Genomic DNA, 113,463 nt, shown 5'->3' with positions numbered 1-113,463 from the left:
TTTGCAAACCGTCATAGGCAAGCCATTCAAAGGCCCAGTTGCCGTTCGCGTCGAATGACGGACAATATTGCGCATACTGCCAGGACCGAAGTTGCCAGCATCAACCACAGCAGGGGCATTGCTCCAGTTTCATGGGTTAGCAAGGCTCCTGCAAGGGCGCTGAGGCCTGCACCGCCGCCCAACATGATGGCGCCACTCAGCCCGGATGCTGTGGCGGCCAGATGCGGTCGCACCGAAAGCGCGCCTGAGGTTGCGTTGGGAATCGTCATGCCGTTTCCAATGCCAACAAAGGTCATGAACCCGAAAAAGCTGAGCGCCGTTCCGAATCCGGCCAGAAACAAGATCGCGGACATTGCAACGCCTGCTGCGTTCAGCCAGCAGCCCCAAAGTACCATTCGATTGACGCCGAAGTGAACGGAATAGCGACCGCTGAAGAAGTTACCAAAAAAGTACCCAACGGCTGGGGCGCCAAAGTAGATGCCGACCTCGGCGGCGCTGAGGCCGAATAGTTCGGTGCCGATAAAGGGAGCGCCGCCCAGATAGGCAAAGAAGGCGCCAGACGACAGCGCGGATGACAGCGAGTAGCCCCAAAATCGCGGGGAACCCAATAGTTCGGGGTATTCCCGGAATTGTTGAATCAGTGTTTTGCCGCTCTTGGCTGAGGTTTCGCCAAAATCTGAGTAGGTTAATATCAGTGTCATGACGCCAAGAGCAAAGGGCAGCCAGAAGTTGGCTTTCCAGCCAAAGCTCTCCTCTAGCAGGCCGCCGATCGCGGGTCCGATCATAGGAACGATGGCCATGCCCATCGTGACGTAACCGATCATCGATGCGGCCTGGTCCTGATCATATAGATCCCGAACCGCCGCACGGCTAAGAACCATCCCGACCACGATGATGGCCTGGCACATCCGGAAGACAAGAAAGACATGAATGTTGGGTGCGTAGATGCACCCCAGCGTAGCCACCAGAAAAAGAGCCAACCCCCAAAGTAGAACGGGGCGGCGCCCCGCCTTGTCGGCAATTGGTCCAATCAGGATCTGAAGCACTGCATTGACCAGCAAATACAGTGCGATCGACAGTTGCATGACCTTGTAGTCGGCCTGAAAGTGCAGTGCCATATTGGGCAGGCTCGGCAAAAACAGATTGAGGCTGAGCGCGGACAATCCGGACAGCAAAACCAGAGTGGTAATTTTAGGAGGCGAGCGATGCGCCGACGAAGAACTAAACTGCATAGTTCACGTGTATAGTCACCACGGATAAGAATGCCATCCATCACGCGTTTTGTGAGTGAATATTAGCAAGTTTACAATATTCACCAAGATGATTGAAAAAGATTTGCAAATTTGCCGAAAGATACTTTGGTCTAGCGGCATCTGCGTATAGGGTCCGGCCAGATTTTACAGGGGATCATCGTTATGAAAGACATCCTTTCCGAACTTGAAGACCGTCGCGACAACGCGCGGCTGGGTGGTGGACAAAAGCGCATCGACGCACAGCACTCGCGCGGCAAACTGACTGCGCGCGAACGGGTCGAACTGTTGCTGGATGAAGGCAGCTTTGAAGAATTTGACATGTTTGTCAGCCATCGGTGCACCGATTTCGGGATGGAGAAGCAAAGGCCAGCGGGTGACGGTGTCGTTACTGGCTGGGGTACGATCAATGGTCGCATGGTTTATGTGTTCAGCCAGGACTTTACAGTCTTTGGCGGCTCGCTTTCGGAAACCCATGCTCAGAAAATCTGCAAGATCATGGATATGGCCGTTCAGAACGGTGCGCCGGTGATTGGCATTAACGACTCGGGCGGGGCGCGAATTCAGGAAGGCGTGGCGTCGCTGGCTGGTTATGCCGAGGTGTTCCAGCGCAACATCATGGCGTCAGGCGTGGTTCCGCAGATCAGCGTGATCATGGGGCCCTGTGCTGGTGGCGCAGTCTACAGCCCGGCGATGACCGACTTTATCTTCATGGTCAAAGACACCTCGTACATGTTTGTGACCGGCCCCGACGTGGTCAAGACGGTCACAAACGAAGTCGTTACCGCCGAGGAACTGGGTGGGGCGTCGACCCATACCAAGAAATCCTCGGTTGCTGACGGAGCGTTTGAGAACGACGTTGAAGCACTGGCCGAGGTGCGCCGTTTGGTTGATTTCCTGCCGCTCAACAACCGCGAAAAGCCGCCAGTGCGCCCGTTCTTTGACGAACCCGACCGTCTGGAAACCTCGCTGGATACATTGATCCCCGACAACCCTAATACGCCGTACGACATGAAGGAACTCATCACCAAAGTGGCGGATGAGGGTGATTTCTACGAAATTCAGGAGGATTTTGCCAAAAACATCATCACCGGGTTCATCCGGCTTGAAGGGCAGACAGTGGGCGTTGTAGCCAATCAGCCGATGATTTTGGCCGGTTGTCTGGACATCGACAGCTCGCGCAAGGCCGCGCGGTTTGTGCGGTTCTGCGATTGCTTCGAAATTCCGATCCTGACGCTGGTAGATGTGCCTGGTTTCCTGCCGGGGACGTCGCAGGAATATGGCGGAGTGATCAAGCACGGCGCCAAGCTGTTGTTTGCCTACGGTGAAGCCACGGTGCCAAAAGTTACCGTCATCACCCGTAAGGCTTATGGTGGTGCCTATGATGTTATGGCGTCCAAGCACCTGCGCGGTGACTTCAACTATGCCTGGCCTACAGCCGAAATCGCGGTGATGGGCGCAAAGGGCGCGACCGAGATCATTCACCGTGCCGATCTGGGCGATGCCGAGAAAATTGTGCAGCACACGCAGGATTATGAGGACAGGTTTGCGAACCCGTTTGTCGCGGCCGAGCGTGGCTTTATCGATGAGGTGATCATGCCTCAATCGACCCGCCGTCGCGTTTCGCGGGCCTTTGCCAGCTTGCGGAACAAGCACGTGAAAAACCCGTGGAAAAAGCACGACAACATCCCTCTTTGAGGGGATGTGCCAGGAAATCTGCCCGGCCAAAACGGTTTGGACAGCGTCTCGGACAAACGGTCAGGGCAGATTACTTGGGTGCAAAATTGACTTTGAGGCCACAACTGCTAATGAGTTGCCCAATCAGACATAGAACAGCGCGGGCCGAAAGCCAGGCGCGCGCGATCCCGGAGAGAGGAGCTCGCCTGTGGCGGGTCCGGGATCGCGCCTTAGCTGTTGTACTGTCGGTTTTTGCGATCCCCGTTCTGGCTGACTCCGAAAACCTGTTGCCGGTCCCGTCCGGACAGCCAGTGCACCTGAGCGACGTTTTGCTGGACAATAACCCCGGTGAACTTTGGGTGCGGTTTCGCTTTATCGCGCCCAAGATCGGTTCGGACATTGGCCGGATCGGGTACGATATCGCCTCGGTTGACATGGAACATCTGTGCCAGACGCTTGCGGTTACTTATGTGGCTAAATACGAACTGGACGCTGCCCGGGTGGTCATTTCCCTGTCTGACCGGCCCATCGAATTCGGCCGTACATCTCCTGATGCCACGCAGTTCTTTGAAGCCTACCGGCTGGAACAGTCCCGGTGTATCTGGGAGGGGCTTTGACTATGAATCGCGTTATTCATCCCGTCAGGGCATTTCTGAACAGCTACGCGGCTTTGGAGGCGCGCACCATGACTTCATCCTGTGACGGATGTGAATATCTGATCCCCATGACCCCTTGTGCAACTGAGGTGGAACCATGCTGAAACATCGCGGATTTCCCGGGCGCCTGCCGGGGACAGACTTTCAGTTCATTATTCGTCGGGCCAATCCCAAAGGCGTGACGCCCCTGACCCGCCGCGAGCGGTTTCGAGATCGTAAACCCGCGGACAAGCGCGCGGATGCGGCTTTTATGGAAGCCCTGTGGGCGCATTTTGGCGACCAACCGTTTGAGAGGGGCAATTTGGATGCTGGCCGTCTTTGCTGGCTGTTCGAACGCGAAGTCATTCCGGCCGAAGATCCGTTTGATCCGGCTAGTTACGACGCGCTTTTGGTCATTGATCCGAATGTGGGCCGGATTTCCTTCCCCGAAATTTTCGACGGGGTGCGCTGATCGTGCAATCCTCTGTCGCACATAGCACGTTGGGGCATTCCCGACCCAAAACCCTGCCCGTGTCGGGGCAGGGTCGGTATGTGTGGTCAGAAGTTCAGTTGCGCCGCCAATTGAATTCGGTTGCTGTCAAAGGTGCGTCCAGTCGGTGCATCGTTCCGCTCACCATAGAAGTATTCGGCGCTAAGCGTCAGATTGTCGGTCGCTTTGTAAAAGGCGTTCACGTGGATCGTTTCAACCTCGGTAAAGGACAGGGTCCCGGTCGAGGTCGGCAGGTCGTAATTCTCTTGCCCATAAGCGATGCCGACGTTCCACTTGGGGCTCAGTTCCTGGCGGAATTCTACGGTAAATCCATCCACGTCGTTGGCCTGTCCGTTGACGATGGCGTCACCGGCAGCGATCAGGTAGGGGCCCAAAGCCTCGCCGTCGACATAGTTGACCTGAAACAGACCGCCTTGCCAGGGCCGGATGCCAGCCGAGAGGGTATAGCCGGTCTGATCCACTTCGACCGCGCCGGATTGCGCCTTACCATACAAAGCCGAGGCGCGGGCCAGGTAGGTACCGTTGTTGTATTCGATAGAGCCGGTCAGGACAGGGTCATTCGAATCCGAGCCGCCAACGTTTTCCTCGATCGCCACCGCAAAGGTTGTGTCAGAGCCCAGCGTGTTCGTATAGCGCACTTGAGGGACGCGAGCGAAAGGAATGCCAACGGGGCCGTTGAATTCAACGGTCGTGGGATAGGTGTCCAACGGCTGGAAGTTGGTCCAGAATTGACCGATCAACCAGTTATCACCAATACGGATATTGGCGTGGCGCAGGCGCAGTTCAGCAGGCCCATCCGTCCCGCCGGAAAACAGGTCCAGTTCCAGCTGGCCCGCAATATCGCCGATGGCAGACGGCGTATTGGTCCGAAGCCCGATGCGCGATTGGCGCACGGTAGCCCCAAAGGTGCCGCTGGTGGCGTTTGCTGGCTCGCCAATTCGGGTCGCATCGGCAAGATCGCCCAGTTCAAAGTCGGTGTCGTAGAAGAAATCAGACTTAACGTACCCGTAAACATCAAGTGTGGTGTTTCCGATTCGAAGATCGCCAGTGCCAGCGCCGGGATTTGCGGCCTCGAGGGCTTCGACGCGGGCACGCAGGGCATCAAGTTCCGTTTGCGTCTGGGCGTCTTGGGCGAAAGCAGCCGCGGCGGACATGCCAAGCGCGGACACGGCAAGCAGCAACGCCGTTTTTCTCTTTGCAATCATGGGGATATTTCCTTGTGTGCGAGTGTGCACGGGTACCGTTCCACGCAAGAGAACTTGAGGGAAATCACGAGAACGGGATGGAAAGCGCCTGGTTTTTCAAGGAAACGTGCAAAACTTTCGGACCGTTTTCACCCTAAGGTGAACAGATCGGTTAACCATTTGCGTTTGAAAAGACAAATTCTGGCGCCCTTTTTCGCAACCCGTGATGTTGCAGGCGCAGAAACAGACCAATTGCTGAGGAAAAGTAACAGCAACGTGACGGCATTGGCCTCGCGTTTCACCCCCAAAACTGCATCTGATCTCGGCGCGAATCTGCGCGTGCGTTCGCCCAATGGGCGATTTCCAGCCGGAATCCTGACCGGAAACAATACTTTGTTTACGCATTTGATTGTGCCAAGCAACCTGACTAAGCCGTGCGGCTCTACTTTGCCTGCGTCGCACAAGCACCTACTATTCCGTACCCCTTCCTTCCGCGGGCAGGCTTGTGATGTTCACAAAGTCCTGCCCGCGTTTTTCTTTGCGCAATATCCAAGCGTAAAGCGGCACAAATCTGCGCAAAACTCTGTTCAGGACGGCCTGTTATTGAATAACAAGCTCGAAACCGGACATCTGCCCCGGAACGCATCAAGAATTCCAAAGGGGCAGATATCATGCGAATCTCGAAACTCGTTCTTGCAATGGCGACCTGCGCAGGCCTTGCCGCCTGTGGTGACACGACGGGCGAACAGGCGCTGCTTGGCGGCGGCGCAGGCGCCGTCGGGGCGGCTGTTGTCAGCGCCGACCCGCTGTTCGGCGCGGTTGTCGGCGCGGCGGGCAACGTCCTGTACTGCAAGACACAAAACAACTGTAGGTAATACCGGGTTTTTCGGGGCGCGCGTCGCCCCGACCGTTATCGCGCATCACGCCGCCGTGGGGAACGTTCCCTGCGGCGGCGTTTTGCGTTCTCAGAACATCAAGACAAAGGACGTTCCATGTTTAACAAGATCCTGATCGCCAACCGGGGCGAGATCGCCTGCCGGGTCATCAAGACAGCCCGCAAGATGGGTATCGGCACCGTTGCCATCTATTCGGATGCAGACAAGAACGCCTTGCATGTGTCGATGGCGGATGAATCGGTGCATATCGGCCCGCCGCCTGCGAACCAGTCCTATATCGTGATCGACAAGGTCATGGATGCCATTCGCCAGAGTGGGGCCCAGGCGGTGCATCCTGGTTATGGCTTCCTGTCGGAAAACTCGAAATTCGCCGAGGCGCTTGAGGCCGAAGGCGTTGCATTTGTTGGTCCACCGGTTCGGGCAATCGAAAGCATGGGCGACAAGATCACCTCGAAGAAGATCGCGCAAGAAGCCGGTGTTTCCACCGTTCCCGGTTACATGGGGCTGATCGAAGACGCAGAAGAGGCCGTCAAGATTTCCAACGAGGTCGGCTATCCGGTCATGATCAAGGCCAGTGCCGGCGGCGGCGGAAAGGGCATGCGGATCGCGTGGAATGATGAAGAGGCGCGCGAGGGCTTCCAGTCGTCCAAGAACGAGGCCGCAAATTCGTTTGGTGACGACCGGATCTTTATCGAAAAATTCGTGACCCAGCCACGGCATATCGAGATTCAGGTTCTGTGCGACAGCCATGGCAACGGCATTTATCTGGGCGAGCGTGAATGCTCGATCCAGCGTCGGAACCAGAAGGTGGTCGAAGAAGCACCGTCGCCGTTCCTGGACGAAGCGACCCGTAAGGCGATGGGCGAACAGGCCGTGGCACTGGCCAAGGCCGTGGACTATGCCAGCGCCGGTACGGTTGAATTCATCGTCGATGGCGAAAAGAATTTCTACTTCCTGGAAATGAACACGCGTCTGCAGGTGGAACATCCGGTCACCGAACTGATCACCGGAGTCGATCTGGTTGAGCAGATGATCCGCGTCGCAGCAGGTGAAAAGCTGTCGATCACACAGGACGACGTGACCCTGACCGGCTGGGCCATCGAAAACCGCCTGTATGCCGAAGATCCGTATCGTGGCTTCCTGCCGTCGATTGGTCGTCTGACCCGCTATCGTCCGCCGCAAGAGATTGCCTCTGGTCCGCTGTTGGTGAACGATAAATGGCAAGGTGAAGCGCCCGAAGGTGAAGCCGCCGTGCGCAACGACACCGGCGTCTACGAAGGCGGCGAGATCAGCATGTACTATGACCCGATGATCGCCAAACTGTGCACCTGGGCTCCGACGCGGGAACAGGCGATCGAGGCGATGCGCGTGGCGCTGGACAGTTTCGAGGTCGAAGGCATTGGCCACAACTTGCCATTCCTGTCGGCTGTGATGGACCATCCGAAATTCGTCAGCGGTGACATGACCACAGCCTTTATCGCCGAGGAATATCCCGACGGGTTCGAAGGCGTTGAACTGCCCGAGGCCGACTTGCGCCGCATAGCCGCGTCCTGCGCCGCGATGCACCGCGTGGCCGAGATTCGCCGCACCCGCGTTTCTGGCCGGATGGACAATCACGAACGCAAGGTCGGCTCTGATTGGGTCGTCACTCTGCAAGGGCAGGAATATGCAGTTGAGATTGATGCGGATCGCGATGGGTCAACCGTGACGTTCTCGGACGGTACCACCATGCGGGTCACTTCGGACTGGACGCCGGGCGATCACTTGGCGGTGCTGGACGTCGATGGCAGCCCGCTGGTTCTGAAAGTCGGAAAAATCTCGGGCGGATTCCGTATTCGCAACCGGGGTGCAGACCTCAAGGTTCATGTCCGCACGACTCGTCAGGCCGAGCTGGCGCGTATGATGCCCGAAAAGCTGCCGCCGGATACTTCGAAAATGCTGCTCTGCCCGATGCCCGGCCTGATCGTAAAGATCGACGTCGAAGTGGGGCAGGAAGTGCAGGAAGGTCAGGCACTGTGCACTGTTGAGGCGATGAAGATGGAAAACATCCTGCGCGCCGAGAAGAAGGGTGTCGTGTCCAAAGTCAACGCAGGCCCCGGCGACAACCTCGCCGTGGACGACGTGATCATCGAGTTCGAGTGATCATGATCGCGTTTTCACCATATCTCCATGGTTTCCCGGCGGTTCGCGCCGGGAGCTTTGGGCGTGGCGAAAGCGCTCAGCCGCCCTCGCGTCGTTCGCGGATTTCACGTTCGCGCAGGGGCGTTTTGTCGATGGAACGGCCGATTTCACGTGTGCTCCACGGCGAAGGTTTGCGCAGTTTGACCACGCCGTCCTTGTCGACGAACACCATCTGGAAGCCGCGCGGGCGCAATTGTGACCGGATCGGAGAACGGGCGGACGGATCGGTATCGGTCAGCACGACCACATCCCGGTCGCGCATGGCTTCTTCGCCTTCCAGAAGCATGTCGATTTGCTGCCGGAAACGCGGATCGGCCGGGGTATCGGCAAAGACGACGATGGGCCGACTGACCCATAAGTATTCGCTCAGCTCGCTGTCACCAGCGGGGCGGACAAAATCTTCATCGGCAGGCGCAGACCCATCTGCCGCCATCGCGACCAGCGGGAATAGTGCCGAGAAAACAAGGGCAAGCGTTCGTGTCATAGGGCCTCCTGTTCGTTTGAATATAGCCTCTGCGCTGGTGAATGCGACCGGCGAATTGCACGCAGGCTTCAAAATATCGCGTTTACACCTGCCGCGACGCGCGGCACCGAACGTTAAAACGCGCAGGCAATGCCTGTTCGCGACCCGAATTGAGAAAAGGAATACGCAATGACCGATACGAAAGACTGGCAAGCGCTGGCCGAGAAAGAGCTGCGCGGACGCCCGTTGGACGACCTGACCAAAGAGACTTTGGAAGGTATCGACGTCAAACCTCTTTACACGCAGGAAGACACCGCTGAACTGCCGCATATGGGGTCGATGCCGGGGTTCGGGCCGTTCACGCGGGGCGTGAAGGCGACGATGTATGCGGGCCGACCGTGGACGATCCGCCAATATGCAGGCTTCTCGACCGCCGAAGAATCGAACGCGTTCTATCGCCGCAATCTGGCGGCTGGTCAGCAAGGTGTGTCGGTCGCTTTCGATCTGGCGACTCACCGCGGTTATGACAGCGACCATCCGCGCGTGGTCGGTGACGTGGGCAAGGCCGGTGTGGCAATCGACAGCGTCGAGGACATGAAAATCCTGTTCGACGGTATTCCGTTGGACAAGGTTTCGGTTTCGATGACCATGAACGGGGCGGTGGTTCCAATTCTGGCCAGTTTCATCGTTGCAGGTGAAGAGCAGGGGCATGATAAATCCGTCCTGTCCGGCACCATTCAGAATGACATTCTGAAAGAGTTCATGGTGCGCAACACCTACATCTACCCGCCCGAGCCTTCGATGAAGATCATCTCGGACATCATTGAGTTCACGTCGAACGAGATGCCGAAATTCAATTCGATCTCGATCTCGGGCTATCACATGCAAGAGGCCGGGGCGAACCTCGTGCAAGAACTGGCCTATACGCTGGCCGACGGTCGGGAATACGTCCGCGCCGCTACGCAGGCTGGCATGGACGTCGACAAGTTCGCAGGGCGTCTGTCGTTTTTCTTCGCCATCGGCATGAACTTCTTCATGGAGATCGCCAAACTGCGGGCTGCGCGTACGCTGTGGCACCGGGTGATGACCGATTTTGGCGCGAAATCTGAACGCTCCAAGATGCTGCGGACTCATTGCCAGACTTCGGGTGTGTCACTGCAAGAACAAGACCCGTATAACAACGTGATCCGCACCGCCTATGAGGCGATGAGCGCGGTTCTGGGCGGCACCCAGTCGCTGCACACCAATGCTCTGGACGAGGCGATTGCGCTGCCCACTGATTTCTCGGCCCGTATCGCGCGGAACACGCAGTTGGTTCTGCAAGAGGAAACAGGTGTCACTGACGTCGTCGATCCGTTGGCTGGTTCGTACTACATCGAAAACCTGACCAACGAGTTGATCGAAAAAGCCTGGGCCTTGATGGAAGAGGTTGAGGAAATGGGCGGCATGACCAAGGCCGTTGCCAGCGGTATGCCCAAGCTGCGGATCGAGGAAAGCGCCGCCCGCCGTCAGGCCATGATTGACCGGGGTGATGAGGTCATCGTCGGTGTCAACAAGTACCGCAAGGAACAAGAAGACCCGATCGACATTCTGGATGTCGACAACGTCGCCGTGCGCGAAGCTCAGGTCGCGCGGTTGGATCGTATCCGTGCCACCCGTGACGAGGCCGCCTGTCAGGCGGCGCTGGACGCGCTGACCAAGACCGCCAGTGAAGGTGGAAATCTGCTGGCCGCCGCCGTCGAGGCCGCCCGCGCCCGTGCATCCGTAGGAGAGATCAGCATGGCAATGGAAAAGGAATTCGGTCGCCACCGCGCCGAAGTGAAAACGCTGGCCGGTGTCTATGGCGCGGCATACGAAGGCGACGAAGGTTTTGCCGCGATCCAGAAGTCCATCGAGGAATTCGCTGAGGCTGAAGGCCGCCGCCCGCGCCTGCTGGTGGTCAAGATGGGGCAGGATGGGCATGACCGCGGTGCCAAGGTGATCGCAACCGCCTTTGCGGATATCGGGTTTGACGTGGATGTAGGTCCGCTGTTCCAAACCCCGGCAGAGGCCGCGCAGGACGCCGTGGACAACGACGTGCACGTCATCGGTATTTCGTCGCAGGCAGCGGGGCACAAAACATTGGCGCCGCAGCTGGTGGAAGAGCTGAAGAAAGCCGGTGCCGAGGACATTCTTGTTATCTGCGGCGGGGTGATCCCGCAGCAGGATTATCAATTCCTCTATGATCACGGCGTTAAAGCGATCTTTGGCCCGGGCACCAATATTCCAGAAGCCGCTCAGGACATCGTGCGCCTGATCGGTGAAGCGAAAGGCTGAGGCTTTCAAAGATTTTCGTCGAAAAATCTTGTGATCCACCGCCTTTAAGGAAAACATGCGACCAGATCCGAAAGGGTCTGGTCGTTTTTCATAGGAGGCGCTGCGTGTTACTGGATCATCTGGCGGTTGCGGGCGAAACGCTCGAAGAAGCGTCTGCCCATGTCGAACAGGCATTGGGAGTACCGCTGCAGGACGGCGGCAAGCATGAAAGATTCGGCACATATAACCGCTTGCTGGGGTTGCGAGATGGCCTGTACCTTGAGGCCATCGCGATTGACCCTCAGGCACCGAATCCGCAAAGAACCAGATGGTTCGATTTGGACCGGTTCAAGGGCGCGCCGCGCCTTACCAACTGGATTTGCCGGGTGCCTGACATTTCAGCCTCGTTGACCGTTTTCCCCGATGGCATTGGGCATCCGATTGATCTGGCCCGCGGCGCGTTGAGCTGGCAAATGGCGGTTCCGCCAAACGGGCGTCTGCCCTTCGACAATCTGTTCCCGGCGCTTATTCAGTGGCACGGAGATTTGCATCCGGCAAATATGTTGCAGGATAGCGGATGTCGCTTGCGTCGGTTGGTGGTTTTTCACCCGGACGCGCTGGAGCTTGCCAGGCTGCTAGGCGAAATGGACGCTGTGGTTTTTGACACAGGCCCGGCCGCATTGCGGGCAGAGTTCGAAACACCGCATGGGAAGCGCGTGTTGGAATGAAAATCAGACAAGCCAAAGCAGCGGATGCAAAAGAGATAGCTGCGATCACCAATGCAATCATCCGCGACACGCTGGTAACCTTCACAACCGACGAACGCAGCGTGGACAGCATTGCACGTGACATCGAAGCGCGCGGTCCGGCCTATCTTGTGGCAGACCAGGACGACCAGATTCTTGGGTTTGCAACCTATTGTCCGTTTCGATCCGGTCCGGGATACGCGCAGTGCCGCGAGCTGACCATCCAACTGGCCATTGATGCGCGCGGACAAGGTACGGGGCGTGCTTTGATGCGGGCGCTTGAGGCCGCCGCCCGGGCAGAGGGAACTCATGCACTGGTGGCGGGGATTTCTTCGGCAAATCCGGGGGCAGTTTCTTTTCACGCGGCCGTGGGCTTTGTCGAAGTCGGACGCATGCCCGAGGTTGGGTTAAAGTGGGGGAAACGTCTGGACCTTGTGCTGATGCAGAAAATTCTTGCCACAGACGGTTTGGTTGCACCTGACAGTCACGATTTGGGACGCTAGGGTGCGCTCATGTCGATCTGGATCCGTATATCCGATGCGCTAAGCGCGCTTGCCCAAGGTGAAAGCCTTACCGCAGTCTTTGAAAAGCTGCGCTCGCCACCCGAACGGTCGGTGGCATTCACCATTGCTGTGATCGCCTTGGGGGCGAAAATGGCCAAGGCGGATGGGCAGGTGACGCGAGATGAGGTCACAGCTTTCCGCGACGTATTCCAGATCGCGCGTGATGACGAGGAAGGCGCGGCGCGCGTGTTCAACATGGCCCGCACGGATGTTGCAGGATATCAGGACTATGCCCGCAAGATCGCGCGCATGTTCTCTGAGGACAGCACCACGCTGTGTGACCTGATGGAAGGGTTGTTCCACATCGCCATGGCGGACGGGTTCTATCACCCTAACGAAAACGAGTTTCTGGAAGAGGTCAGCCATATTTTCGGCCAGACCGATGCGCAGTTCATGGCCTTGCGTGCCCGTTTTGTGCCTGATGCGCCCAATGATCCTTACACGGTTCTTGGGGTGCCACGGGACATGCCGTTACCCGATATTCGCAAGGTTTGGCGGCAACTTGTGCGCGAAACACATCCCGATGCAATGTTGGCACGTGGTGTCCCGGAGGAGGCCGTACGTTTGGCAGAAAAGAAGATGATCGACATCAACCGCGCCTGGGACGAAATCAACGGCGCGCAGGCCTGAGGCATGCGCCTCGCGACTTATAACATCGAGTGGTTCGCCAATCTGTTTGATCGTCATGACGAACTGATCACCGATGACAGTTGGTCAGGTCGCCATGATGTCACCAAGGCGCAGCAGATCGAGGCTATCGCCAAGGTTCTGACGGCGATCGATGCGGATGCTGTGCTGGTTGTCGAAGCACCAAACACAGGGAAATCTCAGAACACGGTCCGCGCACTGCAAAACTTTGCCGAGGCTTTCGATCTGCGCACCAGCGAAGCCGTGATGGGATTTGCCAACGATACACATCAAGAACTGGCTTTGTTGTATGACCCGCGCGTTCTGACGGTGCGACATGATCCAAAAGACGGAGGGCAACGGGCTCCGCGTTTCGATCACGTGTTTCACATCGACCTCGATATCGACGCAACCGAGGATCAGGTGCAGTTTTCCAAACCGCCTATGGAATTGGCAGTTGAAACCAAGGCAGGCGAACGGTTCCGTCTTATTGGCGCGCATCTGAAGTCAAAGGCGCCTCATGGGGCGGAAACCCGCGATGCGGCGATCCGCATCTCGATCGCCAATCGTCGGAAACAGCTGGCTCAGGCGATCTGGCTGGGCAGGCGGATCAAGGCGCATCTGGCGGCTGATGAACAGGTGATCTTAATGGGCGATCTGAACGATGGTCCGGGGCTGGACGAATTCGAAAACTTGTTTGGTCGCTCATCGGTTGAAATCCTGCTGCAATCGGGGGTGTTTGATCCCCACGCGGATACGGCCTTCAGGTCAGAACCGGGTGAACGCCCGTCGACCGCGCGTTTTTATCGGCCCCAAGATCGCGGGTATCTTGAGGCGTTGCTGGACTATATTATGATCAGCGATGGGTTAAAGGATCGTCGCCCGGACTGGCGCATATGGCATCCGTTTCGCGATCCGGCTTGCCGTGATGCGCAGGATCTACATGAAGCGTTGCTAACCGCGTCTGACCATTTCCCTGTCACTCTGGATATCGAGCTGTGACCTTCCAACCGACTTTTAGTTGCCCTATGTTTTGGATATGAGACGTTTCATTCCAATCTGCGCGCTGACCGTCACTTTTGCCCTTCCGGCCTCTGCCGAGGAAGAGGGGAACAAATCCCTGATGGAGCAGGGGGCAGAGCTGTTCTTTGAAGGCCTGCGCCAAGAGATGGAGCCTGCTTTGGATGACCTACTGGGCCTGGCCGAACAGTTTGGCCCTGCAATGCAGTCATTTATTGCGGAAATGGGGCCCGCCTTGGCCGAGCTGGCAGATGAGATTGAGGATTGGAGCGCCTATGAAGCACCCGAGATCCTGCCTAACGGCGATATAATTATCCGCAAAAAACCACCGCAGAACCCAGATGCCCAGCCAGAGATCCCTGAAGACGCGCCTGAGGGCGAAACCGAGATTTGATATCTAGTCCCGGATGATGACGCGGGTTTCGGATTTCAAAGCGTTGCCGAGTGACTTTAGCCGCGCCTCAGCCACTTCGTTGAACAGGGGGCGTGCGGCAGTTGGCAGGAACAGGTCCAGTTGTTGCTTCTTGGGGTAAAACTTCAAAGTCGCCATCGGCGCATCGTTCTGCATCCACAGCATGGCACCAAACCGCATGGCTTTTCCGAGAATCTCGGCCTGTTTCTGGTCTTTCTCGTCTAGGAGTTCGTACAGTGCGGTGAAGCGGTTGCCCTCGCGTTTGTTGCGATACCGGTGCTGCAGGGCCAGCCCGATATAGACTCGTTCCGAGTGCTTCAAGCCGCCCAGATTGGCACGTGTGACGTAGTCGAAACAGACCTCGGCGCGATAGTCAGGATGCGCGCGCCAGCTGACGTCGTGCAACAGACAGGCCGCCTTTATCAGGCGGATTCGCGCGGGCGGGGCTGATTTGAACAGCGGCATCACGAAATCAAGCAGATGTTTTCCGAAACCGGGCAGGCGGGCGTCCTTGGCTTCGGAAAAACGGCTCGCCTCGATCAACGGATCACGGTCCCGCAGGTTTTGCGGCATCTGTTCGTAAAGCAGACCTTCGCGGATACCATAGCTGGAAATGGCGATATCCTTGGGTTTGAACGTGCGGATCAAGCGTGCCAGCACATCCATCGCATAGGGGATCAACGCCATCCGTGATCCTGACACACCGGCTTTGCTGCGCAGCTTTTCCGGGTCACCTTTTTCGATGAATTTAATGGTCTCGCGCACCTGCTTGGTGGTCATGCGATATTCATGCAGCACGTTCAGGGGATAACCCCGGCGCAGCATGTCCAGACGCGCAAAGGCCCGCCAGCTTCCGCCCACTAGGAACAACCGGTCCCGTTGCGGCCCCATCTGGTCGCGCAGATCCTCCATCGTGGCTTTGATGTGCGCCTTGCGCGCACGCCGGCCACCTTTGATGTCCCGCAGTTTCAGCGGCCCCAGCACCGAGGTCAGGCGCCGGCCGACGCCGCCGTCTCCGATCTCGGCTAATTCCATTGAGGACCCGCCGATGTCGCAGATCAGGCCATATGCGCCGGGCCATCCAAGCAGGACACCCTGCGCGGACAGGCGAGCCTCTTCATCGCCGTTAATGACCGATACGGTCAGGCCGGTTTCGGCTTTGACCTCAGCACAAAACTCGGGGCCATCCTCGGCCTCGCGCACGGCGGCGGTGGCGACGACATGTAGGCCGGGCAGGCCAAGGTCATCGGAGAGTTGGGCAAACCGACCCAAAGCAGCCAGAGCGCGCTTGCGACCCGTAGGGTTGAGCCGCCCCGTGTCCGAAAGGCCCGCGCCGAGCTCGCACATCACTTTTTCGTTGTAGAAATATGCCGGTGAGCGCGCGGCGCCGTCAAAGATCACCATCCGGACTGAGTTTGATCCGACGTCAACCACGCCCACGCGTGACAGAGCTCGGGCTTGGGGGTCATCAAAGAGGGGCTTTCCGAACGGACCCCAGTCAGGGATTTCGGTAACGACAGTCTGATCCATGTCTCTTCCAGATATTCCGCGTGCAGAATGCGAGATGACCCGGCGTGGGTCAATTCCCAGATTGGATATCATCTAAATCTGCGCTCAAAACACGCACCGCCAAGGCGCGGGTAATGTCGCGCTTTTCCGATAGGGCAAGCTGGTCCAGTTGCGCCACAACACTGGCGGCAGTTTCAAAGCGCCGGTCCATATGTTTGACCAAATAGGCGATGACCTCAGGGCTGGGGTTCAATTGCCGGTCCACGAACAGCTTGGCCAGAACCGCGCCCAGCAATGCATCATCCGGAGGATCCAGTGCCACGTGATGCGCGCCCTCGATCCGGCTTTGAAGATCGGGCAGCGGAAGTTGCCAGAAATTAGGGGCAAGCCGTCCAGTCATAAGAAGGGCGTTGCCTTCGGCCAACACAAGATTGTGCAAGTGAAACAGTGTTTTCTGTTGTTCTAAGTCGTCTGCGATCATCGGGACGTCTTCGACCGCGACAGGCGCGCTTGCCAGATCCGGCACGTCTTCGTGACGCACATCCGCGGCCTGAATGATCCGACCACCGGTTTCTGCCGCCCAGACATGTGCCAGATGGGTTTTTCCGGCACCCGCAGGGCCGCTCAGGACCAGTTTGTTGCCCGGCCAGGACGTGGCCGAGATCATTGCAACCGCAAGTGCATTCGCAGGAGAGACGAAAAAATCCTCACGCCCCAGCGCGGTTTTGGCCGGAAGATCAAAGCTTAGCTGAAGGGCCATCTTACAGGTCTTCCTGATCCACGCTTTCGAGGCCGGTATACAGGCGGCTGTCCAGATAGACCGATGTCGCGTACCGCGCCAACACGCCCAGTGCGGCAGCAACGGGTACGGCAATCAGCATCCCGACAAAGCCGAACAAGGCACCGAAAACTGACAGAGCCAGCAGCAACCATACTGGGTGCAAACCCACTGAGCTACCTACCAGCTTTGGCGTCAGGAAATTGCCTTCGGTTACCTGGCCCAGCGCAAAGATCCCGGCAACCAGACCGATATGCGCCCAATCCCCCCAGAACTGGAACAGCGCCAGACCGATAGCCAGCGTGCCACCGATAAGCGCGCCGAGGTAGGGAATGAATGTGACCAGACCCGCGATGAAACCGACGATCAGTCCGAACTGCAGGCCGACCGCCATCAGTGCAACGGCGTAATAGGTGCCAAGGATCAGGCAGACCGTGCCCATGCCGCGCACGAATGAGGCCAGAACGGCGTCAATTTCACCGGCCAGTCGTTTGATCGTCGGGGCGTGATCGCGGGGCAGTAGATCACCGATCCGGGCGATCATGCGGTCCCAGTCCAGCAGCATGTAGACGGCCACAACCGGAACAATGACCAACAGAACTACGACGTTGATCGCCGAACCCAATGAGGCTGCTACGGATTGCAATACATCGCCTGTTTTGGACTTCAGCGTTTCGCCCAAAGAGACAAGGAATTGATGCGAGTTGGATTCGCGGTCCAGAAGAGAGGGGAACTGTTGTTCGATGAAACTGCGCAGCTGCTGGAACAGGCTTGGCATAACCTCGACCAATTCGATCAACTGGGTAATCAGCGCCGGAACGACCATCAGGATTGCCAGAGCAAAGCCCAGAATGCCGACAACTGTGATGATCGCCGTGGCCGCCATGCGCGACAGGCCCAGGTTTTCCAGTCGATCTGCGACAGGATCAAGGAAATAGGCGATCGCGCCGCCAATTACAAAAGGGAGTAGAACGTCGCCAAGTGCCCATAGTAAAAGCACAAAAATAACAGCGGCAATGCCCCAGTATCTGAGTTGATCCTTTACCGGCAAGGCCATGCTCGTCCCCTTGTTCTTGGCTCTTACTGGTGTTCTTGGCGTAAGCGGCCACGTGATGCAAGCGGTTCATGCCATGGAGATTTCCAATGATTATGAGCTGAGCGTCCCAAGCTCGGGCGTATCGGCGGTGGCATTCTCATCGGGCCAGTTGGTGCGCCAGATTTCGGCGGACCAATGTCCGCAATGAACAGATGGTCGATCAAAGCCGGGCAGGGGTGGCAGTAGAGGTTCAACGACCACGTCATGACGCGGAACTGCGAAATAAGGGAAGGAATAGCGTTCTTTGCCAGATTTATTGACCACCCGATGCGGAGTGGATTTAAGCTGGCCGCCGGACCAAAGCTCAAGCATGTCGCCGATATTCACGATAAAGCCGCCGGGAGGGCAATCCGGGGTGATCCATCCGCCATCCCGGGTCTGCACCTCAAGCCCGCCGACGGGGTCGGGGGCAATGATGGTCAGGGCATCCGTGTCCTTGTGCGGATGAATGCCAAAGCCTTCCTCATCCGAGGCCTGCGGCGGATAGTGCAACAGTGTCATGTTTGTCATCGGGGTGGCAAAGGCCGCTTTCAGGACGTTGGGCTTCAGACCCAAGCCGATTTCAAGCGCGCCCAGCAGCAGTTCGGCCACGTGGTCCAGTTGCGACCAATACTCCAGTATCACTTTCCGCGCGCCCTGTACTTCAACCGGCCAGAGGTTCGGGCCATAAAGCGCACAGTCATCGCGAACCGGGTGGTCCTCGGAAACTTCGAAATGCAGCTTGTAACCTTCGTATTTGTCCGCCTTGCCCGAGCCATCATTGGGCGTGAAGAAACCCATGGGGATATATCCGCGATAGTTGTCGCGGGTGATCGCCTGATCCCACTTGCTCTGTTCATCGATGTCAAAGATTGCGCGCGTCATGGCACGGACCTGATCAACGGTGTCAGGCGAAACCCCAGTGCCTGTGATGGAGAGAAAGCCGATGTCGGTGCAGGCGTCCAATATCCGCTGAACGGTTGCTGCATGGTCCAATTGGGCCGTGTCCTTCAGTGGAGAGATGTCGATCGTCGGGATTGATTGCATCAGTGAACCCTCACGCCTTGCCGATCCAGCTCGGTGTGAACAGGGGCGAGGTTCATCTCGTGCAGACCCTGATTGCTTTTTAGCGACAAGGCCGCGGCAATTCCCGCCCCCTGACCCATGACCGCGCAGCAAGCCATATTGCGCGTCGCGGCATGGGCGACCTTGTCCGCCCCGTGCGAACGACCCGCGACCAGCAGCCCTTTGACACCTTTGGGCAGCATCGAACGGTAAGGGACCTGCATGTAACGTCCCGTAGTCGGCAGGATCAGGATGCCATAGCCATCAATGAATTCAGGGTAGATGCCGATCGTATCATCGAACCGGCCCTGATGGCGGGCATCATCTTCGGTCATGTTATAGACCGCGTCGATCTTGCGCGTGTCGCGGATGCCGATGGTCATACCGAAATTTCGCAACCGAGCATTCTCGCAACCCGGCATGAACCGGCGCAGCGCTTCGATGGCCAGCATCGACTGACGACGGCCTTCGATCTCGCCACGTGTCAAACTGTCGGGGTCGGTGCCGTCGATCTCGGCCAGGTGGATGAGGTTCATATAGGTCAGTTCACCCGTATCGTGCATTGCACCCCAGGTGCCCGCGATAGTGTTCAGATGCGGGGGGATAAGCCCTTGATCGATGGCTTGCTGGAAAGGTTTGTGGACGAAGGGCGAAAACATGTCGTCTTCTTTGCCCGACGTCTCGATATTCCACTCACCGCCGCCGCCCCAATCCTTGTAGGTCTGGGGGTCGGCCTTGACGCCCTCCATAAAGGCGCGTTTGTCGACACCAGCCAGATGGAACATGACCGAGGCTGCCATCATGTCTTCGCGGGCGGTTTTGTGGGTTGGCGCGCCTGCGCGGTGGGCTACATCGGCGTCGCCGGTGGCGTCGATCACAACCTTGGCCAGGATCGCTTCGCGCCCTGCTTTGGATTCGGTGATGATGCCGGTGATCCGGTCACCTTCCATGATCGGAGCGACGAATTGCCGATGCAGCATCGGATGAACGCCTGCCTCTTCAACCAGCTTGTCGGCCACTAGCTTAAAACCTTCGCTGTCCAACTCATAGCTCAGCGACTGGCTTTCGGGCACCGCGGCGCCCATGTCCTTGGCGCGGGTCTCGAACTCCATGCCGATTCCGCCAGCTTCGACCGTCTGTTCATGGCGATACCAAGCGAAGCCCTCAACGCCGACGGCGGTGATGTTGCCACCCATGCAGCCGAAGCGGTCGACCAGCGACACCTCGACCCCGGCTCGGGCTGCTGCCAACGCGGCGGCCAGTCCTGCCGGTCCTGACCCGACCACAAGAACGTCTGTTTGATGAACAACCGGTATTTGACGCGCGGGTTCCTGAATGGTTTGCATGGGTGCCCCCTGGAATTGGTATTTCAGTCACAATTGAAAACCCTGACTGGCGGGTCAATCAAAAAACCGACCGGCCCGAGGTCGCAAAATAACCAATGCATGATTGCCCCCGGCGGGGCTTTGGCATAAGCAACTTTGAAGTCCAAATTCACCTTTAAAGGTTCACCAATGCGCCTCAGCCGTTACTTTCTGCCCGTTCTCAAGGAAAACCCCTCCGAGGCCCAGATCGTCAGCCACCGGCTGATGCTGCGCGCCGGGATGATCAAGCAAGCTGCTGCCGGGATTTATTCATGGTTGCCGCTGGGCTTCAAAGTGCTGCGCAAGCTGGAAAACATCATCCATGAAGAGCAGGCACGCGCTGGCCATATCGCGATCCAGATGCCCATCATCCAGTCGGCGGATCTGTGGCGCGAATCCGGGCGGTATGATGACTACGGTCAGGAAATGCTGCGCATGAAAGACCGGCATGACCGGGATATGCTGTTCACGCCGACTGCCGAAGAACTGGTCACCGACATCTTCCGCGGTCATGTGAGCAGCTACAAAGACTTGCCGCTGACGCTGTACCAAATCCAGTGGAAGTTCCGCGATGAAATCCGCCCCCGTTTCGGCGTAATGCGCGGACGCGAATTCTACATGAAGGACGGGTATAATTTTGACCTGACCAAAGAGGACTCGCTGCACGCCTACAACCGCCATCTGGTCACTTATCTGCGCACCTATGAGCGCATGGGCCTGCAAGCCATCCCGATGCGTGCCGATTCCGGCCCTATCGGTGGCGACAACACGCACGAGTTCCTCGTTCTGGCCGACACCGGTGAATCTGAGGTGTTCTATGACAGTGCAGTCACCGACCTGACCTTTGGTGATCGTCAAATCGACTACGACAGCCGCGAGCAGTGTCAGGCCATTCTCGAAGAGTTCACCTCGAAATACGCGCGCACGGATGAAACCCATGACGAGGCGCTGTTCAATCAGGTCCCCGAAGAGCGTCGCCGTGTGGCGCGTGGGATCGAGGTTGGTCAGATCTTCTACTTTGGCACCAAGTATTCCGAAGCCATGGGCGCAACTGTTCAAGGCCCCGATGGAAAGCCGGTTCCTGTTCACATGGGCAGCCACGGTATCGGCGTCAGCCGCCTGATCGGCGCGATCATCGAGGCCAGCCATGACGACAAGGGCATCATCTGGCCCGAAGGCGTGACGCCGTTCCATTGCGGTATCGTCAACCTGAAACAGGGTGATGACGAGGCCGACGCCGCCTGTAACAAGATCTACGGCGCGCTGACTGCGCTGGGCCTCGACCCGTTGTATGATGACCGTAAGGAACGGGCAGGGGGCAAGTTTGCCACCATGGACCTGATTGGTCTGCCCTGGCGCATCACCGTTGGCCCGCGCGGTTTGAAAAACGGAGTAGTTGAACTGACCTGTCGCCGTACAGGCGAAAGCGAGGAGATGTCCCCCGAAGCCGCCGTTACCAAGATCGCCGAGATCTATGAGCGCATCGCCTGATACCTCAGACGCGCCGCTGATCTCGGTCATTACCGCGACCTATGACCTGCTGTCGCAAGGGCGGCAGGACAGTTTTCGAGAGGTGATCGAGTGCATGGCGCGTCAGAATTGCGACCGGGCTGAGCATATCATTCAGGATGGGGCATCGACCGATGGTACGGTCGAGGTTCTACAGAACCTGACTGCGGACGCGGCTAGCACCCGGCTGATAAGCGAACCGGATACCGGTTTGTATGACGCGATGAACAAGGGCGCGAAGGCCGCGCGTGGGAAATATCTGTTGTTCCTGAACTCGGATGACTCGCTGGCATCCGACGACATTTTGAACATCGTCGCTGATCGGCTTGAAGCGACACAGCCGGATTTCCTGTTCGGCTCGACCCTGCGCCGGTTCGAGGATGGGTCGGAAAGCCGAGAGAAGCGGATGTCGCTGACAGCGATTCTGCAGCGGATGCCGTTCTGCCATAACTCTGTGTTGCTGAAGCGGGATGTGTTCTTGGCGCTGGGCGGACATGACACTCAATTTAGCGTCGCGGCCGATTACGATCTGATGTTACGCCTTTTGACCGAAGGGTATCAGGGCGAGCGCATTGACGACCCGATATCCATGTTCTGGGGCAGGGGCGCTACGAGCGACGATGCCGCAACAGCGGAAGACTACGCCCGTGTCTGGATGAATTACTACGGCGGGTACAGGTCGGCCGATGTCCTGACACAGTCCGATTTCGCTCGATATTACCAACGCGGTCACATGCCCGCGGCGCTGGTCCTTGAGCGCTTGTTAAAGCCCGGCACGTCGGATGCCATCAAAGCCGCCGCGCGCCATAGTCTGTGGAAGACGACGCGCCGATCCGTTCAGTTCTGGCGCAGCTTTTAGGCGCGTCAGGCTGTCGGTCGGGCGGTCAGAACATCTCCGTCTGCCTCATGGCCCCGTGCGACAACGACTGGACGGCCCAGCCGTCGCACCAAATCCCTGAACTCAAGGCCCAGGAAGCGCAGACCGCAAATCCGGTCTCCGGTAGTTTGATCGGTTAGGCACATCCGTCCATCCCGGAAGACCAGGCGATACCCCTTGTCGTTCAGGATGTCGGTCAGACCAGCCCAGCTTGCCGCGCTGGCAAAGATCGGAAGGATCGTTGCTCGCAGTAGAACTGCGGATTCACAATCCAGTTCTGTTGATGTTTGTCGGACCGAAAATGCGTCCGGTTGTTCAGTTTCAATTCGAATACTCATGAGCGACCCCCGCTCTAAAAAATGTATTCCCCCACAATCAGGGTGACAAAGTTTCCAAAAATAAGCAAAACGCGAAATAAAGTTGCGTTTCAAATGTTGCATTTTGAGTTCAGTTTGCCTCGCCATGCTCACATTGACTTCATACCTGAAACAATACCGGGCTGTCTGTGAAGAGCGTCACAACCGGGGGTATATTTTGGTGGCGGACGATCTCCTTAAATTCGTGTGACCGTTCGACCCGTGGCCCTACTGATTCGCATTTTCGAGGCTTTGAGAGTGAATTTGACCGCGCCGAAATTGCTGATAAACCGAGCAAAACGATGAAAGGGCCCGCGCTGTGCTGAGTTTCGCGACCGTCGTGTATTCCAAGGACTTTCCCCTGCTTGAACTTCAGGCGCTGTCTTTTGCCCGTTTTGTCGATCCGGACATGGTTTCGTCGATTCACGTGATCATGAATGACTGCGATGAAGATACGCTTAGGGCAAAAATCGAACCCCTTTTGGCTTCATACGGCCCACTGCGATCCAAGGTTCAGGTCCTGGGCGGCGATGACCTGTTGTTGCAGCCCGGTCAGTACGCGGGGCGATCCTTGTCGGATCGGATCATGATCGAAAATCGGTTTCGTATTCCCGGCATTCGCAGGCAGGGGTGGCGCGGGTCCAACGGGTATCGCAGTCAGCAAGTTCTGAAGCTGGGCGCCGCGCGCGTTGCGGCGTCCGAGAACATGGTTATCCTGGACACCAAGAACGTCTTTCTGCGCAGCTTTGATCCGACTGAGTTCTTTGCTGACAATGGTGCGGCGCGTATCGCTTTCATCGACGTCCAAAGCGATTACCACCGCAATTGGCTGGTCGAGAGCCTTGATGCACTGGGCGCGTCAGGTACCGACCTCAACGGGTTAAGGACCACGACATTTGCGACCCCTTTCGCGATGCGCCGATCCTTGGCCTTGGCGCTGTTGGACGAGATCAACGATCGGTATGGCTCGGTTCAGGCGCTGTTCGGATCGCGCAGGCGACCGTCCGAGTTCATGTTGCTGAATGCGTTCTGCCTCAAATCGCCGGATGGCTATGCAAAGTGGTTCGAGGACCACGCGCAATGCAATATCGGGCTCTGGCCGACCTATTCGCCCGAGGAAATGGCATCGCAGTTGGCGATGCTGGATGATCCCGCTGCATTGACGTTGGGTCTGCATAACCGCGCCTTGTCGCTGTTGCCCGGCGAACTGCGGGACCGTGTGTTTTCCGAGTTGGAACATAGGGGCATTTGTGCCCAGCCACGCGCCGAAGAGGTGCTAAACCGCGCGGCAACGCTGACCGGCTGATAACCGGCTTGACCATCCGGTGAAATGCCGAAAGGGTCGCGACAACAAAATAACCGGAGCAGGCATGGCCAGAACACCCCCGCCCTTTGCCCCATTTGAGTGGAAAATCGCGTGGCGTTACCTGCGCGCGCGCCGTGCCGAAGGTGGCGTGAGCGTCATGACGTGGATTTCCCTGATCGGGATCACGCTGGCCGTCTTTGCCCTGATCGCCACTCTGGCCGTCCGTTCTGGATTTCGGTCCGAATTCGTCGGCACGATTCTGGGCGCAAACGCCCATGTGACTGTGTACTCCGCCGGAGAGTTTGATGCGCAGGGGCGCGTTGACCGCACAATCGCGGAATATGAAGAGATGACCAGCCGGATCGCGCAGGTTCCGGGCGTGGAACGCGCGGCCCCGCTGGTCAAAGGGCAGGTCCTGATTACCAATCGCGATCGCAGCAGCGGGGTCGAGGTCTTTGGTATCCGCCCCGACGACTTGCGTGATCTGCCCGGCGTCGCGCAAAGCGAACAGGCCGTCGGTGATCTGACCCAATTTCAGGACGGTGAGGATGTGATTGCCATCGGGTCAGGTGTGGCGCGCAGCATTGGGGCGACGGTCGGCGACACCGTCAAACTGACCTCACCCAATGGGGTGAAAACCGCCTTTGGGACGTCTCCGCGCGTGAACGCTTATCAGGTGGTCTATGTGTTCTCGGCCGGGCGGTATGACATCGACCGCACCCGCGTTTATATGCCGTTCACGCAAGCTCAGAGCTTTTTCAACCGCGACAGTGTGGCCGACGAGATCGAAGTGATGGTCGAACGGCCCGAGAAAATGACCCCGGTTCTGATTCCCATCCTCGAGGCCGCAGGCGGGCGCAGCCAGATCTGGACGTGGCAGGATGCTTCGGGCGGATTTCTGCGTGCGCTTGAGGTTGAGGACAACGTGATGTTCATCATCCTGTCGATCCTCGTCTTGATTGCGGCAATGAATATCGTGTCGGGCTTGATCATGCTGGTGAAAAACAAGGGGCGCGATATTGGCATCCTGCGCACCATTGGCCTGAGCGAAGGGTCGATCCTGCGGGTCTTTTTCATCTGCGGTGCGTTCACAGGCATCATCGGCACCGTTATGGGAGTGATCCTCGGCTGCCTGTTTGCCATCTATATCGACCCGATATTCTCATTCGTGAACTACGTCATGGGTGGCGGGGTCTGGGATCCGTCCATTCGCGGCATCTACTCCTTACCCGCCGAGTTGCACCTTTCAGATGTTCTTAAGGCGATTGGGCTGTCGTTGGGGCTGTCGTTCATCGTCACCTATTTCCCGGCCCGCCGTGCGGCGCGGCTGAACCCGGTTGAGGCGCTGCGCTATGAATGATCTGACGATGCGGCTGAACGGTTTGACCAAGACCTACCTCAAGGCCACTCCAGGCGAGGTGCAGGTGTTGCGTGGGGTCGATCTGGAATTGCGCGCAGGTGAGGCTGTGGCTTTGGTCGCGCCATCCGGGGCAGGCAAATCGACACTGTTGCACATTGCTGGGCTACTGGACAAACCAGATGAAGGATCAGTTGAGATCGCGGGCCAGAATGTAGCGGGCAGGGGTGATCGAACCCGTACAGCGCTTAGACGGCAGGACGTTGGGTTCGTGTACCAGTTCCATCATTTATTGCCCGAGTTTACTGCGCTGGAAAACATCACCCTGCCGCAACTGGCTAACGGTGTATCCGAGAAGGCTGCACTGGACAGGGCGATGGCCTTGCTGGACCGCGTTGGAGTGGCGGCACGTGCCAAACACCGCCCCGCCGCCCTGTCAGGGGGCGAGCAGCAGCGTGTTGCGTTTTGCCGGGCCCTGGCGAACAAGCCACGCGTTTTGCTGGCGGATGAACCGACCGGTAACCTGGATCCCGAAACCTCGGATCAGGTATTTGGTGCTTTGATGTCGCTGGTCCGGGATGAAGGGCTTTCAGCGTTGATTGCCACGCATAACATGGATCTGGCCGCGCGGATGGACCGGAAACTGCGGCTGGAGGCGGGCGTTCTTAAGCCAGTTGAGTGATGGCGACACCGGCTGCCATCACGGCGATGCCCCCGGCCCGTATCCATGTCAGCGGCGTGACCTGAGCACCGAACAGGCCAAAATGATCGATGGCCGCCGTGCTGATCAACTGCCCCAGCAGAACAAAGAACACTGCGTTGCCGACTCCGAAATGGGGGGCGACATGGGTGATCGACAGAACATAAAACGCAATCAAAACACCGGCCAGCAACAAGTGTTTCGGGGCTTGGGTCACTTTGGATAGCGCTTCCATTCCTGGAAACAGCAGCATGACCAGGGCTGACGCCACGAACGCGATGGCAAACAGGACTACGCCGGCGGTTGTCGGCGACCCGATCAGCTTGCCCAGTGCGGCATTCAAAGCCGCCAGAATCGGAACGCCGATCCCGGCCGCCAGCATAATGGCTGCGTATTGTGTCATTGCCCGTATCCTCCCGCTTCGTTGATCTGGATCATTGCGCCAAGCCGCCCAGCGGGCAAGCCTGCAAATGTCAATCGTGACAGGAGGATGCGATGATCAGACCGATGTTCAGGGCCGTTTGTGCGAGTGTAGCCGCGTTGGCGTCTCAGGCTATGGCGCAGAACGTTGAAACCGGTGCCGAACTCTATCAGCATTATTGTGCGACTTGTCATGGGATCGATGCGACCGGGCAGGGGCCAATGGCTGGTGTGTTGGTGATCCAGCCGACTGATCTGACACAGCTGGCATCCGGGGATGGAATGTTCCCAACAGCCCGTGTTGTGGCGCGTATCGACGGGCGTGATCCCTTGGTCAGTCATGGCAGCCCGATGCCGGTTTACGGTCCCTATTTCGACGGGCAGGATACCTCGATGAAAACACCCGATGGGCAGCCGATCCTGACCAGTCAGCCGATTGTGGATCTGGTGGCATATCTGGAGACGCTGCAATAAGGCTTAGCCTTCGCGGCAAATCCCTTCGACCTTCGCTCCGCTCCATGGAATTACAACGGCACGCTCGCGTTGTGCGCCGGGCAGCGGGGACAAGTCGAAATGCGTCCCCAACATGTCATGCAGGCGCTGGGTCCGCGGCGCGGTAGGGTCCAACGCCCGGCAGCAGACGTACTCCTCGACGATCGCCCCCTGTTGTTCGAATCCATAGGATAGAAAATCAGGCGATGTCTGCAGGTCGAACAAGTAGGGGTCCTTGCTTCCGCCATGTTCGGCGGCGGCTCGCAGGGGGTGGTAACCAGTGGACTGGCGGTTCTGCCATTGCCAGACGTGTGTCAGCTCGTGTGCAAGCAACATCCCGGCAATCAGGTCCATTTGTTCCGGGAAGTCGGACATATAGTCCTCAAGGTACCAGTCCTTGTTAAAATAGACCTTATTGAACAACGCAACAGCGGCGGGTTTTGCGGTGACGACACCTTCTTCGGTTGGTGGCAGGATACGTTCCCGACAGGCCAGGCGCGGCCGGTCCTTGCGGTAAAACGTGATCGGCGTTACCGGCGCACCTTCAACAAGGCGCACGCGATCCAGATCCAGCGTGTCGCCTTGAACGGCACTTGCAAATGCGCGTTCCTGATCCGTCAAAGGGCGACCACAGGCAGCAAGCAAAATTAGTAGCGTCATCAAAATACGAAAGGCCATAATCAAAGCCTAATGCGATGCGCCCGCGCTGCAACCCGTTTTCACAGGCTCATCGCCAAAACCCCGCTGATTTCGGTCAGCGACCGGCCTGATTGATCCATCCATGTGTTGAAGGCCGCTTGCACCGCAGCCATTGCCTTTTTCGAGGTGGGGGATTTGTCGATCACGCCTTCGGCAATCAGCCGCGCGGTCACGTCTTGTGAGAGGATAAAGCTGTCGCGCCCTGCAAATCGCATGGCGTATTGGGCCGAAGCCCCGCCCAGACGCGACCCTCGCTTGCCCAGCATCGCCAGCAGCCCCGCAAAGTCCTCCGATGGCCAACCCCCAAGAACCTGACCCGCACCGCCTTCATCACGAAGCTCCAGCAAAAAGGCGGCATTGTCACGAACGGTCGCGATCTTGGTCCCGCTGCGCACAATGCGGGTATCCTGCAGCAAGGCGTCAAATTTCTCATCATCCATGAAGGCGCAGCGTCCGACATCGAAACCGTCAAATGCGATTTCAAACCCGTCCCACTTGTTTTCGATGACCTTCCAGTTGTACCCCGCCTGAAAAATAGTCTTGGTGATAATCGACAGCCAGCGATCTTCCGGCATCTCAGCAAGCTCGGCCAGGCTTTTGGGTTTGCTCAGTTTGTCATTCAGCGCATCCCGACCACCATGGCGGGTGGCGGCCATTGCAAAAATTTCATCGAAATGACGCATAAATCATGTCCTCCACCGATAAAGTTGCTTGTTGAACGCTTCGTTGCAAGGTCTCAAAGAGAGTGAATTTTTGGACATTTGGCGCGTTTGAGATCAAAAAAATGCAGAAAAATCGAACATCGGGCAAAGAAATACTCGACAAAACAGGGGATTCGGGTTTGTGATTGACTCGTCAATCAAAGACCTGCGCCAGATATTTGTGTTAAGCAAAAACGCGCGCGATCAGTACAACGCAGCGGGTGGGGACTTGCAGCTTAGTACAAGGCGAAAAATTCCGCCTTTGTTCAAAGTGTTCACTTCCCTTTTGCGGCCAATATTGTGCATGTTGCGACATGGTATTGTCGTCTGTCCAACCTTCCGGCGCGCACCTGTGCGCTGAGGTGGACGAAAAACAAAAAAAGACAGGGAGAATGTCGATGAAAAAACTTAGTGTCAGCCTGTTGGCTATGATGGTAGCCGGTTCCGCTTACGCCGCCGATATGGGTGCCGTGGACGAGCCGATCAAACTGGCGATCAACGAATGGACCGGTCAGCACGTAACGACCCAAGTGGCGGGCGAGATGCTGAAAGCCGCAGGTTACAACGTCGAATATGTGACCGCTGGTATGATGAACCAGTTCCAGGCGATCGCAGATGGCGACATCACTGCGACGCTGGAAATCTGGTCATCCAACGTCTCGGACGAATACGCCAAGAAAATCGACGAAGGCACCGTCGTCGAAATCGGCGATCTGGGTCTGGATGCCAAGGAAGGCATCGCTTATCCGGCGCACGTGGCCGATCTGTGTCCCGGTCTGCCTGCGTGGGAAGCGCTGAAGGATTGCGCGCAGGTCTTCGCGACCGCTGAAACTCTGCCCGGTGGTCGTCTGGTCGACTATCCTGCCGATTGGGGTACGCCCGGCGCCGACCGTATGACCGGTCTTGAACTGCCGTTCAAAGCTGTGCCTGCCGGTTCCGAAGGTGCTCTGATCGCCGAATTGCGCGCCTCGACCGAGCGCAAGTCGCCGCTGCTGATCACTTTCTGGCAGCCGCATTGGGCGATGTCGGCCTATGACGTTCAGTTCGTTGAATTGCCTGCCGGTGAAGAAGCTTGCTTTAACGACCCGGCCTGGGGACCGAACCCGAACGCCGTGAACGACTGCGATTTCTCGCCCTCGCGCATCTTCAAAGCCAGCTGGAACGGGATGGAAGAAAAATGGCCCGCGGCCTATGAAATCCTGTCCAACTATCAATTGGCGGTCGAGGACCAGCAGCCGATGATGGGCGCGATCGACGTTGACGGCGGTAAAGTCGAAGAAGTTGTCGCCGAATGGATGGCTGCGAACGAAGACAAATGGCGTCCGGTTGTTGACGCGGCAACGCAGTGAGTTCGCATAAGTGACCGACGCGAATACGCCAGCCATTACCTGCCAGAATCTCTGGCAGGTTTTTGGTCAAGGCGCAGACAAAGCCCTGACCGACGCGCTGTCTCGGTCAGGGAATGACGCAGACAAAGCCGCCGCCGATCTGCGCGAACACGGGTTCATCCCGGCCGTTCAGGACGCAAATTTTGAAGTCAAAGAGGGCGAGCTGTTCGTCATCATGGGCCTGTCGGGGTCGGGCAAGTCCACACTGATCCGCTGTATCTCGCAATTGCTGCCGGGCACGGGCGGCGAAATCCGTGTCGACGGCGAAAACGTTATCGGTGCGTCGAAAAAAGCGCTGACCGAATTGCGGCGCAAAAAACTGGGCATGGTGTTCCAGCATTTTGGCCTGTTTCCACACATGACCGTTGCGGACAACGTGGCCTATCCACTGCGCGTATCGGGCGTCGGCAAAAAGGAACGGATGACCCGCGCGCAAGAGGTCATCACTTTGGTCGGATTGGAGGGGCGCGAGGACAGCTACCCGCGTCAGCTTTCCGGTGGTCAGCGTCAGCGCGTGGGAATTGCACGGTCTTTGGCGGTGAACCCGGACATCTGGTTTCTGGACGAGCCGTTCTCGGCCCTCGACCCGCTGATCCGCCGACAGCTGCAGGACGAATTCCTGCGCATTCAGGCGACGCTGAAGAAATCCATCGTGTTTATTACTCATGATATTCAAGAGGCGCTGAAACTGGCCGACCGCATCGCCATCATGCGCGACGGTAAGATCGTTCAGATCGGTACGCCGACGGATATCGTATTGCGCCCCGTAGATGATTACGTGCGCGAATTTTCGAAAGACGTGGCCAAGGGTCAGCACGCCAAAGTCGCCTCGGTCATGCGGGACGAGTCTGAACGTGGCCCGGATGATCCTGGCCTGACAACCTCGATGACGCTAGACGCCGCGTTGGCGCATTGCATGGAGCTTTATGAGCCCGTTCCTGTGCGAGATGAAAACGGCAATATTGTTGGCACGGTTCATCCTTCTGATCTTGCCGCCGCGCTCCAGGTGGATGAGACATGACTGCCGTGTCAGACATCCCCAGTAACAGCGCGATCCAATTGACGGTTGGCGCGAAGGCGGCATTGATCACAGTCGTTGTCGGCGCGATTTGTCTTGCGTTGGAGGGCGTTGCGCCTTGGCTGGTCAAGTGGCCTACTGCCTGGGAAATGCCCGCGACTGAGTGGGTTGGCGCGTTTTTGGACTGGTTTCTGAACGGCATCAAACCAGCGATGCGGTTGTTTTCCGATTTGATGGCATATCCCATGAACGGGGCCAATTTCGTATTAGGTAATACACCATGGCCCATCCTCATCGGTCTGGTAACGGCACTGGGCTGGTTCCTGGGCGGATTGCCCATGGCGGCGTTGGGTTTCTTTGGGCTGTGTTTCGTGCTGGCCTCGGGCTATTGGGCGGAGAGCATGAATACGCTGGCTCTGGTCGCTGTTTCGGTTCCTGTCGCGCTGATCGTGGGTGGTGCCATCGGCATTCTTGCCAACGAAGTGCCGCGCGTGAAGTCCTTTGTTCAGGCGGTGCTGGACGTAATGCAGACGGTTCCGACATTTGCCTATTTGACCCCGCTGTTGCTGTTGTTCGGCTTTGGTCCGGTCGTAGGGCTGATCGCTTCGGCCATCTATGCGGCCCCGCCAATGGCGCGCAACGTGATGCTGGGTCTGGAACGGGTCGAGCCTGAGATCAAAGAGGCAGCCATCATGTCCGGCGGCACGCGGTTTCAGCAGTTGTTTCAGGTCGAAATCCCCGCAGCGGCGACGCAGATCATGGTGGGTGTAAACCAGTGCCTGATGGCCGCCCTTTCGATGGTCATTATCGCCGCCGTTATCGGCGGGTTCAACGACATCGGCTGGGAAGTCCTTCTGACCATGCGCAAGGCTCAGTTTGGCGAGTCGCTGATGGCTGGTCTCGTCATCGTGGTTTTTGCTGTGGTGATCGACCGGATGAGCGGCACGCTGGCGACCGAGCGTAAGCGCTATGATCCACGCGTTGTCTGGGCGGTGTTGGGCTTTACGGGTCTGTTCACCGTCGCTTTCTGGGCATGGCTGCCGAACCCGTCCGAACTGACCCTGCTGGACCCGATGGCCGAGGCTGTCGATAGCGGCCTGACCGCGTTCACGCAGGCCAATGGTCCTTGGCTGGATGCGCTCAAGAACAACTCATTGTTCTATGTTCTGTTGCCACTGCGGATTGGACTTGATCAGGCGGTTTTGCCCTTCACATGGGGGTTCCAGTGGACGGCTGGGATGAGCTTTGGCCTTTTCGCCGTCGGCGCGGTCATCGCCGCACTGATGGCATGGCGCGGTCACCTGACAGGCGGTTTGGTCGTGCTGATCTTGATCGGTATGTTGGAAACCGGCATCGCAAACCTGCCATGGCCCTTCGTTCTTACCGGCGCTGCCGCGCTCAGCTATGTCGCGGGCGGCTGGCGTCTGGCGTTGCTTTCGGTGGCGTTGCTGTGCACCATCCTTGTTTCCGGTCTTTGGGAGCGCGCCTTGCTGTCGCTTTACCTCAGCGGGGCTGCGGTGTTTTCCTGTGCCGTCGCAGGCGGCTGGATCGGGCTGGCCAGCGCGGTGTGGGCGCCGGTCTGGAAGGTCGTTCGTCCAATTTGTGACATGCTGCAGACGATCCCGCTATTCGTCTTCCTGATCCCGGTGCTGATGGTTTTCCAGATTGGCGAGTTCTCGGCCTTTCTGGCGATTTGTGCTTACGCCATCGTCCCGATGATCCGCTACACGCGGCACGGGTTGGTCAACACGCCGGACGAGATGATGGAGGCCGCAATCTCGAGCGGTGCGACCGAGTGGCAGATCATGCGTGACGTGCGCGCGCCATATGCTGCGCCGACGATCCTGCTGGGGCTGAACCAGACCATCCTTTATGCCTTTGCAATGCTGGTGATCGCGGCGCTGATCGGGACCACCGGTCTGGGCCAGTCGATTTATCTGGCACTGGGGCAGGCGGATGTGGGTCTGGGCATCTCGGCCGGGGCCGCTATGGCGATTCTGGCGCTTGTTGCCGACCGTATCGTGCAGGGTTTTGCCGAAGAACGGCGTAAAGCGCTGGGACTGTGAAATAGGGCAGGGGCGGCGCGTCCGCCCCTTTTGTCCTGCACTTGATCTTAGACAAAGACCGGACAGCGTTCGGGACGTAGACCGCGCGTAATACGTTCGGAGAATACTATGACCGGTTGGGCCTTCTTCCTCGCAGCACTGATCACCTTTCTTCTCAGCCACGCCATCCCGGTGAGGCCGGGTGTTCGCGGGCGGCTGATCGAAACATTGGGGCGCAAGGGATATTTTGCGGCATATTCCGTATTGTCCCTGTTGGTTCTCGCGTGGCTAATCGTCGCCGCAGCCCAAGCACCATATGTTGAGGTCATCCCGCCGCTTGCCATCTTTCGCTGGGCGCCACTCTTGGTGATGCCAATCGTGTGCTGGCTGGCTGTCGCCGGCATATCGATCCAAAACCCGTTCTCTTTTGGCGGGATGGGGCATCGCGCATTCGACCCCGAAAAACCGGGCATCCTGCGGACCACGCGTCACCCAATTCTCGCCGCTATGATGCTGTGGGCGGGGTCGCATCTGCTGGCCAATGGCAGCCTGTCACACGTGATCCTGTTCGGGCTTTTCACAGGTTTTTCGGCTTTAGGAATGGTTTTGATCGACAGCCGCAAACAACGCGATATGGGTATGGAATGGACTCGGTTGTCCCGCAATACAGGTCGTCTGTCGCTGCGCGCACCGCGTCCCTGGCCGCGCCCTTGGGTTTGGTTTGTTGCTATCGCCATCTTCATGGCCCTGCTTCATCTGCACGCGCCTGTGATCGGGTTGTCACCACTACCGTGAAGCAAGAGAGTGGCCGCGCGGGTACTTGCGTGCTATCTGGAATGTCACAAAACTGTACTATGGGGTCCTTAGATGCACCTGGCCTATGTTACTACCACTGATCGTGGCGCAACCGACCGCCTGCTGAGCGCGGTTGCCGAACACCTGCTATCCAAAGGCGCGAGTCTGGCAGGGGTGGTGCAAACCAACACCGAATGCGCCGACAGCAGCAAATGTGACATGGATGTCCGGGTTCTGCCCGAGGGGGAGACGATTCGCATTTCCCAATCGCTTGGGGAACAGTCACGCGGCTGCCGTCTTGACCCTGCGGCGTTGGAACAGGCCGTTGGATACGTGACCTCTTCGCTGGCCGACGCGCCGCAATTGTTGATCATCAATAAATTTGGCAAGCATGAGGCCGACGGACGTGGATTCCGCCCCGTAATCGCCGAGGCTTTGGCGCTGGATGTTCCTGTCCTTGTCGGTGTGAACGGGCTGAACAAGGAAAAATTCGATGAGTTCACAGGTGGCGCTGCCGAGCAGATCACGCCTGAACCTGAAAGCATCATTGCATGGTTCGACCGCATCACCGCGCAACGTGAGGCCGCGGCCTAAAAGAACTCCCGTTGGGTAAGCTTCTGTTTTCCTAACTTGTTTCGTGTCGCATGTGCTGCAATCCTCTTTCTCGGAGGAGACAGTGCATGTGGACCAACTGGGCCGGAAACCAGCGCACGGATACGCCAATAGCGCGCCCGACGTCGATTACTGAACTGCAAAAAGAGATCGCGCGGCCCCAAACCCTGCGGGTCTTGGGTGCGGGGCATTCCTTTACGCCGATCGTGGCCGGTGGTGACCGGATTGTGGACTTGTCGGATTTGGGCCTGCCAACGCTTGGCGATGCCCGGCAGGATCGGGTGTGGGTCAACGCCAATGCGCGGTTGCGGGATCTGTCACCGGCACTGGCGGACAAGGGGCTGGCGTTCCGCAACCTAGGGGATATCAACGCGCAATCACTGGCTGGTGCGGTGTCGACCGCGACCCATGGAACTGGGTGTGAACTGCCCTGCCTTGCGGCAGAAGTCACCGCTGCCCGAATGGTCGGGGCAAGCGGCGATATACTGACCACGGATGATATCCCGCTTGAGATGGTACAGGTCAGTTTGGGGATGCTGGGCGTTCTGACCGAAGCGCAGATTTCGGTCGTGCCAAAGTACAACTTACGTCGTCAGGTTCAGCTTGCCTCGGTCGAGGAAAGTCTGACCACGATGCACCAGAAATGGGCAGAGAACCGGAATTTCGAATTCTTCTGCATCCCGTTTACCGGAAAAACTGTCGAGCTTCGTCACGCCATCACTGATGCAGCCGAAAGCAAGGCGCCGCGCGATTTGGATATGATCGCTGTAAAGGTACTGAAACTTGCACGTAGCGCAGGGCGGATCAGCGAAGGGTTGCGCCGTGCAATGCTCAAAGTGCTGACGATGGCGCAGTCGGACGAGGATTACGTCGGTGAAAGCTGGCGGGTTTTGTGTAGCGACCGGCATATTCGTTTCAAGGAAATGGAATACCATCTGCCGCCTGACGTAGCTGGGGATGTTCTGCACGAGGTTCTGACGCGCCTGCAGCGCGATCACAAAGACATCTACTTCCCGATCGAGGTGCGCCAGACCGCAGGCGACACGGCCTGTCTGTCTCCGTTCCAGGGTGGGCCGCGCATTTCCATCGCCATCCACACCGACGCAGCCGAGTATCATAAACGGTATTTCGAAGCCATTGAGCCGCTATTTGTCGAAGCAGGGGGCCGCCCTCATTGGGGCAAAATGCACAATCTGACTTACAAAGACCTATCCGTGATGTATCCGGATTTTGACCGGTTTTGTGCCATGCGTGAACAGCTTGATCCACAGGGTAAGTTTCTGACCCCCGCGCTTGCTCGGCTGTTTCGACCATGAACGCGGCAGCCCTGAAAGATCTGTCAGATACCTTGCGATCACACGGGGTCGACAAGCCTGTCGTCGTAGTGGACCTGGACTTGTTGGACGCCAATTGTGTTGTCGCGAACAGGGTTGCGGACGCTGGGTTGGCCCGCAGGCTGGTCGCCAAGTCTCTGCCCTGTCTTCCTTTGTTGGATTTCATTCGCGAGCGCATCTCGACCTCTGGCCTGATGACGTTTTCCGAACCGATGTTGCAGGCGCTTTTGACGGCTGAGCCCGATACGGACCATCTGATAGGAAAGCCCTTGCCCGTCAGTACGGCTGCAAGGTTACTGACCACCAATCACGACGCGGCAAGGCGCGTTCAATGGTTGATCGATACCCCAGTTCGGCTTGGAGAGTATCTGGCTTTGGCTTCAGATCGCCAGATGTCACTTCGTTTGTCTTTGGAACTGGATATCGGTCTACACCGTGGCGGGCTAAATTCTCAGAACGTCGCAGAACTTGCCCAACAAACAATGGCGCACCCATACGGGCAGCTTGCCGGGGTCATGGGGTACGAGGCGCATTTGGTGAAACTGCCCGGCATTCTGCGCAACCGCGCGGTTCGGGCCAGTGCAGATGCGTTCAACGCAGCCGTCGCCGCTTTACCGCGTGACGAGGATGGGTTGTGTCTGAACACAGGCGGCAGCCTGACCTTTCAATCCTACCTTGCCGAGGGGGCCGCGAATGAGGTCGCATTCGGCTCGGTCCTGGTGAAGCCCGGCGATTTTGACCACGCCACGACGCAAGCGTTTGAACCAGCCGCGTTCATCGCGACGCCAGTTCTGAAAGTAATGCCGGGTAACGCATTACCGGGGCTGGAGCTCTTGCCCCGACAAAAAACAGATATTGCGATCTTTGGCGGCCTCTTCCTTGCCCAGCCGGTTTTCCCTGCGGGGTTTGGCTACTCAGAAGTCTTTGGCCGTTCAAGCAATCAGGAAGTGTGGACAGGCCCGCGTTCGGCAGACGTATCGCCGGGCGACATCGCACTGCTGCGCCCTGATCAAAGCGAGGCTGTACTGAATCAGTTCGGCACCATGCTAGCCGTCCGAGGTGGGCAGGTGGTTAGTGAATGGCCATGCCTGCCCAACTAGGCCGCGTTGCCGATAACAGGGTTTCAACGGCGTGCCTCAGATTCATAGCGCCCAGCTTATGTTAAGAAAATGCAACAGAGGTCCGCAATCGAAGGCCGTTTCGAGTAATAGTACCTGGATCGAGGGATCTGTATGCGATTGGAAAGTGGTGGGCGACCCTGGAATCGAACCAGGCGTGCGTCTCCGCGAGGGAGTTACAGTCCCCTGCCACACCTTGCGGCCTGTCGCCCACTGTCAGGCGTTGCACCTGACGTGGAGGCGTGATTACTAGCGCCTTGAAGAAGCGTCAACAGGAAAATTTGGCTTTGACGCAGGAAACCGAATTCCCGGCCCGGAGGCCCAAGAAATGAAGAAACCCAAGTGGGTCGTTGAAAAGGAACAGGCGCGCAAAGCTGCGGCGTCTGAAACCGTTTGGCTGTTCGGTTTGCATGCCGTTCGGGATGCTTTGATGAACCCGAACCGGCAGAAACTGAAACTGATTGTGACGCGGAACGCACGGGACAAACTGGCAGAAGCGATTGAATTTGCAGGGATTGAGGCCGAAATGGTCGATCCGCGAAAATTCACCGCGCCCATTGATCCCGGTTCAGTCCATCAGGGGGCTGCACTTGAGGTCAAGCCGCTGGATTGGGGCGGGCTGGCTGAAAATTGCATTGGGCGTGAGCATCCCAGGGTCATTTTATTGGACCGTGTTACCGACCCGCACAATGTTGGGGCGATTCTTCGCTCGGCCGAAGTGCTTGGAGCCAGTGCCGTGATCGGTACGCGGCACCATTCGGCGCCGGAGACGGGCGCGCTGGCCAAAACCGCGAGTGGAGCACTGGAGCGTCAGCCCTATCTGCGCGTGCGCAATCTGGCGGATACTATTGTCGAGCTGCAGAACATGGGCTTTCAGGTATTGGGTCTGGACGGTGAGGCCGAACAAACCATCGAGACGGCGTTGGGCGGCAAACTGGACCAACCTGTCGCGTTGGTGCTGGGGGCCGAAGGACCCGGCCTGCGGCAAAAGACCAAGGAAACTGTCAATCAACTGGTGAAAATCGACGCAGCCGGTGGGTTTGGTTCTCTTAACGTCTCAAATGCTGCCGCAATTGCCTTATATGCTTCAAGGCATCGATAGACAGGAGAGAGCCATTACCAGCCCGACCAAAATCGCTACTTGCTGTTACTGCGGAACGCGCGCTGCGTTGGTTCTGAAAGGGAAGCAACGCCACGAACTCAGCTGCTCTAGCTGTGGGGCCCCTTTGCATGACCTCAAGATGGTTCCCAAGCGCAAGCTGAGCAATGACAAGCCAAAGCGCGACAGCTACAAAACCGCTACCGCATACAAGTCCAAAAAGAAAAAGAAGAAAAAGGGGATTTTTGCGCGCGTCATTGATGAAGCATGGGATGTGGTCGAGGATATCTTTGACTGACGCGGGATAAAGCGACACGAGCGTTCACAACCGCGTTAATAGGGGTGTTTCGCGCGACAAAAGATTGCATTTTGATACCCTGAATTTGTAATCCTGAGCATGTGATGCCAATCAAACGTTTCATACTTGGCGCGATAGCCGCCGTTGCCCTTCTTTCTGCCGCCCAAGCACAGGACATGCCCGTCTTCTATGAGGCGGACGGTGCCGTCATGGCCGGCTACGACCCCGTCTCATATTTTCTTGAGGAAACGCCGGTCCGCGGATTGCCAGAATATTCTGTGATCTGGAAAGGGGCCGAGTGGCATTTCGCCTCGGCCGAGAATCGCGATCTGTTTGAAAGCAATCCTCGCGCCTTTTCCCCTCAGTTCGGGGGCTACTGCGCCTATGCCATGGCGCAAGGTATCTTAAAAAGCACCGATCCGATGCTTTGGGACATGGTGGAGGGCCGGCTGTACCTGACCCACTCGCCTGAGATTGAGCAGCTCTGGCGCGGAGATCGTGCAGAGTACATTCACATGGCCGAGGAAAACTGGCCTGTGGTGCTGTATCAAGACTAGGCGAAGTCCCGCTTTCTTCGATCTGTCATCAAAAAAATGCGACGCCCCTCTTTTTTTCTCTGAACTTATGCCTAAATGTCACAGTGACCGCGGAACGGAACTGCCGCGGGTCATTTCACTGTCCCTCGTTCCAACAACTGGCGCTCAGGTTTGACCTGAGCGCTTTTTTCTTTGCTGCGCCAAGTCTAGGGTGCCCGCATGCCGAATTACACAGACCCATTCCTGAAAGACATCCTGCGTTGCACCAAGGTGATTGCTGTGGTAGGCGTTTCGATGAACCCGGTGCGGCCCAGCTATTATGTCGCGCGGTATCTTTCACTTAAGGGATACACGGTGATCCCAGTGAACCCAGGTCATGCCGGGAAAGTACTTTTCGGGCAGACCGTTCGCGCGTCATTGTCCGAGATTACTCAGCCGGTCGATATGGTTGACATCTTTCGCCGTTCCGAAGCTGTTCCGTCAATAGTCGACGAAGCACTGTCTTCTTTTCCCGACCTACGCACGATCTGGATGCAGATCGGCGTTGAACACCCCGAAGCCGCAGCCAAAGCACAGGCGCGCGGCGTGGATGTGGTGATGAATCGTTGCCCTAAAATCGAATATCAGCGCCTGTTTGGCGAGCTGCGCATGGGTGGATTCGCGACCGGAGTGATTTCTTCCAGACTGTGAAGGTTAGCCGCCGACATACGGCAGCAATTCCCCGTATTGTTCCTGGCGGCGCTTTTCCAGAACAACGCTTCGGGGCACCCACTCATACTTGGTGTCTTCCACCAAGGGCGACCAGAACAGAACACCGCCGTACCGCCATGGGTCCAGCACCACGCCGTCATACATCGTCTCGCCCTTGCGGCTGATGATGGCTGTGCTGTGGTCGATTCTGAACTGGTTGTCCGCATTTGCTATCGCGCGGTGCAAGTCCAGCGTCCGGAAGTTCTCTTGCTTCAGCCGACGTTCGATATCCTCGGCCCAATGCCAACACAGCCCACGCGGGCGTAGACCCTTGTTGACCTTGGCATTGTGGATCAGCGGAGGGTCAGTAATTTCGTATTCCTGAACCAGTTGCGCGGTATAGGAATAGGCGATGCGGGCTGCGCGGTCGGCTTCTTCGGGGTCGATGTCGGGACCAAGGCTGCGGATTTCCGTTGCCAGTCGTTGAACTTCATCACCGGTCGAGCGCGGCGGTGCCGAACACGCGGTAATCATCACAAGCGAAAGCAAAGCCATTACACTGGCCAGAGCCTTGGTCATTCCGGCGTTCCTCGGTCGGTCCCACACTGATCCCTGACTATACAGGGCAGGGCGGCAGGACGGAACCCGCGCTTAGGTCTTTGGGCGTGATGCCTTTTCCGCGATTCCGCTTGTGCCCTGGCGTCGGGCCAACTCGGCCAAAACGTCATCCAGCGCCACGTCCCGCGCGGCCAGCATGACCAACAGGTGATAGAGGACATCCGCAGCCTCGGCGGTCAGCTTGTCTTTGTCGCCTTTGACGGCTTCGATGATGGCCTCAACAGCCTCTTCCCCGAACTTCTCGGCACATTTCTCTGGCCCCTTGGCCAGCAGTTTTGCGGTCCAGCTAGAGTCGGGCTCGGCACCTTTGCGGGTCTCAATTGTCGCGGCCAGATCGTGCAGGATGTTCATGTCAGCCTCATGGGGATGCCAGCCGCAGCCATGTGTTCTTTGGCCTCGCGGATGGTGTATTCGCCGAAATGGAAGATCGAGGCCGCCAGCACGGCACTGGCCCCGCCTTCTGTCACACCTTCGACCAGATGATCCAGGTTGCCTACGCCGCCAGAAGCAATCACCGGCACGTCCACCGCGTCCGAGATCGCGCGGGTCAGCGGCAGATTGAAGCCTGCCTTGGTGCCGTCGCGGTCCATTGAGGTCAAAAGGATTTCGCCAGCCCCTTTGGCGACAACGGTTTTGGCGAACTCAACCGCGTCGATACCGGTCGGCTTGCGGCCACCGTGGGTGAAGATCTCCCACTTGCCTGGGCTGGTTGTTTTTGCGTCGATGGCACACACAATACACTGGCTGCCGAACTGATCGGCAGCTTCTGCGATGACATCCGGATTGGCGACAGCGGCCGAATTGAAGCTGACTTTGTCCGCGCCAGCCAGCAACAGCGCACGCACGTCGTCCTTGGTGCGGACACCTCCGCCGACGGTCAGCGGAACAAAGCATTGTTCTGCCGTGCGCTGAACCACATCGAACATGGTGCCACGATTTTCATGGGTGGCATGAATGTCCAAAAAACAGATCTCATCCGCGCCTGCTGCGTCATAGGCTTTGGCCGACTCTACAGGATCGCCCGCGTCACGCAGGCCAACGAAATTGACACCTTTGACAACACGGCCATCGGCGACATCCAGACAGGGAATGATACGGGTTTTCAGCATACCGGCGTCCTTTGTTGGCGCACCTGTATCGGCAAAACCCCGCCTTTTCCAGTACCGTTAGGGCGCGTAGCGGAAAATGGCGGGGTCAGTTGAACCTTTGAAGCGGAATGTTTGCCGATTGGAAGCAAACGTAAGCTAGGTATTTGCGCATAGTCTTTAAACAAAATGAGCGCGGACAGTAGATTAGCCTTTTCGTTCGTCGACGGCTCATTCTCATTTGAGACCACGGGTTGCCATTTTATTGCTGTGGACAACGCCATCGACCCTGGGCTGATCGGGGCTGAGAATCATCTCGTGGGTTTTTTGCGTGCCATAATTGCGCAACGCTAGTAGGCCGCTTATCGCGATCATTCTACCAATGATGAGAAACCAGATAGGCCACAGGTTGTTGGTCGCCTGGCTACGCAAAAGGAGGCTACCAGCATAGAAAACACCAGAAGAGCAAGCAACGATCCGACGTTAACAGCGCTGTTGAGGAAATGGGGAGCGTCTTCTACAGGACCACACGACCACGAATACCATGGGTGAAGCACCGGCGCGTACCCAAGAGGAAGGGCAATTTTTAGTCCAATGCACTAAGGAAGTAACTTAAGGGGCCGCGGCACAGTGGAGTTTCCTGCTCGAGTTCGTTTTCGAACTATTGGCAAATTTAAAGCAAGCTTGGGTTGAGCAGCTTAAAACAAATGTCAAATGGAGCTATTGTTCTCGAGTGTGGGATAGTCCGCAGCGTGTGCGCCACCGTAAAAATCAGGTGCGCGGCAAGGCTTCGCCGATGCCGGAGATGTGATTGCAAGTTCGCGAAAAGCTGAGACAATTTGGATGAAATTTACAGAAGGAAACCCGATATGCGAAATATGATATTGGCAACAGTTTTGACTTTTGGAGGGGCGATGTCTGCCATGGCTGACGACATCATCAAGGTAAACACGAACAAATCGGTGCAAGAGGCGTTGGACGCGCTAGAAGCTGCCGTTGGCAATGCGGGCGCGACCGTCTTTGCACGCGTCGATCATGCAGCTGGTGCGGAAAAGGTCGGTCTGACCATCCCCGCCAATCAGGTTCTGATCTTTGGCAACCCGGCACTGGGTACACCCGCGATGCAGATTGATCCACGTGCCGGGCTTTTCCTGCCGCTCAAAGTGCAGGCATACGAAGACGAGACCGGGCAAGTCTGGCTGGCTTATGAGGACCCGAAAGAGACGATGGATGAGCTCGACGAAGTCGAGAAATCACCTGTCATCGAAAAGATGCGCGGTGCGCTTGCCAAGCTGACTTCGGTTGCGGCCGAGTGATCAGCTTAAGGCGCGAATGGCTTCGGAAAGGTCAATCGCGCCATCATAAAGCGCCCGGCCCGAGATCGCGCCGTCCAATGCCACGCCACAATCACGCAGGGCGATCAGATCATCCAGCGAACTGACCCCACCCGAGGCGATGACCGGGATTGACACCGCGCGGGCCAAATCTGCCGTTGCCCGGATGTTCGGCCCCTGCATCGCTCCGTCGCGATTAATGTCGGTATAGATGATGGCCGCAACGCCTGCGTCCTCGAAACTGCGGGCCAGATCGGTGACCTTCACGTTGGTCTCTTCGGCCCAGCCCTTAGTGGCCACCATGCCGTCGCGCGCATCGATGCCGACAGCAACTTTGCCCGGAAATTCCTTGGCAGCTTCACGCACCAGATCGGGGTTTTCGACCGCCACGGTGCCCAGAATCACGCGCGCCAGACCTTTGTCGATCCATGTCTCAATCGTGGACATGTCGCGAATGCCACCGCCCAACTGCGCGGGCACGTTGCATTCTCTCAGGATCGCTTCAACCGGGGCTGCGTTGACCGGCTCACCCGCGAAAGCGCCGTTCAGATCGACGAGGTGAAGCCATTCACAGCCTGCCTCGACAAAAGCACGGGCCTGTGCCGCCGGGTTTTCGTTGAACACCGTTGCCTTATCCATTTCACCACGCAGCAGGCGTACGGCCTGTCCGTCTTTGAGGTCGATGGCGGGGTAGAGGATCATGTCAGGCGGCCCTATATCTGATTTGTTCGCGCGGGATATCGCACATGCGGGGCAGGGGATGCAACGCGACGCCAAGTCAATCTTGCCGGAATTGCCCAGCCGGGCCAGACTGAGCAGAAATAAGGGAGGAAATCATGAAAACATTCACACTTGCAGCCGGGTTTGCGGTATTGGCCAGCGCTGCTTTTGCAGCCGATCCGGTTGACGGTCTTTGGAAGACTCAGCCCGGGGATACCGGTGGGTATCTACACGTTTCGATTTCGGAATGCGGCAGCGCGATTTGTGGCACCATCGACACCGCCTTTGACAAAGACGGTAATGAGCAGCTGGCGTATGAAAACCTCGGCAAGCAGATCATCTGGGATATGGTGCCCGATGGCGGCGGCAGCTATAGCGGCGGCAAGATCTGGGCCCCGGACCGGGACAAGACCTACAGCTCGAAAATGACGCTGGACAGCCAGAACAAGCTGACCGTCAAAGGCTGTGCTGTAGGCGGTCTCGTGTGTCGCGGGCAGGACTGGACGCGGGTTCAGTAACCGCTCAGGGCGTCCAGGTCAGGAAGTTCCCGATCATCCGCAGGCCCACATCCTGACTTTTCTCAGGGTGAAACTGCATCCCAACCATTGTGTCGCGGCCGATCACGGCCGTGACCTCCTGCCCATAATCCACAAAGGCCAGACGCTGCGCCGGATCGGTGACACGGAAATGGTAGGAGTGCACGAAATAGGTGTGATCGCCTGATTGCACCCCGGCAAAGACCGGGTGCTCGTTTTCCAGAACCAGATCGTTCCAGCCCATATGCGGTACTTTCAGCGCACTATCTGACGGCTCGATCCGCACCACATCACCTGCAATCCAGCCAAGACCGTCGGTCTCGCGATATTCGTGACCCTTGGAGGCCATCAATTGCATGCCGACGCAGATGCCCAGAAAGGGGCGGCCTTTCTGTTCGACGGCCTCGACCATCGCATCATAGATGCCTTTGTGCCCGCGCAGCTCATTCGCGCAGGCGGGAAAAGCGCCGTCACCGGGTAGAACCAGCCGGTCCGCGCGGGCAACCACCTCCGCGTCCGAGGTTACGACAACTTCACCCGCGTCCATCTCGCGCGCCATGCGCTGAAACGCCTTTTCGGCCGAGTGCAGATTGCCACTTTCGTAGTCGATAATGGCCGTCAGCATCTACAACGCGCCCTTCGTGGACGGAATCGCGTCCGCCTTGCGCGGATCGGTTTCGACCGCCAAACGCAACGCACGCGCGACGGCCTTAAACGCGGCCTCGGCGATGTGGTGGCTGTTGAAGCCGTGTAACTGGTCGATGTGCAGCGTGATGCCGCCGTGGGTGCTGAGCGCCTGAAAGAACTCGCGCACCAATTCGGTGTCAAAGTTGCCGATCTTGGGTGTCGGCAGGTCCACGTTCCAGATCAGAAAAGGACGCGCGGACAAGTCCAGAGCGCAGCGTACTTGCGCGTCATCCATGGGCAGGTGGCACTCGCCATAGCGTCGGATACCCTTCTTGTCGCCCAAGGCCTGTGTCAGCGCCTGACCCAGTGCAATACCGGTATCTTCGACAGTGTGGTGGTCGTCGATGTGGTAATCACCCTTGGCGCGGATCGTCATGTCGATCAGCGAATGGCGCGCAAGTTGGTCCAGCATGTGATCGAAGAACCCAACACCGGTTTGGTTGTCATAGGTGCCGGTTCCGTCAAGATTGACCTCGACCGAAATCTCGGTCTCGGCGGTTTGACGGCTGATCTTTGCGCTGCGCATGGGCGAATTCCTTTTGCTACAGGCGCGCTTATAGACGGGGATTGGTCGGCTTATCCAGACCAAGCGTTGCTTTCACTACAATCTGTTGCAGGGGATTGCGCCCGGTGACGTGCCATGCCAGCCTGCCGGAAACTCAATCAACAGGTCCAAAACATGTCCACCTGCGTTTTCATTCAGATCCGCTGCACACCCGGCACCACCTATAAGGTCGCCGAAGAGATCGCGCTGCGCGAGATTCACTCCGAGCTTTACTCGACCAGCGGCGAATATGACCTGCTACTCAAGCTCTACATCCCTGAAACCGACGATGTCGGTCATTTCATCAATGAAAACCTGCTTGTGATCCCGAATATCGAGCGTTCGCTGACCACTATGACCTTCAAGGCGTTCTGAGTCAGGCCGAAGCGTCGGACACGGAACCTTGTGGCGCGGCACTTGCCAAAATCGCGCCATTGCGCGCCTGCTGATCAGTTGTTCCTGCCCGGAGCAACTGATGCACACCGAACAATACCATCAGCGGAATGCCAAGCGAGACCAGATAGTTTTCTCCGGCCAATTGCGACCAAACCACACCGAAAGCGCAGACAATCAGCAAAACGGCAGAGTGCGTGTTTCTCTGTTTTGTCCCATTGGTCTGATAGTTCAGGAATCCGTTCGTTCTGAACAAGGTCAAAACGACACCCGTCAAGAAAACGCTCATAATAACGAGGGTCGCGATGTTCCCGGTCAAAATCGTCGCCGTGTCGCGATAGCCAAGCAAGATCAGGCATTCGATCAGTGGCGTGATAGCCACCATGAAGAGATTGATACCAAGTAAAATGGGCTGTGGACGCAGCGTTTTCCTGACATAGGTAACGCAAACCGAGGCGGCCAGAACCGTGCCGATCCACCCGGCCAATCGCATATCATCCGTGGCCCGAAACAAAAGCATGAAAACCACGCCCGGCAGATTCTCAAACATCTCGAGCAGCAACCGCTTTTGGGTATCGCTGGGCATTCTGTAGATTTCCTTTTTGTAAATGCGCTTTTGGAATGTCGATTGTGGGATGAAATTACCCCAGTTCAAATGTCGTGATGCCGTAAATCCGGTCCAGATCAGTGTCCGGTGCGTGGCTGGAATACATGCGACCTGTTTCGAAGACTTTGGTCAAACTCAACTGTTGCGCCATTGCCATAGCATGCGCGTTGGGGTTGGGCATGTCGATGAAGACCTCCGCATCCATCTGATCGGAGGGAAGTGTGGCCAGCAGTGACACTAAAAGGGCCTCTGCGATCTCGGGATTGTTCGCAAATAGGGGGCCGACCTTGTACCCGCTCAAACATCGCCGCAGGGTTGCATAGCCCTTGATCTGACCATCTTCCTCAAACACTCGAGAGATATGACTAGGCGCGTTCAGCCAGCCATGCAGAAACGTATCGCGCGGGGCAGGGAACAGGCCCCGATCATACGACCTCAGCTCATCCGACAGGGCGCCGAGGGGCGTGATTTGATCGTGAAGGGACCGGCCCAACTGGTCTAGAACTTCACCAACCGTGCCCGAAAAACGATAATTGTCATAGGCCAGCTCGAACCCGAATTTCCGATAATTGTCCTGCTGTTCGACGACACCGTCCATGCCCATGTTCCGGTGCTGGCAATGCGCCTTGACCGCCTCGGCAACCTGCAGCCCATATCCCGATCCGCGATACTCGGGTTGCACGATATAAAAGCCTAAAAACGAGTAGTTATCGTCATAATTCACAGCAGAGGCCGATGCGATCATCTGCCCATCCAGGAACCCGCCCTTAAATCCTTCGGGGTCGGAACCGCGAAAGCAGACCGCGTCGTGTAACCCCGGGTTCCAGCCTTCCCGGCCGGCCCAATCGACGGCCGTTTGTACTTCGTCTTCAGTCAAAGCGCGAATAACGTATTCTGGCATCAGCGCACCTCTGTTGTGATTGCGTGCCATTCGAGAATGCCGCAACACCAGACAAAGAACCAGCATGTTCAGAGAGGTTTGTATCTGGAGCGGGCGAGGCGATTCGAACGCCCGACCCTAACCTTGGCAAGGTTATGCTCTACCCCTGAGCTACGCCCGCATCAGATACATATTTTCGACCTTTCGGTCTCTCAATGGAGCGGGCGAGGCGATTCGAACGCCCGACCCTAACCTTGGCAAGGTTATGCTCTACCCCTGAGCTACGCCCGCGCCGTTGAGTGAGGAGGGGTGTATTAATTCCCACGCAGGGCTTCAAGCGGAAAAAACAAAAAAGAGGAAAATTCTTTGCGACGGAAACGCGCCTCTTAACCGTTCAAGAACCAGAGCATCCAAGAATAAGAACGGTGGAGGTGACGAAAATGACGTATACTAAGGATCTGAAGATGGCGGCCCTGGCGGCGATGATTTTGCTGGCTACGGCGGTGTCTGGCAAAGGCGAGAATCGAATGGGCGAAGTCGAATCAAATTTTACGGAATCCCCTCGAATCGAAACGCGGATTTTGGCGGGGTAATCCCCGCCATCTGGTTCACAGCGCCATCAAAAGGCTGGCTATGGCTGCTACCACAATCACGGCGAAGGTCAGCAACATGCCGATCTGGCGCAGAATCACGATCTGCGGTTTGCGGCCGAACCCATAGGCATGCAGCACGCGCCCGGCCACAATGCCAAGGCCCAACAGATTGACCAGCCAACCACCGGCGCCCTGCAGCTCGACCATGGCGATAAGCAACAGGGCAAACGGTGCATATTCGGCAAAGTTGGAATGCGTGCGCATCACCTTGAGCATGTCGGTGTTGCCACCATCGCCGTAAGAAATCTTGTCGCCGCGGCGCTGCATGATGACCCGCACACTGAGCGCGACATAGAGAAGTGCCAGCAATGCGGCATAGACTGGGGTGATGGACAGCATGGTCTGCTCCTTTCAGGATCAAAAAAGGGCCGCCCGGTTCCCCGAACGGCCCTTGTTCCCGAAAAGGTTAGGTCGTTTATTCCAGTTCGACCAGTAGGTCCTTTGCGTCAATCTGGCTGCCCGGCTGAACGTGCACGGCCTTGACCGTCGCATCGCGCTCGGCGTGGATGCCGGTTTCCATCTTCATAGCTTCGATGGTCAGCAGCATGTCGCCTTCCTTGACCTCCTGGCCCGCAGTCACGGCAACGGTGGCCACCACGCCGGGCATCGGTGCGCCGATGTGGTTGGGGTTGCCTGCCTCGGCTTTGGGACGCGACTGCGTGGTTGAGGTCACCAGACGGTTTGGAACCCGGATCACGCGCGGTTGGCCGTTGAGCTCAAAGAACACTTTGACCTCACCCTTTTCATCGGTCTCACCGATGGCCTGACACCGGATTTCCAGTGTTTTGCCGGGATCGATCTCGGCCGTGATCTCTTCGCCGGGTTCCATGCCATAGAAGAAAGTGCGCGTGGGAAGTGTGCGTACAGGTCCGTAAGCCCGGTGACGCCCCATGTAGTCAAGGAACACCTTGGGATACATCAGATAGCCGTTCAGATCCTCATCATCGACTTCTTTGCCCTCAAGCTGTTTGGACAGGTCCGCCCGGGTTGCTTCCAGATCGACTGCAGGCACGTCTTTGCCGGGGCGGTCGGTGTTAGGGGCTTCATCCTTGAGCACCTTCTTGACGATGGTGTCGGGGAAACCGCCCGGAGGTTGACCCAGATTGCCGCGCATCATGTCGACCACCGAGTCGGGGAAGGCCACATCCGTATTCGGGTCTTCGACCTGTTCACGGGTCATGTTCTGGCTGACCATCATCAGCGCCATGTCACCGACCACCTTGGATGACGGTGTCACCTTCACGATGTCACCGAACATCCGGTTCACGTCGGCATACATCTGAGCGACCTCGTGCCAACGTTCTTCCAGCCCCAGCGAACGCGCCTGCGCCTTGAGGTTGGTGAACTGACCGCCGGGCATCTCGTGCAAGTAAACCTCAGAAGCCGGAGCCTGCAGGCTGGATTCAAAGGCCGCGTATTGCTCCCGGACCGCTTCGAAGTAATCGCTGATCTCACGGATCGCCTTGATGTCCAACCCGGTGTCGCGCTCGGTATGGCGCAGTGCTTCGACCACGGTGCCCAGCGTCGCTTGCGAAGTGTTGCCCGAGAAGCTGTCCATCGCGCAATCCACGGCGTCCACGCCCGCCTCAGAGGCGGCGAGAATGGTAGCGCTGGCGATACCTGCGGTGTCATGCGTGTGGAAGTGGATTGGCAGGCCGACCTCTTCCTTCAGCGCCCGGATCAGGATTCTGGCCGAGGCCGGTTTCAATAGACCGGCCATATCCTTGAGGCCAAGAATATGAGCCCCAGCGTCGCGTAGCTCTTTCGCCATGCCGACATAGTATTTCAGGTCATACTTAGCGCGGTCTGGGTCCAGAATGTCACCAGTGTAACAGACAGTGCCCTCGCAGATTTTGCCGTTCTCAACCACGGCGTCCATCGCGACGCGCATATTCTCGACCCAGTTCAACGAGTCGAACACACGGAACACGTCGATGTTCTGCGATGCCTGACGCACGAACTCTTGCACAACGTTGTCAGGGTAATTGGTGTAGCCGACCCCGTTTGCGCCGCGCAGCAGCATTTGGGTCATCAGGTTCGGCATCGCCTCGCGCAGGTCGCGCAGACGCTGCCAAGGGCATTCCTGCAAGAATCGGTAGGCCACATCAAATGTCGCGCCGCCCCAGCATTCAACCGAGAACAGCTGCGGCAGGTTAGCGGCATAGGTCGGTGCCACTTTGATCATGTCGATCGACCGCATCCGGGTCGCCAGCAGCGACTGGTGGCCGTCGCGCATGGTTGTGTCGGTGATCAGAAGCTGGCGCTGCGCCTTCATCCAATCAGCAACGGCTTGCGGGCCTTTTTGTTCCAGCAGGTTGCGAGCGCCCATCTGCGGTTCGGAGTTCGGTGCCGGGGGCTTTGCGTCTTTCAGATCAGCGCGCGGTTCGGGGCGGTCCTTGGTCTCGGGATGCCCGTTCACCGTGATGTCGGCGATATAGGTCAGAACCTTGGTGCCGCGGTCGCGGCGGCGTTTAAAGGAGAACAGATCCGGCGTCGTGTCGATGAATTTGGTCGTATATTCATTCGACAAGAAAGTCGGGTGTTTGAGCAGGTTGATGACAAAGTCGATATTGGTGCTGACGCCGCGAATTCGGAATTCACGCAAGGCGCGGTCCATCCGGGCAATCGCAGCCTCGGGTGTCGGCGCCTTGGCAGTCACTTTGGTCAACAGCGAGTCGTAAAAGCGCGTGATCACACCCCCCGCATAAGCGGTGCCGCCATCCAGACGGATGCCCATGCCGGTGGCCGAGCGATAGGCGGTGATACGACCGTAGTCGGGGATGAAGTTGTTCTGCGGGTCCTCGGTCGTGATCCGCGTTTGCAACGCGTGACCGGTCAGATGCACATCCGACTGGCTTTTTGCGCCGGTGGCCTCGGCAAGGGTTTTGCCTTCGGCGATCAGGATTTGCGCCTGAACGATGTCGATACCGGTGACTTCCTCGGTGACGGTGTGTTCAACCTGCACACGCGGGTTCACTTCGATGAAGTAGAACTTGCCGGTTTCCATATCCATCAGGAATTCAACAGTGCCAGCGCATTCATAATTCACATGGGCGCAAATCTTGCGACCCAGTTCGCAGATCTCGGCGCGCTGCTCTTCGCTCAGGTAAGGAGCAGGAGCGCGTTCGACTACCTTCTGGTTTCGGCGCTGGACCGAGCAGTCGCGTTCATACAGGTGATAGATCTCACCATGCTTGTCGCCTAGGATCTGAACCTCGACGTGACGCGCGCGGATGATCATCTTTTCCAGATAGCCCTCGCCATTGCCGAATGCAGCCTCGGCCTCGCGACGGCCTTCCAGAACCATCTCTTCCAGTTCATCCTCGGACAGGATCGGACGCATCCCGCGTCCGCCACCACCCCACGACGCCTTGAGCATCAGGGGATAACCGATTTCTTTTGCCTCGGCCCGGATCGCATCCATGTCATCGCCCAGAACCTCGGTCGCCGGGATCACAGGCACACCCGCTGCGACGGCCACGCGGCGTGCGCTGGCCTTGTCGCCCAAGGCGCGCATGGTTTCCGCCTTCGGGCCTATAAAGGTGATGCCGTTCTGCACGCAGGCATCGACAAAGTCCGGGTTCTCGGACAGCAGGCCATAGCCGGGATGGATCGCGTCTGCCCCACATTCTTTAGCGACGCGGATGATCTCATCGATGCTCAGGTAGGCGGCAACAGGCCCCATCCCTTCGCCAATGCGATAGGCTTCGTCCGCTTTGAACCGATGCAAGCCCAGCTTGTCTTCTTCGGCAAAGACGGCAACGGTGCGTTTGCCCATCTCATTGGCGGCGCGCATCACGCGAATGGCAATCTCGCCTCGGTTGGCGATCAGGATCTTGGTGAATTCAGTCATGTCGAGTCCCGGTCCTACTTGTTTGGCCGTGTTGATAGGCGGACAATACGCGCACGTATATCAGTCGTTCTGGGTAGAACCGGCATGTTAACGCTCGCAAACGCCCCCTGTTAGCGCTATCTTTTTAATAACGCTGCATTGCGGCATGAACAAGTGGTGTGATGGGCGGTAGGTGATTCAGCGACTCAGCCCCCATTTGGCCCATATTTGCGTGCATATCCTGCCGCAAAATGTCGATGACATGGGCAGGGCCTTTGGCGCCAAGGGCGGCCAGCCCATACATGAAACCACGGCCCAGCATCACGAAATCGGCCCCTAGGGCCTTGGCACGCAAGATGTCCAGACCACCTTCGATCCCGCTGTCGAAGATCAGGGGCAGGTCGGTGGCCGCGCGGATTGCCGGCAAGGCATCGATACCGGCGGGGGCGCCATCGAATTGTCGTCCGCCGTGATTCGATATCCAGATGGCGTCGACGCCAGCCCGCTGCAATGGCTCGGCATCTTCAGGGCGCTGCACGCCTTTCACAATCAGCGGGCCATCCCAGGCATCGCGCAGCCAGTGAACATAGTCCATGTCCGGAGACGTGCGGAGCAGATACCCAACATGGGCCGTCGGCGGCAAGTTGCTGGAGTTGTCCGTATACTTGTCCAGTGTCCGCATCCGCGGCGGCCCGCTGCGCGCTATTCCAAGCGCCCATTCCGGCCGCATCGCGATCTGGGCCAGAAGGCGCGGCGTCAATCTCGGTGGGTTGGTCAGCCCGGAACGTGTCTGACGTTCGCGTCGGGATGCAACCGGGACATCTGCCGTCATCACCAGTGTCGTAAAACCAGCGTTCCGAACCCGATCCAGCAGGTCCTTGCGGATGTCCGGGTCCTTTGGTGGATAAAGTTGAAACCACGCATTGTCACCCAGATGCGGCGCGACGTCCTCAGGGCTTTGGCAGGCAACGTTGGATAGGGTAAAGGGCAGCCTGGCGTTTGCGGCAGCGCGGGCAAGATGAGCTTCGGCATCAGGCCAAATCAAGCCTGCCATACCGATCGGGGCAACGCCGAACGGTAATGGGTAGGTCTGACCTAGGAACTCGGTCGAAGTGTCAAATTCCAATGGTCCGTGCAGGATAGACGGCAGGAAGCCGACGCGGTCCAAACCGTCGCGATTGCGACGCAGCGTGGCTTCAACCCCGGTTCCGCTGTCCAGATACTCCCATACAAAATGAGGTATCCTGCGCTGGGCGCGGTGTTTCAGATCGGCAATGCCGGGAAAACGACTATGAAGGTCCATGGGGATTGATCCGACCTAAGGCGCGATTCGGCAAGGATTTTAAGCCGTTGATTTCCCACCAACGGCTTTTACCGGCTTTTTGAGTTGGGAAATCTGCTGTGCGTCAACTCCGCTGCCGGCGACCTGCACTTGATTACGGCCTTTGTCCTTGGCCGCGTACAGCGCATCATCGGCGGCGCGCATCAGATCCTGCGGCATGGTGCTGTGGGCCGGATAATGCGAAACACCAACCGAGATCGTGATGCGGGGTAGGGATTTCTCGCCATAGCGAACTGAAACAGCCTCGACTGCTTGCCGCAATTGCTCAGCCCGCGTGATTGCGTCGTCCGAAGTATTGTCGGGCAGGATCAGCATGAATTCTTCGCCACCAATGCGGCAGGCAACTTCATCCCGGTCGCAGCCCTGTTCCAAAGCAGCTCCAACGGCACGCAACACCATGTCACCGGCATCATGCCCATGGGTGTCGTTGAACTTTTTGAAGTGATCCACATCCACGGCAATCAGGCTGAGCGGTGCGCCGGATTGCTGACTGCGGTTGATAGATTTGCGCAGGGTTTCAAGCATATGCCGCCGGTTGAACAGCCCGGTCAACGGGTCCCGGACGGACTGGTCATGCAGCTGATCGCGCATCCGTACATTGGCAATCGCCATGCTGATCTGTTCGGCGCTGAGCTGTGCCAGCTTTTTACTCGTATGAAACACCTCATCTGTCCCTTCAAGGGCGCGGAGGTGCAGAAGGCCGACCGTTTCCCCATGCGCCAGAATTGGAAAGCAGAAATAAGGCCGCCCGTCATGTGGTTCGGCGTGTTCACAGACAAAGTCGATCTCAGACGCGCCGTATTCATAGGTTCGGCCACGCCGAAGCCCCCAACACCCTTCGGGATGGATGTGCGCCTTATGGGTCCCGCCATTCCAACTGGCACAGCCATCCAGGACGTCGCGCGAGTTGGAATATACGTAAACGCTGCCCTCAGCCTCGGGTAGGATATGGGTCATGAAGCGCGAGACCATATCGAACAACTCGTCCAAGGATCGGCTGGACTGCAACCACTCGTTCAATTCGCCCAGCAATCGGACTTCTCGGGCCAGGCGCAGCTGATCCTCCATCAGATCACGTTCTTTGGCGGATTGTTTTTGCAGCGCCCGCAATCGCAAGCGGTTCGCCCGGTAGCTGGCAAAGGACACGGCAACAAGCGCAAGCAGCGCGATGCCACTTAGAACGGTCAAAGAAATCCTAAGCCGCGAGATGAAGGTGGTGCGCAAGTCGGAGATGTCAGTAAAGAATTCAATGGCGCCGATGAAACGCCCATTCTTGGCCACCGGCATAAAGACTTCGGCAACATGATGCTGCGTTGCGTTCAGGATATTGTCGGTATGCAGATCAAGCCCGTCTATCTCGGACAGTGGAACAACTTCCTGAATATAGTGAATCATTCCTCTGGCAACATCGCTGCGAAAGAAATCACGGTTTTCAACACTGCCTACTTCTGGCGGACGAGTCGACCAGGTGACACGCCCGTTCGAGTCGAGCAATTTGAAGCGGTAAACATCAGAAGCTTCGGGCATCGCGGCCAGAAATTCGGCGTCATGCGCATCAATCACGCCGGTCTTAAGCGCGCTCTCGGGGTCCTCCAGATGCAAGACGACGCGGCGCTTCCACAGTTCGGCTTGCTTGAGAATGTCGACCTTTAGCATCCTGTCGACCAGCGGCGCAGGCAATTTGTAAATTCCCCAGCCGCATCCAATTGTCAGAGAAATCAGCAACATGCTGATACCGATCCATTTCAGCCGGTGATTTACGGCCCCCCGATTATCCTGAGTCATACCTTCGCGCTCCCACAGCAATTTACTGATCATCGCGGCGGGTGTTTTACAGATGGTTAATGAAACCGTTCTCAATCCAAGTCGCTTGATTAGAATTGATCGTAACAGAGCATCAAAAACTGTGTGAACAAGGCGTGAACAAACCCTTTCCCTCAGCCTTCATCCAGCGTAGTTTGGAAAGATGAGCAGTTTTGACGAAATGGACGCCTTTGAGGGCGCATCGCTGTCCGCGCGCGCCATGGCCGCGCGCCCAATGCCTTATCTGGACGAGCTGAACCCGGCGCAGCGCGACGCGGTCGAGCGACTGGATGGGCCTGTACTGATGCTGGCAGGCGCAGGTACGGGCAAAACCAAGGCACTGACCGCTCGTATCGCGCATCTGCTCAGCACCGGGCGGGCGCGCCCGAATGAGATTTTGTCTGTGACCTTTACCAATAAGGCCGCGCGCGAGATGAAGAACCGCGTGGGCCGTTTGTTGGGGCAACCAGCCGAGGGGATGCCGTGGCTCGGCACCTTCCACTCGATCTGCGTCAAGTTGCTGCGGCGGCACGCGGAATTGGTCGATCTGAAATCGAATTTCACTATTTTGGACACGGATGATCAGTTGCGGCTGCTCAAACAGCTGATTCAGGCGGCAAATATCGATGATAAGCGTTGGCCTGCACGCATGTTGGCCGGTATTATAGACGACTGGAAGAACCGCGCCCTGACGCCCGACAAAGTGCCCGCAGCCGATGCGGGGGCTTATAACCACAAAGGTCTCGAGATCTACGCGCAGTACCAAACTCGTCTGCGAGAGCTGAACGCGGTGGATTTTGGCGACCTGCTGTTGCACATGGTCACGATCTTCCAGACCCATCAGGATGTGTTGGAGCAATACCAACGCTGGTTCCGCTACATTCTCGTGGACGAATACCAGGATACCAACGTCGCCCAATATTTGTGGTTGCGGTTGCTGGCCGGGGCGCACAAGAACATTTGTTGCGTGGGGGACGATGATCAGTCAATTTATGGCTGGCGCGGGGCCGAAGTGGGCAACATCCTGCGGTTCGAGAAAGATTTTCCCGGGGCTTATGTTGTCCGGCTGGAACAAAATTATCGTTCAACCCCACATATTCTGGCGGCTGCGTCCAATGTAATTCGCGGCAATGAAAGCCGGTTGGGCAAAGAACTGTGGACTGATGCGCAGGATGGCGAAAAAGTACGATTAATTGGCCACTGGGATGGCGAGGAAGAGGCGCGCTGGATCGGTGAAGAGATCGACGCAATGCAGGGGGGAACGCGCGGTGCGCGGCCCTTTAATCTGGATGAAATTGCGATTCTCGTGCGGGCCAGCCATCAAATGCGCGCGTTTGAGGACCGTTTTCTGACCATCGGCCTGCCCTACAAGGTCATAGGCGGCCCACGATTCTATGAGCGGATGGAGATCCGTGACGCGATGGCCTATTTCCGGCTGGTGGTTAGCCCCGGCGACGATCTGGCCTTCGAGCGGATCGTGAATACCCCGAAACGCGGGCTTGGTGACAAGGCGCAGCAGACGATTCAGATGACGGCGCGGGAAAATGGCGTGTCGCTGGTCGATGGGGCGCGGATTGCTGTCGACAATGGGCTGATCAAAGGCAAAGGCGGCAAAGCACTGTGCGAGCTTATCGACGGGTTGGCGCGTTGGAACGCGATGACGCGCGGGCCCAAGATCGAAGTCGACGATGATTCTGTGATTGATGACGGCACAGCTCCGATGCGGTTTGGTGAGCCAGAGGTGTCACATATTGAGTTGGCGCAGATCATCCTGGACGAATCCGGCTATACGGCCCACTGGCAGAACGAGAAAACGCCTGAGGCTCCGGGGCGGTTGGAAAACCTCAAGGAATTGGTTAACCAACTGGATAATTTCGAGAATCTGCAAGGGTTTTTGGAACATGTCAGCCTGGTGATGGACAACGAGAAGGAATCGGACGGGGCAAAAGTCTCGATCATGACCCTGCACGCGGCAAAGGGGCTGGAGTTCCCGGCCGTGTTCCTGCCGGGGTGGGAGGACGGGTTGTTCCCGTCGCAAAGGTCGATGGACGAATCCGGGATCAAGGGACTCGAGGAAGAACGGCGATTGGCCTATGTCGGCATCACACGCGCGGAAGAGATCTGTACGATTTCTTTTGCGGCCAATCGTCGGGTGTTTGGTCAATGGCAAAACGCGATGCCGTCGCGGTTCATTGACGAGTTGCCTGAAGATCATGTCGAAGTTCTGACGCCGCCGGGGCTGTATGGGGGTGGTCAGCCGACTGCCGGTATCGAAACCCGTGCGGCCGAGGCCAATGTCTATAACTCCCCCGGTTGGCGGCGATTGCAGGCCCGGCAGGGGCAGTATGGAATGTCCCAACCCCGCGAAAGCCGCAATACGGTGATTGACGCGACTGCGGTCGCCAGTTTCACCCTTGGCGAGCGCGTGTTTCATCAGAAATTCGGCTATGGCGCGGTGATCGGCATCGAAGGCGACAAGGTCGAGGTCGATTTCGAAAAAGCTGGATTGAAAAAAGTGGTTTCCCGCTTTCTGTCCGCCAAGGATGATGTGCCGTTTTAAGCAAACGGAATTTGCCTGACGGCACATGCTCGATCTTTTTGAAAAGCGCCCGGTTTCGACCGCGGCGCTTTTTTCTTGTCTGCAGAAACAAAAACGGCGGTTCCCAGGGAGGAGGAGAGGGAACCGCCGTTTTTTTCAACATCAGGGCAGGGAGGAGGAGAGCCCCGATGTATCCGAACCCGGGTTTGATCCCGGTATGAGGAAGACGCGGCGACGTCAGGGAGGAGGAGAGACGTCGCCGCGCACTTTCAACACCGGGAAAGGGAGGAGGAGTACCCGGTGTGTCACGTTCCGGCGTTCAAGGCCGGTATTAAGGGCGGCGACATCAGGGAGGAGGAGAGATGTCGCCGCTGAAATACAGGTCCAAAAGGGAGGAGGAAGGACCTGATCTCGATGTTTCTGTGTCGCTTAACGCGCGACGTGCTCTTCGGCCGCTTGCTGAGCCAGGCGGCGGATCATTGAGCGGTGAAGCCCCAGATCAGCCAGTTCGCGGTTCGACAGATCAGACAGTTCGTGAACTGTCTGGCGATAGACGCGATATCGGGTGAACCGGGTCTTTGCCGCCTCGAACAGCGAAGCCAGGCTAACTGCCGGTGCGCCTTTGAGCGCGGTGTTCTGTGTTGCTACAGCCATTTGCTTTACTCGATGTATTCGTTGTTGCCGGTGTTGTCCGGCGCTTGCTTGAGATTGAAAATAATCAAATGCTGCGATTGCACAATACCCGACAACGTCAATGCTGCTATGCAGCAAATGCATAGATATCAACCGGTTGCCAGTGTGGGTTTGGCCGAGCCAATAAAATAAGGCCTTCAGTGAGTGTTTCCCCTAGGGAAGGTCTCAACAAGGTTTTCTGAATTTTCGTGTCTGCGCGTCTTTTGAGCGTAGTTTGTCAATTCTTGTGCGCTTTGTGTATTGGACGGGCCAGGCGCGCGGCGGCTGACATGATGATTTCTGATCGTGGGAATTCATGGGCGTCAGCTGGGGCGGCGCAGAATCCACATGTGGCTGAGGTTAAAAATTGGGATGATTCGTTAACCCAGTGGCCCATTTTCGCTAAGCTCATCATAAAATATCACCTCTGGGAGAATTTTCTGGGAAATTATGGGAATATTTGGGGTGGGTCCGAAATTGGCCTATTTAGTATTCTGATAAAATAAATTACCTACAATTGGTGTCTACGGGGTGGTTTTCTTTCCCAGTTGCGTTGGCTAAACTGTGATTCTGAACATAGGGTCGGCAAATTTTCTGTTGATTTCCATGAATTCCCATGTCATCCCTAGTTCATCCGATGAGGACGAGGCACATGGGGCGCCAAACGACCCCGAACCAATAAAAACAGGTTTCATACAGGCATCTCGCTTTCATCAATCAAGAGATCCGGCGCGCGGGCGAGCAGACATCCCCCCAGGTGGCGCGCGCAGCTGGACATCCCGCACAGCGGGTCAATGCGGCGGGTTGATCAGTGGCAGCAGATCAACCCGCCGTTTTTCATCTGGGGGAGTGAATTTTAAGTGGGGCGCAAGCGGAAGGGACAGTCGTCTTGGCGCGCAGGTTTAGAGGTGAAAGCCACCACAAGGTGGATACGAAGGGCAGGGTGTCGATCCCGGCCTCGTTTCGCCGTGTGCTTGAATCCTCTGACCCGAACTGGCAGCCCGGTGACACTCCTGAACTTGTAATTGTCTACGGCGACCATCGTCGTAAATTCCTGGAATGTTATACTATGCAGGCGATCGAAGAGGTCGATGCCAAGATTGACGCGTTGCCGCGCGGGTCGATGCAGCGGAAGATGTTGCAGCGTATGTTCCATGGGCAATCCTTCCCGACGACAGTGGATGAAACCGGCCGTCTGGTGCTGCCGGCAAAGCTGCGCAACAAGATCAGCCTTGAAGGTGAGGCATTCTTTATCGCCGCGGGTGACACGTTCCAGATTTGGAAGCCGGAAACTTACGATTCCGAAGAATTGGCTGCGGCCGAAGAGTGGTTGGACGAACAGCCCGAGGACTTTGATCCTTTGGAGTTCCTTGACGGCACCGGGGATGCGTAACGGCATGGCCGGCGCTAAAACCCCTTCCGATAAACCTCATATCCCCGTTCTGCTGCGTCCGTTGCTGGCGGCTGTGGCGCCCGTGTCGGGTGTCTGGCTGGACGGAACGTTTGGTGCGGGCGGATATACGCGGGGCCTGCTGGAAGCGGGCGCTGACAAAGTCATCGGAGTGGACCGTGATCCGTTGGCCTTTGAAATGGCGGCGGATTGGGTCAAAGATTATGGCGACCGGCTTGTGATGCAGCCGAGTGTATTCTCGCGCATGGACGAATACGCACAGGATCTGGATGGTGTCGTTCTGGATCTGGGCGTGTCTTCGATGCAGCTGGATCTGGCGGAGCGCGGTTTTTCTTTCATGAAAGACGGCCCGCTCGACATGCGTATGAGCCAGGAAGGCGAAAGCGCGGCCGATTTGGTCAACACTGCGACCGAGGAACAACTGGCTGATATCCTGTATCATTATGGCGAAGAGCGTGCCAGCCGCCGCATTGCCAAGGCCATCGCCAAAGCGCGTGCAGAAGAGCCGATTACAACAACTCTGCGCCTGGTTCAGATCATCGAATCCTGTTTGCCGCGTCCCAAGCCGGGGCAGTCCCACCCTGCAACGCGCAGTTTTCAGGGTCTGCGGATCGCAGTGAATGCTGAATATGAAGAGCTGTATCAGGGTCTTATGGCTGCGGAACGTGCGTTGAAGCCGGGCGGGCAACTGGCAGTCGTAACGTTCCATTCCATCGAAGACCGGATGGTCAAACGGTTCTTTCAGTCCCGTGCGGGAAAGACGGGCCGGGCCAATCGGTATGCGCCCGAGATTGAGCAGGAGCTGCCGCAGTTCACGCTTAAAACTCGTAAAGCCGTGGGACCGGATGATCAGGAGCTGCAGGAAAATCCGCGTTCACGCTCGGCAAAGCTGCGTGTTGCAATTCGAACGGATGCGCCGTCGGGGGAAATTGATGCCCGCGCCGTTGGTATGCCGCAACTAGGGGGAAGAGCAAAATGAAGAGTGTTTTGTATGTGTTGACTGCTCTGTCCGTGTTTGGACTGGCGCTGTGGGCGTATCAGGAAAACTATCGCACGCAGCAGGTGGTGAAGGAAACGCAGAAGCTGCAGCGCGAAATTGGTATGGCGCAAGTGAAGCTGGCGGTTTTGAACGCCGAATGGGCCTATCTGAACCGCCCCGACAGGTTGCGTGAGCTTGCTGATCTGAACTTTGAACGGTTGGGCCTTTTGCCCCTGCGGGCCGAGCAGTTCGGTCGCGCCGATCAGATTGCCTATGCGGAAGATCCTGACCTGCCGATCGTCGACCCGATCGAGCTGCAGGCCATCACGAACATTCAGGCGCTGGGTGAGGTGCAAATCCCATGACCCGAACGCCGCTGCGCCCTCTGGCCCGAATCCTTGACGCGCGCTCGCGCGGCGAGAATCCCAAAGCCATTGAGCGCGAAAATATCCGCAAGCGTCACGAAGACATGAAAGACCGCAGCCGTACCCGCGCTGAGGGCCGCTTGCTGGTGCTGGGTCTGTTCTTTTTCTGCGCCTTTTCAGTCGTGGGCGTCCGGATGGGCATGTTGGCCACGTCCGAAGCGCAAGAACCTGTGGCCTCGGCCCCTGGTGCAGCAATTGCGATGCAGCGGGCCAACATCGTAGACCGGGAAGGGCGCATTCTTGCGACCAATCTGGACACTTACTCGGTATATGCGCAGCCGCCGCTGATGATCGACCCGATTGCTGCCGCTGATCAGCTTGTGGCGATCTTCCCCGATCTGGAAAAAGAACGCCTGGTCAAGGATTTCACTGGTAATCGCAAATTCCTGTGGATCAAAAAACGTATCTCGCCCGAGCAGAAACAAGCCGTGCACGATATCGGTGACCCGGGCATTCTGTTCGGCCCGCGTGAGATGCGGTTGTACCCGAATGGCCGTCTGGCGGCGCATATCCTAGGCGGGTCAAGCTTTGGGCGCGAAGGTGTCAGTGCTGCCGAAGTGATCGGTGTGGCCGGTGTTGAAAAGCAATTCGACGACTACCTGCGTGATCCCGCGAATGGGACTAAGCCGCTGCAGCTCTCGCTGGACCTGACGGTTCAAGCCGCCGTTGAGCAGGTGCTGTTTGGCGGCATGAAGATTATGAACGCCAAGGGGGCGTCGGCGGTTCTTATGAACGCGCATACGGGCGAGGTGATCTCGGCGGCCTCATTGCCGTCATTTGACCCCAATGACCGTCCGCGCCCGCCGACCTCGGGGTTCGATCCCTCAGACAGCCCACTGTTCAATCGCTATGTTCAGGGCGTTTATGAACTGGGATCTGTGTTTAAGATATTCACCGCTGCGCAGGCGGTTCAGCTGGGTTTGGTGAATTCAAATACGATCATCGACACCTCAGGGCCAATGAAGATCGGCCGCTTCCCGATTGGTGAATTCAACGGCAAGAACTATGGCAAGATCAGCGTAGCCGATGTGATCGTCCACAGCTCGAACCGGGGCACTGGGCGACTGGCCCTGCAGATCGGCGCGCAACGGCAGCAGGATTTCCTGGAATCGCTTGGTATGTTCGATCCCACCCCGTTCGAAATCGTCGAAGCCAAGGGCGGCGAACCGCTGAAGCCCAAGAAATGGGGAGAACTGAGCACGGTGACCATCTCATACGGTCATGGTCTGTCGACCAGCCCCATGCACCTGGCGGCGGGGTATGCGGCGATTGCCAATGGCGGGCACTATGTAAGCCCGACGATCCTGCGCAAAAATGGGCCACAATACGGTCCTCGGGTCATGTCTGATAACGCGGCAAACCAGGCGCAGAACATGTTGCGCCGGGTGGTAACAGATGGCACCGCCAGTTTTGGCGATGTGGCAGGCTATGATGTGGCCGGTAAGACCGGCACCGCAGATAAGCCCAAGCCGCGTGGTGGTTATTACGACGACAAGGTGATTGCGACCTTTGCGACGTTCTTTCCTGCCTATGACCCAAAATACGTCCTGATCGTAACGTTGGACGAACCATCTATCCTTGCTTATGGCGAAAAGCGCCGTACGGCAGGCTGGACAGCGGTTCCTGTGGCCGCAGAATTGATCGGGCGCATTGCACCATTGCTGGGCCTGCGTCCTCGGGTTGAGCCTGAGGCCGGCGCTGCTATAACGCTGACCTCAAATTAGGTTGTCCAAACGAGGTGGGTCATGGGCGCAAGGACAAAGAAACTCAGCCAACTGGCCCTGACCGCCCGAGGTGGCACCAATCCTGATATCACAGGGCTGGCGGTCGACAGCCGCGAAGTCAAAGACGGTTTCCTCTTTGCGGCACTTCCCGGTACACGTGTTCATGGCGGTGAGTTCATTCAATACGCTTTGCGTATGGGGGCCGCAGCCATCCTGACGGATGCTGAAGGGGCAGAGATCGCAGCCGAGGAACTGGCCGCATCAGATGCGGCGCTGATCGTGCTCGAGGACCCGCGTCAGGCGCTGGCCGGGTGCGCTGCGCTGTGGTTCGGAGCGCAGCCTAAGACCATCGTTGCGGTTACTGGCACCAATGGCAAAACCTCGGTCGCGACATTTGTTCGCCAGATATGGACCGAACTTGGTCACGCCGCGATCAACCTCGGGACCACAGGGGTTGAGGGGGCGTGGACCGCACCACTAGCCCATACAACGCCCGAACCAATCACTTTGCATCGTTGCCTGTCCGAGGCCGCGGAGAACGGAGTGACTCATGCTGCGATGGAGGCATCCTCGCACGGGTTGGAACAGCGCCGCTTGGACGGGGTACAGCTGGCTGCGGCGGGGTTTTCGAACTTCACTCAGGACCATCTGGACTACCACGAAACGTTTGAGGCGTATTTCAACGCTAAGGCAGGTCTGTTTGATCGGGTCCTGCCGCAAGACGGCACTGTTGTCGTCAACATGAGCGATCCCAAGGGCGCTCAGGTCCTCCGAATTGCCAAAGACCGGGGGCAGAAGGTTTTGACCGTTGGGCTTGGGGAAGCAGACCTGTGCCTGATGAATCAGCGGTTTGACGCAACAGGTCAGGACCTGCGGTTTTCTTGGCAGGGCAAGATCTTCCAAACCCGTTTGAATCTGATCGGCGGTTTTCAGGCTGAAAATATCTTGTTGGCCTGCGGTTTGGTTATTGCTGCAGGGGAAGAGCCTGAACACGTTTTCGAAACCCTGCTGCATCTCACGACGGTTCGTGGACGCATGCAGCTGGCCGCGACGCGAGAGAATGGGGCAGCGGTTTTTGTAGATTACGCTCATACACCTGACGCAGTGGCGACCGCACTCAAGGCACTACGCCCGCATGTGATGGGCCGCCTGATCGCCATTGTCGGCGCGGGCGGTGATCGCGATGCAACCAAGCGTCCGCTTATGGGCCAAGCGGCGGCCAACCATGCAGATGTGGTTTTCGTCACCGACGACAACCCGCGCAGCGAAGATCCGGCCACCATACGCGCCGCCGTGATGGACGGGGCACCAGAGGCCACCGAGGTCGGCGATCGGGCCGAGGCCATCTTGCGCGGGATAGACGCGCTGCAACCCGGCGACGCGCTTTTGATTGCGGGCAAAGGGCATGAAACCGGTCAGATCGTTGGTGATCAGGTTCTGCCATTTGATGATGTCGAACAAGCCAGCATCAGTGTGGCCGCACTAGACGGGAGGGTGGCATGACATTGTGGACTGCAGCCGAGGCCTCCGAGGCAACCGGTGGACGCGTCACTTCGGATTGGGCGGTCAATGGTGTGTCAATCGACACGCGTACCATCCAGCCCGGTGATCTTTTCGTCGCACTCACAGCCGCGCGGGACGGGCATGAATTCGTGGCACAGGCTTTGGAAAAAGGCGCTGGGGCGGCCTTGGTGTCGCGTGTTCCTGAGGGCGTACCCGAAGATGCGCCCTTGCTGATCGTCGAAGACGTGCAGTTGGGGCTTGAGGCGCTGGGGTTCGCGGGTCGTGACCGCTGCAATGCGCGGGTGCTCGGGGTGACCGGAAGCGTCGGCAAGACATCGACGAAGGAAATGCTGGCCACGATTTTGGAAACGCAGGGAAAAACTCATGCCAGCGTTGCCAGCTACAACAATCACTGGGGCGTGCCGCTTACCTTGGCGCGGATGCCGCGTGACACAGAATTCGCGGTGATCGAAATCGGTATGAACCACCCCGGAGAGATTTCTCCGCTGGCGCAGCAAGCCCGCCCGCATGTGGCGCTGGTCACGACCGTGGCGGCAGTGCACCTAGAAGCCTTTGAGTCGGTGGCCGGTATTGCGCATGAAAAGGCGGCAATTTTTGACGGCCTGATCGAGGGCGGCGCGGCCATCCTGAACGCGGATATCGAGCATGCGGACATCCTGCGCGATTGTGTGCGGGACTTGGGCGCGAAAACGGTGGATTTCGGCCGCAATGGCACCGACTACACATTGACCGATGTAACCCAAGAGACTGACTCGGTTCATGCAAAGGCAACAGTCGCAGGGCGCCCGATTGCGTTTGACGTGCAGTCAGCGGGCACGCATTTCGCCATGAACGCGCTGGGGGCATTGGCTGCCTGTGTCGAATTGGGCGTCGATCTGGATCAGGCGATTGCAGGTCTCGGTGGATGGTCGCCGGTCAAGGGTCGCGGGGTGCGCGAACAGATCGCGTTGACCGACGGTGGCCGGATCGAACTGCTGGATGACAGCTACAACGCCAACCCGACGTCGATGGAGGCCGCACTGGATGTTTTAGCCGCCGCGAAAGATCAGCGTCGTATCGCTTTTCTTGGGGATATGAAGGAGTTGGGGCCGGAGGAAATTGCCATGCATGCGGCGATGGCGGATGTTTCGGCCATGCAGCGCGTGGACAAAGTGCATTGCGTTGGTCCGCTGATGAAGGCGCTGCACCATGCGCTTCCGGTGGATAAACGCGGGCTTTGGTTCGAGACCAGCACCGAGATGGCGGTTCAACTGCCCGAGCTTGTTCAGGCCGGTGACACTGTGTTGGCCAAGGGATCGTTGAGCATGGCGCTGGCACAGATTGTTGACGGTTTGCGCAAAATGGGGCAAGGGGGCGCGCTTGATTGATGATCGCGCCCGCCGCCTCAGTGTGAGAAAGGTTTTGAAATGCTCTATTGGTTGACCGCCCTGTCGGACGGAGGGGATTTTTTCAACCTCTTCCGATACATCACGTTCCGCGCAGGCGGCGCCTTTTTGACCGCGCTGATTTTCGGTTTTCTCTTTGGCAAACCGCTGATCAACGTGCTGCGCAAAAAGCAGGGCAAGGGCCAGCCGATCCGGGATGACGGGCCAGAAGGGCATTTTTCGAAGGCGGGTACACCGACGATGGGTGGGCTGCTGATCGTGGGCGCGCTGATGACATCGACCTTGGTGTGGGCACGGTGGGACAATCCCTATGTCTGGATGGTTTTGTTTGTAACGTTGGCCTATGCGGCGATCGGGTTTGCAGATGATTACGCGAAAGTGTCGAAACAGAACACCAAAGGCGTTTCGGGTAAAATGCGTATGGCACTGGGGGTTATCATCGCAGTTTTGGCCTCGGCCTGGGCTACGCTGCACCATCCCGAGGCCCTTCAGAACCAGCTGGCGCTACCTATTTTCAAGGATACGCTGATCAATCTAGGCATGTTCTACATACCCTTCTCGATCGTCGTGATCGTAGGGGCGGCCAACGCTGTGAACCTGACCGATGGTCTGGATGGTCTGGCCATCATGCCGGCGATGATCGCAGCTTCGACGCTGGGCGTGATTGCCTATGCCGTTGGACGTGTCGACTTTACCGAATATCTGGACGTGCATTACGTGCCCGGAACAGGTGAGATTTTCGTCTTTACTTCGGCCCTGTTCGGTGCCGGTCTTGGCTTCCTTTGGTACAACGCGCCACCAGCTGCGGTGTTCATGGGCGACACGGGATCGCTGGCGCTGGGCGGTGCATTGGGTGCCATCGCGGTAGCCACCAAACACGAGCTGGTACTGGCGATCGTAGGTGGTTTGTTCGTGGTCGAAGCGCTGAGCGTGATCATCCAGGTGCTGTATTTCAAACGTACTGGACGTCGGGTGTTCCTGATGGCGCCGATCCATCACCACTATGAGAAAAAGGGCTGGGCAGAGCCGACGATCGTGATCCGGTTCTGGATCATCTCGCTAATCCTGGCAATGATCGGTCTGGCAACGCTGAAAGTCCGGTAACGCTCCCGTCAGGTTCGGTAGACCTGCGGTCCACCTATCACCTGTTGGGCCCGGCTCGCGCTGACGCGCGAGCCTTTTGCCACCCTTGCCTTCGGTGATTTCTTCGGTGCAGTGTGGCGGCCAAATTTAAGTCAATAAAAGGTGGGCAGTATGATCCCGGTCAAAGGGTTTTCAGGGCAGAAGGTTGCGGTTCTGGGGCTTGGCCGGTCGGGGCTGGCCACGGCGCGTGCCCTGCAGGCAGGTAAAGCTGAGTCTGTGTGTTGGGATGACAATCCAGCAGCCCGGGAAGTGGCTGAGGCTGAAGGGTTCGTCTGTGCCGATCTGCGCCGTCATGAAGCGTTTGACGATATCGCCACGCTGATCGTTTCGCCCGGTATTCCTCATCTCTATCCTGACCCCAATCCAATTGTGGCTGCGGCGCTTGAGGCCGGTGTTCCGGTCGATAACGACATCGGGCTGTTTTTCCGATCCTTTGCAGGGCCTGAGTGGAACAATTATGACTCTCCGCCGCGTGTGATCGCAGTGACCGGGTCGAACGGGAAGTCGACCACCGCGGCTTTGATCCACCATATCCTGACCGAAGCCGGGCGCGAGGCGCAACTGGCGGGCAATATCGGGCGTGGGGTGCTGGATATTGATCCGGGCGGCGACGGTTCGGTCGTTGTCCTGGAGTTGTCCAGCTATCAAACAGAACTGGCCCGCGCCCTGACCCCGGACGTGGCCGTTTTCACCAACCTGTCGCCCGACCATCTTGACCGCCACGGCGGGATGGGAGGTTATTTCGCCGCCAAGCGTCGGTTGTTCGCCGAGGGCGGACCGGATCGTGCCGTGATCGGCATTGATGAAAAAGAGGGCGCGTTTCTGGCTGGGCAGCTGGCCGAAGGCCGCGCCGATGATCGGGTCATCCGCGTATCGGTTGCGCGCAAACTGACGGGGCCCGGATGGCAGGTGTTTGCCCGCAAAGGGTTCTTGTCGGAATACCGCAAGGGACGGCAAGCGGGTTCGATTGACCTGCGCGGAATCACGGGCCTTCCCGGCGCGCATAACCACCAAAACGCCTGTTCGGCTTATGCCGCCTGTCGCGCACTGGGGCTGGCACCGCGCGTGATCGAAGACGCGCTGCACAGCTATCCGGGTCTGCCGCATCGCAGCCAGATCATCGCCGAGGTAGGCGGTATTACTTATGTGAATGACTCAAAAGCCACCAATGTGGACAGCGCTCTCAAGGCGTTGAGCGCCTTCAGGAAGGTCCGCTGGGTCTGTGGGGGGCTTGAGAAGGAAGGCGGTGTCGCCGCTCTGAACGCAGCCACAGACCAGGTGGTCAAAGCTTATGTCATTGGTCGCGAGGCCGCGAATTTCGCCATGCAGCTAAAGGCCGATGCACAGGTCTGCACCACCATGTCCGAGGCTGTTGAGCAAGCCATGAAAGATGCCCAACCCGGCGAGACAGTCCTGCTTGCCCCAGCCGCGGCCAGTTTCGACCAATACGACAATTTCGAACAGCGCGGAGAGGACTTCGTGGCGGAAGTCAGGCAAAGGCTTCCCGAATAGCCATTTGCAATAGACCGCCGGTTGGGCCAAGCTGCGATGCTATCAGCTTGACGCGCCATCATTATTGGTTTTGCTTGCCTGCAAATTCAACACGAGGTTATGACTATGCCATTTCGTAAGTTTTCTCTGATCCTGCCTGCCATTCTCGTTGCCGGTGCCTGCACCAACACAGGTGCCAATTATCAACCAATCGTCGACGGCCCGATCGGCCCGAACTACAACGTAGACCTTCAGCAATGCCAACAACTGGCGGCATCGCAGGCCACTGTTGACGGATCAACCGCAGGGAATGCTGCTCTTGGTGCGGCTGGTGCCGCTGCAACTACGGCGATCATTCAGGACAGCAGCGACAATCTGGGGCGCGCGGCCGTTGCCGGTGCGCTGCTGGGCGCGGGCGCGGATGCCTATTCAAAGAACCAGAACAAGGAAGTCCTGGTGCGCAACTGCATGCGCGGTCGCGGCTACAACGTCGTCGGTTAACTCTGCCCGGCGATTGCAATTCCTGCGGCGTGGCCCGAAGACCACGCCCATTGGAAGTTGTAGCCGCCGAGCCAGCCGGTGACATCCACCGCTTCGCCAATCGCATAGAGGCCGGGGACATCCCTGGCCTCCATCGTTTTTGACGACAGGCTATCGGTGTCGATCCCGCCCAGCGTCACCTCGGCTGTACGATACCCTTCGGTGCCCGAGGGCGTAAGCTGCCAGTTGGACAGTGCTGCGATTAAGTCGGACAGCGCGGCATCCGACTGATCGGCCAGATTGCCTGGCATGGGGATATGATGGTTCAGGTACTCGACCAGACGCCCGGGCAGGTGGCGCGCCAGTTCCGTAGTCAGCGCCTTGCGTCCGCCGCTTTGCCGCTGATCCCGCAGCAAATCAAACAGCGGCAGATCCGGGATCAGGTTTGCGCGGACCGCCTCGCCTTCGCGCCAATAGGAAGACAACTGCAGAACCGATGGTCCACTAAGCCCGCGATGGGTGAACAGCAGAGCCTCGTCAAAGCTGGTCCGGTCATTCGACAGCCGCGCGGGTAGGGATACGCCAGACAGGTCCTTGAATTTGCCATCCGAAAACGTAAACGGCACGAGCGCGGCCCGCGTTTCGGTTATCGTTAATCCGAACTGGCGCGCAATCTCATAGGCCAGCCCGGTCGCGCCCATCTTGGGGATCGACTTGCCGCCAGTAGCTAGCACGAGGTTGGTGCAGCTCAGGTTATGCCGCTGCCCTTCACGTTCGAGGTCCACAGCAAATCCGCCATCGGTCTTGCGCAGGTCTTTTACGTCGGTCCGAATCCACAATTCGGCCCCGGCACGCTCGATCTCATCCAGCAACATCTGAATGATCTGTTTTGACGATCCGTCGCAGAACAGTTGCCCCAGCGTTTTCTCATGCCACGCGATGCCGTGTCGGTCGACCAGATCAATGAAATCCCACTGCGTGTACCGCGCCAGCGCGGATTTGCAGAAATGCGGATTCTGCGACAGGAAATTTCCCGGTCCCGCATACATGTTGGTGAAGTTGCAGCGCCCACCGCCCGAGATACGAATTTTCTCTCCGGCAGCCTTGGCGTGGTCGACCACCAAAACGCGCCCGCCGCAATGGGCGGCGCACATCATACCGGCTGCACCGGCGCCAAGGATGATCGTGTCATAGGTCATGTGCTGCGCATGGCTTGGATCGCAAGGGAAGGCAAGGGGTCAAAGTCTCAGATGAACGATCCAGAATTTTGTCTTGAGCTCAACCTAGCTTAAGGAATTACAAGCAAGTTTATGACGCCAAACAGTGCAGTGATTTTGAGGGTGCTTAAATGGATTTGGAAAGATACTTGGGCCGAATAGCGTATTCGGACGACCTAAAGCCGGATCGGGCGACGCTCGACAATCTCTTCGCGGCCCAACTAAGGATGGTTGCTTTCGAAAACATCGATCAACAATTGGGGGTTCCGGTTTCGTTTGATCAGAACGACGTGTTTGAAAAAGTCGTTGCGCGGAAACGTGGCGGATGGTGTTTTGAGCTAAACTCTCTTTTCAGTTGGGTACTGCAGGAAATCGGATTTGAGGTGTCATACTTGGCTGGATACGTCGGCCCGGACAAACCTTCTCCAGATCAGGCACCGGATCATATGCTTTTGAAGGTCAAGTGCGATGAGCATTTGCTTGTTGATGTTGGATTTGGTGGCGCGATGTCTACTCCAATCCCGCTGGAACCATTCACGGGATTGCAGCAGCCCTACAATATTTCGTTAACCGCCCAGAAAGATGGCTTTGTTCAATATTTAGAAAGCGCAGGCGGAGGGGAAACAGGCTATTGGTTTACTCAGGAAAGTGTCGAACCAAGCGTGTTCCAGTCTGCCAGTCGACATTTGCAGATCGATCCCAACTCGCCATTTTTACGCACCCTGACCGCGCAAAGGCGTTATACCAACAGGCATATTATACTACGCGGTCTGGTGATGAGGACGATTGATACTATGGGAATACGTGAGGAGACTGTTTTGACACCAAAGGAGTTGGTTGACTGCCTGAAGTATGACTTTGGCCTGAATGTCCCGGCGGTTGCTGAGGTCTGGCCCAAGATCAAGAAACGTCATGACGAGCTCTTTCATGAAAAAGTCCGGTAGGTGTTCCGCCGCTCAGCCGCAACGATGAGCAGATTTCTCCATCCTTGTTCATTCCGCTAGCCCAAACGCAAAAATCCCTGTAGACTCTCAATCAGATCCCGAAAAACGGGACGTTAACGAGGCAGATAGTGGCGGTATCTCATGACTGAGATGGTGTATGGCGCGGTCCAGGACCAGCGCGGAGAACCGATTCTTCCGAAATGGTGGCGGACGATTGATCGCTGGACGATGTCCTGCGTTCTGATCCTGTTTGTCATCGGATTGTTGCTGGGGCTGGCCTCATCACCACCGCTGGCAGGGCGCAACGGGTTTGATCCGTTCCACTATGTCGAACGGCAGGCGCTGTTCGGCGGACTGGCGCTGATTGCGATGCTGCTGACGTCGATGATGTCGCCGACACTGGTGCGCCGATTGGCAGTACTTGGGTTCCTTGCCTCGTTTGTGGCGCTGGCCTTTCTGCCCGTCTTCGGAACGGATTTCGGAAAAGGGGCGGTGCGCTGGTACTCGCTGGGCTTTGCATCTTTGCAGCCGTCGGAATTTCTGAAACCCGGATTTGTCGTCGTGGCCGCGTGGCTGCTGGCTGCGTCGCAACAGATCAACGGCCCTCCGGGTCGGTTGTGGTCATTTGCGTTGTGCATTGCAATTGTAGCGATGCTGGTTTTGCAACCTGACTTCGGTCAGGCCTGCCTGATCCTGTTTGGATGGGGTGTGATGTACTTTGTGGCCGGCGCGCCGATGCTGCTGCTGGTTGGCATGGCAGGGGTCGTTGTCCTAGGTGGGATGTTCGCCTATTCGAATTCGGAACACTTTGCCCGCCGTATTGATGGCTTCCTGAACCAGGAAGTCGACCCGACCACCCAGCTTGGCTATGCCACGAACGCCATCCGTGAAGGCGGTCTGTTCGGTGTCGGCGTGGGTGAGGGGCAGGTGAAATGGTCCTTGCCCGATGCCCATACGGATTTCATCATCGCCGTGGCGGCCGAGGAATACGGGCTGATCCTGGTGCTGATCATCATCGCGCTGTATTCACTGATCGTTGTACGCTCACTGCTGCGGTTGATGCGCGAGCGCGATATGTTCATCCGTCTGGCCGGGACCGGTCTGGCCTGCATGTTTGGCGTTCAGGCCATGATCAACATGGGTGTGGCCGTGCGCCTGCTGCCCGCCAAGGGCATGACGCTGCCCTTTGTCAGCTATGGTGGGTCGTCGCTGATTGCGGGTGGCATCGCTGTTGGCATGTTGCTGGCCTTCACCAGAAGCCGCCCACAGGGCGAACTTGGCGATATTCTGCGCGGAAGAGGATAATGGGGAAACCTTACCTGTTGATTGCGGCTGGCGGCACCGGGGGCCACATGTTCCCGGCGCAGGCGTTGGCCGAAGCGATGCTGAATAAAGGCTGGCGCGTGCGCCTGTCCACGGACGAGCGTGGCGCGCGCTACACAGGCGCCTTTCCGCAAACGGTTGAGATTGTCGAGGTGGCCTCGGCTACCTTCGCGCGCGGCGGACTGGCCGCTAAGGCATTGGTCGGACCAAGGATTGCGGGCGGTGTCAGCAGCATGGCGTTCCAGATGATGCGGGACAAACCGGACGCGGTCGTTGGCTTTGGCGGATATCCGTCGATCCCGGCATTGGGGGCCGCGACGATGCTCAAGATTCCGCGCATGATCCACGAACAGAATGGGGTTCTGGGGCGCGTAAATCAAATGTTTGCCACGCGTGTTGCCAACGTCGCCTGTGGTGTCTGGCCGACCGATCTGCCCGAAGGGGCCAATGGTATCCACACTGGAAATCCGGTCCGCGCCGCCGTGCTTGAGCGCGAGGCCGCAGGATACATCCCACCGGGCGACTATCCTATGTCTGTTCTGGTTATGGGCGGCAGTCAGGGCGCGCGCATTCTCAGCGATATTGTCCCTGGCGCGATTGCCGCCTTGCCTGACGACCTGCGCAGCCATATCCGTGTCGCACATCAGGCCCGCGACGAAGACGGGGAGCGCGTTACGGCGTTCTATGCCGAACATGGTATCCGGGCCGAGGTCAAACCTTTCTTTGACGACGTTCCGCGTCGAATGTCGGATGCACAACTTGTCATCAGCCGATCCGGCGCATCCAGTGTGGCGGATATCTCGGTCATCGGACGTCCATCGATCCTGATCCCGTTTGCCGCAGCCGCAGGCGACCATCAGACCGCCAATGCGCGAGGATTGGTTCAGGCTGGCGGCGCGATCATGATCCCCGAAAACGCACTTGACGTTCCCGCGCTGACAGAGCAAATCACCGCCGTTCTGACCAACCCCGAAGCCGCGCAAAAGATGGCCCATGCCGCCCTCTCGACCGGTGCCCCCGACGCAACTGAACGTCTGACGGCCCTTGTCGAACAACTGGCGCAGAAGGAGACCACATGAATCCTGCAACCAAACTGCCGCAAGACGTAGGGTCGATTCACTTTGTGGGGATCGGCGGGATTGGGATGTCGGGCATTGCCGAGGTTTTGCTGAACCTCGGTTACCGCGTGCAGGGGTCCGACCTGAAGGCGTCCAAGATCACTGATCGTCTTGCGAGCCTTGGGGCTGAGATATTTGTCGGTCACCGTGCCGAAAACCTGGAAAACGCGGCCGTCGTCGTGGTGTCGACCGCGATCAAGCCGGGTAACCCCGAGCTAGACGGCGCTCGGGCGCAAGGCCTGCCGGTTGTTCGTCGCGCCGACATGTTGGCTGAGCTGATGCGCCTGAAGTCGAATATTGCCATCGCGGGAACGCACGGCAAGACCACCACAACCACAATGATGGCCGAGCTGATGGTGGCCGGCGATTTCGATCCGACCGTAATCAATGGCGGCATCATCCATGCCTACGGCTCGAACGCACGGATGGGGCAGGGCGAATGGATGGTGGTCGAGGCCGACGAATCCGACGGCTCATTCAACCGACTGCCCGCGACCATTGCCATTGTTACGAATATCGACCCCGAGCATATGGAGCATTGGGGTGACTTCGACAAACTGCGCGACGGGTTCTACGAGTTCGTATCAAACCTGCCATTCTACGGTCTGGCTGTGTGCTGCACGGACCACGCCGAAGTGCAGACGTTGGTTGGACGTATCACCGATCGCCGTGTCCGGACCTATGGGTTCAACGCGCAGGCCGATGTGCGCGCCTTGAACCTGACCTACAAGGGCGGCATTGCGCATTTCGACATCCACCTTCAGTACGAAGACAAGGTGATCGAAGGCTGCACATTGCCGATGCCTGGCGACCACAATGTCTCGAACGCGCTGTCTGCAGTGGCCGTTGCCCGCCATCTGGGTATGAAGGCCTCAGAAATCCGCGATGCGCTGGCCAATTTCGGTGGCGTCAATCGCCGCTTCACCAAGGTCGGAGAAATCGACGGCGTTACCATCATCGACGATTACGGCCACCACCCGGTTGAAATCGCAGCCGTTCTCAAGGCTGCGCGCCAGGCAAGCGAAGGCCGGGTCATCGCCGTGCACCAACCGCACCGGTACTCGCGCCTGTCCAATTTGTTTGACGATTTCTGCACCTGCTTCAATGACGCGGACGTTGTCGCCATCGCCGATGTTTTCTCTGCCGGAGAGGACCCGATCGAAGGAGCCAGTAGAGATGATCTGGTGCAGGGCCTGATCCGTCACGGCCACCGCCACGCGCGTGCATTGCTGAACGAAAACGATCTGGAGCGCCTTGTGCGCGAACAGGCCCGCCCCGGCGACATGGTCGTCTGTCTCGGCGCTGGTACGATCAGCACTTGGGCCAACGGGCTGCCAGAAAGGCTGCGACAAAAACAAGCCGTTTGATGGAATGGACTCTCTAGCCTTGCAACTTTAAAGTGTGATGTTGCAGTTGCAGCAATGATCGTCCTCGGAGGGGCAGTTGGTATATTCAGTGCTTTTTGCTGGCTTGTGGGTTTTGGCCTCAACGGTCGTGGCCATGCTGCCGATGCGCCTTCAATTTCCGCCGGGCGTGGTTCTTTTCGTTTCTGCACCTGCGCTGATCGTCTGGCTGGGCCATGACTTCGGCTGGTTTTTTTCGGTGCTGGCCTTTGCGGCCTTTGCATCCATGTTCCGTAATCCCATTCGCTATTACTGGCGCCGCTGGACCGGACAGGAGGTCGAGGAATGAATTTTTCGATCGCCCTCGCTGCGCTCTGGGGAATTTCGGCGAATGTGCTGGCGATGATCCCCAGTAATGACAACCACTGGACCCGCGCTTATGTCCTGATCGCTGTTGGGATCCCGATACTGGGGTACGTCACCTTGCAAAACGGCCCATGGATTGGACTGATCGTTTTGGCCGCAGGAATGTCGGTGCTGCGTTGGCCGGTGATCTATTTGGGGCGTTGGGTACGCAGGATACTCAGGTCTGCTCCGTAATGGATGCGTCTTGCGTTATGCGTCAGAATCCGCGATCTAGCCGACATGACAACGCTTCCGACACCGCGCGGTAAACTCACTGAGAGCCGCAATTTGAACGATCTGACCTGGCTTCGGGTAGGAGGTCCTGCAGACTTTCTTTTCCAGCCGGCCGATATCGCAGATCTGCAGACATTTATGCGCGATTTGCTCGCAGATATTTCGGTTTTCCCGATGGGGGTCGGGTCAAATCTGATTGTGCGTGATGGCGGTTTGCGCGCGGTTGTGATCCGATTGGGGCGCGGGTTCAATGCTATCTCGGTTGAGGGAAACACCGTTACCGCCGGAGCGGCCGCGTTGGATGCGCATGTGGCGCGCAAGGCGGCGGATGAGGGTGTGGACCTGACCTTTTTGCGTACTATCCCGGGCTCAATTGGCGGCGCGGTGCGGATGAATGCAGGGTGTTATGGCAGCTACACGGCGGACGTGCTGCGCAAGGCGACCATTGTTACCCGGCAGGGTGACGTCGTGGATCTGACGCCCGAAGACCTGAATTTTCGTTATCGCCAGTCCGATCTGCCCGCAGGCGCAGTGCTGATCTCGGCCACTTTCGAAGGTCCATCCGGCGATCCGGAAGAGCTGCACGCCCGGATGTCCGCGCAGTTGCAAAAACGCGACGAATCCCAGCCGACCAAAGACCGCAGCGCCGGGTCAACCTTCCGCAACCCGGCGGGGTTTTCCTCAACCGGGCGGGCGGATGATGTGCACGACCTCAAGGCGTGGAAAGTCATTGACGATGCGGGCATGCGCGGTGCGACACTAGGTGGCGCACAGATGAGCGAAAAGCACTCGAACTTCCTGATCAATACGGGTGATGCCTCTGCCGCGGACCTCGAAGGCCTGGGTGAAGAGGTGCGAAAAAAGGTTTACGAAACAAGCGGCATCACGCTAGAGTGGGAAATCATGCGGGTCGGTGATCCGTTGACAGAATAAAGCCCTGACCGTCAGACCATAACAGGCAAATTAAGGCGACGGATCAAGGAGATAAACGCAGTACGGACCACCACATAAGGTCCGGGGACATTGAGGCGCACGTTGGGTATGTCGAGCAGGACAAACCCCAAAGTGGCGGTATTGATGGGTGGACCCTCGAAGGAACGCGAGGTGTCTCTCAGCTCTGGGCGCGAATGCGCGGCCGCCCTTGTGGGAGAAGGCTTTGAAGTAGTTGAGCTGGACGCTGGTCCTGACCTCTATGCGCGCCTTTTGGAAATCAAACCAGACGTTGTGTTTAACGCCCTGCATGGCCGCTGGGGCGAGGATGGCTGCGTTCAGGGTCTGCTGGAATGGATGCGCATTCCGTACACGCACTCTGGTGTTCTGGCCTCGGCGTTGGCGATGGACAAGCAGCGCAGCAAAGAGGTGTTTGAGGCCGAGGGCCTGCCCGTTGTTGCCAGCGTGATCGTACCCAAGGTTGAGGTGGTTAAGGTTCACGTGATGGAGCCCCCTTACGTGGCAAAGCCCAACAACGAAGGCTCCAGTGTTGGGATCTACATCGTGCATGAAGGGTCCAATGGCCCTCCGCAACTGTCGGATGAAATGCCCGATCAGGTGATGGTCGAGAAATACATTGCCGGTCGCGAGCTGACCGTAACGGTGATGAACGACAAGGCCGTAACAGTTACCGAGATCATGACCGATGGCGGTTGGTACGATTATGACGCCAAGTATAAACCCGGCGGATCGTGGCATGTTCTGCCCGCTGACGTACCGACCGAGATTTTTGACCTGTGCATGGACTACGCATTGCGCGCTCATTCCGCGCTGGGATGCAAAGGCGTAAGCCGTACGGATTTCCGCTGGGATGACAGTATGGGTGCCGATGGGCTTTTCCTGCTCGAGACCAACACTCAGCCCGGCATGACGCCGACGTCACTGGTGCCTGAACAGGCCGCACATCTGGGGATGAGTTTCGGGCAGCTTTGCGCCTGGATGGTGGAGGACGCATCATGCGACCGCTAAGAGCCACCCGAGCGCCTGTGGTTCACCGGCCCAAACAACTGACCGGTCCCGATGCTGATTTCGAATCCGGCGCACATACTGGAGCCGAACCCAAATTGCGGCTGCGTGGTATGTTTGCTGGCAAGGGCGATCGCCTCGACCCGGCCCCGTCTCGTCTCAGCTACCGCCTGCAGCGCTGGTTGCTGACGCGGGGCGTTCGGCGCAGCCTAAAGATTGGCCTGCCGGTGTTTGCCGTTTGCGCCGCAGTTGGCATCTATTTCGGCTCGCAAGAGCGTCGCGATGCGGTTGTGGCCTATGTCATCGACATCAAGACTTCGATCCAGCAACGGCCAGAGTTCATGGTCAACCTAATGGCCATTGACGGGGCAGGGGCCAACCTGTCCGAGGATATTCGTGAGGTCGTGCCGCTGGATTTCCCTGTTAGTTCATGGGACCTGGATGTTGAGCAAATCCGCGACACGATCACAGGGCTGAACCCTGTCAAATCCGCCACCGTGCGGGTGCGTCCCGGCGGTATTCTGCAGGTGGATGTCGTCGAGCGTCAGCCTGTCATCGTCTGGCGTACGCGCCATGGGATCGAATTGTTGGATGAGACCGGCGCGCATGTGGAACGCATCGCGTCGCGCAAGGATCACTCTAGTTTACCTTTGATCGCAGGCAAGGGTGCGGACGGTCACGTAGGTGAGGCCCTTGAATTGCTGACAACCGCCCGCAGCCTAGGCGGCCGTGTGCGCGGGCTGGTTCGGATTGGTGAGCGTCGCTGGGACCTGGTTATGGACCGCGGCCAGCGCATTATGTTGCCAACCGAGCGCCCCGTACGCGCGTTGGAACGTGTTCTGGCCGTGAATGAAGTGCAGGACCTTTTGGAACGTGACGTGGCGGTAGTCGACATGCGCCTTGGGCAACGTCCGACAATAAGAATGACCAAAGCTGCCAGCGAAGACTGGTGGAATACAAAAGTGACAGTGGGTAGCGAGCAGTAACGACCATGATGACCGATCTTTATCAGTCCCAGCGCGCCATGCGGCAGATGCGCAGACAAGCCATGCAACGCGGTGTTGTCGCCATTCTAGATGTTGGCAGTTCCAAGATTGCCTGTCTTGTATTGCGCTTTGACGGGACCGGCCGCCTGACCGAGGACAACACCATCGGGTCGATGGCCGGGCAGACCGGGTTCCGGGTGATTGGTGCTGCGACCACACGGTCGCGGGGCGTTCAATTTGGCGAAGTCACCGCCATGCAGGAAACGGAACGGGCGATCCGAACCGCCCTGCAGGCGGCGCAAAAGATGGCCGATATCCGGGTCGATCATGTGATAGCCAGCTTCTCGGGTGCGAACCCGCGCTCTTACGGGTTGGACGCGCAGGTCGATCTTGAGGGTCAGGTCGTGACCGAGGCAGAGGTTGGCCGTGTCCTGAACGCCTGTGATGTGCCGGACTACGGGGCAGGGCGCGAGGTGTTGCATGCCCAACCGGTAAACTTCGCTTTGGACAACCGCTCAGGTCTGATCGACCCGCGCGGCCAAATGGGGCAGAGCCTTGCCGTCGACATGCACATGCTGACCGTCGACGCAACTGCGATCCAAAACATCGTGCGCTGCATCAAACGCTGCGATCTGGAATTGGCCGGAATTGCAAACTCGGCCTATGTGTCTGGTGTTTCCGCCTTGGTCGAGGATGAGCAGGAGCTGGGCGCGGCCTGTATTGACATGGGTGGCGGCACGACCAGCGTGTCGATCTTTATGAAAAAGCACATGATTTACGCCGACTGCGTGCGCATGGGTGGGGATCATGTGACCTCGGACATTTCGATGGGGTTGGGTATCCCGGCCTCGGTGGCGGAGCGGATCAAAACCTTTAACGGTGGCGTTCACGCAACTGGCGCGGATGATCGGGACCTGATCGACATCGGCGGGGATACTGGCGATTGGGAACATGATCGCCGCACCGTCAGCCGTGCTGAACTGATCGGGATCATGCGCCCCCGCGTCGAGGAAATCCTTGAAGAAGTGCGCGTTCGTCTGGATGCGGCCGGGTTCGAGCATATGCCCAGCCAGCAGATTGTCCTGACCGGTGGTGGCAGTCAGATCATGGGTCTGGACGGCTTGGCGACCCGCATCCTTGGACAGCGTGTCCGCCTTGGCCGACCGCTGCGTGTGCATGGTCTACCGCAATCGGCGACCGGGCCGGGATTCTCTTCCGCAGTTGGGCTCAGCCTGTTTGCAGCGCACCCACAGGACGAATGGTGGGACTTTGAAATCCCTGTCGACACCTATGCCGCGCGCCCGTTCAAGCGGGCCGTGCGTTGGTTCCGTGACAATTGGTAAGCTAGGGGTCGCAGCGCTGCTGGCCCTGACACCGCTGACCGCTCAGGCGCAAACCCGGATCACCCCAGAGGCATTTCTGGATGCGGTTCTTGGCAAAACCGTCGACTTTCATGACTTTCGCAGCGGCGACCTTGTTGGCACCGAAGAATATCTCAGCTCCACCGTTTCGGTTTGGCGCCGTGAAGGAAGAGGGTGCGTATACGGACAAATCACCACGCCGAACGGGCAAATCTGTTTTCTCTATGATGATGCAGTCGAAGGGCCAGCGGTGTGTTGGTGGCCTTTCGAATATAAGGGCAAGTTGATGGTGCGACTGGCCACTTTTGCGGACAGCGAAATCCAGGAGGTGCGCAGCATCACCGAGGACGGTTTGAATTGTCCAAGTGCCCCGATCAGCTAAAGAAATGGGTTGCAGCTGACTCGTTTATCCCGCAAGATATCCACAAGGCCCGACAGAGGCCCGCGGCAGGACCTGAGCAGTTTTCCGCAGTTTGACAGTTTATGAGTCCCTTTGGTGATGCGTCGGTTGAGTGCCGCGCGCAAATCGCCTGTTTTGTGCTACATTGAGTTTTTTTCGCAACATCTGGCGGTATTTGCGAAATACTGCCGGTCAGCGCCTTATTTCCTCCATATTTTGTGGAATTGCGCGATTTTTGGCGTGACGTTTGCCGTTTCAAACGGTAGGATTGTTAGTGGATAGGTAAGAAAAACACCGCTTTGGCGGGAACAAAAAAACAGGCGGACAGAGCATGACATTGAATCTTTCGATGCCCGGGCACGACGAACTGAAGCCTCGGATCACAGTATTTGGCGTTGGTGGTGCAGGCGGTAACGCTGTCAACAACATGATTGAGAAACAGCTGGACGGCGTCGATTTTGTGGTCGCCAACACCGATGCACAGGCACTGCAACAAAGCCAGTCCTCGGCACGGGTTCAACTGGGCGTGAAAGTCACCGAAGGTCTGGGGGCAGGGGCCCGTCCGACAGTGGGTGCGGCAGCAGCCGAAGAAAGCATTGAACAGATCGTTGATCACCTGGCCGGCGCGCATATGTGCTTTATCACCGCTGGTATGGGCGGCGGCACCGGGACGGGTGCGGCCCCGATTATCGCGCAAGCTGCACGGGAATTGGGCGTTCTGACTGTTGGTGTTGTGACTAAGCCCTTCCAGTTTGAGGGTGCCAAGCGGATGCGTCAGGCCGAAGACGGCGTTGAGATGCTGCAAAAGGTCGTCGACACTCTGATTATCATCCCGAACCAGAACCTGTTCCGTCTGGCCAACGAAAAGACCACCTTTACCGAGGCGTTCTCGATGGCGGACGATGTTCTCTATCAGGGCGTCAAAGGGGTGACCGATCTGATGGTCCGTCCGGGCCTGATCAACCTCGACTTTGCAGACGTTCGCGCCGTGATGGACGAGATGGGCAAAGCGATGATGGGAACAGGCGAGGCCACTGGCGAAGATCGCGCGGTTCAGGCCGCCGAGAAGGCGATCGCCAACCCGCTGCTGGACGAAATCAGCCTCAAGGGTGCCAAGGGTGTTCTGATCAACATCACCGGCTCGCACGACCTGACCCTGTTCGAACTGGACGAAGCCGCTAACCGCATCCGCGAAGAAGTGGACCCCGAGGCGAACATCATCGTTGGTTCGACTCTGGATACCGTGATGGAAGGCGGCATGCGCGTATCGGTTGTCGCGACCGGTATCGATGCCAGTGAAAAGCAGGAAGATGTCCCCGTCGCGCGCCGTTCAATGTCGGCACCGCTGACCCGCACCGTTTCGGCAGAAGAGTCGGTGCAGGAAGAGGCTCCGGTTGCTGCGGAAGTCGCTGAGCAAGCACCGCAGCAAGATATGATCCGCGAACCCTCGCTGTTTGAAGCGCCGGAAGAGCCTGCCCAGCCGCAGTTCCAGTCGCGTGCCCGGCAGGATGATGATGGTTTGCCTCCGCCGGCCTATCAGCCGCGCGTTGCCGAATTCGAGCCGACCCCCGAACCGGTTGAGCCTGTGTCCGAAAACTATGTCGCGCCGCAGCCTCAACCGGCAGCGGGAACACCGTCGCCCGAGGCGCTGCAGCGCTTGCAGGCCGCAGTGCAGAACGTTCCACCGTCCGAGCGGAGCCCTTCGATGGCCCGCCCTGCAACCCCGCAGCCGACCCCTGTACCGCAGGAAGAAGCGCATGATCGTCCCCGCTTTGGCTTTAACCGATTGATCGATCGGATGACCGGTCACGCGGCAGATACCCCGGCGCAACCACCGCGTCAGCAGCCCGTTATGCGCCAATCTGACGCTACGGCACCTGCAAGGGATGAGGTCGATCCTGAACAGGACCGGATCGAAATTCCCGCCTTTTTGCGGCGCCAGGCCAACTGATCGCGGTAACAAAATGAATGCAGAGGGTCGCCAAATGGCGACCCTTTTCTTTTGTTTTACAGATGCTTAATGGGGTGTAAGCAGGGATTTGCCGATCTGTCACATACATGTTTCATTCGGTTGCAAAGAGTGAGTTGAGCCTTGACGCCGCCTTCCTTAACTGAGTGTCCAACACGGCCAACCTAGGCCGGACACCACTCTTCGAGGTTCACCTTGCAACATACGCTCAAATCTCCGGTCACGTTTACAGGCGTCGGACTGCATAGCGGTAAGCCTGCGACGATGGTCCTGAAACCGGCGGCCGCCGGTCACGGCATCTGGTTCAAGCGGACGGATATTGAGCTGGGCAATGCCCTTGTCCCTGCGATCTATGACGTGGTCGAGCGCACCCCGTTGTGCACCCGCCTGATCAACGACGCAGGTGTGTCTGTGTCTACGGTTGAGCACATCATGGCCGCGCTGGCCGGTTGCGGAATACATAACGCGCTGATCGAGATTGATGGTCCCGAAGTTCCGATCATGGATGGGTCTTCGATTGATTTCGTTCGCGGTATCATGGCGAAGGGCGTGCGTCGCCAAGCCAGCCCGGTTCTGGCCTATGAGGTTCTTAAGCCGGTGACCGCTGTGCGCGAAGGTGCCAGCGCATCAATTGCGCCTGCAAATGGTCTGATCATCGATTTCCATATCGACTTCGAAGACGGTGCCATCGGCAGCCAGACCAAGACACTGGATATGCGCAACGGCTCGTTCGCACGTGAGCTGTGTGACTGCCGGACGTTCTGTCGCCGTACTGATGTTGAGGCGATGCGCGAAAACGGGCTGGCTTTGGGCGGTACGCTGGAAAATGCCGTCGTTGTTCAGGGTGATGAAGTCCTTACCCCGGGTGGTTTCCGCCACGCGGATGAGGCAGTGCGTCACAAGATGCTGGACGCCCTTGGTGACCTTTATTTGGCAGGCGGTCCGATCTTTGGTCACTTTACCGGTGACAAATCCGGCCATGCAATGACCAATACTCTGCTGCGCAAGCTGTTCGAAACACCGGGTGCCGTCCGTCCGATCCTGTGTACGCCCGAACAGGCAGCCCGCCTTCCGGGGCAGGGCCTGGTCCGGGACGAAATCCCCGAAGTCGCCTGATTGGATCAACTCTGTCGACAATTCCGCGAAGGGGCGCATAAGACGTTTTGCACCGGAATTTTATGTGCTAGACCTTGGCCTAAATCGGGGCTTAACCCCGTCAAGTAATACGACAAGGATAGGCGGAATGGTTGGCAGCAAAGCGGCAGTCAGGTTCGCAGGCGCGATTCTTCTGACAGCAGTTTTGACGGCGTGCGCTGGAAAAGGCGCAGACCGCAATCAGAACCTGGAAGGGTTCACTCCTGAACAGATTTTCACGCGCGGCGAATATGAGCTGTCGCAGAATCGTTCGGACGATGCGGCGTGGTATTTTTCAGAAGTTGAACGTCTGTATCCGTATTCCGATTGGGCCAAGCGCGCGCTGATCATGCAGGCGTTCTCATACCACTCGGACAAAAACTACGAAGAAAGCCGAGGTGCCGCGCAGCGGTACATAGACTTCTACCCGACGGACGAAGATGCGGCTTATGCCCAATATCTTCTGGCGCTCAGCTACTATGACCAGATTGACGAGGTCGGGCGGGATCAGGGCTTGACTTTTCAGGCGTTGCAATCGCTGCGCACCGTGATCGAAGTCTACCCGGATAGCGAATACGCGACCTCTGCGGTGCTGAAATTTGATCTGGCCTTTGACCATCTGGCTGGCAAAGAGATGGAAATTGGGCGCTACTATCTGCGCCAGGACCATTATACTGCAGCCATTAACCGGTTCCGTGTGGTGGTTGAGGATTTCCAAACTACATCTCACACTGCCGAAGCTCTGTACCGCTTGATTGAGGCCTATCTGGCACTGGGTCTTGTGGATGAGGCACAGTCGGCAGGGGCCATTCTTGGGTACAACTATCAATCGTCCGAATGGTACGATGCGGGCTATTCGCTGCTGACGTCACGCGGGTTGGATCTCAAGAGCCGTGGCAACAACTGGCTCAGCACGATCTACCGTCAGACCGTCAAAGGTGAGTGGTTGTAATCGCCATGGCCAATGGGGTGGGACGCTAAGACCCGATGCTGCGCGCCCTCGATATCCGTGACATGCTGATCATCGACCGGCTGGAACTGACGTTTCAGCCGGGCCTGAATGCGTTGACCGGTGAAACCGGTGCGGGCAAATCGATTCTTCTGGATTCGCTGGGGTTTGTTCTGGGCTGGCGTGGCCGGGCTGAACTGGTCCGTCAGGGCGCCGCCCAGGGTGAAGTCGTGGCCGAGTTCGAATTAGACGAAGACCATCCTGCACATGCAATTCTGGCCGAGGCGGGCCTGCCCGGCGGAGAGGAACTGATCCTGCGGCGGGTGAATACGGCCGAGGGGCGCAAGACCGCGTGGGTCAATGATCGCCGTTGTTCGGGCGAGGTGCTGCGCGCATTGTCCGAGACCCTGATCGAACTGCATGGTCAACACGATGATCGCGGCCTGTTGAACCCGCGCGGTCACCGGACATTGCTGGATGATTACGCCGGGGTCGGTGGCCATCTTGCAACGGTGCGGTCGGCCTGGTCCGAGATGTCACGTGCGCGTAAAGTTCTTGCTCAAACGGAATCGACCCTTGCGGCGATGCGCGCGGAAGAGGAATTTCTGAGGCATTCGGTATCCGAGCTTGATCAGCTGGACCCGCAACCCGGTGAGGACGCCGAGCTCGATGCCCGCCGTCGCATGATGCAAGGGGCTGAACGTATCCGCGATGATGTCGCTCGGGCTTTCTCTCTGCTTGGCGGGGACGGGGCTGAAAGCGCAATGGCGGACGCTGTGCGTTGGCTCGAAGGCGTCTCGGACAATGCCGGTGGCCAATTGGAGGCACCAATCGCGGCCCTGGGGCGCGCCCTGATCGAATTGGGTGAGGCGCAGGACGGTGTCGATGCTTGTCTGCAGAAATTGGATTTCAATCCGGCGGAATTGGAGCAGGCCGAAGAACGCCTGTTCGCCATCCGCGCACTGGCTCGTAAGCATGATGTCGTGCCTGATGATCTGGGCACCTTTGCTGAAACTTTGCGTGACCGTTTGAACCGGCTTGACGCTGGCGACGCTGATCTGGCCGATCAGCGGGCAGCGGTAGACGCCGCTCAGACCGCATATGACGACGCAGCGGCCAAGCTAAGTGCTGTGCGACAGAAGGCAGCCGGTCAGCTGGATGCCGCCGTGATGACCGAACTCGCCCCGTTGAAGATGGAGCGCGCTGTGTTCCAAACCGAAATTACAGCCGCGGATCCCGGTCCCGATGGAATTGACGCAGTAGCTTTCACAGTTGCCACCAACCCCGGCGCACCTTCTGGTCCGCTGAACAAAATCGCCTCGGGCGGCGAACTCAGTCGGTTTCTTCTGGCGCTCAAGGTCTGCCTGACCGGGAATGACAGCGCGCGCACGATGATTTTTGATGAGATAGACCGGGGCGTTGGTGGTGCAACTGCCGATGCGGTCGGGCGGCGTCTGGCGGCGCTGGCGCAGGGCGGGCAGGTGCTGGTTGTGACGCACTCACCGCAGGTGGCGGCCCGCGCGGCGCATCACTGGCGGGTGCAAAAACACGTCACCGACGGGCAGACCCTTTCTACCGTTGTTCCGCTGGCCGAACCCGACCGCGTGGATGAAATTGCCCGTATGGTCGCCGGTGACACGATCACAAACGAGGCGCGTGCTGCCGCCCGAGCCCTTTTGCAGGCCTGAGGCAATTCTGCCGCTTTCGCGTGTTCAATCCGTCGCGATCCCACTTTTATAAGGGCGCTCCGTGGCTTACTAAGGGGAAAGACGTGATCCCCGAGGGCCAATGACCCAATCAACCCGCACTGTTCTGCGCAACCAGCTCAATCAGGCTTTGGCCGCGATCAAGGACGCTTGGCGGGTGATGCGGCGGCGTGGGCCTAGCCAGATTCAGTTCTGGTTCATTGCGCTGGCGATCGGGATTGCGGCAGGTTTCATGGCGCTGGGGTTCCGCAAGGCGATCCGGTCTCTGCAGGCTTATGTCTATGATACGGATGACATTTTGCTGCTACACAGCCATGCGGAAAAGCTGCCTTGGTTTCTAATCCTGATCATTCCCATCATCGGTGGGCTAATCGTAGGCGTGATCCTGAACAAATTCACAGATGACGGGCGCGTGCGATCCGTCGCTGACGTCATCGAAGGGGCCGCAGTGACCGATGGTCGTGTAGAAGGCAAAGCGGGTATTGCGTCTTTCTTTGCCTCGCTCGTCACGCTCAGTACAGGCGGGTCCACGGGCCGAGAGGGGCCGGTCGTGCACATGGCTGGCGTTATCTCGACCTGGGTCAGCAACCGCATCCATGCTGATGGCATCACCGGGCGCGATCTGTTGGGGTGCGCCGTTGCCGCAGCCGTCTCGGCCAGCTTTAACTCACCGATCGCAGGTGCGCTGTTCGCGCTTGAGGTCGTGCTGCGCCACTTTGCAGTGCATGCGTTTGCGCCCATCGTGATCGCTTCGGTTGCGGGGACGGTGATCAACCGGCTGGAATATGGCGACGTGACCGAGTTTGTTCTGGATACACCCGGTTCCCTGCAATTCTACGTGGAATTGCCCGCCTTCCTGCTACTTGGCCTAATCTGCGGACTGGTTTCGCTTCTGCTCATGCGGTCGATCTTTTTTGCCGAAGATATCGGCAACCATATCCAGAACCGTCTTGCCTTGCCTGGCTGGCTGCGCCCAGCTGTTTCAGGCGCGATGTTGGGGCTGCTGGCGATCTGGTTCCCGCATATCATCGGCGTCGGGTATGAGACGACAATCCGAGCCTTGGCTGGTGACCTGACCCTGAGTTTTGCCATCTTGTTTGCCGTGATCAAGACAGTTGCCGTGGCGATCACCATGGGCGGGCGCATGGGCGGCGGGGTGTTTTCCCCATCGCTGATGATCGGGGCGTTGACCGGGCTGGCCTTTGGCCTGATCGCAACCGGGCTGCTGCCAGATGTTTCTGGCACCCATACGCTCTATGCCTTTGCCGGAATGGGGGCCGTTGCTGCCGCGGTTCTGGGGGCACCGATTTCGACCACGATGATCGTCTTTGAACTGACCGGAGACTGGCAGATCGGTCTGGCCGTTATGGTTTCGGTGTCGATGTCGACAGCGCTGGCCTCGCGTCTTGTGGATCGGTCCTTCTTCTTGACCCAGCTGGAACGTCGTAACGTGCATCTGGCCGCCGGGCCGCAAGCCTATCTGCTGGCGATGCTGCGAACCGGGGCGGTCATGCGCCCCTTGGGCGACTCGCGTTCGATCACGAAAGAACAGGCGGTCGAATTGATCGAACAAGGGCTTTGTGTTCAGGCTAGCGCTACGCTAGAGGCAGCGATGCCCTATTTCGACAGGGATGACATCCCCTGTATTCCGGTGGTGATTGTCGAAGAGGACGGCAGTGAAAACCCGGTCGGAGCGCTTTACCACGTTGATGCACTGAAGGCGTATAACCGCGCCTTGGCTGCCACGGCGGCTGAAGAACATTCTTAGCGTTTATAAACTGTTGCGGTATCGCCCAGGTAGTTGTCCCAAGCAAACCAGTACGAAATATGGCCTGCGACCCGGGGTAATTCTACACCTCCTGGTCCAACCAGCGCCTCTTCGGTCATGGTCCACTTCTGACCCGTTTCATCCACCAAATCGCTGCCAGACGCAGCGAACTTGTGGGATGCGCGTTCATAAGCTCGCACTGTGCGCTTTTCGTCGTTTCCGATAAGCACCAGCGGCCGGTTGGCGATGGCGTCGTTGATTACCCGGCTCCTGCCGAACGCATCCAGGGGCCATGCCCGCGCCGCACCAAATTGCCGGATGGCGAAAACATAGTCTTTCTGCCTGTGGCTGGACTGATCGACCAGCGCCGGGAACATCAATTCGGACGAAGCGAAATACTCCCGATACACGACACCCGACCCATAATTCCGCCGGTGACCGGTGTTCATTGAAAGGACTTTCGTCTTGGTATGCGATGCTTTCCAACTTTGCCATGTGGTGATGACCACCGGGCGTTGTTTCAACTCGATACCACTGCCGACAAGCGCGCCAACGACTGGCTTGCCGGTGTATTGGTTCCACAGGGAATGCGTCTGACGATCGAACATCAGTTTATTGGATCTGTAGAGAAAACCGGATGAGCCGAAGATCAGCGGTTTGCTGCGACCCGGCACTTGCGTTTCAAACAGAATGCCTGAACCACACAGTGTGCAGTAGGCCAAGGCTACCGGAACCCCGCCAATCACCTCATTGAACATTTCATGCCAGCCCATGATCCGCAGCGGGTAAGCCCGTTCGTCCCCGTTGATCGAAACGCCAAAGACCAGGTCATCGTCCTTAAGGTAATCTGCGCGCGCGGCAGGGATCAGCGCCGGATTGTCCAGCGATGGGATACCATCCTTGTTCACACCACCCCACGCGATCTCTTCAAGCCGGATCTTCATCTTGTCGCGCTGCAAGTACTTTGGCTTCAGGAAGACATCGAAATTCGTATCTATCCCCAGGAGAACCTCGCGCTTGAACGGGATGAGCGAGGGGTGCGGCACGATTTGCGGGTTCTTTTCCTGCCACAACATCCAGTCAAACCAGTCTTGACCAATGCTCTCACCAGTCAGGGTCTGCATGACCTTCACGATGTCGCTGCTGCGACGTCTGGCGTATCGCATACCGGTCAGCAAAGCAGGCACCACATCCGGGTTGCCGCGTTGCACGAGAAAGGCCATGCCTTGCTCAAACTCTGCGTTGCTTCCGTACAAGGTGGAACGCACAGCATCCAGCACGGGGTCTTGTTGCGCGGACAACGTGCCAGGCAACAAGAGCACGGTCCCCAATGATCCTGCGAAACTGCGACGGGTAAGTGACATGGCATCCTCTGGACGGTGTTTGGTGGCATTGTGCACTCTTGATGCCTCACATGCATGCAACAGCCCCGTGATTGGATCGTGATCAAGCCCTGTCAGTTGCGAGCGCGCTGTTGAACTACCAACGAAGACGATATGCTTGCATGTTTTCGTGAAATTTTCCGGTTAGTCGCACCCAAAAAATGTCACAGATTTTTTATCACGATGCCAAAAAACGATAATACTTGCTATGGGTCCGAAATCCTGGCCATGCCAGGGCGGCCCGGCCAGGTATTTTTTTGGTCGCGTACGAACGGCAGCAGCCCATCGCAGATCACTGACATCCATGGCACAGGCCTAATGGGTCTTTTCGTCACGACATTACCTCGACCGAGCGGGTCAGAGAGGCCATCTGACGGATTTAAATCTGTTCGACCTTAACGGAATCGACGTGGTAAAACGCGACATAACCCTTGATCTCGGCCATTGCGGCGACCGGATCCTCATAGCTCCACGCTGCGTTTTCGGTCACCGATGATTTGTTGACGATTGAGAAATGTGTTGCATCGCCTTTGTGCGGGCAGTGCGTAACCATATCTGTACGGTCCAGAAATGCCATTCCGATATCGGCGCGGGGGAAATAGATCACCGGCTCCAGATCACCCTCCAGCAGCTCCAGCGCATTCATGCTCTCTCCGAGAACGGCGCCCCCGGAACGAACGCTCCATTTACCAGCTGCTTTGCGGATCGTTATGTCTGTCATCTCTGCTTCTTCCCTCGTCTTCAGTACGGATCACTCCTCTGCCCGGTTTATGTGACAGTCCAGTGTCAGATCGGCGCAGTTGCGGCATCCAACCACAGTTGAGCGTCGTCGCCCAGCCTTGGGCGGACTTTTTCCGCAACGTCGCGGTGGTATGCGTTAAGCCACGCGCGTTCTTCTGTCGTTAGCATATCGACTACAATCAGCCGCCGGTCAATTGGAACGTATGTGAGAGTCCGCCAGTTCAGCATCGCACGCTCGGTGTCAGCGGTGGGCAGCGCCGGGGCATCTTGAACCACAACAAGGTTCTCGATCCGAATACCGAACGCGCCTTCGCGATAATATCCCGGCTCGTTAGACAGGATCATCCCCGGCTCCAGCGGAACATGGCTGACCTTCGACAAGCGCTGCGGCCCTTCATGGACGCTCAGATACGCGCCGACGCCATGGCCGACCCCGTGATTGAAATCCTGGCCCGCTGCCCACAAAGGGGCGCGTGCGATGCATTCGATATCTCGTCCGGCCAGCCCGGCGGGCCAGCGCAGCATGGACAGATCGATCATCCCTTTCAGCACGCGGGTAAAGCAGGCTTTTTCCTGATCGCCTACTTCCCCTATCGCAATGGTGCGGGTGATGTCGGTTGTGCCATCCAGATACTGCCCACCGCTATCCAAAACCAACAGGTGGCCTTTCTCCAGCCGGCTGTCGGTTTCTTCGGTCACCCGGTAATGCATGATCGCGCCGTTGGGCCCGGTGCCCGCAATCGTGTCGAACGAGATATCCTGTAGCGCGTTATCCCGGCAGCGGTTTTCCTCAAGCTGCGTCACCACCTGAGTTTCCGTCACTGTGCCTGCGGCCTGTGCGTCCAACCAGCACAAGGTTTCAATAACGGCCACCGCGTCACGAAGATGCGCCTCAGCACTGCCTGCGATTTCGGCGGGGTTCTTGCGAGCTTTGGGCAGGGCACAGGGATCACCTGCATCCATCATTCTGTCACCCAGCACATCCGCAACTGCCTGCGGCAGGGTTCCCAAATCAACTTGAACCGCGCCGTCCAGATCCGCGGCCGCATCCAAAAAAGACCGAGGGTCGTGAACCTGAACATGGTTGCCAAGATGATCGTCCAACCCGACTAGCTTTTGCGCAGCCATGAACAGATCAACCCGGCCATCGGTTTTCAGAATGGCAAACCCATGTGCCACCGGGTTGTACCCGATATCTGATCCGCGAATGTTAAGCAGCCACATGATCGAATCCGGCAATGTAATGATGGCCGCATCACACCCGTTCTGCTTTAGATCCTCCGCCATCCGCGCAATTTTGCTGACGGCTGTTTCCCCTGCGAACTCAATCGGATGCGTCTTAACCGGGTTCATCGGGGCGTCCGGCTGATCCGGCCACACCCGATCTACCAGATTGTCACACCGAACCAGCTCGATGCCGCTCGCGTTCAACTCTTTCTTCAGGCTGGAAATCTGCCCAGCTGCATGCAGCCAGGGATCAAAACCAACCTTTCCGCCGCTCGGCAGTTGTTCCTTGAGCCAGGCGCTAAGGCTTGTTTCGGGCCAGGGTACGGGCGTGAATTCTTCCGCCACTTGCGCCTTGACCTGGGTGCGGTATCGGCCGTCGATGAATACACCCGCAATTTCGGACAATGCCGCACAGAAGCCGGCCGAACCGGTAAAGCCCGTCAGCCATGCCAGCCGTTCATCGCGTGTGGCCACATACTCGCCCTGATGCGCATCTGCGCGTGGGATCAGAAAACCGTCCAACCCATCCTGCGCCATCTGGGATCGCAAAGCGGCCAGTCTGGGCGGTCCCTGTTCCGGACGTGCAGTGACTGCAAAGGACTGAAACATGTGACACCTCTCGTAAACGGGGGGCAGTCCCCTTCATCTTTTGAAAAATACTCCTGCCGGAGGCAGGGCCAGCGTCAGCTGGCCCTTTTCATCCCCATTACGCGTGCACGTGCCCGAGGATCGCTGTCGAACAATGCCGCCAACTGTTCAGTCATCGCACCTGCCAGCTGTTCGACATCCGTGATTGTTACCGCGCGATCGTAGTATCGGGTTACATCGTGGCCGATACCAATGGCCAAAAGCTCGACCATCTTGCGTTTTTCGACCATCCCAATCACGTCGCGCAGGTGTTTTTCCAGGTAATTCGCGGGGTTAACGCTGAGCGTTGAATCATCAACCGGCGCACCGTCCGAGATCACCATCAGGATTTTGCGCTGCTCGCGTCGCGCAAGCATCCGGCGATGCGCCCATTCCAGTGCTTCGCCATCGATGTTCTCTTTCAGCAGGCCTTCTTTCATCATCAAACCCAAGTTGGGTCGCGCTCGACGCCACGGGGCATCCGCACCTTTGTAGATGATGTGACGCAGATCGTTCAGACGCCCCGGCTGTTGCGGGCGGCCGTCATTCAGCCATGCCTCACGTGCCTGGCCGCCTTTCCAAGCGCGCGTAGTAAAGCCAAGGATTTCGACTTTCACGTTGCAACGTTCCAGCGTCCGGGCCAGAACATCGGCACAGATCGCCGCGATCGAGATCGGGCGACCGCGCATTGAGCCCGAGTTATCCAGCAGCAGCGTCACCACTGTATCGCGGAACTCGGTGTCTTTCTCGACCTTGAAGCTCAGCGGCGTGGTCGGGTTGGCCACAACACGCGCCAGACGACCGGCATCCAGAATGCCTTCCTCGCGGTCAAACTCCCAAGAACGGTTCTGTTGCGCCTGCAATCGGCGCTGCAGTTTGTTCGCCAGACGGCTGACGGCACCCTTAAGCGGCTCAAGCTGCTGATCCAGATAGGCGCGCAGCCGTTCTAATTCAGCAGGCTCGGCCAAATCCTCGGCTGCGATCTCTTCGTCGAAGGTGCCAAGGTAAACCTTGTAGTCCGGGTCGGCCTCGGATGCAGGGGGCGGGGACGGCGGCTCCATCGGGGCCTCACCGTCAGGCATCTCGGCCTCATCGCCCATCTCATCCTCGGCCATCTCGTCCATCGAGACTTGGGCCTGAGATTGGTCCTGCTGCTCTTCCTGCGTTTGCTCGGGGGTCGCGTCGGCGTCCTGCTCGTCCTGATCATCCTGACCAGTGCTATCGGGGTCGGGCTGTTCTTCGGCGTCGTCCTCGGCCTGATCTTCCTGATCTTCGTCCAGCTCGTCCGGATCTTCGCCCAGCTGGTCACCATACCCCAGATCCTTGATCATCTGACGGGCAAATTTGGCAAACTCGGCCTGATCCGACAGGATTTCCTGCAGGTTTTCCAGCGTCCCGCCGGCTTGCTCTTCGATGAAGCCGCGCCACAGGTTCATGATGTTCTCGGCCGCAGGCGGCAGGTCCCGTCCGGTTGCCAAGTGACGGATCAGATAACCCGCGGCCACCGACAAGGGGGCATCAGCAGGCTGCTTGCACTGGTCGTACCCACGGCGCAGCGCCTCGTGCCCAATTTTAACATCGATGTTAGAGGCCGTGCCGGGCATATCCCGCGCGCCCATCGCCTCACACCGGGCAACTTCCATGGCCTCATAAAGATCCCGCGCCATATCACCCGGAGGCGCATAGCGATTATGGGTCGCATCGTCATGGTACCGGCGCTGCAACGCCAAAGCATCCGCCGTACCGCGCGCCAGCAAAACCTCTTCGCGAGTCATGCGCCGAGAAACCTGCGGCAAACGCATCGACTCGCCCGACAGACCCGAGGGGTCGACAGTATAGCTCACTGATAATTCGGGATCATCGGCCATCACCTTGGTGGCTTCGGCCAAGGCTTTCTTGAACGGATCGGCGGGGTTGTCGTTTGCTTTAGACAATGAACGTACTCCAGATCATTGCTGCCGAGAAAAGCACTAAGCATTCCCAGCGCAGCCGTGTCAGGTGGACATGCTGCGGCGCCGTCATTTCTGAAGGCGCCGTCTTTTTCCAATCTACTTTGTCAAAAAGCCAAGCTGAATCAAGAACAACCCAGATAGATGCTATGACAAAGAAGATTATCACCCCAAGCTCACACTCGCCGCGCTTTCCGGCAGTTCCTCGTCGAAGCAACGCTGATAGAACTCGGCCACGGTCTGGCGTTCCAGCTCATCACACTTGTTCAAGAAGGACAGGCGGAAGGCGTAGCCGACGTCGCGGAAGATCTCGGCGTTTTGGGCCCAGTTGATCACGGTCCGGGGCGACATGACAGTCGACAGGTCGCCGTTCATGAAGGCAGTCCGGGTCAGGTCGGCGACGGTGACCATCTGGCTGACGGTCTTGCGGCCCTTTTCGGTGTTGTAATGCGGCGCCTTGGACAGAACGATCATCGTCTCAGCGTCATGGCTTAGGTAGTTCAGCGTCGAGACCAGCGACCAGCGGTCCATCTGTGCCTGGTTGATCTGCTGCGTGCCGTGGTAGAGGCCGGTAGTGTCGCCCAGACCGACGGTGTTCGCGGTGGCAAACAGGCGGAAGTTCGGGTTCGGCGTGATAATCTCGTTCTGGTCCAGCAAGGTCAGCTTACCGTCATGTTCCAGAACACGCTGGATCACGAACATCACGTCCGCACGACCTGCGTCGTATTCGTCGAAAACGATGGCAACGGGGTTGCGCAGCGCCCAGGGCAGGATGCCTTCGTGGAACTCGGTCACCTGTTTGCCATCACGCAGCTTGATCGCGTCCTTACCGATCAAGTCGATCCGGCTGATGTGGCTGTCGAGGTTCACACGGACGGCGGGCCAGTTCAGCCGGGCTGCGACCTGTTCAATATGGGTCGATTTGCCTGTGCCGTGATAGCCTTGGATCATCACACGACGATTGTGCGAGAAGCCTGCCAAAATGGCCAGCGTGGTTTCCGGGTCAAACTTGTAGGTAGGGTCGATCGCGGGTACGCGGTCACTGCGGTCAGCAAAGCCCTTGATCGCCATGTCGGTTTCAATACCGAACACGTCACGGACCGAAATTTCTTCGGTGGGTTTTGCGTTTACGTCGATCGATCCGTCAGCCATTCGCCTTGTCCTTATCCTTTGCCCCGCGTTGCCGGGTTTGAACTCGTGTGTGGTGCAACATATTGCGGGCAAGGGCAAGGGAAAGCCGTGCTGGTAGGTACTTAGGCGGATGTTTCTTTGAAACTGGCCTTATCGACGTTGCGTCCAATGGCTCGAGCTAATCTTTCAAATCTTGGACAGCTCGAATTTTGGGTCCAGAACGCCGCCACACAGTCCCGTGAAGCATTAACATTGCAATAATAATATATGATGAGTTAAATATGCATATATGATTGTGCAAAAGCGGTTCCCGGTTTTGTTTTTTATGAGTGTAGGTACAAATGTCGTTAGTAATCTCAGGTCCGACTTCTATCTCGATCCCCAGTGGGTCGACCTCGGTTATGGAGCAGTATACCACGACCAAAGCTGTGACTTGGAGCGTGACCGTAACTGGCGATGGTGGATTGGATCCATCAGACTACACTGTTTCGATTTCACCTAGTGGAGTTTTGACGGTTGAGCTAACTGAGGGGGCAGACATTCCCCCGAATACGCAACTCACGGTTCTAATACGCGCGACGACGGGGAACCCGGGAAATGGTAACAATGCCTCTCTCAGTGTGACAGTCGACCTTCCTGCCGGAACAGTGCCATGTTTCGTAAAGGGAACTTTGATTGAAACCGGGAAAGGTCCTTGCCCCGTCGAAGAACTATCGGTTGGGGACAAAGTTCGTGTTTCCAGCGGTGCGCTGTTGCCTATCCTTTGGATTGGCAAAAAGACCATGAGCGCAGAAGCGTTGCAGCGAAACCCGCGATTGCGCCCTGTTTGCATCCAGAAAGGGGCAATCGGAGACGGTTTGCCTGATCGTGATTTATACGTGTCCCCACAGCATAGGATTGTTCTCGAAGGGTGGCGCGCCGAATTGCTGTTTGGAGAGTCCAGAGTTTTTGCTGCGGCAATTCATTTGGTCAATGACAAAACAATTCGACAAGTGCGGCCCGATGAGGCCGTGACGTATTTCCACGTTGCCTGTGATCGCCATGCGATACTGATTTCGCATGGTTTGCCGACAGAAAGCTTATTTCTGGGCGACATGGCGCTTTTGTCATTCGATCGCGAAGATGTCGTGGAGCTTGGTATGCTATTCCCGGATCGTTTTAGCCCTAAACCCACTTTGGAACAAACTCGCGTGCGGTGCCTAAAACGCCCCGAAACAAAGGCTCTTTTGCGCATGTACGGTCGTCGATAAGCCGACTACCTAAAGTTCCGGCTGTCCTTGATCTGATCCCACGCCCAGACGACCTCTTGCAACTGCTCTTCCTGGGATCGGTCGCCGCCGTTCATGTCGGGGTGCAGTACCTTGATCAGCTTTTTGTACGCTTTGCGCACCTCGGCCTTGGTCCAGCTGTCATTGGCTTCCAGAATTTCGATCGCACGGCGTTCCGTGGGGGGCAGGCGACGACCGCCACCACCAGTGGTGCGCCCTTTGTTCTGCGTGCTGTTTGCTCCCAGCACCTGATGCGGGTCTTCGATGCCCAGACGCGCCCATGCACGCGCTTCTGGATCGCCCATCGGCTTGGTCTCGCGCTCCCACACTTTGTCCTTGGACCGCTGGGCGTTCAGCTCGGCCTCGGTGGTGCCGTCAAAGAAGTTCCACTTGTTGTTGTATTCGCGAACGTGCTGCTGGCAGAACCAGAAAAAGTCGTCCAGCACGTCCGGGGCCTTGGGTGCACGGAACTTGCCCGGTTCTTCGCAACCTTCGTGATCGCAGATACGCGTCGAGGTTTCAGACGCGCCCGACATTCCGCGACGCCCGCGCGGGTTCTTCTTCTTGGAAGTGGATACGGACATATCAAATCCGAAGGGGTCTGACTTCACCATGTGCTCATCCTTAAGAACGCATCTTTTCGACTCGGAGGCAGCAGTTTAGTCTAAGCAGCCGAAAGTAGAAGAGGGGGGGCGGTAAAATTTTCGCCCGTGAGCAAAAAAATGACTGTTACCGACGAGATCCAAACCCGCCTGACGGCAGCCTTTGAACCGCGTGAGCTGGAAGTCGTAGATGACAGCGAAAGTCACCGCGGACACGCCGGGTTTCAAGAGGGCGGCGAAAGCCATTTCAACGTCCGCATTCGTGCCAACGCTTTTCAGGGGCAATCCCGCGTCGCCCGCCACCGTGCGGTACATAAAGCATTGGGCGACATTGTGCCCCGCATTCATGCGCTGGCGCTGGATATTGATACCTGAACAGGCCCATTGGTCGATGCCTAGGCGACCAGAGAAATGGCCCTGTTAACCGCGATTCCCTGATTCACCGCGCGATACGTCGGAAAGGGAAGCCGGTGGGTCGCATCAATGTCTCGCCGTATCCACGCTTGCTCTTCCAGGCGGAGAAGCGACGTCGAAAGTGCGCGATCGGAAATGGTGATCAGCCCGGATTTGAGAGTCGAGAATCGTTGGGGCCTGTCGGTCAGCGCCAGAATAGGTGCTGTCCAACTTCGTCTGAGTAACGCGAAATCAGCGTCATCTGGCACGACATTCACAATCCGGCTAGCGATTTCGGCCGCAGATACACCCGCTCGGGTCAATCGAAATTCGGGGCGCAGTGGATGACCGTGGCCGGGATTTCGTTCCAAAAAACCCAATTGAATCAGGTGATCAAGGCTTTGGGCAAATGCCGTTCTGCCGGCGCTTGTCGCAGCCAGTAGCGGTGCCTGTCGTCCCGGCATGCCTTTATGCATTAACGCCAGAATGTTCAGGGACCAGGCGCGGGACGTAAGCTTGACAAGAATCGTTATGTCCATAAAGTATAGTTACTTTAATTTTCGCCAAAAGGATAGTTCAATGCCACTTGTTTCACTGGAAAACACGATCACGCTCGCCATGTCCGTGCAAGACAGGCATGTCAGTGCCGAATGGTATCAGGCCAAGCTGGGGTTCGAACTGATCCACCATATTGACGAGGCCGGTTGGAGTGAGATGAAAACCAAAACCGACGGTGTGACCTTGGGCCTGGGTGAGCAGGCCGAGCCTGCGCCGGGCAATACGGTGCCGGTTTTCGGGGTGTCCGATATTGCGACGGCGCGTCAGGCGCTCGAATCCTCGGGCGTCAGGTTTGATGGGGCGACTGAAACGATCGAGGGCATGGTCAGCACCGCAACGTTCTACGACCCGGACGGCAATGCGCTGATGCTGGCGCAGGATCTTAGCCAAGCGGCAAGCGCTGCCGAGTAATTCAGCTGCATGCTGTGAAAACGCGGAGCAGACCGCTTAGGTCTGCTCTTTGTCCTTTTCGGACAGATCCGTGGATTTCAGGGTCAATGGTGGGTCTTTGACCTCTTCTGAAATTGGTGCAGGGGCCTGCACTTCTTCTGGTCCGGGTACCGGCTGAGCCACGGGTGCATCATCGCTGTCCTCAACCGGCTCGCGCTCCGAAGAAAACTCAACTGCAACCTCTCGCCGAAACACCAGAACATTGCGCCAGTTCACGGTGGAACTGGTCAGGCCTGCGCGCTCCTCGCTGGGCAGAAGTTCCGCACGCTGGTAATCCCAGCCATCCTGCCCCATCTGATTCAGGATCTGTTCGATCGACACTGCAAACCGCCCTTCGGCAGTTTTGACGCCCTTGGCCTTGGTGCCTTTTTGCGGGGCGGGGACAACTTTGTATTCGTAGCGCTGCATCAGATTTTCCTGGTTGCCGATCCCCAGCAATCTAACATGTTGTCGGGTTTCGAACAGTCATCATCGCCCGTTGGGCAAATTCTGTTTTGTCTGTTGCGCCCCGCGCGCGGGACCGGAAAGGTCCGGGCCAGACGCACGGACCCTGCCGTAGCAGTTTCTTGAACCGAAAGGCTTACGAGCTCAGCTTTTTGCTGACCAACTCATTGACGGCTTTGGGGTTCGCCTTGCCGCCGGTTGCTTTCATGACCTGACCAACAAACCAGCCTGCCAGTTTCGGGTTCACCTTGGCCTTTTCGACCTGTGCCGGATTGGCCGCGATGATTTCGTCCAGCGCAATTTCGATGGCACCGGTGTCGGTGACCTGTTTCATACCGCGTTCTTCAACGATCTGCGCCGGGTCGCCGCCTTCGGTGTAGACAATCTCGAACAGATCCTTGGCGATCTTGCCAGAAATGGCGTCTGAGGCGATCAGGTCGATGATCCCACCCAACTGCGCAGGCGAAACCGGCGAGGCGGTGATGTCGTGGTCTTCTTTCTTCAGGCGGCCAAACAGTTCGTTGATGACCCAGTTTGCGGCCAGTTTACCACTGCGGCCTTTGGCGACCTCTTCGAAATAGGCAGCCGACTCCACTTCGGCCGTCAGAACCGACGCATCGTAATCCGTCAGACCGAAGGTGCCAATAAAACGCGCCTTTTTGGCATCCGGTAGTTCCGGAAGCCTGGCTGCGATGTCATCAACCCACGCCTGTTCAATTTCCAGGGGCAGCAGGTCAGGGTCGGGGAAATAGCGGTAATCATGCGCTTCTTCCTTTGACCGCATCGAGCGTGTCTCACCCTTGTCCGGATCATACAGGCGGGTTTCCTGATCGACAGTACCGCCACCTTCGACGATGGCAATCTGACGCCGGGCCTCGACCTCGATCGCTTGCTGGATAAAGCGCATCGAGTTCATGTTCTTGATCTCGCAACGCGTACCCAGATGCGAGAAGTCCTGCGTTTCCTGATACTTTTCATAGGCACCGGGCAAGCAGATCGAAACATTGACGTCCGCCCGCAAGTTGCCGTTTTGCATGTTGCCATCGCAGGTACCCAGATAACGAAGAATCTGGCGCATCTTGGCGATGTAGGCTGCTGCTTCTTCGGGGCCGCGAATATCGGGGCGGCTGACGATCTCCATCAGGCAAACACCGGTCCGGTTCAGGTCGACAAAGGACATATGCGGGTCCATGTCATGGATCGATTTGCCTGCGTCCTGTTCCATGTGGATGCGTTCAATTCGCACCATGCGCGCGGTGCCGTCGCCCATTTCCACCAGCACTTCACCTTCGCCCACGATGGGCTGGTACAGCTGAGAAATCTGGTAACCCTGCGGCAGGTCCGGATAAAAATAATTCTTGCGGTCAAAGGCCGATACCAGGTTGATATCCGCCTTCAGGCCCAGACCGGTTCGTACCGCCTGTTCAACGCAGTATTCGTTGATCACCGGCAGCATTCCCGGCATCGCCGCGTCCACGAATGCCACGTTCGAATTTGGCTCGGCCCCGAATTGAGTCGATGCTCCCGAGAACAGCTTGGCATTGGACGAGACCTGCGCATGCACCTCCATCCCGATGACCAGTTCCCAATCGTGCTTGGCCCCGGCAATGGTTTTGGGTTTGGGCATTTCGTATGTCAGGTCGAGCATGGCGCGCCTCATTTCCGCAGAAGTCTAAGCCTGCGTATTAGGCCCGGCACGGCCTAGGGGCAAGGGGGAATCAGTGCCCGGACAGGCGCAAACCCGTCGGAGTAAACGTCACATCCAATCCGCTGCGCAGCTCATCGCGGAACAGATCGCCAATTGCACGCAGGGCATCGCGCTGCCCGCGGGCCGCGAACCGTTCGGGTGAATTGATCCGAACACTGTTGTTGAACCCATTTGCTGCATGGGCCCAAATCAACGGGTGCAGTTCTGTCAGGTGATCGCGGATCAGCCAGTTTGCAGCCTGGTGTATCTGGCTGCGCACCAGATCAGCCTTGTCGCACTGGCCAGCACCGTTCTGGATCGTGATGGCGCAGTAGGCAGACAACATGTTGACGGTTTGCTGGTCAGGACGCCGACGGAGAATATCGTGCATGCCTTCCAGGAAGAAATCGACATCTAGACGCGCGCAGGCCTCTTCGTCCAGGGCAATTGCGTCGAACTGAACCCAAGTATAGCCTCCGGCCCCCCAGATGTCCCGGGTCTGAGCCGCCATACGCAGCGCCTGGACCTCGAGCTCGCCATAGCTTCCGAACCAGCGCGGCAGCAGGTGGGTCCCCATCGCGCGCATGTGCCGATGATTCAACGGGTCGAGCTTAATCAACCGCTCGTATTCATCCGCCACCCGTGTGTTGGCTCTACGCTGACCTGCCAAAATTGCGCAGCCAGCCGAGGCGACAATGGGGCTGTCCGCTGCGGCCTCGCGACAATTGGGAAGGATTGCAGCTGCCCGATCGAAATGGGCGGCGCAGCGGGATTGGTGCAGCGAGGGCAGGGTTGCTTCGTTCGTCGTACCGCGCCATGCCCATGCCATATCAATGTGGGCCAAAGCGACAACCAAGGCGATCATCGGGTCACCCGAATGCGCGCGCATCTCGTCTTCCAATTCGGAAATGCCGCTCAGGACGTCAAACTCTGATAGCGCTTTGGCATCGGACAGCGCATGTTCTGCCGCCAGAACCACATCGGCCCGCGCCCCAAACGCCAGCAATTCCGCGACAGGCATGCCGTCGGGTGCAGTTTCCCGTGCGTCGTCTGCTTTGTGCATCAGGTCGGACAATTCTGCCCAGCGATCCTGCCTGGCGAGGAAACGGCCTTTTTCTATCGAGCTGCGCCCAATCTCATCCTGGGCCTGAACATCAGCCAATGGGATGTTCAGTTGCCCTTGGTCCGGTAACACGGGCGAAACAGCCGGGTCAGCGAAATACGCGCCGGATGCAGCGGGATGAGCAATAGAAGATCGGGAACGGGACGAACGGTCCCTAAAAAACCAGAACATGGCGGCACTCGAAACAAACAAACCAGAAACTTGAGGGTAAGAGCTTTGCCGTAATCGGTGTCAAATTCAAGGTCTTTGAAGGGGACCGGTTAGCATTTGCCTCTAATCTTTCAAAAATGAACCTATTGTTTCAAAATGTGACGAAGTGATGACGTTCAATTCGAAAACCAGCCTGTTGCAGGACCTGTTCGAAGTCCCTGTGGTGCGGAGACGACTCATCAGGCAGCCGAATCCGCTTGCCGGATCTCAAAATCAGAGAAACGCGCACCGAGAAATCCCAACGCGTGTCAAAGCGAACATAATCAATGTCCGAACGATCAATTTCGGCCTCACGGGTGCCGGTAAACCAGCGCAGTTTGTTTTGATCAAGAACCAGCCCTGCGCTGGTGTTCTGCGCAATATCCCAAATGGCCGGTAACGTAGGCAACGCCAACAGCGCCATCAGCCACCATGCCGCGTCGAACAGGATCACAAGTGCCAGCAAGGCCGCATAAACGCAGATCAGGACACCGACAGTGCGCGGTGCCCGGTTCTGACGTGTAAACTTGAATTCTGTCATGCGTTTAGAATGCGCGAAACCATTTCGGTCGTGTCGCGCGACAGGTCGGGCGTTTCTGCGGTGCGGGTAAGCTGTGCGCGGATCAGGTCCTGACGGTCCGCGTCATAGCGTTTCCAGGTCTGGAAGGCCGAACACATCCGCGCCGTGGTCTGCGGGTTGACAGGGTCCAGTTTGATCAGCCAGTCGGCCAGCAACGCATAACCCGCACCATCTGCGCGGTGGAAACCGGCGTGGTTCATCGCCAGCGCACCCATCACCGCCCGGAAACGATTGGGGTTTTTCCAGTTGAAATCGGCGTGCTCGGTCAGGGTGCGGGCGATGTCTGCCGTGGCCGCCGGCGAGGCCATCCCGACCTGAAGGGCAAACCATTTGTCCATCACCAAGCGGTCGTGCTGCCATTGTTCGTAGAATGCAGAAAGCTCGGCCTCGCCTTTGCTTGCGCGCAGCAGGCAGGACAGCGCGCTTAGCTGCTGCGTCATGTTGCCAGCCGCCGCGTATTGCTCGGCCGCCATTGCCGCACCATCAAGCCGGGATGTTAGGGCCAGTGCGGCATTGCCCAGCGAACGTTTGCCGGCTTGGTCTGCGTCGGGACTGTATGGCGCCTCAATCAAGGTTTCGCTGTGCAAACGCGGTAGAAGATCCTGAACGTGCTGGGCTGTTGCCTGCCGCAGTGTTTCTACCGCTGTCCAGATCGCCATCGGGTCAGGTGTTTCACCCCGGTCGAACAACGCAGCGGCCAGTTCGGATTGGGAAGGCAGACCCAGCATCAGGGCGCGATACGCCGGGTCCAATTCGCCGTCGCGCAGAACGGCCAGCACCCCGTCCAAGTAATCCGCACCCGGCGTTGCGTCTTCGAGGATCATGCGCAACAGCGTGTCCTGCGCCAATGACCGTCCCGCCTGCCACCGATTGAAAGGATCAGTGTCGTGGGCCAGAAGGAAGGCGCGTTCGGCATCGGTGTGATCGTGCTCAAGGATCACAGGGGCCGAGAAATCTCGCAGGATCGAGGCCACAGGTTTTGCCGCCAGCCCAGTGAATTGGAAGCTTTGTTCCGCCTCAGTCAGTTCCAGAACTTCGGTCGCGCGTACTTCGACACCATTTTGTCCAAGCAAACCCACCGCGACAGGGATCACTTGCGGCAGCTTTTCGGACTGCCCAGGTGTTTCTTCGGTGTGCTGCGCCAATGTCAGCGTATATGTGCCGTCATTCCAATCTTCGCTCACTGTCACGCGCGGTGTGCCAGATTGGCTGTACCAGCGCTTGAACTGGCTCAGATCGCGGTCGGTGGTGTCCTCAAACACCTTGATCCAGTCTTCAATGGTGCAGGCCTGTCCGTCATGGCGGAGGAAATACAGATCCAAGGCCTTTGAGTAGGCCTCATCACCAACCAGACGTTTCAGCATGCCGATGATCTCGGCACCTTTTTCGTAGACGGTCGCGGTGTAGAAGTTGTTGATTTCCTGAAAACTCTCAGGCCGAACCGGGTGGGACAGCGGCCCGTTATCTTCGGGGAATTGCCGCGCGCGCAGGTCGATGGCGTCCTCAATCCGCTTTACCGGGGCCGAGCGCATGTCCGAAGTGAACTGTGCGTCGCGGAAAACTGTCAGCCCTTCTTTCAGGCACAGCTGGAACCAGTCGCGGCAGGTGATCCGGTTGCCGGTCCAATTGTGGAAATACTCATGCGCGATGATCGCCTCGATCCGTTCGAAATTGGCATCGGTCGAGGTTTCAGGGCTGGCCAGAACAGCGGATGAGTTGAAGATGTTCAGCCCCTTGTTCTCCATCGCGCCCATGTTGAAATCGTCCACGGCCACGATATTGAACACGTCCAGATCGTATTCCCGACCATAGACATCCTCGTCCCACTTCATGGACTTCTTCAACGCTTCCATCCCGAAGGCGCACTTGCCCTCGTCACCGGGACGGACCCAGAGGTTCAGTTCAACCTCGCGGCCCGACACTGTGGTGAATTGGCTGGGATGGGTAATCAGATCGCCCGCGACCAGCGCGAACAGGTAGGCCGGCTTGGGCCACGGGTCGGTCCATTCTGCCCAACCTTCGCCTTTGCCCGAGGGGTTGCCGTTGGACAGCAAAACAGGAAGATCACCATTGATGCGCACAGTGAAGGTGGACATCACATCAGGGCGGTCAGGGTAGAAGGTGATCTTACGGAACCCTTCTGCCTCGCACTGGGTGCAGTACATGCCGTTCGACATATATAGCCCTTCGAGGGCCGTGTTGTTTCCCGGATCGATCTCAACCTCGGCTTCCCAGATAAACGGCGCGTCGGGGGCAGCAACGGTCAGGCCCTTGTCGGTAATCTCGGGGGTGATTTCCGCACCGTCGATGGATACGCGGATCAGCTTGAGGTCTTCGCCATGCAGGAAGAACGTCTTGTCGCTGGCCTTCGGGTTGGGACGAAATGCGATGCGTGATGTGACGCGGGTTGCGTGGGCGGCCAGATCGAACGTCAGGTGCACGCTGTCCACCAGATAACCAAAGGGTGTGTAGTCTTTCAGATAGATCGTCGTGGGGGCAGCGTCGCGCATCAGGGGCCTCGCATGATTTTGTGTTTGCGCGAACGTATGGGCTGTGGCGGTTGGCTGCAAGCGGTGCGATCCGCGCGTCGGAATGTCCCGAAAATTGATTTTGGTAAGTCTTTTTGACCGCGACGCTGCGGCGCACGTTGCCTATCGGAAACTTTCGTCCTAAATGCTGACGGCATACAGTCGTGCACATTCCCGGGAGAAACAAAATGAGCAGCAGACAGGCGCGCAGTGGATTGCAGGTGGATCCGGTTCTGGCCGAGTTCATCGAAGGCCAAGCCCTGCCGGGAACCGGTGTCACAGCAGATGCCTTCTGGGATGGTCTGGCGCGCATAGCCGCCGAGCTTGGCCCCAAGAACCGCGCCTTTCTGGCCAAGCGGCAGGACATCCAGGGCAAGGTCGATGCATGGCATCTTGAGCGTCAAGGGCAGGTCCACGACGCAGAGGCCTATCAGGCTTTCCTGCGCGAGATCGGTTATCTGGTCGAGGAAGGTGCAGATTTCCAGATTGAAACCGCCAATGTCGACCCCGAGATCGCCTCGATCCCCGGACCGCAGTTAGTCGTACCGATCACCACCGCGCGTTTTGCACTGAACGCAGCCAATGCACGTTGGGGCAGCCTTTACGATGCGCTTTACGGAACGGACGCGATGGGTGATCTGCCCGTGGCTGGCGGCTACGACGCAGCGAGGGGCGCGCGGGTGATTGCATGGGCCAAAGGGTTCTTGGATGACGCAGTGCCGCTGGCTTTCGGGTCATGGGCTGATGTCTCAGATCTGAGCGTACAGGACGGCGCGCTGATGCCAACTCTGGCCAATCCTAAACAATTTGTAGGTTACGACGGAGATCCAGGCAAACCGGATGCGGTACTGCTCTGCAACAACGGGCTGCACATTCAGATCAGGATCGACGGACACAGCGCTATCGGGGCCACTGATCCGGCGCATATTGCTGATATGCGTCTGGAATCGGCCTTGTCGACCATCATGGATTGCGAGGATTCGGTCGCTTGCGTCGATGCCGCTGACAAGGTGGTGGCATATGGCAACTGGCTTGGGTTGATGAAGGGTGACCTGGCCGAAGAGGTGAACAAGGGCAACACGACTTTCACCCGCAAACTTGCCAAGGACCTAAGCTTTACAACGGCATCCGGTGAGTCAGGCAGCTTGAAGGGTCGTTCGCTGATGCTGATCCGCAACGTCGGGCATTTGATGACAAACCCTGCTGTGTTGGATGAACAGGGCAATGAGATCGGCGAAGGTTTGATGGATGCACTCTGCACCACGCTAATCGCCATGCACGATCTCAAGCGAGACGGCGGAAATTCGGTCCAAGGCTCGGTCTATGTGGTCAAGCCCAAGATGCACGGACCGGCAGAAGTCGCGTTCTCGGTCGAGATTTTTGACATGGTCGAAGACATCCTTGGCCTGCCGCGCAATACCGTGAAGCTGGGCATCATGGATGAAGAACGCCGCACGTCGGTCAACCTCAAGGAATGCATCCGCGCTGCGAAATCGCGGGTGGCCTTCATCAACACCGGTTTTCTTGATCGGACCGGGGATGAGATTCACACCTCGATCGAAGCTGGGCCAATGCTGCCTAAGGGCGACATCAAGAACACGCCGTGGATTGCGTCTTATGAGGATCGCAACGTAGATATTGGTTTGGCCTGCGGCCTGAAGGGCAAGGCGCAGATTGGTAAGGGCATGTGGGCTATGCCCGACCGGATGGGTGATATGCTGGAGCAGAAGATCGGCCACCCGAAATCCGGCGCGACGTGCGCCTGGGTGCCGTCGCCGACAGCTGCGACATTGCACGCGACGCATTATCACAAGGTTGACGTGCTGGCCCGCCAGGATGAACTGGCTGCCGGTGGCGCGCGGGGGACGCTGGGGGATTTGCTGACCATTCCGTTGCTGGGCGGTCGAAACCTCAGCGAGAACGAGATCACCCGCGAGATCGAGAACAACGCGCAGGGCATTCTTGGATACGTGGTGCGCTGGGTCGATCAGGGTGTTGGCTGTTCGAAGGTGCCGGATATCAACGATGTCGGTCTGATGGAGGATCGCGCGACCTGCCGGATTTCATCTCAGGCGCTGGCCAACTGGTTGCACCATGATGTTGTCTCGGAAGGGCAGGTCATGGCTGCGATGCAAAAAATGGCCGCAGTGGTGGATCGCCAGAACGAAAATGACGCAGACTATCGCCCGTTGGCACCCGGATTCGACGGAATTGCTTTCCAAGCGGCCTGTGATCTAGTCTTCAAGGGGCGTGTGCAACCCTCGGGCTATACCGAGCCGGTCCTGCATGCTCGCCGTCTGGAACTGAAAGCCAGCCTTTAAACCATCAGGAACGATAGGACACGACATGGGAGTTTCCCTCCGCAAAGCCCGCACCATCATCCGAAAGACCCTTGAGAAGGGGCACGAAATGGAGCTGAAACCCCTTTCCGTCGTCGTTCTTGATGCAGGCGGTCACGTGATTGCTTTCGAACGCGAAGACGACGCGGCCCCGGGTCGGTTCGCGATTGCGCATGGCAAGGCATATGGCTCGGTGATGCTTGGCCTGGCCGGCACAGCGCAGATGCAGCGGGCCGAGGCGCAGGCCTATTTCATGGCAGCTGTGAATGGCGTCTATGGCGGGCAGGTCGTTCCGGTCCCGGGTGGTGTGTTGCTGCGCGACAAAAAGGGCGCAGTGATCGGTGCGGTCGGCGTGACCGGCGATACGTCTGACAATGATGCCGCAGCGGCATTGGCCGGGATCGAAACTGCCGGCCTGATTGGCGAGATCTGAACCTGATGACTGGTGGAGAGCCTTTTGGGCTCTCCGACCCAATTCGATGTTCGTGCACAGCCACAAAAACGGGCAATGGCCAAATTACCAGACAAAGCGCGTTCATATTCCATCATGTGCACAGTTGAACAAGAGCTTGCGCTGACACGCAGGGCCTGTGCTATTGCGCGCTGTTCTTGCGGTCGATAGTTTTTGGAAAGCAAACAGAAAACGCAGGAACGCAGCATGTCTCGACCCGTCGTCGGTATCATCGGCAACTCGTACTTGATGAATGATCAATATCCGACCCATGCCGGTGGCACGATGAACTCAGACGCGGTTGCCAATGTTTCTGACTGTCTGCCGCTGCTGATCCCAGCCGATCCGCGCTATGTCTCGGTCGATGAGCTGCTTGAGGTCTGCGACGGATTTCTGCTGACCGGCGGGCGCCCGAATGTCCACCCCGAGGAATACGGCGAGTCCGCGACTGAGGCCCATGGCGAATTTGACCGGGCGCGCGATGCTATTACCCTGCCGCTGGTGCGATCCTGTGTGGAGCGTGGGCAGCCCTTCTTTGGCATCTGTCGAGGGTTCCAAGAGGTCAACGTGGCGATGGGCGGGACACTGTACCCGGAAATTCGCGATCTGCCGGGTCGGATGAACCACCGCATGCCGCCCGATGGGACTCTGGAAGAGAAATTTGCCCTGCGACATGTCGTTGCGCTGAACGAAGGCGGTGTATTCCACCGCTTGATGGGCGCGACCGAAGTGATGACGAACACGTTGCACGGACAGGGGATCAAATCGGTTGGGCGTCGGGTTGTGATTGATGGTCAAGCCCCCGATGGAACGCCCGAGGCGATATACATTCAGGACGCGCCCGGATTCACGTTGTCAGTGCAATGGCACCCGGAATGGGATGCTGAAAATGATCCCGTGTCCCGCCCTTTATTCAAGGCGTTCGGTGCTGCTGTACATGCATGGGCAACCGGCTCGGATAGGGCGCTGGTCCAACAATCCGCGTAAGTCCTGCGCCGATCCGAGAGAGAGGGTTCGGACCGGCGCAGCGCGATCAAACCAGTAGATTGAACTGATTGATCAAAGGCAGGGTGCGGGCGCGCTCACCCGTCAGGTCAAAAAGGGCATTGCCAAGGGCCGGCATGGACGGGGGTGTCCCCGGTTCGCCAACGCCACCCATGTGGTGGTTGGTTTCCAGAATTTTCACCTGTGTCACCGGAGCATTGTGCATCCGCAGAGCGTCGTAGTCGGGGAAGTTGTACTGTTCGACCTCACCGTCCGAGAATGTGATCTCACCCATCACGGCCGCAGACAGGCCATAGATCATGCCGCCGAACATCTGCGCCTCGACTGTGCCGGGGTCCAGGGCCAGACCGACGTCACAGGCGATCCATGCCTTGGCGATACGGATAGTGCCGTCCTCATCGACGACCTCGATCACCTGAGCGACCGGCGTGCCAAAGCTATAGGTCATCGCCACACCGCGCCCGACACCGTCAGGGGTTTCTCCGGTCCAGCCGGACATCTCTTTCACGGCTTGTAGGCAGCCTGCCGATGGCGCGTGCTCGGCCTTGGCCAATTCCAATCGGAACTCCAGCGGGTCACGACCTGCGGCATGCGCCATCTCGTCCATGAAGGTCTCATGGAAGAAGCCATTGTGGCTGTTCCCGACTGAACGCCAGAAGCCGACGGGAATATCCAGATCGGCGATGTGCCCGCTCATGCGATAGTTGGGCACCGCGTAGGGTTGGTTAAAAAACCCTTCGACCAGCACTTTGTCAGGGCCGCCAGCCGGCAAGCCGGTATAGCGCTGAACCGCTTGTTGCGTGCAGGATTGCGCTGCAATCTTGCCGTCAATCAGAACGGCTTGGCCGTCTTTGACTGCGCCCCGCATCCGAGCCATCGCGCCGGGGCGATAGTAGTCGTGGCGCAGGTCTTCTTCGCGGCTCCAGGTGGTTTGGACGGGAACGCCGGGCATGGCCATCGCGACCTTTGTGGCGATCTCGCCAAAGTCCAGCTCACCCCGGCGGCCAAATCCTCCACCCAGATAGGTAGTGTGGATTTGGACGGCCTCTTTGTCCAGGTTGGCGGTATTGGCCGCGCGTATTTGGACAAGCGTCGGGGCCTGATTGCCGCACCACAGTTCCAGCGCCGAGCCTGTGAACAGCGCTGTGGCGTTCATCGGCTCCATCGTGGAATGCGCCAGATAGGGCACCGTATATTCGGCCGTGATTTCGGTGGCGCCGTCGGGCAGAGTGTCAACATCCCCGTCATCGCGCATGGTCGAATTGGGGGACGCGTCGAAGGATTTCGCGATTTCGGTGAAAATGGCGTCGGTTTCCGGCGGGTAGGGGGCGTCGCCCCAATCCACTTCAATCGCCTCGACGGCCTGAATGGCCAGCCACGTGTTGCTGGCAATCACAGCCACGCCATTGCCCAGATCAACCACCTTTTCCACGCCCGGCATCTGCTCGGCTGCGCTGGCATCAAAACCCTTCATCTCGCCGCCCAGCTTGGGATTGATCCGGACCGAGGCAAATTTCAGACCCTCGGGGCGCACATCGATCCCGAACTCAGCCGTTCCGGTGGATTTGCCGACCACATCGACACGCGGCAAGCTCCGCCCCAGCAAGCGCCAGTTGGACGGGTCGCGCAGTTCGACTTCCGGCGGTTCAATCTGGCCGGCAGCCTCGGCAAGCTCAGTATAAGGAATGCGCGTCCCGTCCGGCGCGATTACAGCACCGTTTTCGGTCTTCAGTTGCGCACGATCCACGCCCAGACGGTCAGCGGCGGCCTGTTTCAGCGTTTCGCGCGCGGTCGCACCCGCTTCGCGCATACGCTCGAAGCCATCTTTCATCGAGGTCGAACCACCGGTCACCTGCAAGCTTAGCGTCCTGCCAAGAACGCCCAGTGTCTCCCCCAAATTGTGCTGGAAGTCCGAGATGTCATAACCCTTGTTCGGCAATCCCTCACCAACCAGGGCCGAGTTGTAATAGGCCGCTGCTGCGGGGCCGTGCAGAACGCGGATCTGGTCCAGTTCCACATCCAGTTCTTCGGCGATCAAGGCTGCCCAAGTGGTCCTGACGCCTTGCCCCATCTCGGCGCGAGGGGCGAACAGGGTGACGCCTTGTTGATCAATCAGAACAAAGGGGCTGAGCGCGGTTTCGCCCTTAGCCGGTCTCAGCGGATTGGCGGCCGGGCGGCTGACGTAATACGCCCCGAATGCCACGCCGCCGACAATCGCGGCCGAACCGATCAGGAACGTACGACGGAGGATTTTTCCAACAGATGCCATCGTTTATGCCTCTTTCAGCTTGGATGCCGCGTCGTGAATTGCAGCGCGGATGCGGGGGTAGGTGCCACAGCGGCACAAGTTGCCCTGCATGGCATCGTCGATATCGGTATCCGAAGGCGCAGGGTTCTCGGCCAGAAACGCCGCGGCTTGCATGATCTGGCCCGACTGGCAGTAGCCGCATTGCGCCACCTGATGATCGACCCAGGCCTGCTGAATCGAGGCCATCGCGTCCGGGGAGCCAATGCCTTCAATCGTGGTCACATCGCCCCATACATCCGACAGCGCCACTTGGCACGAACGCACGGCCTCGCCGTCAATGTGCACGGTGCATGCCCCGCAAGCGGCCACGCCGCAGCCGAATTTGGTGCCAGTCAAGCCGACCTCATCCCGTAGAACCCAAAGCAGGGGGACGTCATCGGGCAGGTCAACCTGATGTTGCTTTCCGTTGATCTTAAGGGCGGTCGCCATGGCGCACCTCTCGTAGCTGTGGCTGGTTTCTGACATAATTAATGAAAAGTGTCAGTGTGTCAATTGACAAAATGAACAGAAACTGTCACCAGTTCAAGGATGGCAGATGTAACTGAAGATTCACGGCAACAGGCGATCCTGGACTCGGCGTTTCGGGCTTTTGCGACTTATGGATTCCGCAAGACCTCGATGGATGACATAGCGCAGGGCGCAGGGATGTCCCGTCCGGCAGTGTATCTGCATTTCAAAAATAAAGAGGCGATCGTCACTAAGCTGACCGAACTCTACTATGCAGCGAAAAGCGTTGCAGTGGCTGCGGCGCTGACCAAACCGGGCTCAGTTTCGGACATTTTCAAGGGCGCGGTTCACGCTCAAACCGAAGGGATGGCCACCATCCTAGCGTCCCCACATGGGCTTGAAATGTTGGATACGACCAAATCCATGTCGTCAGAAATCATATCGCAAGGCGAGGCCAAGCTTGCGCGCCTATATGCCGAGTGGCTGAAGCGCGAAGATCAGGCCGGGCGAGTCAGGTTGCAGATGGAGGCAGACGAGACGGCCAAAACGATAACGGCAACTCTGAAGGGGCTGAAGGCAAGCGCTATTGGCGCGGAAGAATATGAAACCCGTGTTGCCCAGTTTGCCGTTCTGGTAGGAGCGGGGCTAGAAGTCAGGTAACGCGCTGGCGCACCTTGAATTCTGGTGCGTCCCACAGGCGGTTTTGCATGATGTCCGCCAAGATTTCGACTGCATTTTCAACATCCTGCTCATCAATGTACAGCGGCGTGAAGCCAAACCGCATGATGTCAGGCGCGCGGAAGTCTCCGATCACACCGTGGGCAATCAGGGCCTGCATGGCGGCATAGCCGTCGGCAAATCGGAAAGACACCTGACTGCCGCGCTGGGCTGGATCACGCGGGCTTGCCAGTTGCAAATCGGGGCAGGCGGATTCGACACGTTTGATGAACAACTCGGTCAATTCAATGGATTTGGTCCGTACGTCCTGCATGTCAGCCATATCCCATATGTCCATCGCCGCGGATAGGGCGACCATCTGAAGGATCGGAGGCGTACCGACACGCATTCTTTCGATCCCGTTGCCGGCGCGATAGTCCAGATCAAAGGCAAAAGGCGACTCGTGGCCCAACCACCCGGACAATGCGGGGCGCACCTGTTCCGTCAGGCGCGGGGCAATATAGATGAATGCGGGCGCACCCGGCCCGCCGTTCAGGTATTTGTAGGTGCAACCAACCGCGAAATCTGCATTGCATGCCGCCAAATTGACGGGAATCGCGCCAGCTGAATGGGCTAGGTCCCAGACTGTCACTGTACCGTTTGCATGGGCAAGTTCTGTCAAAGCTTTCATGTCGTGGATCCGGCCCGAGCGGTAATCCACCTCGGTCAGCATCAAAACGGCTACATCCTCGGTCACATTGTCAGCTACGTCTTCCGGTGCGACGACGCGCAGTTCATATTCCGGCCCGAGTGAGCGAAGCAGGCCATCCACCATGTAGAGGTCGGAAGGAAAGTTACCGTTGTCCGAAAGCACGACCTTGCGGTCCGGGCACAATTCCAGCGCTGAAGCAACGGCCTGGTAAACCTTGATCGACAGGGTGTCACCGGTGACGATACTTCCGGGTTCTGCGCCAATTAGCCGTCCGATGCGATCACCCAAACCGGTCGGCATCGCCATCCAGCCTGCCTTGTTCCAGCCGGTGATCAGCATTTGCCCCCATTCCTGAACCATCATGTCACTGACTCGATCTCCAGCGGCGCGGGGCAGCGGTCCAAGCGAGTTTCCGTCCAGATAAACGACGCCTTGGGGAAGGTTGAACATGGCTTTTGTGGCGGCAAAGTCGGTCATCGTTTTCTCATCATTGTGTGGGCAATTGTTGATGCAAAATGGCTATCTGATCCAAAAGCGGCTGTCCATCATCGAAGACCCTCTCTGCAGCCATGTCCGGACCCGCGTCGATTGCGCGGCTGCGACCAACTGTGATTTTGCTATTTCCGGCAAAAAGCGGTAGGTCATCGGGCAAAAGCGACACTTTGTTCCGCCCGGATAAGAAAGACTGCCAGACATGCGAAAAATCGACGTCCCTCCGGTGTGGTTGCTGGGCTTTGCGGTGCTGGCATGGCTGCAGGCGCGGCATTTCCCAATGGGTTTGTCGCTCGACAATGGGTTTGTCGATTTGCTCAGCGGTGTTCTGATCGGGGGCGGAGTTATCCTGATCGTCCTGGCTGCGGCCGAGTTTCGCCGTCATCGCACCACGATCATTCCGCATAAAACGCCTACATCGCTGGTGCAATCGGGGATCTTCAAGCGTAGCCGAAACCCCATATACGTTGGCGATGTGCTGATCTTAGCCGGCCTGATCCTGCGGTTTGATGCCATATCGTCATTGGTTCTGATTCCAATATTTGTATGGCTTCTGGAACGTCGTTTCATCGTGCCAGAAGAGGACAGAATGCGCAGAACTTTTCGCGCCGACTTTGCCCGATATGAACGCCAAACCCGCCGATGGATATGAGGTGATGTGGTAATGACACAACGTAATAATGCTGCGCTTGCGAAATAATGTTGCGCAGGATACACCTTTGCTTAACAAACAATACCGACCACCCGCTCGGTCAGAGTGAAAATTAGGGGGACTGCCAGTGAAGATAGGCACACCGAGAGAGATTTATGACGGTGAGAACCGTGTTGGGATGACGCCGGAGTCGGCGTTGCAGCTTCAGAAGTTGGGCTATGAGTGTCTGATTGAGAAGGGTGCTGGTGCTGCGGCTGGATTTTCGGATGCGTCGTATGAGGCCGCGGGGGTTGAGGTCGT

Annotated in this window: 107 protein-coding genes, 3 tRNA genes and 1 pseudogene; 67 read left to right on the top strand and 44 right to left on the bottom strand. The window is 57.8% G+C overall.

The genetic code is table 11. From position 1 onward, the window contains the following. Positions 1–26 precede the first annotated feature (26 nt). Complete coding sequence (locus tag QMP16_RS06300; protein WP_282151666.1) at positions 27–1,232, bottom strand: multidrug effflux MFS transporter; 1,206 nt, start codon at positions 1,230–1,232, stop codon at positions 27–29. A gap of 183 nt (positions 1,233–1,415) precedes the next feature. Between QMP16_RS06300 and QMP16_RS06295 the strand changes: the two genes are divergently transcribed. The 3 genes from QMP16_RS06295 (at position 1,416) to QMP16_RS06285 (ending at position 4,034) form a co-directional block, all read left to right on the top strand. Continuing rightward, on the top strand, positions 1,416–2,948 hold the full coding sequence (locus QMP16_RS06295; protein ID WP_109313344.1) for an acyl-CoA carboxylase subunit beta: 1,533 nt from the start codon (positions 1,416–1,418) through the stop codon (positions 2,946–2,948). Positions 2,949–3,058: 110 nt separating this feature from the next. Beyond that, positions 3,059–3,544 carry a DUF6497 family protein gene (locus QMP16_RS06290; RefSeq protein WP_234999129.1) on the top strand — a complete coding sequence of 162 codons (486 nt, stop codon included), beginning with the start codon at positions 3,059–3,061 and terminating at the stop codon, positions 3,542–3,544. Positions 3,545–3,680: 136 nt separating this feature from the next. Continuing rightward, positions 3,681–4,034, top strand: a complete 354-nt coding sequence (locus QMP16_RS06285) for a hypothetical protein (RefSeq protein ID WP_058276835.1) — start codon at positions 3,681–3,683, stop codon at positions 4,032–4,034. Between the two features lie 86 nt (positions 4,035–4,120). On the opposite strand, the gene QMP16_RS06280 is transcribed toward QMP16_RS06285, so the two are convergent. Next, entirely contained in the window at positions 4,121–5,278 is a 1,158-nt protein-coding gene (locus QMP16_RS06280; RefSeq protein ID WP_282151665.1) for a DcaP family trimeric outer membrane transporter, read from the bottom strand. Between the two features lie 650 nt (positions 5,279–5,928). Here QMP16_RS06280 and QMP16_RS06275 point away from each other — a divergent pair. Further along, on the top strand, positions 5,929–6,132 hold the full coding sequence (locus QMP16_RS06275) for a hypothetical protein (protein ID WP_058275656.1): 204 nt from the start codon (positions 5,929–5,931) through the stop codon (positions 6,130–6,132). Positions 6,133–6,249: 117 nt separating this feature from the next. Beyond that, on the top strand, positions 6,250–8,295 hold the full coding sequence (locus QMP16_RS06270; RefSeq protein WP_282151664.1) for an acetyl/propionyl/methylcrotonyl-CoA carboxylase subunit alpha: 2,046 nt from the start codon (positions 6,250–6,252) through the stop codon (positions 8,293–8,295). Positions 8,296–8,371: 76 nt separating this feature from the next. Here QMP16_RS06270 and QMP16_RS06265 read toward each other — a convergent pair whose 3' ends face one another. Further along, positions 8,372–8,818 (bottom strand): DUF4174 domain-containing protein, encoded by a 447-nt coding sequence (locus QMP16_RS06265; RefSeq protein ID WP_282151663.1) that lies wholly within the window; start codon positions 8,816–8,818, stop codon positions 8,372–8,374. Between the two features lie 168 nt (positions 8,819–8,986). Here QMP16_RS06265 and scpA point away from each other — a divergent pair, with 168 nt between their 5' ends. The 6 genes from scpA to QMP16_RS06235 all read left to right on the top strand — a co-directional run bounded on the left by scpA (position 8,987) and on the right by QMP16_RS06235 (position 14,442). Then, a complete protein-coding gene (gene scpA, locus QMP16_RS06260) occupies positions 8,987–11,113 on the top strand; it encodes a methylmalonyl-CoA mutase (protein WP_282151662.1) in 2,127 nt (708 codons plus the stop codon). 104 nt (positions 11,114–11,217) lie between these two features. Continuing rightward, a complete protein-coding gene (locus tag QMP16_RS06255) occupies positions 11,218–11,820 on the top strand; it encodes a VOC family protein (RefSeq protein ID WP_282151661.1) in 603 nt (200 codons plus the stop codon). Next, positions 11,817–12,341 (top strand): GNAT family N-acetyltransferase, encoded by a 525-nt coding sequence (locus QMP16_RS06250; protein WP_282151660.1) that lies wholly within the window; start codon positions 11,817–11,819, stop codon positions 12,339–12,341. The genes QMP16_RS06255 and QMP16_RS06250 overlap by 4 nt, the downstream gene beginning before the upstream one ends. Positions 12,342–12,350: 9 nt before the next feature. Beyond that, entirely contained in the window at positions 12,351–13,031 is a 681-nt protein-coding gene (locus QMP16_RS06245) for a molecular chaperone DjiA (RefSeq protein ID WP_058275662.1), read from the top strand. Between the two features lie 3 nt (positions 13,032–13,034). Then, positions 13,035–14,030 (top strand): endonuclease/exonuclease/phosphatase family protein, encoded by a 996-nt coding sequence (locus tag QMP16_RS06240; protein ID WP_282151659.1) that lies wholly within the window; start codon positions 13,035–13,037, stop codon positions 14,028–14,030. A gap of 37 nt (positions 14,031–14,067) precedes the next feature. Continuing rightward, entirely contained in the window at positions 14,068–14,442 is a 375-nt protein-coding gene (locus QMP16_RS06235; RefSeq protein ID WP_282151658.1) for a hypothetical protein, read from the top strand. A 3-nt stretch (positions 14,443–14,445) separates the two neighbouring features. On the opposite strand, the gene QMP16_RS06230 is transcribed toward QMP16_RS06235, so the two are convergent. The 5 genes from QMP16_RS06230 to QMP16_RS06210 all read right to left on the bottom strand — a co-directional run bounded on the left by QMP16_RS06230 (position 14,446) and on the right by QMP16_RS06210 (position 20,233). Further along, positions 14,446–15,990, bottom strand: a complete 1,545-nt coding sequence (locus QMP16_RS06230; RefSeq protein WP_282151657.1) for a Ppx/GppA family phosphatase — start codon at positions 15,988–15,990, stop codon at positions 14,446–14,448. Positions 15,991–16,039: 49 nt separating this feature from the next. Continuing rightward, positions 16,040–16,729, bottom strand: a complete 690-nt coding sequence (locus QMP16_RS06225; RefSeq protein ID WP_282151656.1) for an HdaA/DnaA family protein — start codon at positions 16,727–16,729, stop codon at positions 16,040–16,042. Between the two features lies 1 nt (position 16,730). Continuing rightward, positions 16,731–17,804 (bottom strand): AI-2E family transporter, encoded by a 1,074-nt coding sequence (locus QMP16_RS06220; RefSeq protein ID WP_282151655.1) that lies wholly within the window; start codon positions 17,802–17,804, stop codon positions 16,731–16,733. Positions 17,805–17,894: 90 nt separating this feature from the next. Next, on the bottom strand, positions 17,895–18,869 hold the full coding sequence (locus QMP16_RS06215) for an isopenicillin N synthase family dioxygenase (protein ID WP_282151654.1): 975 nt from the start codon (positions 18,867–18,869) through the stop codon (positions 17,895–17,897). Then, complete coding sequence (locus QMP16_RS06210) at positions 18,869–20,233, bottom strand: FAD-dependent oxidoreductase (RefSeq protein WP_282151653.1); 1,365 nt, start codon at positions 20,231–20,233, stop codon at positions 18,869–18,871. Before QMP16_RS06210 ends, QMP16_RS06215 begins: the two co-directional genes overlap by 1 nt. A 168-nt stretch (positions 20,234–20,401) precedes the next feature. Here QMP16_RS06210 and proS point away from each other — a divergent pair, with 168 nt between their 5' ends. Further along, a complete protein-coding gene (gene proS, locus QMP16_RS06205) occupies positions 20,402–21,742 on the top strand; it encodes a proline--tRNA ligase (protein ID WP_282151652.1) in 1,341 nt (446 codons plus the stop codon). Beyond that, positions 21,726–22,619, top strand: a complete 894-nt coding sequence (locus tag QMP16_RS06200) for a glycosyltransferase family 2 protein (RefSeq protein WP_282151651.1) — start codon at positions 21,726–21,728, stop codon at positions 22,617–22,619. The genes proS and QMP16_RS06200 overlap by 17 nt, the downstream gene beginning before the upstream one ends. 5 nt (positions 22,620–22,624) lie before the next feature. Here QMP16_RS06200 and QMP16_RS06195 read toward each other — a convergent pair whose 3' ends face one another. Then, complete coding sequence (locus tag QMP16_RS06195; RefSeq protein WP_058275672.1) at positions 22,625–22,975, bottom strand: hypothetical protein; 351 nt, start codon at positions 22,973–22,975, stop codon at positions 22,625–22,627. A gap of 337 nt (positions 22,976–23,312) precedes the next feature. On the opposite strand from QMP16_RS06195, the gene QMP16_RS06190 reads away from it, so the two are divergent. From QMP16_RS06190 to QMP16_RS06180, 3 genes are all read left to right on the top strand, one after another. Then, positions 23,313–24,299, top strand: a complete 987-nt coding sequence (locus tag QMP16_RS06190; protein WP_282151650.1) for a DUF6492 family protein — start codon at positions 23,313–23,315, stop codon at positions 24,297–24,299. A gap of 64 nt (positions 24,300–24,363) precedes the next feature. Beyond that, entirely contained in the window at positions 24,364–25,659 is a 1,296-nt protein-coding gene (locus QMP16_RS06185; RefSeq protein WP_282151649.1) for a lipoprotein-releasing ABC transporter permease subunit, read from the top strand. After that, positions 25,652–26,338, top strand: coding sequence for an ABC transporter ATP-binding protein (locus QMP16_RS06180; protein WP_282151648.1), 687 nt, complete (start codon positions 25,652–25,654; stop codon positions 26,336–26,338). Before QMP16_RS06185 ends, QMP16_RS06180 begins: the two co-directional genes overlap by 8 nt. On the opposite strand, the gene QMP16_RS06175 is transcribed toward QMP16_RS06180, so the two are convergent. Then, positions 26,322–26,759: a DMT family transporter gene (locus tag QMP16_RS06175; protein ID WP_282151647.1), complete on the bottom strand. Its 438-nt coding sequence runs from the start codon at positions 26,757–26,759 to the stop codon at positions 26,322–26,324. The two genes, QMP16_RS06180 and QMP16_RS06175, sit on opposite strands and share 17 nt — an antisense overlap. Before the next feature lie 92 nt (positions 26,760–26,851). Here QMP16_RS06175 and QMP16_RS06170 point away from each other — a divergent pair, with 92 nt between their 5' ends. Beyond that, positions 26,852–27,250: a c-type cytochrome gene (locus QMP16_RS06170; RefSeq protein ID WP_282151646.1), complete on the top strand. Its 399-nt coding sequence runs from the start codon at positions 26,852–26,854 to the stop codon at positions 27,248–27,250. Between the two features lie 3 nt (positions 27,251–27,253). On the opposite strand, the gene QMP16_RS06165 is transcribed toward QMP16_RS06170, so the two are convergent. Continuing rightward, the gene (locus QMP16_RS06165; protein ID WP_432653395.1) at positions 27,254–27,928 is read right to left on the bottom strand and encodes a hypothetical protein; all 675 of its coding nucleotides are present in this window, start codon (positions 27,926–27,928) and stop codon (positions 27,254–27,256) included. A 59-nt stretch (positions 27,929–27,987) separates the two neighbouring features. After that, on the bottom strand, positions 27,988–28,650 hold the full coding sequence (locus QMP16_RS06160) for a DNA-3-methyladenine glycosylase I (protein WP_282151644.1): 663 nt from the start codon (positions 28,648–28,650) through the stop codon (positions 27,988–27,990). Positions 28,651–29,066: 416 nt separating this feature from the next. Here QMP16_RS06160 and QMP16_RS06155 point away from each other — a divergent pair, with 416 nt between their 5' ends. From QMP16_RS06155 to QMP16_RS06125, 7 genes are all read left to right on the top strand, one after another. Beyond that, positions 29,067–30,017: an ABC transporter substrate-binding protein gene (locus QMP16_RS06155; RefSeq protein ID WP_058275748.1), complete on the top strand. Its 951-nt coding sequence runs from the start codon at positions 29,067–29,069 to the stop codon at positions 30,015–30,017. Between the two features lie 10 nt (positions 30,018–30,027). Then, a complete protein-coding gene (locus tag QMP16_RS06150; protein WP_282151643.1) occupies positions 30,028–31,077 on the top strand; it encodes a quaternary amine ABC transporter ATP-binding protein in 1,050 nt (349 codons plus the stop codon). Next, positions 31,074–33,140 carry an ABC transporter permease gene (locus QMP16_RS06145; protein ID WP_282151642.1) on the top strand — a complete coding sequence of 689 codons (2,067 nt, stop codon included), beginning with the start codon at positions 31,074–31,076 and terminating at the stop codon, positions 33,138–33,140. The genes QMP16_RS06150 and QMP16_RS06145 overlap by 4 nt, the downstream gene beginning before the upstream one ends. A gap of 108 nt (positions 33,141–33,248) precedes the next feature. Beyond that, the gene (locus QMP16_RS06140) at positions 33,249–33,914 is read left to right on the top strand and encodes an NnrU family protein (protein ID WP_282151641.1); all 666 of its coding nucleotides are present in this window, start codon (positions 33,249–33,251) and stop codon (positions 33,912–33,914) included. A 72-nt stretch (positions 33,915–33,986) separates the two neighbouring features. Continuing rightward, positions 33,987–34,508 (top strand): DUF2478 domain-containing protein, encoded by a 522-nt coding sequence (locus QMP16_RS06135; RefSeq protein WP_282151640.1) that lies wholly within the window; start codon positions 33,987–33,989, stop codon positions 34,506–34,508. Positions 34,509–34,594: 86 nt separating this feature from the next. Next, positions 34,595–35,842 (top strand): D-arabinono-1,4-lactone oxidase, encoded by a 1,248-nt coding sequence (locus tag QMP16_RS06130; protein ID WP_282151639.1) that lies wholly within the window; start codon positions 34,595–34,597, stop codon positions 35,840–35,842. Next, positions 35,839–36,960 (top strand): alanine racemase, encoded by a 1,122-nt coding sequence (locus tag QMP16_RS06125; RefSeq protein ID WP_282151638.1) that lies wholly within the window; start codon positions 35,839–35,841, stop codon positions 36,958–36,960. The genes QMP16_RS06130 and QMP16_RS06125 overlap by 4 nt, the downstream gene beginning before the upstream one ends. 146 nt (positions 36,961–37,106) lie before the next feature. Here QMP16_RS06125 and QMP16_RS06120 read toward each other — a convergent pair. Continuing rightward, positions 37,107–37,190: transfer RNA gene (locus tag QMP16_RS06120), tRNA-Tyr, on the bottom strand. A gap of 116 nt (positions 37,191–37,306) precedes the next feature. On the opposite strand from QMP16_RS06120, the gene rlmB reads away from it, so the two are divergent. The 4 genes from rlmB (at position 37,307) to QMP16_RS06100 (ending at position 39,601) form a co-directional block, all read left to right on the top strand. Next, entirely contained in the window at positions 37,307–38,080 is a 774-nt protein-coding gene (gene rlmB / locus QMP16_RS06115) for a 23S rRNA (guanosine(2251)-2'-O)-methyltransferase RlmB (RefSeq protein WP_282151637.1), read from the top strand. Then, positions 38,061–38,375: a hypothetical protein gene (locus tag QMP16_RS06110; protein ID WP_200833257.1), complete on the top strand. Its 315-nt coding sequence runs from the start codon at positions 38,061–38,063 to the stop codon at positions 38,373–38,375. The genes rlmB and QMP16_RS06110 overlap by 20 nt, the downstream gene beginning before the upstream one ends. Positions 38,376–38,479: 104 nt before the next feature. After that, on the top strand, positions 38,480–38,932 hold the full coding sequence (locus tag QMP16_RS06105) for a YHS domain-containing (seleno)protein (RefSeq protein ID WP_282151636.1): 453 nt from the start codon (positions 38,480–38,482) through the stop codon (positions 38,930–38,932). A gap of 198 nt (positions 38,933–39,130) precedes the next feature. Next, positions 39,131–39,601 (top strand): CoA-binding protein, encoded by a 471-nt coding sequence (locus tag QMP16_RS06100; RefSeq protein WP_282151635.1) that lies wholly within the window; start codon positions 39,131–39,133, stop codon positions 39,599–39,601. 3 nt (positions 39,602–39,604) lie between these two features. On the opposite strand, the gene QMP16_RS06095 is transcribed toward QMP16_RS06100, so the two are convergent. The 3 genes from QMP16_RS06095 to hisF all read right to left on the bottom strand — a co-directional run bounded on the left by QMP16_RS06095 (position 39,605) and on the right by hisF (position 41,328). Beyond that, positions 39,605–40,180: a hypothetical protein gene (locus tag QMP16_RS06095; protein ID WP_282151634.1), complete on the bottom strand. Its 576-nt coding sequence runs from the start codon at positions 40,178–40,180 to the stop codon at positions 39,605–39,607. 72 nt (positions 40,181–40,252) lie between these two features. Then, positions 40,253–40,570 (bottom strand): phosphoribosyl-ATP diphosphatase, encoded by a 318-nt coding sequence (locus tag QMP16_RS06090; protein WP_282151633.1) that lies wholly within the window; start codon positions 40,568–40,570, stop codon positions 40,253–40,255. Continuing rightward, the gene (gene hisF / locus QMP16_RS06085; protein ID WP_282151632.1) at positions 40,567–41,328 is read right to left on the bottom strand and encodes an imidazole glycerol phosphate synthase subunit HisF; all 762 of its coding nucleotides are present in this window, start codon (positions 41,326–41,328) and stop codon (positions 40,567–40,569) included. The genes QMP16_RS06090 and hisF overlap by 4 nt, the downstream gene beginning before the upstream one ends. An 845-nt stretch (positions 41,329–42,173) precedes the next feature. Between hisF and QMP16_RS06080 the strand changes: the two genes are divergently transcribed. Continuing rightward, the gene (locus tag QMP16_RS06080; RefSeq protein WP_282151631.1) at positions 42,174–42,620 is read left to right on the top strand and encodes a DUF302 domain-containing protein; all 447 of its coding nucleotides are present in this window, start codon (positions 42,174–42,176) and stop codon (positions 42,618–42,620) included. Here the strand turns inward: QMP16_RS06080 and hisA are convergent, their stop codons facing one another. Continuing rightward, entirely contained in the window at positions 42,621–43,340 is a 720-nt protein-coding gene (gene hisA / locus QMP16_RS06075; protein WP_282151630.1) for a 1-(5-phosphoribosyl)-5-[(5-phosphoribosylamino)methylideneamino]imidazole-4-carboxamide isomerase, read from the bottom strand. It abuts the gene before it with no gap. Positions 43,341–43,474: 134 nt separating this feature from the next. Here hisA and QMP16_RS06070 point away from each other — a divergent pair, with 134 nt between their 5' ends. Continuing rightward, entirely contained in the window at positions 43,475–43,876 is a 402-nt protein-coding gene (locus QMP16_RS06070) for a DUF2147 domain-containing protein (protein WP_058274317.1), read from the top strand. Positions 43,877–43,880: 4 nt separating this feature from the next. On the opposite strand, the gene hisH is transcribed toward QMP16_RS06070, so the two are convergent. Both hisH and hisB read right to left on the bottom strand, forming a co-directional pair. Continuing rightward, complete coding sequence (gene hisH / locus QMP16_RS06065) at positions 43,881–44,519, bottom strand: imidazole glycerol phosphate synthase subunit HisH (protein ID WP_282151629.1); 639 nt, start codon at positions 44,517–44,519, stop codon at positions 43,881–43,883. Further along, complete coding sequence (gene hisB / locus QMP16_RS06060) at positions 44,520–45,107, bottom strand: imidazoleglycerol-phosphate dehydratase HisB (RefSeq protein WP_282151628.1); 588 nt, start codon at positions 45,105–45,107, stop codon at positions 44,520–44,522. A 153-nt stretch (positions 45,108–45,260) separates the two neighbouring features. On the opposite strand from hisB, the gene QMP16_RS06055 reads away from it, so the two are divergent. Beyond that, entirely contained in the window at positions 45,261–45,500 is a 240-nt protein-coding gene (locus QMP16_RS06055; RefSeq protein ID WP_058274459.1) for an Lrp/AsnC family transcriptional regulator, read from the top strand. Between the two features lies 1 nt (position 45,501). On the opposite strand, the gene QMP16_RS06050 is transcribed toward QMP16_RS06055, so the two are convergent. From QMP16_RS06050 to QMP16_RS06035, 4 genes are all read right to left on the bottom strand, one after another. Beyond that, positions 45,502–46,104: a hypothetical protein gene (locus QMP16_RS06050; protein WP_282151627.1), complete on the bottom strand. Its 603-nt coding sequence runs from the start codon at positions 46,102–46,104 to the stop codon at positions 45,502–45,504. A 55-nt stretch (positions 46,105–46,159) separates the two neighbouring features. Beyond that, positions 46,160–47,056, bottom strand: coding sequence for a GNAT family N-acetyltransferase (locus QMP16_RS06045; protein ID WP_282151626.1), 897 nt, complete (start codon positions 47,054–47,056; stop codon positions 46,160–46,162). Positions 47,057–47,111: 55 nt separating this feature from the next. Further along, a tRNA-Gly gene (locus tag QMP16_RS06040) sits at positions 47,112–47,186 on the bottom strand. Between the two features lie 35 nt (positions 47,187–47,221). After that, positions 47,222–47,296, bottom strand: a tRNA-Gly gene (locus QMP16_RS06035). A gap of 149 nt (positions 47,297–47,445) precedes the next feature. On the opposite strand from QMP16_RS06035, the gene QMP16_RS06030 reads away from it, so the two are divergent. Then, on the top strand, positions 47,446–47,598 hold the full coding sequence (locus tag QMP16_RS06030) for a hypothetical protein (protein ID WP_282151625.1): 153 nt from the start codon (positions 47,446–47,448) through the stop codon (positions 47,596–47,598). Positions 47,599–47,613: 15 nt separating this feature from the next. On the opposite strand, the gene QMP16_RS06025 is transcribed toward QMP16_RS06030, so the two are convergent. The 4 genes from QMP16_RS06025 to QMP16_RS06010 form a co-directional block, all read right to left on the bottom strand. Continuing rightward, entirely contained in the window at positions 47,614–47,997 is a 384-nt protein-coding gene (locus tag QMP16_RS06025) for an MAPEG family protein (protein ID WP_282151624.1), read from the bottom strand. 76 nt (positions 47,998–48,073) lie between these two features. Further along, complete coding sequence (locus tag QMP16_RS06020) at positions 48,074–51,511, bottom strand: pyruvate carboxylase (protein WP_282151623.1); 3,438 nt, start codon at positions 51,509–51,511, stop codon at positions 48,074–48,076. 124 nt (positions 51,512–51,635) lie between these two features. After that, positions 51,636–52,793, bottom strand: coding sequence for an alpha-hydroxy acid oxidase (locus QMP16_RS06015; protein WP_282151622.1), 1,158 nt, complete (start codon positions 52,791–52,793; stop codon positions 51,636–51,638). Between the two features lie 39 nt (positions 52,794–52,832). Further along, the gene (locus tag QMP16_RS06010; protein WP_282151895.1) at positions 52,833–54,617 is read right to left on the bottom strand and encodes a sensor domain-containing diguanylate cyclase; all 1,785 of its coding nucleotides are present in this window, start codon (positions 54,615–54,617) and stop codon (positions 52,833–52,835) included. A gap of 181 nt (positions 54,618–54,798) precedes the next feature. Here QMP16_RS06010 and QMP16_RS06005 point away from each other — a divergent pair, with 181 nt between their 5' ends. Then, the gene (locus QMP16_RS06005; RefSeq protein ID WP_282151621.1) at positions 54,799–57,195 is read left to right on the top strand and encodes an ATP-dependent helicase; all 2,397 of its coding nucleotides are present in this window, start codon (positions 54,799–54,801) and stop codon (positions 57,193–57,195) included. Positions 57,196–57,603: 408 nt separating this feature from the next. Here QMP16_RS06005 and QMP16_RS06000 read toward each other — a convergent pair whose 3' ends face one another. Then, positions 57,604–57,828 (bottom strand): DUF1127 domain-containing protein, encoded by a 225-nt coding sequence (locus tag QMP16_RS06000; protein WP_058279568.1) that lies wholly within the window; start codon positions 57,826–57,828, stop codon positions 57,604–57,606. A gap of 943 nt (positions 57,829–58,771) precedes the next feature. Between QMP16_RS06000 and mraZ the strand changes: the two genes are divergently transcribed. The 9 genes from mraZ to QMP16_RS05955 all read left to right on the top strand — a co-directional run bounded on the left by mraZ (position 58,772) and on the right by QMP16_RS05955 (position 68,429). Next, a complete protein-coding gene (gene mraZ, locus QMP16_RS05995; protein WP_234416569.1) occupies positions 58,772–59,239 on the top strand; it encodes a division/cell wall cluster transcriptional repressor MraZ in 468 nt (155 codons plus the stop codon). A 4-nt stretch (positions 59,240–59,243) separates the two neighbouring features. Next, on the top strand, positions 59,244–60,236 hold the full coding sequence (rsmH, locus tag QMP16_RS05990; protein WP_282151620.1) for a 16S rRNA (cytosine(1402)-N(4))-methyltransferase RsmH: 993 nt from the start codon (positions 59,244–59,246) through the stop codon (positions 60,234–60,236). Then, complete coding sequence (gene ftsL / locus QMP16_RS05985) at positions 60,233–60,601, top strand: cell division protein FtsL (protein ID WP_058274326.1); 369 nt, start codon at positions 60,233–60,235, stop codon at positions 60,599–60,601. Before rsmH ends, ftsL begins: the two co-directional genes overlap by 4 nt. Then, positions 60,598–62,385, top strand: coding sequence for a peptidoglycan D,D-transpeptidase FtsI family protein (locus QMP16_RS05980; protein ID WP_058274327.1), 1,788 nt, complete (start codon positions 60,598–60,600; stop codon positions 62,383–62,385). The genes ftsL and QMP16_RS05980 overlap by 4 nt, the downstream gene beginning before the upstream one ends. A gap of 21 nt (positions 62,386–62,406) precedes the next feature. Continuing rightward, positions 62,407–63,888, top strand: a complete 1,482-nt coding sequence (locus tag QMP16_RS05975; protein ID WP_282151619.1) for a UDP-N-acetylmuramoyl-L-alanyl-D-glutamate--2,6-diaminopimelate ligase — start codon at positions 62,407–62,409, stop codon at positions 63,886–63,888. Next, positions 63,885–65,276 (top strand): UDP-N-acetylmuramoyl-tripeptide--D-alanyl-D-alanine ligase, encoded by a 1,392-nt coding sequence (locus tag QMP16_RS05970; protein WP_282151618.1) that lies wholly within the window; start codon positions 63,885–63,887, stop codon positions 65,274–65,276. Before QMP16_RS05975 ends, QMP16_RS05970 begins: the two co-directional genes overlap by 4 nt. 39 nt (positions 65,277–65,315) lie before the next feature. Then, positions 65,316–66,398: a phospho-N-acetylmuramoyl-pentapeptide-transferase gene (gene mraY, locus QMP16_RS05965; RefSeq protein WP_282151617.1), complete on the top strand. Its 1,083-nt coding sequence runs from the start codon at positions 65,316–65,318 to the stop codon at positions 66,396–66,398. A 150-nt stretch (positions 66,399–66,548) separates the two neighbouring features. Further along, the gene (gene murD, locus QMP16_RS05960; RefSeq protein ID WP_282151616.1) at positions 66,549–67,949 is read left to right on the top strand and encodes a UDP-N-acetylmuramoyl-L-alanine--D-glutamate ligase; all 1,401 of its coding nucleotides are present in this window, start codon (positions 66,549–66,551) and stop codon (positions 67,947–67,949) included. 105 nt (positions 67,950–68,054) lie between these two features. Next, on the top strand, positions 68,055–68,429 hold the full coding sequence (locus QMP16_RS05955; RefSeq protein WP_282151615.1) for a glycine zipper family protein: 375 nt from the start codon (positions 68,055–68,057) through the stop codon (positions 68,427–68,429). Here QMP16_RS05955 and QMP16_RS05950 read toward each other — a convergent pair. Then, positions 68,426–69,607 carry an NAD(P)/FAD-dependent oxidoreductase gene (locus QMP16_RS05950; protein ID WP_282151614.1) on the bottom strand — a complete coding sequence of 394 codons (1,182 nt, stop codon included), beginning with the start codon at positions 69,605–69,607 and terminating at the stop codon, positions 68,426–68,428. The genes QMP16_RS05955 and QMP16_RS05950 overlap by 4 nt on opposite strands. Positions 69,608–69,756: 149 nt before the next feature. Between QMP16_RS05950 and QMP16_RS05945 the strand changes: the two genes are divergently transcribed. The 16 genes from QMP16_RS05945 (at position 69,757) to QMP16_RS05870 (ending at position 87,221) form a co-directional block, all read left to right on the top strand. Continuing rightward, positions 69,757–70,569, top strand: coding sequence for an arylamine N-acetyltransferase family protein (locus QMP16_RS05945; RefSeq protein ID WP_282151613.1), 813 nt, complete (start codon positions 69,757–69,759; stop codon positions 70,567–70,569). Positions 70,570–70,710: 141 nt separating this feature from the next. Next, positions 70,711–71,874: a putative lipid II flippase FtsW gene (ftsW, locus tag QMP16_RS05940; protein WP_058279575.1), complete on the top strand. Its 1,164-nt coding sequence runs from the start codon at positions 70,711–70,713 to the stop codon at positions 71,872–71,874. Further along, positions 71,874–72,971 (top strand): UDP-N-acetylglucosamine--N-acetylmuramyl-(pentapeptide) pyrophosphoryl-undecaprenol N-acetylglucosamine transferase, encoded by a 1,098-nt coding sequence (locus QMP16_RS05935; RefSeq protein WP_282151612.1) that lies wholly within the window; start codon positions 71,874–71,876, stop codon positions 72,969–72,971. The genes ftsW and QMP16_RS05935 overlap by 1 nt, the downstream gene beginning before the upstream one ends. Further along, on the top strand, positions 72,968–74,377 hold the full coding sequence (gene murC / locus QMP16_RS05930) for a UDP-N-acetylmuramate--L-alanine ligase (RefSeq protein ID WP_282151611.1): 1,410 nt from the start codon (positions 72,968–72,970) through the stop codon (positions 74,375–74,377). Before QMP16_RS05935 ends, murC begins: the two co-directional genes overlap by 4 nt. An 88-nt stretch (positions 74,378–74,465) precedes the next feature. Next, positions 74,466–74,702, top strand: coding sequence for a DUF2484 family protein (locus tag QMP16_RS05925; protein WP_348774587.1), 237 nt, complete (start codon positions 74,466–74,468; stop codon positions 74,700–74,702). Continuing rightward, positions 74,699–74,953: a DUF2484 family protein gene (locus QMP16_RS05920; RefSeq protein ID WP_282151609.1), complete on the top strand. Its 255-nt coding sequence runs from the start codon at positions 74,699–74,701 to the stop codon at positions 74,951–74,953. Before QMP16_RS05925 ends, QMP16_RS05920 begins: the two co-directional genes overlap by 4 nt. A 45-nt stretch (positions 74,954–74,998) precedes the next feature. Next, positions 74,999–75,925 carry a UDP-N-acetylmuramate dehydrogenase gene (murB, locus tag QMP16_RS05915; RefSeq protein WP_282151608.1) on the top strand — a complete coding sequence of 309 codons (927 nt, stop codon included), beginning with the start codon at positions 74,999–75,001 and terminating at the stop codon, positions 75,923–75,925. Between the two features lie 108 nt (positions 75,926–76,033). Continuing rightward, positions 76,034–76,951 (top strand): D-alanine--D-alanine ligase, encoded by a 918-nt coding sequence (locus QMP16_RS05910; protein WP_282151607.1) that lies wholly within the window; start codon positions 76,034–76,036, stop codon positions 76,949–76,951. Beyond that, on the top strand, positions 76,939–77,934 hold the full coding sequence (locus QMP16_RS05905; RefSeq protein ID WP_282151606.1) for a cell division protein FtsQ/DivIB: 996 nt from the start codon (positions 76,939–76,941) through the stop codon (positions 77,932–77,934). Before QMP16_RS05910 ends, QMP16_RS05905 begins: the two co-directional genes overlap by 13 nt. A gap of 8 nt (positions 77,935–77,942) precedes the next feature. Further along, complete coding sequence (gene ftsA, locus QMP16_RS05900; protein ID WP_282151894.1) at positions 77,943–79,277, top strand: cell division protein FtsA; 1,335 nt, start codon at positions 77,943–77,945, stop codon at positions 79,275–79,277. Continuing rightward, positions 79,264–79,677 (top strand): hypothetical protein, encoded by a 414-nt coding sequence (locus QMP16_RS05895; protein WP_282151605.1) that lies wholly within the window; start codon positions 79,264–79,266, stop codon positions 79,675–79,677. The genes ftsA and QMP16_RS05895 overlap by 14 nt, the downstream gene beginning before the upstream one ends. Positions 79,678–80,026: 349 nt before the next feature. Further along, positions 80,027–81,646, top strand: a complete 1,620-nt coding sequence (ftsZ, locus tag QMP16_RS05890; RefSeq protein ID WP_282151604.1) for a cell division protein FtsZ — start codon at positions 80,027–80,029, stop codon at positions 81,644–81,646. A gap of 213 nt (positions 81,647–81,859) precedes the next feature. Next, on the top strand, positions 81,860–82,780 hold the full coding sequence (gene lpxC / locus QMP16_RS05885) for a UDP-3-O-acyl-N-acetylglucosamine deacetylase (protein ID WP_113789279.1): 921 nt from the start codon (positions 81,860–81,862) through the stop codon (positions 82,778–82,780). A gap of 127 nt (positions 82,781–82,907) precedes the next feature. Beyond that, complete coding sequence (locus tag QMP16_RS05880; RefSeq protein WP_109313100.1) at positions 82,908–83,750, top strand: outer membrane protein assembly factor BamD; 843 nt, start codon at positions 82,908–82,910, stop codon at positions 83,748–83,750. Positions 83,751–83,785: 35 nt separating this feature from the next. Continuing rightward, on the top strand, positions 83,786–85,435 hold the full coding sequence (gene recN, locus QMP16_RS05875) for a DNA repair protein RecN (RefSeq protein ID WP_282151603.1): 1,650 nt from the start codon (positions 83,786–83,788) through the stop codon (positions 85,433–85,435). A 100-nt stretch (positions 85,436–85,535) separates the two neighbouring features. Further along, positions 85,536–87,221 (top strand): chloride channel protein, encoded by a 1,686-nt coding sequence (locus QMP16_RS05870; RefSeq protein ID WP_113789277.1) that lies wholly within the window; start codon positions 85,536–85,538, stop codon positions 87,219–87,221. Here QMP16_RS05870 and QMP16_RS05865 read toward each other — a convergent pair. The 5 genes from QMP16_RS05865 to cobS form a co-directional block, all read right to left on the bottom strand. Beyond that, on the bottom strand, positions 87,218–88,585 hold the full coding sequence (locus QMP16_RS05865; RefSeq protein ID WP_282151602.1) for a DUF3179 domain-containing protein: 1,368 nt from the start codon (positions 88,583–88,585) through the stop codon (positions 87,218–87,220). The two genes, QMP16_RS05870 and QMP16_RS05865, sit on opposite strands and share 4 nt — an antisense overlap. A gap of 397 nt (positions 88,586–88,982) precedes the next feature. Continuing rightward, positions 88,983–89,324 carry a DUF427 domain-containing protein gene (locus tag QMP16_RS05860; RefSeq protein ID WP_282151601.1) on the bottom strand — a complete coding sequence of 114 codons (342 nt, stop codon included), beginning with the start codon at positions 89,322–89,324 and terminating at the stop codon, positions 88,983–88,985. A 65-nt stretch (positions 89,325–89,389) separates the two neighbouring features. Then, a complete protein-coding gene (locus tag QMP16_RS05855; RefSeq protein WP_282151600.1) occupies positions 89,390–91,180 on the bottom strand; it encodes an aminopeptidase P family protein in 1,791 nt (596 codons plus the stop codon). A 74-nt stretch (positions 91,181–91,254) separates the two neighbouring features. Beyond that, positions 91,255–93,132 (bottom strand): cobaltochelatase subunit CobT, encoded by a 1,878-nt coding sequence (cobT, locus tag QMP16_RS05850; RefSeq protein WP_282151599.1) that lies wholly within the window; start codon positions 93,130–93,132, stop codon positions 91,255–91,257. 180 nt (positions 93,133–93,312) lie between these two features. Beyond that, positions 93,313–94,299: a cobaltochelatase subunit CobS gene (gene cobS / locus QMP16_RS05845; protein WP_058274350.1), complete on the bottom strand. Its 987-nt coding sequence runs from the start codon at positions 94,297–94,299 to the stop codon at positions 93,313–93,315. Between the two features lie 320 nt (positions 94,300–94,619). Here cobS and QMP16_RS05840 point away from each other — a divergent pair, with 320 nt between their 5' ends. After that, positions 94,620–95,528, top strand: coding sequence for a Hint domain-containing protein (locus tag QMP16_RS05840; protein WP_348774584.1), 909 nt, complete (start codon positions 94,620–94,622; stop codon positions 95,526–95,528). A gap of 5 nt (positions 95,529–95,533) precedes the next feature. Here QMP16_RS05840 and QMP16_RS05835 read toward each other — a convergent pair whose 3' ends face one another. Then, positions 95,534–96,160, bottom strand: coding sequence for a J domain-containing protein (locus tag QMP16_RS05835; RefSeq protein WP_113789269.1), 627 nt, complete (start codon positions 96,158–96,160; stop codon positions 95,534–95,536). Between the two features lie 108 nt (positions 96,161–96,268). On the opposite strand from QMP16_RS05835, the gene QMP16_RS05830 reads away from it, so the two are divergent. Then, the gene (locus tag QMP16_RS05830) at positions 96,269–96,523 is read left to right on the top strand and encodes a BolA family protein (protein ID WP_282151598.1); all 255 of its coding nucleotides are present in this window, start codon (positions 96,269–96,271) and stop codon (positions 96,521–96,523) included. 20 nt (positions 96,524–96,543) lie between these two features. Here the strand turns inward: QMP16_RS05830 and QMP16_RS05825 are convergent, their stop codons facing one another. Then, the gene (locus QMP16_RS05825) at positions 96,544–97,080 is read right to left on the bottom strand and encodes a winged helix-turn-helix transcriptional regulator (RefSeq protein ID WP_282151597.1); all 537 of its coding nucleotides are present in this window, start codon (positions 97,078–97,080) and stop codon (positions 96,544–96,546) included. 40 nt (positions 97,081–97,120) lie between these two features. Between QMP16_RS05825 and QMP16_RS05820 the strand changes: the two genes are divergently transcribed. Beyond that, a complete protein-coding gene (locus QMP16_RS05820; RefSeq protein WP_058274355.1) occupies positions 97,121–97,510 on the top strand; it encodes a VOC family protein in 390 nt (129 codons plus the stop codon). Positions 97,511–97,546: 36 nt separating this feature from the next. On the opposite strand, the gene QMP16_RS05815 is transcribed toward QMP16_RS05820, so the two are convergent. The 5 genes from QMP16_RS05815 to pepN form a co-directional block, all read right to left on the bottom strand. Beyond that, entirely contained in the window at positions 97,547–97,957 is a 411-nt protein-coding gene (locus tag QMP16_RS05815; protein WP_282151596.1) for a DUF4177 domain-containing protein, read from the bottom strand. Positions 97,958–98,129: 172 nt separating this feature from the next. Continuing rightward, complete coding sequence (gene gatB, locus QMP16_RS05810; RefSeq protein WP_282151595.1) at positions 98,130–99,641, bottom strand: Asp-tRNA(Asn)/Glu-tRNA(Gln) amidotransferase subunit GatB; 1,512 nt, start codon at positions 99,639–99,641, stop codon at positions 98,130–98,132. A 70-nt stretch (positions 99,642–99,711) separates the two neighbouring features. Continuing rightward, on the bottom strand, positions 99,712–100,974 hold the full coding sequence (locus tag QMP16_RS05805; protein WP_282151594.1) for a hypothetical protein: 1,263 nt from the start codon (positions 100,972–100,974) through the stop codon (positions 99,712–99,714). 130 nt (positions 100,975–101,104) lie between these two features. Beyond that, positions 101,105–101,533, bottom strand: coding sequence for a hypothetical protein (locus tag QMP16_RS05800; protein ID WP_058274358.1), 429 nt, complete (start codon positions 101,531–101,533; stop codon positions 101,105–101,107). Next, positions 101,530–104,082: an aminopeptidase N gene (gene pepN / locus QMP16_RS05795; RefSeq protein ID WP_282151593.1), complete on the bottom strand. Its 2,553-nt coding sequence runs from the start codon at positions 104,080–104,082 to the stop codon at positions 101,530–101,532. Before pepN ends, QMP16_RS05800 begins: the two co-directional genes overlap by 4 nt. Positions 104,083–104,288: 206 nt before the next feature. Between pepN and QMP16_RS05790 the strand changes: the two genes are divergently transcribed. The 3 genes from QMP16_RS05790 (at position 104,289) to QMP16_RS05780 (ending at position 107,877) form a co-directional block, all read left to right on the top strand. Next, entirely contained in the window at positions 104,289–106,421 is a 2,133-nt protein-coding gene (locus QMP16_RS05790) for a malate synthase G (protein WP_282151592.1), read from the top strand. Between the two features lie 25 nt (positions 106,422–106,446). Further along, complete coding sequence (locus tag QMP16_RS05785) at positions 106,447–106,872, top strand: GlcG/HbpS family heme-binding protein (RefSeq protein ID WP_282151591.1); 426 nt, start codon at positions 106,447–106,449, stop codon at positions 106,870–106,872. 225 nt (positions 106,873–107,097) lie between these two features. Further along, positions 107,098–107,877 carry a gamma-glutamyl-gamma-aminobutyrate hydrolase family protein gene (locus tag QMP16_RS05780; protein ID WP_058274470.1) on the top strand — a complete coding sequence of 260 codons (780 nt, stop codon included), beginning with the start codon at positions 107,098–107,100 and terminating at the stop codon, positions 107,875–107,877. Positions 107,878–107,923: 46 nt separating this feature from the next. Here QMP16_RS05780 and QMP16_RS05775 read toward each other — a convergent pair whose 3' ends face one another. Together QMP16_RS05775 and QMP16_RS05770 are read right to left on the bottom strand one after the other, a co-directional pair. Then, on the bottom strand, positions 107,924–110,164 hold the full coding sequence (locus tag QMP16_RS05775; RefSeq protein WP_282151590.1) for a xanthine dehydrogenase family protein molybdopterin-binding subunit: 2,241 nt from the start codon (positions 110,162–110,164) through the stop codon (positions 107,924–107,926). Between the two features lie 3 nt (positions 110,165–110,167). Next, positions 110,168–110,632, bottom strand: a complete 465-nt coding sequence (locus tag QMP16_RS05770) for a (2Fe-2S)-binding protein (protein ID WP_282151589.1) — start codon at positions 110,630–110,632, stop codon at positions 110,168–110,170. A 99-nt stretch (positions 110,633–110,731) separates the two neighbouring features. On the opposite strand from QMP16_RS05770, the gene QMP16_RS05765 reads away from it, so the two are divergent. After that, entirely contained in the window at positions 110,732–111,310 is a 579-nt protein-coding gene (locus QMP16_RS05765; protein ID WP_282151588.1) for a TetR/AcrR family transcriptional regulator, read from the top strand. Here the strand turns inward: QMP16_RS05765 and kynU are convergent. Next, positions 111,303–112,496, bottom strand: a complete 1,194-nt coding sequence (gene kynU, locus QMP16_RS05760; protein WP_282151587.1) for a kynureninase — start codon at positions 112,494–112,496, stop codon at positions 111,303–111,305. The two genes, QMP16_RS05765 and kynU, sit on opposite strands and share 8 nt — an antisense overlap. 217 nt (positions 112,497–112,713) lie before the next feature. Here kynU and QMP16_RS05755 point away from each other — a divergent pair, with 217 nt between their 5' ends. Together QMP16_RS05755 and QMP16_RS05750 are read left to right on the top strand one after the other, a co-directional pair. Further along, positions 112,714–113,163 carry a methyltransferase family protein gene (locus tag QMP16_RS05755; RefSeq protein WP_282151586.1) on the top strand — a complete coding sequence of 150 codons (450 nt, stop codon included), beginning with the start codon at positions 112,714–112,716 and terminating at the stop codon, positions 113,161–113,163. A gap of 127 nt (positions 113,164–113,290) precedes the next feature. Then, positions 113,291–113,463 (top strand): annotated as a pseudogene (locus QMP16_RS05750) (Re/Si-specific NAD(P)(+) transhydrogenase subunit alpha); the annotation flags it as partial.

Origin of the sequence: Ruegeria atlantica (genome assembly GCF_947495585.1) — a bacterium.
Taxonomy (GTDB): Bacteria; Pseudomonadota; Alphaproteobacteria; order Rhodobacterales; family Rhodobacteraceae; genus Ruegeria; species Ruegeria atlantica_G.
Note: the sequence above shows the minus strand (reverse complement) of the source record. Positions and strands in the feature narration are given on the sequence as shown.

Excerpts from the sequence above, each read along its gene's own strand:
- QMP16_RS06300 (WP_282151666.1), bottom strand. The coding sequence starts at position 1,232 with ATGCAGTTTAGTTCTTCGTCGGCGCATCGCTCGCCTCCTAAAATTACC.
- QMP16_RS06295 (WP_109313344.1), top strand. The coding sequence starts at position 1,416 with ATGAAAGACATCCTTTCCGAACTTGAAGACCGTCGCGACAACGCGCGG.
- QMP16_RS06290 (WP_234999129.1), top strand. The coding sequence starts at position 3,059 with ATGAGTTGCCCAATCAGACATAGAACAGCGCGGGCCGAAAGCCAGGCG.
- QMP16_RS06285 (WP_058276835.1), top strand. The coding sequence starts at position 3,681 with ATGCTGAAACATCGCGGATTTCCCGGGCGCCTGCCGGGGACAGACTTT.
- QMP16_RS06280 (WP_282151665.1), bottom strand. The coding sequence starts at position 5,278 with ATGATTGCAAAGAGAAAAACGGCGTTGCTGCTTGCCGTGTCCGCGCTT.
- QMP16_RS06275 (WP_058275656.1), top strand. The coding sequence starts at position 5,929 with ATGCGAATCTCGAAACTCGTTCTTGCAATGGCGACCTGCGCAGGCCTT.
- QMP16_RS06270 (WP_282151664.1), top strand. The coding sequence starts at position 6,250 with ATGTTTAACAAGATCCTGATCGCCAACCGGGGCGAGATCGCCTGCCGG.
- QMP16_RS06265 (WP_282151663.1), bottom strand. The coding sequence starts at position 8,818 with ATGACACGAACGCTTGCCCTTGTTTTCTCGGCACTATTCCCGCTGGTC.
- scpA (WP_282151662.1), top strand. The coding sequence starts at position 8,987 with ATGACCGATACGAAAGACTGGCAAGCGCTGGCCGAGAAAGAGCTGCGC.
- QMP16_RS06250 (WP_282151660.1), top strand. The coding sequence starts at position 11,817 with ATGAAAATCAGACAAGCCAAAGCAGCGGATGCAAAAGAGATAGCTGCG.
- QMP16_RS06245 (WP_058275662.1), top strand. The coding sequence starts at position 12,351 with ATGTCGATCTGGATCCGTATATCCGATGCGCTAAGCGCGCTTGCCCAA.
- QMP16_RS06240 (WP_282151659.1), top strand. The coding sequence starts at position 13,035 with ATGCGCCTCGCGACTTATAACATCGAGTGGTTCGCCAATCTGTTTGAT.
- QMP16_RS06235 (WP_282151658.1), top strand. The coding sequence starts at position 14,068 with ATGAGACGTTTCATTCCAATCTGCGCGCTGACCGTCACTTTTGCCCTT.
- QMP16_RS06230 (WP_282151657.1), bottom strand. The coding sequence starts at position 15,990 with ATGGATCAGACTGTCGTTACCGAAATCCCTGACTGGGGTCCGTTCGGA.
- QMP16_RS06225 (WP_282151656.1), bottom strand. The coding sequence starts at position 16,729 with ATGGCCCTTCAGCTAAGCTTTGATCTTCCGGCCAAAACCGCGCTGGGG.
- QMP16_RS06220 (WP_282151655.1), bottom strand. The coding sequence starts at position 17,804 with ATGGCCTTGCCGGTAAAGGATCAACTCAGATACTGGGGCATTGCCGCT.
- QMP16_RS06215 (WP_282151654.1), bottom strand. The coding sequence starts at position 18,869 with ATGCAATCAATCCCGACGATCGACATCTCTCCACTGAAGGACACGGCC.
- QMP16_RS06210 (WP_282151653.1), bottom strand. The coding sequence starts at position 20,233 with ATGCAAACCATTCAGGAACCCGCGCGTCAAATACCGGTTGTTCATCAA.
- proS (WP_282151652.1), top strand. The coding sequence starts at position 20,402 with ATGCGCCTCAGCCGTTACTTTCTGCCCGTTCTCAAGGAAAACCCCTCC.
- QMP16_RS06200 (WP_282151651.1), top strand. The coding sequence starts at position 21,726 with ATGAGCGCATCGCCTGATACCTCAGACGCGCCGCTGATCTCGGTCATT.
- QMP16_RS06195 (WP_058275672.1), bottom strand. The coding sequence starts at position 22,975 with ATGAGTATTCGAATTGAAACTGAACAACCGGACGCATTTTCGGTCCGA.
- QMP16_RS06185 (WP_282151649.1), top strand. The coding sequence starts at position 24,364 with ATGGCCAGAACACCCCCGCCCTTTGCCCCATTTGAGTGGAAAATCGCG.
- QMP16_RS06180 (WP_282151648.1), top strand. The coding sequence starts at position 25,652 with ATGAATGATCTGACGATGCGGCTGAACGGTTTGACCAAGACCTACCTC.
- QMP16_RS06175 (WP_282151647.1), bottom strand. The coding sequence starts at position 26,759 with ATGACACAATACGCAGCCATTATGCTGGCGGCCGGGATCGGCGTTCCG.
- QMP16_RS06170 (WP_282151646.1), top strand. The coding sequence starts at position 26,852 with ATGATCAGACCGATGTTCAGGGCCGTTTGTGCGAGTGTAGCCGCGTTG.
- QMP16_RS06165 (WP_432653395.1), bottom strand. The coding sequence starts at position 27,928 with ATGACGCTACTAATTTTGCTTGCTGCCTGTGGTCGCCCTTTGACGGAT.
- QMP16_RS06160 (WP_282151644.1), bottom strand. The coding sequence starts at position 28,650 with ATGCGTCATTTCGATGAAATTTTTGCAATGGCCGCCACCCGCCATGGT.
- QMP16_RS06155 (WP_058275748.1), top strand. The coding sequence starts at position 29,067 with ATGAAAAAACTTAGTGTCAGCCTGTTGGCTATGATGGTAGCCGGTTCC.
- QMP16_RS06145 (WP_282151642.1), top strand. The coding sequence starts at position 31,074 with ATGACTGCCGTGTCAGACATCCCCAGTAACAGCGCGATCCAATTGACG.
- QMP16_RS06140 (WP_282151641.1), top strand. The coding sequence starts at position 33,249 with ATGACCGGTTGGGCCTTCTTCCTCGCAGCACTGATCACCTTTCTTCTC.
- QMP16_RS06135 (WP_282151640.1), top strand. The coding sequence starts at position 33,987 with ATGCACCTGGCCTATGTTACTACCACTGATCGTGGCGCAACCGACCGC.
- QMP16_RS06130 (WP_282151639.1), top strand. The coding sequence starts at position 34,595 with ATGTGGACCAACTGGGCCGGAAACCAGCGCACGGATACGCCAATAGCG.
- QMP16_RS06125 (WP_282151638.1), top strand. The coding sequence starts at position 35,839 with ATGAACGCGGCAGCCCTGAAAGATCTGTCAGATACCTTGCGATCACAC.
- rlmB (WP_282151637.1), top strand. The coding sequence starts at position 37,307 with ATGAAGAAACCCAAGTGGGTCGTTGAAAAGGAACAGGCGCGCAAAGCT.
- QMP16_RS06110 (WP_200833257.1), top strand. The coding sequence starts at position 38,061 with ATGCTTCAAGGCATCGATAGACAGGAGAGAGCCATTACCAGCCCGACC.
- QMP16_RS06105 (WP_282151636.1), top strand. The coding sequence starts at position 38,480 with ATGCCAATCAAACGTTTCATACTTGGCGCGATAGCCGCCGTTGCCCTT.
- QMP16_RS06100 (WP_282151635.1), top strand. The coding sequence starts at position 39,131 with ATGCCGAATTACACAGACCCATTCCTGAAAGACATCCTGCGTTGCACC.
- QMP16_RS06095 (WP_282151634.1), bottom strand. The coding sequence starts at position 40,180 with ATGACCAAGGCTCTGGCCAGTGTAATGGCTTTGCTTTCGCTTGTGATG.
- QMP16_RS06090 (WP_282151633.1), bottom strand. The coding sequence starts at position 40,570 with ATGAACATCCTGCACGATCTGGCCGCGACAATTGAGACCCGCAAAGGT.
- hisF (WP_282151632.1), bottom strand. The coding sequence starts at position 41,328 with ATGCTGAAAACCCGTATCATTCCCTGTCTGGATGTCGCCGATGGCCGT.
- QMP16_RS06080 (WP_282151631.1), top strand. The coding sequence starts at position 42,174 with ATGCGAAATATGATATTGGCAACAGTTTTGACTTTTGGAGGGGCGATG.
- hisA (WP_282151630.1), bottom strand. The coding sequence starts at position 43,340 with ATGATCCTCTACCCCGCCATCGACCTCAAAGACGGACAGGCCGTACGC.
- QMP16_RS06070 (WP_058274317.1), top strand. The coding sequence starts at position 43,475 with ATGAAAACATTCACACTTGCAGCCGGGTTTGCGGTATTGGCCAGCGCT.
- hisH (WP_282151629.1), bottom strand. The coding sequence starts at position 44,519 with ATGCTGACGGCCATTATCGACTACGAAAGTGGCAATCTGCACTCGGCC.
- hisB (WP_282151628.1), bottom strand. The coding sequence starts at position 45,107 with ATGCGCAGCGCAAAGATCAGCCGTCAAACCGCCGAGACCGAGATTTCG.
- QMP16_RS06055 (WP_058274459.1), top strand. The coding sequence starts at position 45,261 with ATGTCCACCTGCGTTTTCATTCAGATCCGCTGCACACCCGGCACCACC.
- QMP16_RS06050 (WP_282151627.1), bottom strand. The coding sequence starts at position 46,104 with ATGCCCAGCGATACCCAAAAGCGGTTGCTGCTCGAGATGTTTGAGAAT.
- QMP16_RS06045 (WP_282151626.1), bottom strand. The coding sequence starts at position 47,056 with ATGGCACGCAATCACAACAGAGGTGCGCTGATGCCAGAATACGTTATT.
- QMP16_RS06030 (WP_282151625.1), top strand. The coding sequence starts at position 47,446 with ATGACGTATACTAAGGATCTGAAGATGGCGGCCCTGGCGGCGATGATT.
- QMP16_RS06025 (WP_282151624.1), bottom strand. The coding sequence starts at position 47,997 with ATGCTGTCCATCACCCCAGTCTATGCCGCATTGCTGGCACTTCTCTAT.
- QMP16_RS06020 (WP_282151623.1), bottom strand. The coding sequence starts at position 51,511 with ATGACTGAATTCACCAAGATCCTGATCGCCAACCGAGGCGAGATTGCC.
- QMP16_RS06015 (WP_282151622.1), bottom strand. The coding sequence starts at position 52,793 with ATGGACCTTCATAGTCGTTTTCCCGGCATTGCCGATCTGAAACACCGC.
- QMP16_RS06010 (WP_282151895.1), bottom strand. The coding sequence starts at position 54,617 with ATGACTCAGGATAATCGGGGGGCCGTAAATCACCGGCTGAAATGGATC.
- QMP16_RS06005 (WP_282151621.1), top strand. The coding sequence starts at position 54,799 with ATGAGCAGTTTTGACGAAATGGACGCCTTTGAGGGCGCATCGCTGTCC.
- QMP16_RS06000 (WP_058279568.1), bottom strand. The coding sequence starts at position 57,828 with ATGGCTGTAGCAACACAGAACACCGCGCTCAAAGGCGCACCGGCAGTT.
- rsmH (WP_282151620.1), top strand. The coding sequence starts at position 59,244 with ATGGCCGGCGCTAAAACCCCTTCCGATAAACCTCATATCCCCGTTCTG.
- ftsL (WP_058274326.1), top strand. The coding sequence starts at position 60,233 with ATGAAGAGTGTTTTGTATGTGTTGACTGCTCTGTCCGTGTTTGGACTG.
- QMP16_RS05980 (WP_058274327.1), top strand. The coding sequence starts at position 60,598 with ATGACCCGAACGCCGCTGCGCCCTCTGGCCCGAATCCTTGACGCGCGC.
- QMP16_RS05975 (WP_282151619.1), top strand. The coding sequence starts at position 62,407 with ATGGGCGCAAGGACAAAGAAACTCAGCCAACTGGCCCTGACCGCCCGA.
- QMP16_RS05970 (WP_282151618.1), top strand. The coding sequence starts at position 63,885 with ATGACATTGTGGACTGCAGCCGAGGCCTCCGAGGCAACCGGTGGACGC.
- mraY (WP_282151617.1), top strand. The coding sequence starts at position 65,316 with ATGCTCTATTGGTTGACCGCCCTGTCGGACGGAGGGGATTTTTTCAAC.
- murD (WP_282151616.1), top strand. The coding sequence starts at position 66,549 with ATGATCCCGGTCAAAGGGTTTTCAGGGCAGAAGGTTGCGGTTCTGGGG.
- QMP16_RS05955 (WP_282151615.1), top strand. The coding sequence starts at position 68,055 with ATGCCATTTCGTAAGTTTTCTCTGATCCTGCCTGCCATTCTCGTTGCC.
- QMP16_RS05950 (WP_282151614.1), bottom strand. The coding sequence starts at position 69,607 with ATGACCTATGACACGATCATCCTTGGCGCCGGTGCAGCCGGTATGATG.
- QMP16_RS05945 (WP_282151613.1), top strand. The coding sequence starts at position 69,757 with ATGGATTTGGAAAGATACTTGGGCCGAATAGCGTATTCGGACGACCTA.
- ftsW (WP_058279575.1), top strand. The coding sequence starts at position 70,711 with ATGACTGAGATGGTGTATGGCGCGGTCCAGGACCAGCGCGGAGAACCG.
- QMP16_RS05935 (WP_282151612.1), top strand. The coding sequence starts at position 71,874 with ATGGGGAAACCTTACCTGTTGATTGCGGCTGGCGGCACCGGGGGCCAC.
- murC (WP_282151611.1), top strand. The coding sequence starts at position 72,968 with ATGAATCCTGCAACCAAACTGCCGCAAGACGTAGGGTCGATTCACTTT.
- QMP16_RS05920 (WP_282151609.1), top strand. The coding sequence starts at position 74,699 with ATGAATTTTTCGATCGCCCTCGCTGCGCTCTGGGGAATTTCGGCGAAT.
- murB (WP_282151608.1), top strand. The coding sequence starts at position 74,999 with ATGACAACGCTTCCGACACCGCGCGGTAAACTCACTGAGAGCCGCAAT.
- QMP16_RS05910 (WP_282151607.1), top strand. The coding sequence starts at position 76,034 with ATGTCGAGCAGGACAAACCCCAAAGTGGCGGTATTGATGGGTGGACCC.
- QMP16_RS05905 (WP_282151606.1), top strand. The coding sequence starts at position 76,939 with ATGCGACCGCTAAGAGCCACCCGAGCGCCTGTGGTTCACCGGCCCAAA.
- ftsA (WP_282151894.1), top strand. The coding sequence starts at position 77,943 with ATGACCGATCTTTATCAGTCCCAGCGCGCCATGCGGCAGATGCGCAGA.
- ftsZ (WP_282151604.1), top strand. The coding sequence starts at position 80,027 with ATGACATTGAATCTTTCGATGCCCGGGCACGACGAACTGAAGCCTCGG.
- QMP16_RS05880 (WP_109313100.1), top strand. The coding sequence starts at position 82,908 with ATGGTTGGCAGCAAAGCGGCAGTCAGGTTCGCAGGCGCGATTCTTCTG.
- recN (WP_282151603.1), top strand. The coding sequence starts at position 83,786 with ATGCTGCGCGCCCTCGATATCCGTGACATGCTGATCATCGACCGGCTG.
- QMP16_RS05870 (WP_113789277.1), top strand. The coding sequence starts at position 85,536 with ATGACCCAATCAACCCGCACTGTTCTGCGCAACCAGCTCAATCAGGCT.
- QMP16_RS05865 (WP_282151602.1), bottom strand. The coding sequence starts at position 88,585 with ATGTCACTTACCCGTCGCAGTTTCGCAGGATCATTGGGGACCGTGCTC.
- QMP16_RS05860 (WP_282151601.1), bottom strand. The coding sequence starts at position 89,324 with ATGACAGACATAACGATCCGCAAAGCAGCTGGTAAATGGAGCGTTCGT.
- QMP16_RS05855 (WP_282151600.1), bottom strand. The coding sequence starts at position 91,180 with ATGTTTCAGTCCTTTGCAGTCACTGCACGTCCGGAACAGGGACCGCCC.
- cobS (WP_058274350.1), bottom strand. The coding sequence starts at position 94,299 with ATGGCTGACGGATCGATCGACGTAAACGCAAAACCCACCGAAGAAATT.
- QMP16_RS05840 (WP_348774584.1), top strand. The coding sequence starts at position 94,620 with ATGTCGTTAGTAATCTCAGGTCCGACTTCTATCTCGATCCCCAGTGGG.
- QMP16_RS05835 (WP_113789269.1), bottom strand. The coding sequence starts at position 96,160 with ATGGTGAAGTCAGACCCCTTCGGATTTGATATGTCCGTATCCACTTCC.
- QMP16_RS05830 (WP_282151598.1), top strand. The coding sequence starts at position 96,269 with ATGACTGTTACCGACGAGATCCAAACCCGCCTGACGGCAGCCTTTGAA.
- QMP16_RS05825 (WP_282151597.1), bottom strand. The coding sequence starts at position 97,080 with ATGGACATAACGATTCTTGTCAAGCTTACGTCCCGCGCCTGGTCCCTG.
- QMP16_RS05820 (WP_058274355.1), top strand. The coding sequence starts at position 97,121 with ATGCCACTTGTTTCACTGGAAAACACGATCACGCTCGCCATGTCCGTG.
- QMP16_RS05815 (WP_282151596.1), bottom strand. The coding sequence starts at position 97,957 with ATGCAGCGCTACGAATACAAAGTTGTCCCCGCCCCGCAAAAAGGCACC.
- gatB (WP_282151595.1), bottom strand. The coding sequence starts at position 99,641 with ATGCTCGACCTGACATACGAAATGCCCAAACCCAAAACCATTGCCGGG.
- QMP16_RS05805 (WP_282151594.1), bottom strand. The coding sequence starts at position 100,974 with ATGTTCTGGTTTTTTAGGGACCGTTCGTCCCGTTCCCGATCTTCTATT.
- QMP16_RS05800 (WP_058274358.1), bottom strand. The coding sequence starts at position 101,533 with ATGACAGAATTCAAGTTTACACGTCAGAACCGGGCACCGCGCACTGTC.
- pepN (WP_282151593.1), bottom strand. The coding sequence starts at position 104,082 with ATGCGCGACGCTGCCCCCACGACGATCTATCTGAAAGACTACACACCC.
- QMP16_RS05790 (WP_282151592.1), top strand. The coding sequence starts at position 104,289 with ATGAGCAGCAGACAGGCGCGCAGTGGATTGCAGGTGGATCCGGTTCTG.
- QMP16_RS05785 (WP_282151591.1), top strand. The coding sequence starts at position 106,447 with ATGGGAGTTTCCCTCCGCAAAGCCCGCACCATCATCCGAAAGACCCTT.
- QMP16_RS05780 (WP_058274470.1), top strand. The coding sequence starts at position 107,098 with ATGTCTCGACCCGTCGTCGGTATCATCGGCAACTCGTACTTGATGAAT.
- QMP16_RS05775 (WP_282151590.1), bottom strand. The coding sequence starts at position 110,164 with ATGGCATCTGTTGGAAAAATCCTCCGTCGTACGTTCCTGATCGGTTCG.
- QMP16_RS05770 (WP_282151589.1), bottom strand. The coding sequence starts at position 110,632 with ATGGCGACCGCCCTTAAGATCAACGGAAAGCAACATCAGGTTGACCTG.
- QMP16_RS05765 (WP_282151588.1), top strand. The coding sequence starts at position 110,732 with ATGGCAGATGTAACTGAAGATTCACGGCAACAGGCGATCCTGGACTCG.
- kynU (WP_282151587.1), bottom strand. The coding sequence starts at position 112,496 with ATGACCGACTTTGCCGCCACAAAAGCCATGTTCAACCTTCCCCAAGGC.
- QMP16_RS05755 (WP_282151586.1), top strand. The coding sequence starts at position 112,714 with ATGCGAAAAATCGACGTCCCTCCGGTGTGGTTGCTGGGCTTTGCGGTG.